The organism is Cyclobacterium sp. L-R, assembly GCF_056859355.1.
Genome location: NZ_JBSXOH010000066.1, coordinates 1 through 115343, shown reverse-complemented (window position 1 = coordinate 115343; position 115343 = coordinate 1). Strand labels below are relative to the sequence as shown.

Below are 115343 nucleotides of genomic sequence, written 5' to 3'. Positions count from 1 at the left end.
AGAGATAACGGGTAAGGTATTTAGAGGAGATGAGCTTTATACCCAGCTACTGTTTCAGAAACTGGGGGATATACTGGAAGTAGATTTAAGGCAAGTTGAGTTAGGATTATTCAATGAAACAGGGGATGTTTTTCTGGACTCAGGAGTTATGATGGTTTCTGAGGATGGAGGTGAGTTTGCGTCCAGTAAATTCACTGAATATTCTGACGGAAGTGCCGAGATATTGATTAACAGCAGATATATAAAAGATTTCTGTTGTTTGGTGGTGTCCATTGCGTTTGAACTCATTCGGTTAAAATTAAGGAGGGAAGATAAGGAGTATGCGGATGATGATGTTATACTGGAACTGGTGCTTTTGTTTTTTGGCCTTGGAGTTTTCAATGCGAACAGTTCGGTTGCTAAAATGAAAACTTGGTCAGGGGATTTAAGTAGTGGGTGGAATATTGAAAAGGGTCCAAGTCCGCTTTCCCCAGAAGCCCATGGCTATATACTTGCATTATTTGCAAGTTACAGAGGCGAGAACAATCCAGCTTGGGCAGACAGTCTAGAAAAGGAGGTAAAAAAAGTCTTTTATGAAGGATTGAGGTACTTAAAGGTTCGCTAAGAAAAATAAATAAGGAGAGAGATGGCCAAGAAAAGTAACAGCCTATATATTTTCCCTTTGGCAGTTTCCGTATTGTTTATTCTAATGGGGGGAGCAATGATTGTAAAAGGGTTGGTAGCTTATGGAGTAAATAGTCGGACATTGAAGATGTCAGGGTTGGGGGGGCACCTATTCATATTGGTAGGGGTTATTTTTTTGATTGTCACCTATTATAGTTTGTCACCCTTTAGTAGGATCAGGAATATCAACTTCAATTTTTTCAAGAGAAAAAGAAAAAAAATCGCTAATAAAACTGCTTAAGTTTTTTTGTTTGGCATTGTGTCCCGTCCTGAAAAAAGTTTACAGTTTTATGGAAATCATTTGGATACGATCTTTAGTAAGGGTGTGATATTAACCTGTTCTCAAAGGAGTATCCTACCGGTGGCTGAGCGGAGCCGAAGCCATGGGTTAGCGTATCCTAAATACCTACCTCTTCGGCTCCTCTCAGGATCCGGTAATCCATCTCAATAGACTTTAAAAATCTCTTCAAACGACTCTATCAAGTCATTAGTCCATTTAGTTACGCACGAAACAATCCTATCAGATTTGTTCACCCTAATTCCATGTATCCGTGTTGGATAACTAACAGGAAGCTTATCGTGATTAATGATTGGTTGTAAACCGATTTGTCTTTAATAAAGTTGGTTTTTAGGTATAATTTAGTATTTTTATACCGTTAATCTATTAAAACATAAATTTAAGCACATGATATGTTTTTTAATTAGATCGTTTATATTTTCTGTTTTTACCTTGGGTCTGGTGTTGACACTCGATGCCTAGGTCCAGGAATTTAGCTATTTAAACAGGTTCCAGTTTCCTATTTCGGATACCACAAAATACCAGGCAAAATATTATCAGCAATCTTTTGAAAATCAAGACAGCCTGGTGGCAGGGATATATACCCTGGACCACAGTATTTATAGTAAGAAAACTGTTTATTTTGATGAGGAAAAGGAAGAAACCCTGAGCAAAACATTTTTATATGATTCATTGGGCAACGTAAAATCTTATAGGGAAAAGGATTTTGTTTTGGCATATGAATTTGAAATTGGTTTTTATCCCAATGGTATTGTGAAATCAAGGAGGGTATCCAAGTCAGGGGAAGAAGAAAAAGTCGAATTTTTTGATGAGAAGGGAAATCCTACAGCTCCTCCAGCTGCTCTTGAAGGAGTTATGCCTACCCCATACGGAGGGATGGTGGGTTGGAATAATTATTTGGCTGAGAATTTGGAATTTCCTCTGAATGCCTTGTACAGGGGAAAGGGTGGCACGGTCTACATTTACTTTTGGTTGGATAAAGAGGGGAACATCGTAAATCCAGAAATTATGAATCCAGAACAAGTCTATGCCTCCCTGGCCGAAGAAGCCCTACGGGTAGTTAGGGATTACCCCCATCAATGGACACCTGCCCAAAAGGACGGTGAAAACATTTCAATTGCTATGCGCACGCCCATAAGATTTGACACGCCAAAACGTTAAAAATGGGTTAAAAGGGCAAGAGACCAATATGGCGACATAATTCATCCACTAGGTGTAATATCCACTGCACCCAAGTATTCCTAACCTCCTTTAAAGTCGTGAACCCTTTAAGGCCATTTACAATGGCTTACTAAAGTACTTCTTAGGAAACAAAAGTTTAAAATTCTGACCACTATAGGTCTAAGGCTCGAAAATGGCACCCAAACTGATCAAATCTTTGTCCTCAAATTGTAAAGTATTATAAGTAATGCCTGTGTAGAAAACCTATTTTTAGTTATGAGAAAGGCTTATCAAATCAGCGATCGGGAAATGTCGATTTTTTAACAGTCCGATGGGTGGACTGGGCGGATGTTTTTTCAAGAAAGGATTACAGGGACATTATCCTGGAAAAACTTAACTTAATCGAGAAATCGAGCATAGCTAGATCGACACACTGTGGGATGAATACTGTTTCGAGATTTCAATAAGTTTAACAACAATAAACTGCTCAAAAGGATAGTGGAAAGACCTGAAGATTATTTATACTTTTATGATAAAAATTAGACTTGATTGAAAAAGATTATTTGTGATTCCTAGAAGTCCGGACATCAAAGAATTGGACAGCGACCTGGTCAACTCTTTACGAAGGAAATACTCCAGGTATAAAAATTTATTCCGCGTCAGAAGCTTACCCATCGGCCTTCGGATCGGGCAAAGGAATATTATTGATTGAAGTACGTCAGCCACAACAGCATTGCCATAACAGAACGCTTCAAAAGAGTAAGCATGCAAGACCAGAGAAAGTCGCTGAATCAATATCATTAATTAAAATGAACCTAAAAATGTTAAATAATCGTTATTTTGTGGAAAAGGAAATAATCATGGGAGCAGCACAAATCAGAGAATTACTACATGAATACATTAATAAAGCGGATGATCGCTTTATTAACTTAATGTATGCCATGGTACAGGCAGACATGAAAGAAGAGAATTATGAGCTGTGTGATAAACATAAAAAAATATTAGATGAAAGAATAACAGCACATAAGACTAACCCATCAACAGGATCTAGCTGGGAGGAAGTAAAAGCCCGAATTAAAAGTCAGCTATGAAATTTACTTGTATCATTAAGCCAGAAGCAGAACTTGACATTTTAAGGTCTGCACAATGGTACGAGAAAAAGCAGCAAGGTTTAGGATTACGATTTTTGGATGAGGTTGAAGAAAAGCTGGATTTGATTACTAGGAACCCACTTAATTATCAGGTTAGGTACAACATTATTCGATTTTCTTTGATAAAACATTTTCCGTAGGCCATTTATTTTCTTGTAGAAGGTAAGAAAGTGATTGTTTTAGCCGTTTTAGGCACTCGGGAAGATCCTGAGAAATGGCAATAGCTTATCCTACTGGGCTGCTCAGACTGCTTGTAGGTGTGTCGTGTATTCCTTGATGTGGATTAAAAACAGGTTATGTAAAAGATGATAGTAGGTCTACCGCTATCGCTGTGTAAGGGGAGGATGCCAACCCACCTAGGTGTAATTTGCAATTACATCTTTCTATCCATCTTAATGAAATTTAGGAAACCATTCTAAAATGGCCATTTGCAATGGCCAACTAAAACCGACCCTAGGTATTAGATGGAAAGGAGATAAAATAATTTCGAGATGTTTTTTCCGGGGAAGTATTTCCGGAGAAACAGAATGCATCAATTTATCCTTTTCTTTAAAAGCTTTAAGTAGGGCTTGATTTGTCTTACCGTAGTTATAAAATACAAAATCCAGAAAATATTTTAAAAAAAATGCCCTAAGCTCTTATAGTGAAAACCCGGTCTTGGTTCATGCGCTCATTTTAGTAGCAAATCATCCGGAAAAAAATCATCAATGAAAATCAAAAAAAAAGACACATAATTTAAAAGGAATCTTTCTCTAAATTTTTTTGTAAAACTTAAACTTTATTTTGTTGAAAACATTATAGTTTTTCTTAAATTTAGATAAGGTTGAGAAGAATAATTACAGCTAAGCATCAATATGTCTTGAAACAATTAGATGTTTAGCAACTTATGGTCTAGTTTATAGTGAAATATCCTTGTCAATTGATCCTTAATTATGATTATTGGTTTCCCCTCCCTGGGTGTAGTATCCAATACACCCTTTTATTTATAACCTTCTTGAAAATCGTAATCCTATTTTAGCCATTTACAATGGTATACTAAAGCAGATCTTAATAAACGAAAGTTTAAAATTCCGAACACTATTAAGCTAAGGCTCAAAAATGGCATTGAAACTGTTTCAAGGTTTGTTCTTTAAACGTTCAGTATTCATTTGTAATCCCTGTGGAGATAAACTATTATTAGTTGTGAGGAAGGCTTGTCATATGAGCAATATAGGAATTCCGTATTTTTTAATACCCCAAGTGGTAGGCTGGGTGATGTGTTTTCGTGAAAAGATTACAGGGGTTTATCTTGGAGAACTTAACTTACTGCAGAAATCGTGCATTACGACATGGCCACATTGGGGGATGAATACTGTTTCGAGATTTCAAAAAAAAGGATTACCAAGAAACTGCTCAAAATGATAGTAGAAAGACCTGAAAAAGATTTATAAGCTAGTGCTAAAAATCGCTGCATTAAAAAGGCTTGATTGAAGTGGATTATTGGTATTTACGTAAATTTTCAATTAAATCTGCCATAAAGTGCGATTTAGCATTTTCAAATCTTCTTTCTCTTTCTTTTTCTGATATACCTTCATCCAATAATTCACTCAATTCTTTTTCTTTGGTTTGTATTAGATCATTTAGAAATGGATTATTTCTCCTATCTGGATTTTCTGCCTTTGATAGTTCAATAGCTTTCTTTAGCAAATTCATCATATCCAAAATGGCATCCTTAGAGTATTGTAACTCTTCCAATTCACTTTTAATCACTATTATAGTTTCATTCATATTATTTCAGGTAATTTAAGACAATGGTATGGAATTTAACTAAAATAAAATAATATGATATTTTTCTAATAATTTAGTTGAAAGGATAGGGTGCCCTTGCCTAAGTGTAGTTAATCCATCACGCTTTCTTCCTCCTCTAGTGGGTTTATTGTGCCATTAAACCCAGGTGGGGTAAAAAATGGAAATGTTAAATACTATGATGAAAATGGAAGAGTTTTTCAATCATCCAGTTTTAAGAACAACGAATTGCATGGTGCCAATGTTAATTATTATCCGTTCGGAAAGATAAAATCTAAAATGACCTATTACAATGGAAACTTGAATGGTGATTTTTATTCATATTATGAGCAAGGGAACTTAAAAATGAAAGCATATTATGAGGAAGATGTTTTAATTGATTTCCTTTCTTATAGCCTCGAGGGAGAAGTAATAGATCATTTAATCCAATATGAAATAATGGAATCCAATTATAATTTTAATGTCAAAAGCCTTAACCAGTACTTTGATGTAGTTGTGTTTCTATGGGGATACAAGATCATAATGGAGAAATTAAAACTATTGGAGAAAGTATTTCTAATGATGGCATATTTACACTTCCAGTCCCAGAAAAATATAGGGGAAGGGATAAATTTTATTTTCAACTTTTTGAAATAGATTCATTGGAAGACAATCCTGAAGAAGGTGTTGTAAGGAGTAAAATAGAGTTTGAGTATGAAAGGATTAAAGAGTGAAAGGAAGATTTATATTATAAATATAATTAATAATCGTTCTATTTATAGGGAATCAGGCACTTACATGTAGGTGTGTCGTGAAGTCGTTGATATGAATCAAAGACATGTTGTTCAAAATATGTTAGCTGGTTTGCTGTAATCGCTGCGTAAACGGAGGTTGCAAACCGACTCTATTTGCCCAATCTATCTTAATTGTGTAGTGGGAAACCGAACCAGGTATGAAGTGATTTTATTTGCCGGTGCATTGGAATCAATTTGATCTTTTTGTGCAATAAGGTATTTCCCATCCAATGTAACCGTTATATTTCTCCAGATCGCTCCAAAACTAGGGAATCTTTTTACGATTTCCCCTGTGGTAAAGTCAAATAAAAATAAATCACCATATTCCTCAATCCCATAAAAATGAGTATCGGAAACTCCATTATAGGCAAAATCGGCGGAAAGAATTTTAGCCTTATGGCCCCAATCAAGGTAATTATTATTAACCAACACACTAATATCAGATTGATGTACCAAAACAATGATATCCTCAACTCTATTATATAGCACTTGATTGAAGGATGCCATTCCTGTTAAGGCCTTGACAGTGATTAAAGGGCTCCCATTCTGTCCGAGTTTCATTAAGCCGTAGGTGAAATGTCCTCTAGCATAAAAATATAGGCTGTTTTGGTCAGGGCTTGCCTCTAGTGATCTGACATTGTGGTATTTGTCTTCGCCGTATCCATTTTGCGGATGGGAAAAAATTCGGTTGTCATCGGTTGAATCAATCATAAACCATTCTGATCCACTAGTACCGGCTATATAACATGTAAAGATGCCCATGCCATCGTTTTTGAACGCCATTTCCACTACTCTATAGTCATTTTCTGGTCTTAATGGCACGCTAGGTAAGGCAAGTCTTTCCATAACTATTCCGGAATTGGGATCCACTACCGCTATTTCAGATCTTCCCCCCACGTATAATAGTTGGTTATATGGATTTAATGTGATGATACTATTGTATTGGCTTGAAGGGGTCCAAGGAAACTCCTTGAGAATGGTTAAGGTAGACAGGTCAATCTTATAAATTTTATCGGGGCTTTGGGTAAGTACCCATTGGCTGTCCTCATCCGGGACATTAAACCTGCTGGCAATCATCCCATTCAATTGCAAGGACTTGGAAAAAAACTCAGCGCGGAATTCATCAATAAATAAATTTCCATATTGATCTTCCCACTCAATGTGAAAAGGATAGGAGAATCCTAATCTGCCACAGCCATAAATAAAGGTGGCTAAATCCCCCTCAGTATTGTAGGAGGCTTCGGACACTTCGCCTAAGCAACCTGTAAATATAGAGGTGATTCGTTTAATATTTACCTCTCCGTTAAATTGGATTTGAACGCGACTTTTGGTTTCAGATAGGCTTTCACCAACTATTCCCTCGACGCTTAAAATTCTGGAAGGAAGTGCTTGAAAGACCTCAATCACTTTCTCCACATTGCCAGCCAAAATTTTGATTTGACCTGTTCGATTTTCCGGCCCTTCCTCATTACTATCCCATTTTACTAGAATAGTACCTATCCCAATTTTACTATCTTCCGATACACTTAGCCATGTATCGACTGATGTTGCAGTCCAAATAGCATTGGATTCCACAGAAAGTTTAATTTCGCCGTTAACCACGGAAGCATTAATCACCTCATTTGAAACAGAAATTTCTACGTTGCCAGCTTCTAGGGAAACGCTCTTCTCGTTTATAATACTTCCTGAAACACTGATTTTTTCCGAACGCCCGATATAATTTTCTTTGGAAAAATTTATTGTATAGTCACCTCCATCCAAGTTTTTGATCTGGTATCTTCCAAATGCATTTGTGGTTGCCTGGTGTTCCATATTCCCAGACTGAACGGAGACCTGTACACCTTGCAAGCCGACTCCTGAAGATGTAACATACCCAAAAATATGACCCTGAAAAGTCGGCGTCTCTTCTAAATCTTCAGTACAACTTATAGAAAATAAAAAGGCAAAAACCAGTTGGACAATCAAAAAACTACGTCCTATACGCATACAAAAATATTAATTTATCGTTTGCGAAATTAAATAATAAGTTGATTATATTTGTGAACTGTAGAAAAAAGTTTTTATATTATTACCAACCGATCATTTTTATAGCCCATATGTGGAGGAACCACCTTTTTTTTGGCTGCCAATTTTTTGGATTGCTTATAATCGTCTTTGGATGCCAACTTGACGAAGATGATATCGAGCCTATACCGGGCATGGATCTATCTAAAACGACTGTTTTTATAAATCACTTGGAGAGTTCTGGGGAATTTGAAATTATAAATACAGGAAATGTCCCGCTAGAATGGAATGTGTCCACCACAACCGATTATTACATGATTTCTCCCTTTAATGGAATACTGGCTCCAGGAGAATCCATTAATCCGAAAATAACTGTATTCAAAGAAGAATTACCGGAAGGCGTTTTTCCATCAACAATTTACCTCCAAACAGACAAGGAAATATTTAAACAATTATACGTTGAAATTATTTCATACACGGAGCAAAAATGGTTGTTGGATGTAGGGATAGTGGATGCGGAGTATAGCAATGCTCTGGATAAAATAGTAGCGGCATCAAATAACAATTCACTGTTACTAATTGATGGCTCAAACCAAACAATAAAGTCAGTGGAGTTAGGTATTCCGGCAACTGCAGTATCACTTCATCCGGACGGCAGGCATGCTGTGGTAGGACATATAGCAGCAGTTTCCGTGGTCGATTTGGAACAAGAAAAAGTCCTGAAACAAACGGGCCTCCCTTTTGAGATGTTTGATCTTGTAGCAGGACCAGACAACTATATTTACATTAACCCTGCCGGATATCAACATGGAGGGTCGCTTTATAATTTAAATTTGGATAACAATCAAGGCCAGTGGTCATTTGGTGTTTCCATAGACGAAAAAACTAAACTTTCCTTACACCCATCGGAAAAATATGTTTTTGGGGTGAATATTGACAATGTATATAAATTAGACATCTCTAACGGCATAGCTGAACTTACATCTAAGGCACCGTATCATCCTGGTTATAAGATTGGGGGTGATATTTGGATACCTGAATCCGGAAACCATTTCTTCGCAAGAACCGGCAATGTATTTAGGATATCCGAGGATAATTTATTTGACTTTACCTATCTGGGTAAGACCTCATCAGGCGATTATTTTTTAACCATCAACCATTCTCCCAAAATCAGCAGAATCTACGGAATCCATAAGGTTGGGAATAAACAGGATATGCTGGCTATATTCGACTCCAATTTTCAATTATTAGAAGAGACACCTTTGCCAAATTTTTTAGTTGATAATTCAAATGGAAATTTTCAATTACTAAAATCCCATACACGCTTCGGTTTTTTTAATGCCCAAAGTACCGAATATTTTATTCTAAACCATTCCTCAAATCCAACCCAGCCCGGATCGGGTAAATGGGCACTTACCAGCATTGCTGTCAAATAATAATTAAACAATTCTTCCAGACAAAGAATGGAAACTCGAATTCTCGGTAAAAAGCAAAATTTTTTTAGCATGAAATCGCTCAATTTCGTAAAAATCGCTTTGCTAATCTCTTGTATTTCTTTATTCTATAGTTGTAGTGAAGAAGAACCAACGCTACCTTCTGAACCTACGATAGAAACTGGGGTTGTAGCCGTCAAAGAAATAGGTGGGGCCACTTTCAGCGGACTTTTAACAGGTCCAGAACGCATTACAGATCATGGTTTCATTTATGGGCAAGACTCTCTTTTAATATCGCCTTATAACAATAGGTTGTCCTTAGGTAGGCCCATTGAATCAGGAACCTTTACACATGATTTGACAGTGGGCTTGAAAGGCGCTGAAATTTACTATTTCGGAGCCTATATAACCGTTGACGATGACTATCAATTTGACGATATTAAGCCATTTTATTCTAATGGGAGTGTTCCCCCGGAAATTGATCGGATAAATCCTGAAAAAGGGCACCTTGGAGAAGAAATTATTATATATGGTAAGAATTTTGGCACCAACCGTTCCTATACTCAGGTGAAATTTGGGGACACCTATTCAGAAACTTATTATGTAGTGGATACTGCTATTTATGTGAAAGTACCTGCAAACCTGCCAACTGATAAAATGCAATTAACGGTAACAGTTTTAGATAAGTCTACTGATACATCCTTCGAACTTCATACTCCTGAAATTCAAAAAATTACTCCTGAAAGCGCCACATTTAGGGATATTATCACGGTTCAAGGCGCTCATTTTGATACTATTCCTACTCAAAACGAAGTTTGGCTTGGGGATATCAAAGCCATCTCTATCTCAAGTACCAGAGATGAAATAAAATTTGTCGTTCCCGATGATCTTCAGGTGGGCACTACCGTAATTAAAATAAAGAGTCAAGTACAGGAAGTAATATCCGAGCAATTATTCTCCCTGCTACCGCCTGAAATTTTTGAATTTCCGGCATGCGCAGACTCTGATACCCAAATTGATATCAAAGGTGATAACTTTCATCCCAATTTTAATAAAAACAACGTGTTTTTCGGGGATACTAAGGCGGAAATTATAGGTGGAGATAAGAAAAATCTACAATTGAAGGTTCCCCACGGCCCCTTTCCCAAGAGTAAATCCAAAATAAAAGTACAGGTTTCGGATGTGATTGTTGAGACGGACAGAGATATTTGTATAACTGACAAATGGGTAATGATCAGTAATTCATTATCTTTTTATTTTTATAGAGGCATTGGAACTTTCTCCTTTCCTGACAACGGGTATGTTTTGTCCATCTCCTATGACAGTAGAGATAGAAATCTTTGGGAATTTGATCCGAATAGCGAAGCTTGGACCAAAAGTGATTTGCCATTTGCTTCAGAGTACAATGGGTCAAGTTCCAACAATGAGAAAAAGGGATATGTCTACTTAACTACTGAAAAAAATAATTTTTGGGAATTTGACCCTGTGAGTAAGCAATGGAGAGAATTGAAGGATTTTCCCGGATATAAAAGATACGTTAGTGCTATGTTCTGTATCGGAAATCACGTTTATCTGGGTGCGGGCAAGATTTCTAGTTTCGGAAGTACAACCTATTATAAGGATTTCTACCGATATGACATTGAGACGAATACTTGGGTTCGACTCAAAGATATTACAATCCCTTCATTAGGAGTCAGGAGGCCTTCAACTTTTGTTATTAATAACCAAGCTTACCTAGCAGGTGGAGATTTATCTAACGGTCATCACGATTTCTGGAGGTACAGCCCCAGTGAGGATCGATGGGAGCAGATGGCCGATCTTCCAGATGCTTACCACAGAGATTTGAGTTTTTCGCTGAATGGAAAGGGATACCTTACGGATAGAGATGCCTATGTTTGGGAATATGACCCTCTATCAGATAGTTGGGTAAGCTTCTATAGATATGGCCATTTTAGCAAACACGAAGGATTTGCCTTTATAACTGATGGCACTGCTTACATTGGCGGTGGAATTAGTAATTCTACCACCAAATCTCAACCTTGGAAAGAATTTTTCCGGTTGAGAAAATAGGCTTAGTGTTGGCTAAAGTAAGGATCTATGTTCTTTTACAGATAGAAATTTATGGAACTGTTTCACTCGTTTCTGCAATAAACTTTTTCAATAATTTGTTTATTGCACTACATTCGTCTACCTGAGTTGATTTTTTTGAATTCCTACCCAGGTGTAATTTACAATTGCACCTTTCTATCCACTTTATCGAAATTTAGAAAACTATTCTAAAATGCCCATTTGCTATGGGCAACTAAATTCGATGCTAGATATTAGATGGAAAGCAGATAAAATATTGTCGAGATTCTTGACAGCGCAGTAATTCGGGTAAACAGGGCAGCTTATTTTTATTTAATTGCCGGCAACCAATCTAGTGTTCCGAAAGCTAAAACGCTTGACCTTCAACTCAAATTCAAACCAAGGAAAAGTTTAATTAATGGTTATTTATCCTTTCCCCTTAAACAAATTGTACTTTATGGTGATAGTTTTTTAGAAGTATTTCAGTATATTACCTGAGGCATTTAATGAGAGAAAAAGCAGATCCATGAAATTTGATAAGTCCTATTTAGTTTTACTATTTACATTTTTAAATATTTTCCTATTTGCACAAAATACCAGTGGCAAAATTTTTGAAACTACTTTTCGGTGGAAGCCTGAAAATGGGAAAAATGGATATTCCTAACTTCTTTTAAGTCATGAACCTTTTTATTCCATTTGCAATGGCATTCTAAACCACTTCTTAGTAAACGAAAGCTTAAAATTTTGACTACCGCCTGGTTTAGGTTTGGATAGGTTGCCAAACTGATCTCTGCTCAGCCGCCAAAAGACTTTTACTTCAATCAGTGGTCGACAGGATTAGGCCTCGCTCAATTGCCTTTCTTTGGTAAAGCCAGTAATTCAGAAAATTATAAAGCATCTTTCTTGGTAGCGGATAGAATTTCAATATTGGTTTGGAATTATTGTTCTATTTCTAAAGATTAGCTTAAAAAATACACTATTGGGGTGTTTTTTTTAATAAATAAACCCTTATCTTTCGAAAAAGAAAGAATTAGTAGGGGTCGGAAAGGTTTTTTAAAAATGGGTCGGAATCGGTATAACGCAATCGTAGAGCGAATTTTTTGTTTGAGAAGAAGGGGTGACATCTCCTTTGTAAGGTCTGAGCAAACAGGGTAAATAATGATCAAGTGAATTTGCTTTGCAGTGGACTAGCGAAAAATTAAAATTTTTTTGTACAACTTCAAGCCTGCCTCTCAAGGTTGGTACAGGAGATAACCCAGACCAAAATTCACCACAAATAACAGAGTTATACAAAACCATTCTCGGTTTAAAAATACAGCATTTACATAAACTAAATAAATAAAAACAGAATGAAAACAAGCTTATTATTTCAATTGTCAGCAGTGGCTATTTTGACTGCATTTCTATTCACTTCCTGTTCTGAAGAGGAGGAACCAGAGGCCAATATAGGTACGCTAACGTGTAAAATTGGTGGAGAGACATTTACAGCAGTTTCTTTTGAAAATACCTTGGTAGGAGATGACACAGGTAAAAGATTCGACGTAAGGGCCACCGATGCATCAGGAAAAACACTGATAGTAACAATCAATGACGATGAACCTTATGGGACCAACTTTTCACATATAGGTGAAAAAGTCTACGTGGATTTCCTCAAAAATACACCTATAAACCTCGCTACCATAGGGACATTGATACATGTAGACCAGACATTTTTTATGACAAGCTGGGATGGAGAGGAAACTGGATATTCTTTGATTTCAAGTTCCGATTTATCAAGTAAAAGGGTTAGTGGTGTCTTTGAATTTGAACTCGTAAATCCTTTCAACAATGAAATAATTCCCGTGACGGAAGGGAAATACACCAATGTGACCTATATTTCAGCCCCTATACCCGATTGAAATTGACGATACCCTCTGGAGCCGGATTTTGATATGGACCAGAAGTAGGTGTAGTTTTTTGACTACACCTTACTTTAAAATAAAAACAACGTTAGAAAATCATCTCATTCAGGCCATTTGCAATGGCCTGTCTCAAACCCTTTTTCAGCAAAATCCTCAATAAAATACAACTCCTTATCAATCTTATAAAACTTTAAAAAATCATCTTAAGACCACCCTATCAAGCCCTTACTGTCTTAGGTTTAAACTTAAGGAAAACAAGTCGGCCCAGTAAAATCCAGGGGAAGCCATGCATTAAAAAATCTCCCCAATCGATTAATTGCATGCCATGGGCACCACCTGCTATCCATTTGAGTTTGCCCCAAATATGCGGCTCTGGGAAAAAGGGTGCCAATCCCAACCAGGCACACATAATCCCTACCAAAAGCCAATTATTAATAGGGTTCTTAGTTGTTTTAACTTCTTTATTTACCATTTTATAGTATTTCGTTTTTGATGTAATCATTAATTACCACCAAACAGGACCCGCAGCTAAGCTTTATTTGTCTGTACTAAGGTAGAAGGGTTACCTCATTAAAGTGGTGACAATTGTTACAGTAAATAATTCCCAAGCAAACTTTATCTTAGAAGCTGTTACTTCTTTTGGTTTTTTTACTTTGACTAACTGCTTGATTTATATGAGTGCACATCAATTACAGGATTGGCACCAACTTAACTCAGCCACTGATGGACTTCGCTCAGCTACCGCAGCTGGGTGTGATTTGCAATTACACCTTAATATTAATCAAAAATGTACTTTAGAAAACATTCTGTACCGGCCATTTGTAATGGCTTCAAATGCTCTCTCAGAAAAATATCCAAGACATTTTCTATATTTAACAGTCCTTGATTTTAGATTATTTTACTATCCCTTTAAGCCAGGTTTCAGCCAATGCTGGCCAGGATTCTCCGGCTGGGTTGCCATCCCTTAGTCCATACCCATGTCCGCCTTTGGGTAGTAAGTGCAAGGAAACAGGTACTTTGTTGTCTCGCAATGCGGTCGCCATCACTAGTGCACTGTTGGCATGCGTGTCATCAGCTGTTGCAAAAAGAAACATTGGAGGAGTGTTTTCGTCTACTTTCAATTCAGGGGTTAGGCTTCTGTTTTCTCCTTTGTCCAGATAAGCAGGGTAGATCAACATGGCAAAATTAGGCTTTGATGACACTTTATCCTTGGCATCTTGAGGTGTATAGGTTTCCTCATCGTACCTTGTGCCTGCTCGTGCAGCCAAACTTCCGCCTGCAGAGAACCCAATTACACCAATTTTGTAAGGGTCTAATTTCCAGTCACTTGCCCCACTTCTAACTATGCGTATGGCACGCTGTATATCATTCAAAGCGCCATCTTGTTTTTGCGGTACTTGGTATTCCAGTACAAAGGCAGTGTAACCCAAGGTATTCAACCATTCGGCCACTTCATATCCTTCCTTATCGATGGCCAAGATTTTATAACCTCCTCCAGGACAAACAATAACGGCTGCTCCATTATTCACATTTTCATCTGGTAAGAATACCTTTAAAGTAGGATCGGTGACATCTGTCAGCCGAGTAACTCCACCACTATTGTTGTCTGTGACTACCGCAGGCTGTTTGGGGGCCGTCTCTCCTGGTACGTTGCCAGGCCAAATGTGAATTAGCCCATCTTTTTGCGCGTGGGCCACGAAAACAAGAGAGAAAAACAAGGAACAAATTGTAAACAATACCTTTATTGGCTGCAGTTGTATTTTCATGGGGGGCTTAGGTTCTTGACTTTTAAGATCAATTCAATATTAAAAATGGTTTGATTGTAAATTCCCGACATAAATTATGATAAGGAAGAAAACGAGGCTTGAATATACCCTAAAAAAAATATTCTACCAATAGCTAATCATAGCAATGGTAGAGGGTGGGTATCCAAAAAATAATAGTTGTAATTCTTAAATCCTGAGTTGAACCCGGATTATGTAATAGAAGGTCTATTGCATAATTCGGGTTAAAAATTAACTGAAAAGAGGGAGTGTAATTTTTAAAACGTTCATTTAAATCAGCATTGAGTTGTTCTGCTTCAGGGTAACTTTCATTAAAAATTCGATCTAAAATAAATATAGACCTAACCAATAGCCTGCCTGTTAGAACCACCTATTAGGAATTTACTCCTCCATCTTTAGTTCATTCTTAAGCACTTTGATGGTCAGGACATTATTGTCGGAAGAGATTATTTGCCATTCCTCTACTGTTTCTCCACCCCAGAAAGTACCTTGAATATTTAGAATGTCACCGTCTTTGGTCCAGCTGCCTTCAAAATCACTTGTGACAATAGGAGGAGTGCCACAAAAGCCGCTGTTGGCACGGTGAATAAAAGTGCCATCACCAAGAAAACGATAGCCATAAGTGTTGTCCTGCAATTTATTTACTTTTTCCAAAGTCATCCCAGTTTCATTATAGGAGACATTGCTCCATGAGCCAACAGGCAAAGGACCTGTGTCGGAAGCAGAAAGTAGAGGATCTTCCACACAGGAAACAATAAAAATTAGGGCTATAAGTAGTAGTGTAAATGGGTTTTTCATGGCTTTTATCTTTCGTTTTACCCAAGACGTAGAGAAAATTGGTTTTGTTGAGGTTAGATTTAAAAACCCCCATTTTTTTTATGTTATAATGCTTTGAGAGGGGGATATTTTGGTTTTATGGGTATTTAAGGATACCGTGTTTCAATTGGTTAATAAAATTTACGGAGAGAATTAGACAATCGCTCCACCAATGATCCAAGCTGAATTGGTATATTGTCTTTGAACTAGCAGTGGAACCCGTTGAGGTATTGAGGGTGGAAATAAAACTATTCTTTTAAAAGACTAAAACTGATGCATTTACTAAAGAAAATCATGGGGTTGGGACTATTGATTTTATCGATAGGCTTCCAAACTGTTACCGCACAGCAAATCAATAATGGAGATAGGCCTAATATTATTTTTATCATGGCCGATGATTTAGGATATGGTGATTTAGGTGCTTATGGTCAGCAATTGATCCAAACACCAAATATAGATGCCTTGGCCAGTGAGGGCATGATGTTTAGTCAAGCTTATGCCGGTGGGCCAGTTTGTACCTCCTCCAGATCTGTACTTATGACCGGCTTGCACAATGGGCATACAGTGGCCAGAGACAATGTGCCGCATTATCCTACTTATTTAAAGGAGGGAGATGTCACCTTGGCTCAGGTGTTAAAGGAGGCAGGATATAGAACAGGAGGAGTAGGGAAGTGGTCTTTGGGGGATGCCCAAACGGAAGGCCGAGCCACCAATAAGGGATTTGATACCTGGACAGGTTATTTAAATCAGGACCATGCCCATTATTATTACCCCAGTTACCTGGATCATGACGATAGAAAGATTCTATTGCCGGATAATCCCATTCTAAGAAACAATTACAGCCATGATGTTCTCACGAATGGCACTTTAAACTTTATCCGTGAAAATAGTAAAACCCCTTTCTTTTTCTATTCTGCCTATACCCTTCCTCATTTTTCAGCCCTCGAAGAAGATGAACACGGTGTTACGGTCCCTTCCACCTATCCTTATACGGACAAAGACTGGCCCGAAGCCGCTAAAAAATATGCAGCCATGATTTACCGTCTTGATAAAGATGTGGGCAAAATCGTTAAACTCATAGATGAATTGGGGATTAGAGAAAACACCCTAATTATTTTCACTTCAGACAATGGAGGACATAGCAATACATGGAAAGGATTCAAAACCAATGGACAATTAAAAGGGTACAAGCGGGACATGTACGAGGGAGGAATAAGGGTTCCTTTTATCGCCTCATGGCCAGGCGTCATTCCTGCAGGTCAACAATCTGATGCGCTGATAGGCTTTCAGGACATGTTGCCCACCTTTGCCGGTTTGGCCAATGCGCCTATACCTGAAAATATCGATGGTATCTCTGTAGTTGATGCCTTGAAAGGGAAAGTCCTTACTGAAAATAACCGTGTGCTCTACTGGGATTTTGGACATACCCGACAAAGGTATGATCAGGCTGTTAGGATTGGAAATTGGAAAGGAATCAGAAGAGGGAAGGGCCAAGCAATAGAAATCTATGACCTAGCTAGGGATATTTCCGAACAGCATAACTTGGCCAATGATCATCCTGAACTGGTGAAAAAAATCGATAGGCTAATGGAGACGATGGTGATTCCTTCCCCAAGGTATCCTGTGGGAGAGGTATACAAAGGAGGGCCGATCTGGAAAAAAGACTGGTAAAAGGACGCAATAATTTCAAGTGAAAAGAAAGTACTTTTCCGTACATTTTCGGACACAATTCTGTACGGAACCGTAGCAAGAAAAGCATCTTTAATTTATTAAGGGCCTTGAATTGATGTTCAAGGCCCTATTTGGTTTTTGGCACTTAATTGGTCTTTATTCTTTTCAAAGATTCAATTTTATCCATGAGAATATTTACCGGAATGATACTTTGGGCCATTTTGTTGGTGCTTTGCTGGCCCCTTGCCATAATTGTTTTATTGCTCTACCCGCTAATTTGGTTGATATTATTGCCTTTCCGTTTGCTTGGATTTGGGGTAACCCTTACCCTTTCTATGATATTTGCCTTATTTATGTTGCCTTTTACTCTTTTACGCTGATGTAGCTCCTTTGCTTGAAAGGAGTAAGCCGATGTAGGTGATAGCCGCATTTACGAGTAATATTTCAAAGCCAAATTGAAAACCATCGAACCAGTCGGCGGAATTCCAGTCGAGTATAAAAGAGAGGAAAGGGCTTAAAAGACAAATATAAGGGACAAACTTGTCTCTGACGGCCATTTTATTGCTCAGTCCAAAAGCAAATAGGCCAAGCAAAGGACCATAGGTAAATCCTGCAGCTTTAAATACCGCACTTACCACACTTCTGTCATTCACCTCATTGAATACCACAATGGTTAAAAACACCAGGAAAGTAAAGCCAATATGGATCCATCGTCTGGTTTTATCCTGATTGATGTTTTTTCGCTCGGGTAATTTGACTATATCTATGCAGAAAGAGGTAGTCAAGGCTGTCAAAGCGGAGTCGGCACTTGAGAAGGCCGCAGCCGTAATCCCTAGTAAGAAAACTACGCCCGTCAAGGTTCCAAAGTGATTCAGGGCCAGGTAAGGAAATAACTCGTCGGTGGCTTTGGGTATAGCTATGCCGTTTATTTCAGCATAATGGTAAAGCAGTACCCCCAAACCCAGAAATAAAAGGTTGGATAAGAAAAAGGTAATGGAGAACCATAAGATGTTTTTCTGGGCGTCTTTTTGATTGCGACAGGTTAGGTTCTTCTGCATGATATTTTGGTCCAGCCCATTCATCGCAATGGTAATGAAAATACCTCCTGCAAACATTTTAAAGAAATTCTGACTTGTATTGCCTTCCCAAACGAAAATGGAAGAAAGGTCGCTTTTATTAACTATAGCAAGCAATTCACCACCACTCACTCCAAGTTGGTTTCCGATTACGACTATGGTAATGAAGACTGCTAAAAGCAAAAAGAGGGTTTGCAATGTGTCTGTCCATACGATGGTTTTGATACCGCTTTTGTAAGTATAGAGCCAGATCAAGACCATGGTGGTCAGTATAGAACCGTAAAAAGGAATGCCAAAGGCATCGAAAAATGCTATTTGTAGAACAGTAGCGGCAAGAAAAAGCCTAAACGAAGCACCAATGGTTTGAGAAATAAGAAAAATGCTTGCGCCGGAAACATAGGCTTTAGGTCCAAACCTAGTTTTCAGGTATTCATAAATAGAAATTAAATGCAACTTGTAAAACAGTGGTATTAGCACCAATCCAATAACAGCGTAGCCCACCATATTGCCCATCACAAATTGCAGGTAGGCCCATTGGGTATTGCCTACTTCGCCGGGAACTGATATAAAAGTAACGCCTGATAAGGCGGCTCCTACCATGCCAAATGCCACTAAAAACCAAGGTGATTCTCTGTTTCCTGTATAAAAAGTTTGGCTGTCAGATTTCAGTGATGTGAGGTAACTAATCAATAACAATAGTGCAAAATAGATGGCGATTACACCAAAAACGAGCAGTGGACTCATGGTTCTCTTTTTAAAATAAATTTTTATACCCAATGATAGGCATTTTCTTTAAATCATTTTAATGAGATGCAACAAAAGTGGTATCTTTCAACCGAAATTGATTTGTTTGAAAGTATGACCGATAATTTTAAGAGTACCAGAAATGCTTTAGGCAGGAGGAGCCCCAACCATTCGTTACTTGATTTAGCAAAAATGGGATTGCTGACTTTACTTTTGCTAACCCTTAATTATATTTCCCTCTTTGCGCAAGCACCACCATTTTTGGATGGGAAATACGATCATTGGGCGGATTCGGTTTTGTCTACATTGACTCCAGAGGAACGCATTGCGCAGTTGATCATGATTCCTGCTTACTCCAATAAGGACAAGGTACATGTAGATTCCATTGCAGGATTGGTGGAGAAATATGGTGTGGGAGGAATTATCTTTTTTCAGGGAGGCCCAGTTCGTCAAGCACATATGATCAATCAATTTCAACAACTTTCTAAAGTGCCATTAATGATAAGCCTTGATGGGGAGTGGGGGCTGAAAATGAGGTTGGACAGCACTGTGCGTTTCCCTTATCAGATGGCTTTAGGTGGAGTGGATGACGAAAAGCTTATTTATGATATGGGCGCAGAGGTGGCAAGGCAAGCCAAAAGGGCTGGGATTAATGTGAATTTTGCACCAGTAGTGGATGTGAATAACAATGCCAATAATCCAGTGATTGGATTTCGCTCCTTTGGTGAGGAAAAAGAAAATGTGACCAGCAAATCCCTGGCCTATATGAAAGGCATGCAGGACAATGGAGTTCTGGCTTCTGCCAAGCATTTTCCCGGTCATGGAGATACCAATGTTGATTCGCATTATGGGCTTCCCGTGCTTAACTTTTCTAAAAGACGCCTAAAAGATTTAGAATTGTATCCTTTTCAAAAATTGATGGACCAGGGATTGGGGAGCATAATGGTCGCCCATATGGAGATACCTGTTCTTGATAGTGCAGAAAACAGTCCTTCCAGTTTGTCCAAACCTATCGTTACAGACTTATTGAAAAATGAGATGGGCTATAAGGGGCTTATTTTCACCGATGCTCTTAATATGCAGGCTGTGGCAAAATATTACCCTCCGGGGAAAGTGGATGCCAAAGCATTGGTAGCAGGCAATGACATGTTGTTAAATACCATGAATGTTCCTGCCGCAATTACAGAAATAAAAGCAGCGCTTGGACGAGGGGAAATTAGTCAGCAAGAAATAGACAAAAGAGTGCTCAAAGTTTTAAAAGCCAAAGCATGGCTTGGTCTGGATAAGTGGGAACCGGTTGAAACGGAGCATTTAATCGCAGATTTAAACAATTCAGAAGCCAATTTTTTAGCTGAGAAGTTAACAAAGGCTTCACTTACCCTGCTTCGTAACGAGGAGAATGTGTTACCCCTCAAGGGGCTAGGAAAAACAAAGATTGCAAGCTTGTCCATAGGGGCAAACCAAAGGACTGAATTTCAGCATTACCTTGATAGATATAGTCCTATGGATCATTTTATTTTTCCTAAAGAGGGAAGTATCGAAGATATAAATGCATTGAATGAAAGTCTTTCTGACCACCAAGTAATCCTGGTAGGAATCCATGGTTTGGGAATTAGAGAAGGCAGGAATGATTTTGGAATTAGTCCTGAGATGGTGACTTTACTGAGATCACTTATTGAACAGCATACAGTGATTGTTAGTGTTTTTGGTAATGTATATAGTTTGGGGAAAATTCAAGGCTTGGAGAATGCTGCTGGAGTCATAGCCGCCTACCAGGAAACTCCCTTGACCCAAGACCTTACAGCGCAAATGATCTTTGGAGGGATTGGTGCAAGCGGGAAATTGCCTGTGACCATAAACCATGCCTTTAACAGAGGGGATGGATTGAAACTTGAAGGAGGAATAAGACTGGCTTATACCTTGCCGGAAGGGGTGGGCATGGCTTCTATGAATTTAGATGGAATAGATTCCATGATGCGGACGGCCATCAAAATGAAGGCCATTCCTGGAGGTCAGGTGTTAATGGCAAAGGATGGCAAAGTATTTTACCACAAAGCTTTTGGTTACCATACCTATGATTCTTTACAAGAGGTAAGGGTGGATGATATGTATGACCTGGCATCCATTACCAAAATCAGCACCTCTTTGGCAGCTTTTATGCATTTAAAAGGAGAGGGCAAGTTTGATGAAAACCAGACATTGGGCCATTACTTGAAAGCAGCCAGAGGGACCAATAAGGAGAATTTGGTCTACCGGGATATTTTAACCCACCAGGCAAGGCTGCGTTCATGGATTCCTTTTTGGATGTCCACGGTTAGAAAAAGCGGGAAGTTCAAATGGTATACCATGAAGGTGGATTCTTCCAGACGTTTTCCTATCAAAGTGGCTGATAAGTTGTTTATACATCGTAAATATGACAGTAAAATTTATAAGGAGATACTTTCCTCTCCTCTGAATGCTGAGCCGGGATATGTTTATAGTGACTTGTCATTTATTCTTGCGCCTAAGGTAGTGGAGGAGATTACAGGGGAGAAATTTTATACTTATCTTGAAGAAAACCTTTACAAGCCATTAGGGGCCGGAACACTCACGTTTAATCCTTATTTAAATTTTGAAATGGATCGAATAGTTCCTACAGAATATGATTCTGCCTTCCGGAAGCAACTTTTACATGGCACGGTCCATGATGAAGGTGCGGCCATGTTGGGTGGAGTCAGTGGACATGCAGGTTTATTTGGCACTTCCAATGACCTGGCCAAGTTGATGCACCTTTATCTTTACGATGGCTTGTATGCAGGGGAGCAGTTAATTGCCTCAGGCGTGGTGAAGGAATATTCCAAATGCGTGTATTGTGAAGAGGGGAATTACAGAGGAATGGGATTTGACAGACAGAACAAGCCGGGAGATCCTAATGGCAATGCAGCGGCAAGTACCTCTGAGCAAAGTTTTGGCCATTCTGGTTTTACAGGTACATATACCTGGATTGATCCGGAAAATAAAATCGTTTATGTATTCCTCTCAAATAGAGTTCACCCTACAAGGGAAAACAGAAACATCTATAAATTAAATTTACGTACGAATATTATGGAGGAAGTTTACAAGGCGATGAAAAAAGCAAGGTTGAATGAATAATCTATAAACCTTTCCCAAAAGAAAAGTTAGACGATCAATACCAATGGTTTGTGAAAGAGCCACCAATAATAAATGGCAATGGACCAAGCTACAGTTTAATCAATACTGTCCTTCTAGGATTTTGGCTTTAAGTTTTTTTACTTTATCCAGTGTTAGTGGTTTTACAATATAATCACTGACATAATGGTATTTTTTGGCTTTGTCCATTTCTTCCTGATTAATGGAAGAAGAAATCACGAAGATTTTTATGGGATGATCGTAGGAAACACTTCCAATCTTATCCAATAATTCCCAGCCATTCATCAGGGGCATATTGATATCCGTAAGGATTACGTCTGGCAAAGGCCCGTTTGTTGCGATTCTGTGATGAAAATCTTCCCATGCCTCTTCTCCGTTTGAAAAAAATAGAGCTTGATTGGTAAACGAAGTTATTTCCAAAATTTTTTTTGTACCAAAATTATACAGTGGATCATCATCTACTATATAAGTAAGCCCTATTTTACACATAAAAATGATTTTTTTCTCGGAACATTCGTAAAAGACTTAGGTTTATCAATCACAAAACCTTTTGCCAATGCTCAAATACATATAGGCATTTGTAGAAAGTGAAACAATTGTCTCAAAGTAAATTACATTTTAGGTTAAATTCGAAAGGTTTACTTATCTCTATAGGCCTATTCTGATACTCGGATAATTGCAATACTAATTCTACGGTCTTAACTAAGTTAAATGTAAATGATTTAATTTAAATTATACTCTTTTTATTTAGAAAATTCAAATATATAACACTTTTTAAGGTCTTGGTTCAATATTTTAATTCCATTAATATGTGCCATTTATGCTAAAAACCAATATAGGTTAGTCTATATTTCAACTTATTTTGGTGTCAAGCATCCATTTTTATTATTTTTCTTTTACTTTACAGTTAGAAAGAGGAATCACTTAAACCCTAAAGCTCGCTATGAAACGTTTATTTTCAATTGCAGTAGTGTTATTGTTAGTTGCTGGCTGCCAGCCTAAAGAAATTAAAGAAACCAAAGAAGAACCCAAAGACATGAAAGAAACTGTAAGCGCTGACAAGCCTTTGTTAAGACATGTGGTCTTATTTTCCTTTAAAGAGGAAGCAAGTCCATCAGATATTAAGGGAGTTGAGGACGCTTTTATTGCCCTACAGGGAAAAATCCCAGAGATTAAAGATTTTGAGTGGGGAACGAACAATAGTCCCGAAGGGCTTAATAAGGGTTTGACGCATTGCTTTTTTGTTACTTTTGAAAGTGAAGAAGATAGAGAAATCTATTTGCCCCACCCTGCACACAAAGCCTTTGTGGAGGTCTTAAGTCCTCATTTAGAGGATGTGACCGTAGTGGATTATTGGACCAAGTAAAACTTAAACCCGGATTATGTAATAGAATGTCTATTGCATATTTCGGGTTAAAAAAGCCTTTCATTATGAAAGGCTTTTTTAATTACCAAGGAGTGATTTTAGACGTGGATAAATGTTTGTGAGGGAGTGTTTTTTCCTCCATGCTTACATCCTTTCCTTTACGTATTTGCATGCGATAGTAAACCAATACTTCTTCAGCACCAGCATTTAGAACTGCTTCTTGGGCTTCCTTTGCTATTGCCATCAATTTATCTTCAGGACCTTCCATGACAGTCTCAAATGGTGTGACTTCGTAAGGTACCCCTGAAGCGGCAATGACTGCAATGGCTTTGTCCACCAATTGATAGCTGTCAAGTGTTTTACTTTTTGGTACGATTTGAATACCCAGATTAATGTTTTTCATCTTCTTATTTATTATAAAAGTTCATGGTTTTTTCTAGGCCAATAGTGCTAAAAGCTGTGATCACTTCGATGGCTTTGTCCATATAGATAGGTAAGGTGTCGATTTCTTCTTGTGACCATCTTCCCAATACATAATCTATCTGTCTTCCTTTTGGGAAATCGTCACCAATTCCAAACCTAAGTCGAGAATAATTCTGCCCTCCTGTCAGTTCTTCAATGTTCTTCAATCCGTTATGGCCAGCACTTGAGCCTTTGGGCTTCAACCGAAGTTTACCAAATGGAAGTGCTAAATCGTCGACCACCACAAGCACATTCTCTTTTGGAATTTTTAAAGCTTTCATCCAGTAGTTTACAGCTTTTCCACTTAGGTTCATATAAGTGGTAGGTTTGATCAAATGAATTTGACGGCCTTTGTGTTTTAGCAGACAGGTGAAGGCTAGCCGATCACTTTCCCAGCTTAGTTTATTTTCATCAGCCAGTCTGTCTAATATTAGAAAGCCAACATTGTGTCGGGTCAATTCGTACTCTGGGCCAATATTTCCTAACCCTACTACAAGGTATTTCATGCGTTTGGTTTGACTTTTTCAGGTGTTAACTTCGGGAATAAATAACTTGCTTAATCCCCATCTTTCTCTTTATACTACTATCTAAACAAAGTGTTATAAAGTATATAACAGGCTCTTTAGTTAAAATTCAGTTTTTTAAACCCGGATTATGTAATAGAATAGCTATTGCATATTTCGGGTTAAATCATTGGAATAGGTAGGCATAAATATAAGATTGATGGGCCATCTTACTTTTTAGCAAATATGCCAAGCTTACCCCAAGGTCCTATTCTTGGCTAAAATAGCTTAAAATGGGTATGGAAATAGAGATAGGAACATTGAAAACTTATTTTAAAAGCATTTTATTTTCAAGCGAATATAAAAAAAATCCTGTTCCGTGAAAATCAGAACAGGATTATAATTTTATTTTAAGATGTCAGAAATTAATTTTCTGTCTCTTCTTCACCTTTCTTGCCTCTCAATGCTCTAGGGATACCTATGGTAGCGATAGTTACATTTGGACTGTTAAGCAATTCAAATTTCTCAACACTCAAATCAGCTACTTTTACAGATTTACCCAATTCAAGAGTAGAAATATCAAAAGGAATTTCATCAGGAAGATCATTTGCCAATCCTTTTACCAAAAGGGTTCTGGTTTTGATCTCAAGTTTACCACCTTTGATAATACCTGGAGAAGAACCATAAGGTCTAACAGGAATTTCCATTTTAATGGCTTTTTCATCACTGAATGCTAAAAAATCAGCATGAAGCAATACTTCACTTACTGGGTGAAATTGTGCTTCTCTAAGGATGGCTTTAATAATAGTACCTTCGATATTAAGATCCACCATGTGAACTTCTGGTGTGTAAATCAAGTCTCTGAATAGAATTGCAGGAGAAGTGAAGTGAATTTGTTCTTTGATGCCTGGTCCGTAAACTACACAAGGAACATTTCCTTCGTCACGGATTGCGTCAAGAGATCTTCTGTCGAGATTTGCTCTTTTAAACCCTATAATCTCAATTGATTTCATAATTTATGTTTAGTTATAATAAAATTGAATGCTTAAATAAATAGCGAACTTATAGAAGTATTTCCGGTAACTGCATGAATCGCTTTGGCAAATAGATGCGCTACTGTTAATACTTTTATTTTAGAAGATTCCTGACTAGCTGGAATGGTATCAGTAATGACCAATTCAGAAAGAACTGAGTTATCAATGTTTTCATAAGCCTTACCAGATAATACTCCGTGGGTAGCAATGGCTCTAACTGATGAAGCGCCTTTGTCCATTATGATTTGGGCGGCTTTGCACATAGTACCCGCAGTATCTACCAAGTCATCAATCATCACTACGTCTTTCCCTTCTACATCTCCTATCAACTGCATAGAAGCCACTTCATTGGCCCTTTTTCTGTGCTTATCACATACGACCATGTCTACTTCAAAATGCTTGGCATAAGCCCTGGTTCTCCCTACTCCTCCTACATCTGGCGAAGCGAAAATCAGGTTTCCTAAATCCAGACTTTTCAAATAGGGCACAAAGATAGCTGATCCATTCAAATGATCCAAAGGAATATCAAAGAATCCCTGAATTTGACCAGCATGCAGGTCACAGGTCATTATTCTATCAGCTCCTGCTGAGGTGATCATATTGGCAATAAGTTTGGCAGCTATGCTAACCCTAGGTCTGTCTTTACGATCTTGCCTTGCATACCCGAAATAGGGGATAACAGCGCATACTTTGTAAGCACTGGCTCTTTTTGCCGCATCTATCATTAAACATAGCTCCAATAAATTGTCGGCTGAGGGGTTCGTAGATTGTACCAAAAAGACATTGCAACCTCTAATTGATTCGTTGTAACTTGGGGACATTTCTCCATCGCTAAATTTTGCTAAAGTTAAGTCTCCAAGTGCCTGACCATAAGCTTTGGCAATACTTTGCGCCAAGAGTGGCGTGTTCGAACCTGAGAAAATTTTGGTCTCCGGCATGATATTATTTTTTTAGGTGGTTTTTGTTCAAAGGAAAAACAAATGTAAGAAAAAAAATACGGTTACCTTTTCTTGGTAAAAATAAAATACCTGTGTTTTATTTTTACCAATCCACCTATGAGACCATTTTAGGCTATTATAATTTCAATGAATCAATGTTTTTTAATAAATAATTAATTTCTTCCTGAATTTTTAAACCTAAATCAACCAGTTGTTCCTCCTGCTTTTGTTTTTCAATTTTTTCAGTAAGCTGCAAAAGAATAAAAAAGCCTGAAGTGCTGGCCGAGTTTTTTATTTTCTGGCTGGCCTCTACTATTTTTTCTGCATCCCTTTTGTCAATGGCCTTGTCCAGAATTGCCTTGTTTTCTTCAAGATTTACATGGGCCACCTTTAAAAGCTCCCTGCCTATTTCCTTATCTCCATCAAACAAATCTAACAGATGGGTTTTGTCAAAATGCTCTGGTTTGTAGGTAAATTTATTTATTGACTCATTTTCATGTTGTGGAGCTTCTGTGTTTCGAGTCTTCAGTAGATTTACAATTCTTTTTGTTAGTTGACCCTGAACCAGTGGTTTACTGATATAATCATTCATGCCAGACTCTATGCATCTTTCTCTTTCACCTTTTACAGTACCTGCTGTCAAAGCAATGATAGGGATGTCTCTGCCATGATCAATGGTTCTAATGGCTTTGGCTGTTTCGTAACCATTCATTATTGGCATCTGAATGTCCATAAGGATAAGATCAGGATGATTGCTGATCACATATTCGTAAGCCATTAAGCCGTTTTCTGCCTCTGTTATTTTTATGCGAGGGCTTATTTTTGATAAAATTATCTTTGATAACTTCATGTTGACCGGATTGTCCTCGGCTATTAAGACGCTGAAATCCTGGTTCAATAGGAAGTCGTTCGACTCTGCGATATCTTGAGTTTTTGTTTTTCCTTCAGTTTCTGAGCTATTCAACTTACTAAATATTTGAACCATTTGATGGTTTTTAATTGGTTTAATCAATCTGTGTTTGACATTAAAAGAAGCAAGCTGCTTTAGGTCAAGGTCATTGTCACTAGAACTGGAAAGTAAAACAATTGGCACTTTAGCGATGGTTTCATTTTTCAAAGTACGTATCTTCCCTATTGTCTCCATACCATTTAAGAACGGCATCCTCAAGTCCATTAATATTAAATCTAGAGGCCATTCTTTTTCTAAAATGCTGAGACCTTCCAAGCCATTGCTAGCTTCCAAACACTGTATGTTTTTTACTTCTAGGATTTCTTTAACCAAATACCTATTTGTTTGGTTATCATCAACAACCAATACTTTCTTTAGTCCATAGTTTTCAGGGTGTTTTTCTTCTTCACCCTGCTCTGCTTTAAGGTGAATATCAAAATAAAAAAGACTGCCTTTATTCTGGTCACTTTTGAGTTCAAGTTCACTTCCCATTAAGTTTAACAACTTATTGGATATGGTTAGTCCTAGTCCAGTACCTCCAAATTTCCTGGTAGTGCTTGCATCCTCCTGAGAAAAAGCATCAAAGATTTTATGTTGTTTATCTGGGGAGATGCCAATGCCAGTATCCCTTACAGAAAACCTAAATTTCATAGGTGAATTGGTTTGAATCTCCTTATCAAGGATTTCCACTTTTAACTCAACTTCTCCTTTTACAGTAAATTTTATTGCATTCGTTAATAAATTTACCAACACTTGACGAAGCCGGACATCATCTCCGTAGATAAATCTTGGTAGATGTGGAGAAAGATTCAAAATTAACTCTAAGCCTTTGGAATGAGCTTGGTAATTGATAATGTCTGTTACTTGCGTACCTAGTTCAAAAATATCAACCTTATCGATGGACAATTCCATTTTCCCAGCTTCAATTTTTGAGAAGTCCAGTATGTCATTTATTAAGTCTAGCAAAGAATGTGCAGAATGGTAAACTGTCTTCATGTATTGAAGTTGGGTTTCAGACAGTGGTGTTTTCATTAATAAGTCTGAAAATCCTATAACTCCGTTTAGCGGCGTTCTAATTTCGTGACTCATATTGGCCAAAAAGTCGGATTTAGCCCTATTAGCATTTTCAGCACTTTCTTTAGCTTCATTGAGCTGCGTATCAAATTCTTTCCTTGCACTTATATCTTGATAAGTACCGTACATAAGGGTAGGATTTCCCTCTTGGTCCCAGGAAAAAACTTTACCAACTTCTAAAACCCACACCCAGTGTCCATTCTTGTGTTTTAATCTTATTTCACTCTGGTGAAAATCTGTTTTTTTAGTAAAATGCTTATTTAGACCATTCTCTTTTTCTTTTAAATCATCAGGGTGGCACAATTTTTCCCAGTCTTTTTGAAAAAGGATGGTTTGCTCATCAATGGTATAACCAATGATTTCCCAAAACCTTTGGTTGACTAGGATTTGGTTCGTTTGCATGTTCCATTCCCATGTTCCCGTATTGGTGCTTGAAATAATGGCATTGAGCCGCTTCCCATTTTCTAATAAAGCCATTTCGGCCTTTTTTCTTTCGCTAATGTCATTGGTGATGCCGACCATACCAATTATTTCATCATTTTCTGTTTTTAGAGGTAATTTAGAGATTAAACAATACCTTTTATTTCCATTTTTTTGAACTTGAACGACTTCCTTATTAATGATGGACCGGCCTTTCTTTATCACCATTTCATCTTCAGTTCTAGACTCTCTGGCCGTTACAGAGTTAAATAATTCTTCATCTTTTTTCCCTAAAACTTCTGATTCATCTTCAAGACCTAGATATTCCAGCTCTTTTTTATTGATGAGCGTTTTTTCAAATTCGATGTTTTTGGTGTAAATGTTTATTGGAATATTGTCTATGATGGTTCTTAAAAGTGACCTCTCCTTATTGATTGAAACAGCGGCGGATTCCAATTCCTGATGTGCCTTAAGTGCTTGAGAGATGTCTATACCATTACATAGTACAAAAGACTTACCAAATAATGGTTCAAACAATACATTGTTTATTTGAAATGTAACGACATTACCTAACTTAGAAGTGAGTCTGACGATTCCATTGAATGCTTTATTCGTTTTTATTTTAACTAAATAGTCAAGATAGTTGTCTTGATTTTGGGCCAAGTCTGACATATTCATCGTCAAAAGCTCCTCAACTGTGTATTCTAATATCCTGACTCCTGACTTATTAATGTGCAAAATATTTCCCTCTAAGTCGTGCTTTACCATTAACCCTTGGGTGTTTTCGAAGAAATCCCGGTATTCTTTTATGTTGTCTTGAGCCTTTATCTCTTCGCTTTTTTGATGACTTATATTGTTAACAATACAGATCACTTCATTTTCTGAAGTAGACAATTTTTCAAAACTAACCTCAAACCATTCTACTTTACCATTGATTTCAAGGCTGTATTCCTTTTGTTGGATTTTTTCGGTTTCTATAGCATATTTAAATAGTTTCTCAAACAAAACCTTTGTTTCTGGAGGAAAGTCTAAGTCACTTATTTTCCTGTTAATAAATACATGAGGGGAAAATTTTAAATATTCGTCTTTTGCTGTGAAATAGTCCGTAATAGCAAAGTTTCTATCGATTAAGAAAACAATGTCCCCGACGTTTTTAAGTGCGTTTCCTGTTTTTTTGGTGAAGAAGTTAAGGTCGTGATTTTTTAAACTTAATTCAATTCTTTTTTGAACCTCCCCAGACAATACCCTCAGGGTTTTTATTTGGTTGATCTGAAGTTTACGAGGTTTAAAGTCCATTACACACAATGAACCTATAGGGAATCCATTTTCGGAGAGAATTGGAAAGCCTTGATAGAATGCAATGGGTTTACCTTCAAATTCAAGTTTACCACCAGAATAATTATCCTCTTTCGAAAAGTCTTCAATTTCTGAAACCCCGGTTTTTATGAGGAAATGAAAGCCTTCATTATCCTCGCGTAATAATTCACTTTTTGATAACCCTATTTTCGATTTAAACCAAATCCTATTTTTGTCTAGAATCGTCACCAATGCAATTGGTGTTTGACATGTATCCGCAACTAATTCGGTTACATCATCAAAATTTATATCAGGCATACTGCCCAATGTTTGAATAGCATTTACAGCTTTCAACCAATTTGCGTCCCTTTCTGGATCTTTGTAATCGGAAATACTCATTAGGGGAAATTCATTCTATTAAAGGGTGATTTTAAAGAAAATTACAAGTATTTCCTAAGAAAAGCCCTTGTAATTTTTATATTGTCCACGTGGAAAAGTCCATCATAATATTCGATAATCAAAATAAATCATTTATATAGCATTTTTCATTATGTGAAAGTTGGAATTTTAAAATTAAAAGGCTGCTTATAATTTAAGGTAGAGTGGCTTAAGAAATTTTTATTTCGAAAACACGGTTAAACACTATTAATCGGTGATATAATTGATTTTAAGATCGATATATTTAAAAATTTTATTTATATGCGTTTATAATTTTATGATTTTGTGTTTTGAAGAATACTGATTAAATGGCAGGTTGGTCAAATTACATTCCTCTCTTATTGTATCGATTAATCTCATCAAAATTCCCCCAGTTTAACTTTAGTAGGATACATCTTCAATATCCTGATTTTGTTAAGTGGATATGATCTGACTAGGGCTTGTTGTCGGAGGTAAATAATTTTAACGGTAATAATTGCTTGTAGACATCAATTAAAAATACCAAGTAAATGGTAACTTTGGTTAGTCGTTTATTTAAATAAACTAAGATTTATTTTATGAAAATTTCTTTTAATAATTCATCTTTTCTACCACTTTGTTTTTGTTTAGGCACCATTGTTATGGCCTCGTTATTTTCCACTCGAGTAGTAGCACAGCAGGAACGTAATTTGAAGGTGATGGCTTACAATATTCATCATGCCAATCCTCCTTCCAAACCCAATTTTATTGATATGGAGGCCATTGCAAAAGTGATAATGGCATCTGATCCGGATTTGGTAGCACTTCAGGAAGTGGATGTCAATTCCAGGCGTTCTGGCATTGACTTAAATCAGGCCAAAGAACTAGCCAGGCTAACGGGCTTAAATTATTATTTTAAGCAATCCATACCATTTCAAGGAGGGGGATATGGAAATGCCATACTTTCTAAATTTCCTAAAGAGGATAGTTTTTTTCTCCAATTATCCGCCGAAGTTGGAACGGAGCCAAGAGCAATTTTAGGCGTACAAATTACCTTGCCGGGCAATAAAAAAATAAAATTTGCGTCCACTCATCTTGATTTTAGTAGTGCTACTAATTCTGCCCAACAAGCAAAAGAAGTGACGGCCTATTTTGAAAAGGAAAGCATACCTGTAATTATTGCAGGAGACTTTAATGCTGTGATAGGCTCGGAAGCGATAAATTCTATAGACAAAACCTTCGCTAGAACCTGTGCTGGAGAGTGCCCACCAACGATTCCAGTAGATAAGCCCACAAAGGCAATTGATTTTATTTTTTTTAAGCCACAAAATGCATTTACAGTGAACCATCATGAAGTGATCCCAGAAACCTATGCATCTGATCATTTACCTGTTTTTGCTATACTCGCTTATTAAACCCGAAATATGCAATGGACATTCTATTCCGTGCTGAAATCGCTTTAAAATCAGCCACTTCGTTGCTGTTTTCAATTTCACCATAGCGGTGCTATGCTAAAATCTCCAAACAGTCTGATTTTCTTGCGATTGCAACACTTCCCGTAAACACGGGACAGGCATCAACCCTGACCTTGTCAGGGCGGAGAAATCCTATTACATAATCCGGGTTAAAAAGCTATTATCTTAGGGTTTGAGGCTTTGCATAAAGCTTAAACTTGACTTTAGTTGGATTTAGGATCGCTGAGAAAAAGGTATGGTCATTTCTATTAGAATGAATGTTTATTTTTAATAGCCGAACAGGAAATGTTTAGTTAAATTGATTACCAAAAAACTTGTAAACAGAATTTATATGGACATAAAAATAGCTACAGCTCAATTCGAAAATAGAAGTGGGGACAAGTCTTATAACCTTGACATTATAGACGATTTAAGCAAGAAAGCAGCCGTAGAAGGTGCTGATGTTATTGCTTTTCATGAGTGTTCGATTACGGGTTATTCCTTCGCTAGGAAATTGAACAGGGAACAAATGTTGGAGTTGTCTGAATTCATTCCTGCCGGGCCTAGTGTCCAGCGACTGAAACAAATAGCGAAAAAGAATAAAATCACGATTTTGGCGGGTCTTTTTGAGAAGGATGATAAGGGGCAAATTTTCAAATCCTATGTTTGTGTAGATGCCGATGGACTTCAGGCCAATTTTCATAAATTACACCCATTTATTAATCCAAACATTAAACCTGGCTCTAACTATTGTGTTTTTGATTACAAAGGGTGGAAATGTGGGATTTTGATTTGCTATGACAATAATATAATTGAGAATGTACGAGCGACTTGCCTCTTGGGAGCCGAAATCATTTTCATGCCTCATGTTACTATGTGCACACCTTCCACCAGGCCTGGTGCAGGATTTGTAGCTCCTGAACTTTGGAAAAACAGAGCCAAAGATCCTACCTCATTAAGGATTGAGTTTGACGGTATGAAGGGAAGGGATTGGCTAATGAAGTGGTTGCCTGCCCGGGCCTATGACAATGGTATTTATGTAGTTTTTTCCAATCCAATAGGTATGGATGATGATCAATTAAAGAATGGTTGCTCCATGATCATAGATCCATTTGGGGATGTCATTGGAGAATGTCGAAAACTTAACAATGATTTTGTCATCGCCAACCTTACCAAAGAGAAACTAGAGCTAGCTGGAGGATACCGCTATAGAAATGCACGTCGGCCTGAACTCTACAGAGATATTATTGGTAAAGAACATAATGCCGCTCAAAAGGTAGCTTGGTTGGATAAATAAGGTAAAAAAGATGGAACTAGAAGTGCCTGAATGCTTTTACCGGGTAAGTGTAAAGGCTTTGATACGTGATCAAAAAAATCGTTTTTTGCTTGTGAGGGAGGTCAATGGCTTCTGGGAATTACCTGGAGGAGGGTTGGATTTTGAAGAAACTCCTCTAGAAGGCTTGCAAAGAGAGATTTGGGAAGAAATGAAATTGAAAATCACACATACCTCAACCCAGCCTTGTTATTTTTTTACTGTCAAAAATCATAATGGTGTGTTTATAGCCAACGTGATGTACGAGACCAGTTTAGAAAATTTGAATTTTCAGGCCACAGATGAATGTAAGGAGATTCGTTTTTTTTCACCCGAAGATGTTTTTGATGAAATGAATGTTTACCCCAATGTAACTGAATTTGCCAGGTTATTTCAACAACAACCACTAGGCAATTCCTCTGAGCTATAATTGATATTTTCACCAGCTTGCTGGTGAAAAAGGCTTGTTAATTGGATGTGAAAAATTAAAGTTCAGCAGTTTAATGCTTCTTTATTATCTTACATAAAAGCGCTATGCCCTTTGGGTGTACATTGCCTCCTTAAAAAACGAACAAAGAGCTAATTGAATCAAGTTACAAAGCGGAAGCTTTTGGGTTTAATACAGTTGGCTGGACTGCCTTCGTTTTTGGATTAATTGTAGTATTTTGCATGCCTGAATTGCCCAGATACCTATTTTGCATTAACCAGTATCTCCGGGAAATAAAATTACCCCGGAATAAAAAGAAAAACATGAAAAATAGTCCACAAAGAAGAAGTTTTTTTAAAAAATCAATTGTATTAGCCGGAGCATTTTCATCAGGAAGCCTGTTTAATCAACTTTATGCAGGAGATTTTGAAAAAAAAGCCAATCTTTATAAAGACCTAAGTCCAGCAGAAATAGCCAGTAATGAGGATTATTGGTCCTTGATACAGCAGGCTTACCCTGCAAGTTCCTCTCCAGTTTTGAACCTCAACAATGGTGGTGTATCACCTAGCCCGCAATTGGTTTTGGATGCTGTAGACCGTTATGATAAAATGGCCAATATGGCCCCGTCTTATTATATGTGGAGAATCCTTGATCAAGGCAGAGAGCCCTTAAGAGAGAAACTAGCCCTGTTGGGTGGATGTGATCCTGAAGAAATTGCTATCAATAGAAATGCCACTGAGGCGTTGAATACCATAATACATGGTTTAGACTTAAATAGGGGGGATGAAGTAATAGGCAGCATTCAAGATTATCCCAACATGATGAATGCCTGGAAACAACGTGCTTTGAGAGAAGGCATCGTTTACAAGCAATTGTCTTTTGATTTTCCAATCGAAGATGACGAAACCATCGTTGACATGTACAGGCAAGCCATTTCTTCAAAAACAAAGATCATCCACGTGACACATGTTATCAATTGGGTGGGACAGATAATGCCTGTTAAGAAAATTTGCCAAATGGCCCATGAAAAAGCTATAGAAGTAATAGTTGATGGAGCGCATTCTTTTGGCTTGCTGGACTTTAATATACCTGATTTGGAGGCGGATTATTTTGGAACTAGCCTGCATAAATACCTTTCAGCACCTATTGGGACAGGAATGATGTGGATAAAAAAGGAGCATATAGCTAAAGTTTGGCCTTTATTGTGTGATGCAGACCCTGTGAGAGATGACATTAGAAAATTTGAAACGCTAGGTACCCGGAGTTTTCCATTGGAGCAGGGGATAGGTGAGGCTATCAATTTTCATAACGGAATTGGGAAAAAGAGAAAAGAAGAACGGGCAAGGTACTTGAAAAATTATTGGGCGGAAAGAGCATTAAAAATCCCAGGGGTAAATATCCATACATCGCTTAAGCCTGCCTATAGTTGTGCTATTGCTGGAGTGTCTATAGATGGAATGACGCCGAGAGTACTGGAAAGTACACTTCTAAAAACCTATAAAATACATACCTCGCCCATTAGTTATGAAAATATAAATGTTGTACGGGTTTCTCCACATGTTTACACTCGTCCTACTGATCTTGACAGGTTGGTTAATGCTTTGGAAGAGCTTGCGAAAAATTAAAAGGTGCAATAAATTATTAAATGGTAGAGAAATCCTATAATGCAATAGTTGTTGGTTCAGGCCCAAACGGCCTGGTCACGGCTATTGCATTGTTTCACTTCGGCGTTTTCATCATGACATCTGATCATCCGCTACTCTTTCTGGTGACGGCGTCACGGGTTGTGTGGGTTTTATGCGGAAAAACAGGTGATTAAGAAAATGTTTTAATGGTTGTTTTGATTACCTTTATTATAGTAACTTTGATTTAATCAGAGAAATTAATCAATAGCTAAGGTTACTTTTTATGTCAGTTGATGTAGTTTGAAGTTTATTTGACAGGTTTTATTTTATGCCTTATCCCAAGACCTTATTTTTTTTATTTATTTGTTTATTGCCTTTTCGATGTCTTTACGGCGCTGATTTACAGGCTATCGACTCATTATTAAGTGAATCGCAGGCTGTTCAATACGATCAAAAAGAACTGGCTATTGCATACATAAAAAAAGCTAGAGAGCTAGCTGAGGGTGTGGAAGACCCGAAATTGATGGCAAGAATAAACAATCAGGAAGGTACTGTTTATTACATCTCAGGTGATTACGAACTCGCGCTTAGGCGATTTTTGGAGGCCTTTGATTACGCGGTTCAGGGTGATTTTATCTCTCAAAAAGAGTATGCAATGAATGGCAGGGCTCTTGTTTTGATGGTGGAAAGAGAGTTTGAATTGGCCAAGGGTTTATTTGAAGAATGTATAGGGATTAACACCATACATGGAGATAGTGTAAGGTTGGCAAGAAACCATTTTAACTTGGGGATTCTTCATAATGAATTGTTTGAGCTTGAAAAAGCCATGTCTCATCTAGATATAGCACTTGAGTTTTTGGTCAATTTCCCAAAACAAGGCCTAAACTCTATGGTGAATAATAGGATGGCGCAGGTTTATTTTGAAATGGGAGAATTTGATAATGCCTTGTCAAAATACAGGCTTGTCCTTGAAGACAGTTCTTCGCTCACCAATTGGGAAAAGACTTTTGCTTTAACCGGTTTGGCTCAATTAAAACTTGAAACAGGTGACTTAGATGAAGCATTGGTTTTAGGCAAAGAGGCTTTGAGTACTGCAGAGTTTCATGGTGCTAATTGGGACTTGCAAAAGATCACCGAATTGCTTAGTGCCATTTATAAGGCGAAAGGGAAATTTGATAAGGCTTATGAGTTTTTGGAGCTTAGTCAAATTTATACCGACAGTCTTTATAATGAAGAAAAAAGCAGGCAGATAGCAAGGCTTCACCTTAAGTTGTCGCAAGCGGAAAATGAAAAATTGAAGGCAGAAAGTGAAATAGATCAGGCGGTACTAAAACAACGTAATAGGCTATTGGTCTTTTTGTCCCTCCTAATATTGTTCCTTGGCTTCACTGTTTATTTTTTCAGAAAAACAATAAGATTGAAGGAGAAATTCAATAAGTCTTTGGAGAAGAAAAACAGGGCCATTGAAAAACAAAAAAATTACATTGGTCAACAGAATAAAAATTTATCGGAAATTAATTTAGCTAAAACCAAACTGTTAAGTATTATATCTCATGATTTGCGATCTCCCATAAACTCAATCAAGCAACTTTTAGAAATGAAAGGTAAAGGTTATTTCAATGAGGATGATGAAAATGAAGCCTATGGTCTTTTGACATTGCAGGTGGAAAATACGGAAATTATGCTCAATGAACTTTTGCAATGGGCGAACAGTCAATTGGATGGTCTGGAGCCTAATCCGTCAGATGTTGATCTGGCTGAGGTCGTTAGTGAGGTGTTATTAGGCTATAGTTTTCAAATAAAGACCAAATTTTTAAATGCGGAGCATAATGGAAATAAAAGGATTTTTATAAGGATTGATAGGGTTCAGCTAAAGATTATCCTTCAAAATTTAATAGGGAATGCCATTAAATTCACACCTGAACATGGTATTATAAAAGTTTACTATGTGCTTGAAGAGTCTTATGTGATTTGCCATATTGAGGACTCAGGTGTTGGTGTTGATGAACATTACCATAATTTGATCAATAGCAGAAGTTACACCCGGATGCCTTCTAAGGTAGGGACCGCCAATGAAAAAGGCACAGGCTTGGGGATATTGCTTGTAAAGCAATTTCTTGACCTTAATGGGGGCATGTTAAAAATGGAAAGTAAGACCGAAGCTGGGTCTCACTTCATTTTATATTTCAAGCGATAGAAACCCAACTTTGCCAAACGATTTAATTTTTAGCAATTATTGATAAAAACTTAGTCTATAAAGGTTTTATTTTGTGGTTTTTGCTACTCATCGTTTCATTACCGGAAAGAAGGTCCATTTCTCATTTTAGAATACCCGGTTAAATTCACCTTAACTGAGAGGATAAATAAAATTTCCAAACCTTTCAAAGATTGCCCTATCCAAATCCTCCTGATGTTGAGGAGCTGCAATTTTCTTTAATTCATGCGCTCTTTGACATAGATTTTTCCCGTAAAGGTATGCTGTTCCATATTCGGTTACTACATAATGAACATGTGCCCTGGTAGTGACCACGCCTGCACCCTGTTTTAAGAAAGGTACAATTTTAGATTGGCCTTTATTGGTGGTCGCACGCAAAGCCATTATTGGCTTACCACCATCTGATAGTGCAGCACCTCTAATGAAGTCCATTTGACCACCTACACCTGAATACTGGTAACTACCTATGGAATCTGCACAGACCTGGCCAGTTAAATCAATTTCCAGGCAAGAGTTAATGGAGATTACCTTTGGGTTTTTTCTTATCACGGCAGTATCATTAACGTAGGCCGCTTCATGAAATGAATAGGCTGGGTTGTCATGGATACTATCATAAAGCTTTTTTGTTCCAATTACGAAGGACGAAACAATTTTTCCTGGATGTTTTACTTTGTATTTGTTGGTGATTGCACCAGATTCTAATAAGTCAATAACACCATCAGAAAACATTTCTGTATGGATACCTAAATCCTTGTGGCTAGTGAGGGATTTTAATACTGCGTCTGGAATTCCTCCAATGCCCAATTGCAAGGTAGACCGGTCATCGATTAACTCTGCAATGTATTTTCCGATTTTATAGTCTGCTTCCTGGAGTTTGTTGGAGTAGTTTACTTCTGGTAGAGGCTCATCTACTAGGATGGCAGCATTTATTTTGCTGACATGAATTTGTCCATCGCCCATTGTTCTAGGCATTTGTTTATTGATTTGAGCAATTACAATTTGAGAAGTGTCCACTGCTGGCCTTGCTACATCTACAGAAGTACCTAAGGAACAATAACCATGTTGGTCTGGTGGAGATACGTTGATGAAGGCCACATCTAAAGGCATGATGTTTTGCCTAAACAATCGGCCAATTTCACTAAGGAAAACTGGTACATAACCACCTTGGTCACTGTTGACTGCATTTCTTATGTTCTGTGAGACAAACAAAGAGTTTAAATAAAAGCTGCCTTTACAGGATTCATGCGTTAAAGGCATTTCTCCCAGAGTAGTAATCGAAACAACCTCTACGTTTTTTAGCTCGTTCTTCCTTTTTTCCAATGCATGCAGTAACACTGTAGGAGTAGCGGCGCTTCCATGAACAAATACTCTTTGATTGCTCTTAACACATTTTACTGCCTCCTCAGGGCTTACAATGTTTATATGGTTCTTCATTGCTGTTGAATTTTAAATAAAGGCTTGGCAAAATTAAATGTCTGGAAAAAATACAATTTTTAAGAAAGGTAAAAATTATTTTTACTCAGGTTCCTCAATAGAGGTTCAATAGTTTGCAGAATGCGAAAATAACAAAAATAAGGCTGATTTTAAAGGATTGTTACCATGTTAAAGTTCTACTCTTACTTGAATTGCTTTCTCGGAATGGGAATAGAGAAAATTTTTTCATTTTCATTTTATTTTTTATGAAAATTGAGGAATAATCGTAAAGAAATCTTCGATTTACCAATCTATTTTAAGGATTAGACGTTAAATTTTATTAATTATTAGGTAAATCCCTTGCCAAAGGATCGAAAATTATAATCTTGAAGTTATAATGCTTAAATAAAAGATTAAGCTTGCTTAATTTCGCCTTATTAACCCAAAAAATGCAATTGCACTTTTAATTACCTCCTTGTTTAATGGGTAGGTGATTACAATATATGCAATAAAATATATTGTCAATTTAGGGCTTTGATTTTAATTGAATAGCAAAGAGTAAAAACCATAAAACAATTTTAATGAATAAGAAAGAAATTACACTTCGGATGATTGCTGATAGGGAATATGAAACAACTAATCCTGAAGGAAATAAGGTTCAAATGGACATGTATGATGGTGCTGAAAAGAAATTTCAATCACCTATGGAATTATTACTTTCTGGCTTAGCTGGATGTTCTGCCGTTGATGCTGTATTGATGATGAAAAAGAAGCGAAAGCAGGTTGATAATTTTGAGATCAAAGCAGAAGGAATTCGGAATGATGGAACTCCTGCTTTTTATAAATCTATTCATTTGCATTTTATTCTCACTTCTTCTGACGCCACCGAATTGGAGTTTGAAAAGGTTATTAAGCTGGCGGTAGATAAATATTGTTCCGTTGCTTCAAGTTTGAAATCAGAGATCAGCTATTCTACCGAAATAAAGAAACCTGTATGAGGGTAGTTAGAGAAAGTAATATAGAAGGTATAAGAATCAGTTTATTTGAATGGAATAACAAATTTATACTAAAGTTTGAGTTAGGTAATTTAGAACAGACTTACAAGATCCCGGCAATGGATGTTCTGGAAGAAAAGGATTTGGACTCCCTAATGGAGGGTGCTTTTTTTACGGAAGTTAAAAAAAGGTTTGATGAAATGCACCAATCACTTCAAAATGCTACAAAAAATTTCTAAATTTGTCTTAATTTAATTATTTAAAGATGAAGTATTTATTTTTTGTAAACATTTTGATATTTTTGTTATCTTCTTCTTGTCAATCGGATGTTAAGGCACCAATTGATAATCATATATTATTATTAGATTCAATTATTCGAATTGTTGAAGCTGATTTTTTGCCATTAGAAGCTGATATCAGAGAATTAGCAATATTATCGACTTATCTATATGAACAGGGGGGGATTAATGAACTAGCTCAGAATGGTGATAAAAATAAATATATAAAGGTTCAAAATGGTGTCTTGCATCAATCTGGTGATAAGATTGATGCAAGTACCGTTTTCGTTTCACTCTCTACGGAAAATAAGGAACTAGCTTTAAGAGAAATTTATTGGACTGAGAAATTGGACAGTGCATTTAAAGAAATCATTGATAAAAGACCTTTGGTAAGTCAGGTGTATTTTAATTCAGCAAGTAATTTTAGTAGGCTTTACCCGCCATATGTTTTCAATACTGTCGAACCAGATGTGGACTTTACCTCGTTTAATTTCTATTATTTGGGAGATGAACTGAGAAACCCCACCAGGAAATCGGTTTGGGTTGAGGAAGTTTATATTGATCCAATGGGAAGAGGGTGGATTCTTTCTTTGATTCAGCCAGTATATTATGAGGACGAGCTAAAGGGTGTGTTAGGCCTAGATATAACCGTGTCGGAACTAATGCGAAGATTCTTAAGGAATTCGGATAAAAAATTGGTTATCATAGATAGTCAAGGTGTCATAGTTGCAGGGGGAGAAGAGGCAATAAAGGCACTAAATATGCCTCCGCTAAAAAATCATACCTACCTACAAACGGTTAATACAGATAGTTTCAGAAAGGAAGATTTTAATCTCTACAAGAGCAAAAGTAAGGAAGTACGTAGAATGGCATCTAAATTTTTGTTGGAGAAAGAAAATTATCAAAAGTTTGAATTGCAAGGAAGGCCTTTTGAAGCGTACAGTAGAAAATTGAATGTTATGGATTGGTATTTGGTAGATATTCATGACTAATACAGGGAAATATCAGGAGAGTAAAATAATAAGACAGCTTAAACCCAAGCGGTTTTGGTGGTTGATTGGGCTCGGTGGAGGAGCGGTTTTGATAACGCTTACTTTAGCCGTGTTTTTTTATAATTCAATATCAAATAATTTAATAGACAACAGGAATTTTTTTTTAAACAAGCAACTAGAATACGCTGCAAATGAAGCACAGACAAACCTACAAAACCTTGATGAAGACTTGGCCTTTTTTGTCAATACACAAAAAATCAATGCGCGATGGGAAAATAAAGATGCTTCGAAAGAGTTAAATGAGTTAAATATTAGGGAGTTGTTGAATAATTACCTGAACTTGATAGATAGCCTAATTATTGAAAAAGATGATTTTGCACAAGTTTATAAAATTAATGAACCCAATCAGCTGTCGGTTACTTCAATTAATTCAAGTTCGATTGAAGATCTTAATGATGGTGAAGATATTATTGTAATTTCAGGTGAAGAGGACTTTAAGCTAGTTGTAAAATTAAATATTTCTAAATACTTCGACCAGTTGTTGGATAACTATTTTTTGGGATCCAATACGGATAAACTTGTCTTCATGAACGACAGGTTTTTTAAGATTAATGGGGAAGGGCAAATGTTTTTTCAAGATGAATTAATTCATGAAAACATTATTCAGGAAATTGATAAGGGGATTAGAGGTGATTATTCAGCGTTTATTTCAAATGTATACAATGCAGACCCACAGGAGTTCCTCCTTGTTCAATATCCTTTTACCTTAACGCATCTAAAAGGGAAATATGCCTTTGCTTTTGCCCAGGAAAAAAACACCATTGATTCTGCCATTTTTGGAAATTATTTCCATTTGTTTATTGCACTGTTTGCGCTATTAACTTTGGTGATTTTTTTGATTATTAAATATTTCAAAATCACCAATGAAAACAACCTGTTTTTGGAGAAAAAATCCAAACACCTCAATCAACTTTTAAAACAGCAAACGATATTACTTCAACAGTCCAAAGGTTTTATTTATTACCAAAATAAAGAGGATGTAATTTATCAAGTCAGTGAAAATGTTAAAGAGGTTTTAGGTAATCAGCCCGATGAATTGGTGAATCAGAAGCTTAAAGATTTTATCCTTGGAGATAAAGCTGATTTTCTGGAAAAAAGGTGTCTTCATATTGAGCGGAAAAAAGAAGTTTTTTCTTTTGAGTTCACCTCCGAAAAGAAAGATGAAGGTCCTATTAGGGCGAAGGTTTTTGAGAAATTAATCTATAATGAAGACAAAAATTATATAGGTTCGGTTGGGATTTTTACTGACATCAATGCAAAGTATAAGGCTGATCAAGAACTTATTATAAGCGAAAATAGACTGCGTTCTGTTTTAAATAGCCTTCCTGATATTATTTTCATATACAATAACCAAGGAGTGTATCTTGATTATTATGTCCAACATGAGGAGTTGTTGATTGTGAACCCAAAAGAATCACTGGGCAAGAAAATTGATGAGGTTCTGACAGGCGAGGCAGGTGAAAAAGCAATGCGGGCATTTAATAAAGTCATTTCAACCGGAAAAATGCAAACTGAGGAACTCGATTTGCTACTAGATGTAGGTAGGAGATACTTTGAGGTTAGGTTCTTTAAACTAGATGAAAAAAGAGTGATTTCTGTTGGGCGCGACATTACAGGACAAAGACTATGGGAGCGGGGTCTAAGTGAAGCAAAAGAGGCTGCTGAATTGGCAAATAGAGAAAAGTCAAGCTTTTTGGCCAATATGAGTCATGAAATCAGAACTCCCTTAAATGGGCTTTTGGGTATTACAGGTTTATTATTTAAAACGCCGCTATCAAAAAAACAAAATGAATTATTATCGATAATTGGAGATTCCGGGGAATCTCTTTTAAATATCGTAAATGATATTCTTGATTACTCCAAAATTGAAGCGGGTAAAATGGAATTGGATCCAGTTGCGATGGATTTTGCAATGGAAATGGATAAGATCATCAATGTTTTTGCGGGGATGGCCCTTCAGAAAGATTTAGTGATCAACCTGAAAATTGAAAAAAGTGTGCCAGCTATGATTGTCTTGGACAAAGACAAGTTGGCTCAAATATTTTTTAATATTATAGGCAATGCAGTGAAGTTCTCAAAAAAAGGAGGACGTATTGATGTTATTGTTAGTGGGGAGTTAATTTTTACCAAAAATTTAATCCTGACATGTACTGTTAAGGACAATGGGGTGGGCATATCTAAAGACAAGATTCCTCAATTAATTAAGCCTTTTACCCAGGCAAGTCAGGCCTCAAATGGGGATTATAAAGGTACAGGTCTGGGACTTGCCATTGCTAGTAAATTAATAGAGTTAATGGGGGGGGTATTGCATATTGAAAGTGAAATTGACCAAGGATCTACCTTTACTTTTGCCCTTATTTCCCAAGCTAGTGAGCAAAAGTTAAATTTATTAAGCAATACGGCACAGAAAAATGAGAACCTAGCCATTGAGAATCTTGCGGACAAGCATCCCCTAGATGTATTGCTAGTGGAAGACAATGACATAAATCTAAAATTTATGGTAATGCTTTTAACCCAGATGGGTTATAATCCTGATGTTGCGTTAAATGGTGTTGAAGCCATTAGTGCGGTGGAGCAAAAAAGTTATGACTTGGTATTTATGGACAATCAAATGCCGAGAATGAATGGGATGGATGCAACAAAAATCATCAGATCTATGCCTAATGGCAGAAAAATGATGATCGTTGGTTTATCCGCTAGTGTGTTCAAGGAAGACATCGAGCTGGCAATGAACATAGGTATGAATGATTACCTAACGAAGCCAGTAAAGATTCATCAGATCGTAGCGAGAATAAAAAACTGCATCTTGCTAAAAGAAAACCAAATCAAATAAGGGTTTTCGTATCAAATGATTCAAGGTAATCAGCAACCTTTTTAACAAACATTCCTCCAAGTGCCCCATCAACTACCCTATGGTCATATGAATGTGATAAGATCATTTTATGTCTAATACCTATCAAATCACCAGTAGGTGTTTCTATAACCGCAGGTTTCTTAGTAATGGTACCTACTGCCAAAATAGCTACTTGTGGTTGAACAATTATGGGAGTTCCCATAATGTTTCCAAATGAGCCTATATTTGATAGTGTATACGTTCCTCCTTTTAGTTCTTCAGCACTCAAGCGGTTGTTTCTAGCTCTCAGTGCTAATTCATTGATCTTTTTGGAGAGACCAGAAAGAGACAATTGATCAGCATTTTTAATAACAGGTACGATTAAATTCCCATTTGCTAAGGCTACGGCAACCCCAATGTTGATGTTTTTTTTCTTTATGATTTTATCTCCTTCAACGGAAATATTCATCATTGGGAAGTCTCTCAGGGCCTTGGCTATGGCTTGGACAAAGAATGGAGTGAAGGTTATTTTCTCTCCTTCTTTAGCCTGAAATTCGTCTTTTATACGGTTTCGGTAATATACAATGTTTGTCAGATCAGCTTCCACAAAGGAGGTAACATGCGCAGAAATGTTTTTCGAATCCAACATACGTTGGGCGATCATCTTCCGCATTCTATCCATCTCTAGGATTTCGTCATTCCCATCTGAAAAGGCTGGTGGCTGAGGAGTATTCCTTTTTGCCAGGTAGTTCAAGATGTCTTTTTTAGTTACCCTTCCGCCTTTTGCGGTTCCAGTTATTTCAGCCAGTTCCGAAGAACTTACATTTTCCTGATTGGCGATGCTCTGTACCAATGGAGAATAAAACCTTTTATCTTCTAACTCTTCTGGCTCGCTATAGGATTCTTTTCCTAAAATTAGTGAGGTGTACTCAGGTACATCTTGCAAGAGTTCTTTCTCTTCAAGGTCAATGGCCGGTTTTTCCAGATCATCAGTAGTTTTAATCTCCTCCATATCTTCGAGTTTTACCTCAATTATAGCGATAGGTTTACCTACTTCAATTATTTCGCCTTCCTTGGCAAGTATAGTTTTTAAAACGCCAGAGTGGGTAGCAGGAACTTCAGTGTCTACTTTGTCAGTAGCTACTTCCAGTACCGATTCATCCTGATCTATTCGATCCCCTTCTTTTTTTAGCCATGAAAGAATAGTGCCTTCCATAATGCTCTCTCCCATTTTGGGCATCACCATTTCCACTGTTGCCATAGCTTTTGCTTATTTTTAAAATCTCCCTAGCTATAAAACTAAAATTTAGTAATTGGTTTACAAAAGGAAAACCCCTAAATTTTATTTTCTATTCTGTAATATTGTCTCCCTCAATAAGTTTAAAGAAGCCGTGCTTGTTAACTGAATATTGATCAATCGGTCTTTTGTGAGCTGCAACTTGCGTGTCAGGCATTTTTCACCATCATGGCAAGCAATCCAAACAAGACCAACGGGTTTTTCCTTACTTCCACCTCCAGGGCCGGCGACACCACTTGTGGCAAGCCCATAAGTAGACTTAAATTTAAGCCTAACTTGCTTGCTCATTTCAATTACTGTGTCCTCGCTTACTGCTCCTTTTGTAGATAAGGTAACAGGGTCTACATCAAGCAAGTTTTCCTTAAATGCATTGTGATATGGTATAATTCCTCCATTGTAATAGTTACTTGCTCCCGGTATACTTGTTACCACATGAGATAAATAGCCTCCTGTACAACTTTCGGCTATAGCTATGTTTTCATTATTTTGAATCAAGGTTTGACCTATTGCTGAAGCGATTGTGTCAGTATTAAATCCATAAATGTACTTAGAAATTAATGGCTCCAATTTGTCAATTTCCTCATCTACTTCTTTTACAATTAGATCAAAAGAATTACCAAACCCTGTCAGTCTAAGTTTTACCTCTCCCAAGGATGGTAAATAAGCCAAACGTATGTGTGAAGGTAGTTGCTCCTCCCATTCAGAAATTATATCTGACAACCAACTTTCACCTATTCCAATGGTTTTTATTACCTTATGGTAGATTACAGGTAGTTTATATTTTTCTTTTATTTTAGGTATTACTGCGTTTTCCATGAGGTATTTCATCTCATGAGGCACACCTGGCATTGACATCCATACGGATTTATATTCTTCAAACCACATTCCTGGAGCTGTTCCTACTGCATTTTGAATATAGGTGCAGTTGGAAGGAAGGTATGCCTGACTTCGGTTTGTTGGGGACAATTCACGACCCCTGCTTTCAAAAAAATGGCGGACATCTTCAAGTGCATCAGGAAAAAGTTTCATTGATGAATTGAAAAATTCTGCCAATACATTTTTGGTTAGGTCGTCTTTGGTAGGTCCTAAGCCACCTGTCATCAAAATAATATCGGCTTTCTTTGATGCTAATTTAAAGGCTTGAATCATGGCCTCCGGATCATCTCCAATGGTAGTTTTTCGTATGACTCTAACACCAATTTTATCCATTTCTTCACTCAACCATTTGCTATTAGTGTCGAGGATTTGGCCATAAAGTAATTCATCACCTATGGATATGATTTCTGCTGTAACAGGTTTATGCATTTGACACGGATTTAACCTTTTGTAAATTCAAAATTAATTGTTTCCTATCAGTAATGTTTAATAAAGGGCGAAATTTATAACTCAATTAATGAAATTCGCTCATTAAGCATCATCTTTTCTCTTATAGGTGACAAACGAATAGTTGAATGGGTTTTTTGTGTCTTTGGAATGGCTGCTTTTTTCAGTAATTGTCCAGTCCTGATGGTTGAAATCCGGGAAAAAGGTGTCTGCTTCCGGTTCTGCTTCTATTTCTGTAATGATCATTTCTTGGCAAAAAGGTAAAGCCAATTTGTAAATTTCAGCTCCGCCTAAAATATAGATTTTATCAAGGTTCTTCTGTTTTGCTATGGTCAAGCCTGCTTCCAAGCTATGTACTACTTCATGACCTTCAGGAACCCTATAATTGGTATTACTGCTGATTACAATGTGTGTTCTGCCGGGAAGAGGGTTTTTCAAGGATTCAAAGGTTTTTCTCCCCATTATCACATAATGACCCGAAGTTACATTTTTAAAATGTTTAAGGTCTGCAGGAAGCCTCCAGGGTAAATCGCCTTTTAGGCCTATGGCATTGTTGGTAGCTTTGGCTACTATAATAGATACGATCAATTTCCGTGTTTGAATTTAAAGAATTAATTAGCGGCCTTCATTGGGTTTGGAAAGTCTGCCAAATCAAATTTTGTAGGTTTAGAATTGTCAATTTTTACTATTTTCATTTCTGAGGTATTACCCTCCTTTTTGTCTTTAAAGGTCATTTCCATGATGTTTCCTTCAGGAAAACTGCCATAAAAAGTACTGTTTTGTTCCTTCATTTTTTTGGTTACAAAGGGACTGTTTTTACTCCAAAACCCTTCTAGCCCTTCTATAGGGTCTTTGCTTATCCAATAGCTGCCTTCCGAATCCTCAGAAGTCATACTATATTCCTCGCAGGTGTAACCTAGAATGTCCTTGGTATTGCCTGTTTTTTCAAATGAGGCATTTTCAATTGGATTGTTGTCAGTACTTTCCGAATAGTTCTCCATCATTCCTCCCCAGTCCATTCCAAATGCCATGCTGGATTTTTCTTCGTCATTTTCCACCAATATAATGGTAGCTTTATTTTTATGATCCATTATAATAACGGATTTTTCATTTTTATTCTTTTGGTCTGGATCAATAAATTCCATCCCATAATAATTGGGGTTGTCAGATAAAAAGGAATTGAATATCACTGGATCTTCTTCTTTTCCTTTTTCATTTGTACTCTTGATTTCCATTATGGCCACCCCTGAAAAGCTGTATTCGCTTTCTGTGTCGACATTCATGTTGATTGAGCCCATCACCTTACTGAAATCATAAGAAGGATTGTCAGTAGATCCCTGCCCATTTTCGGAATCACCATTGTTATCACCGTCCCCGTAAAGGTTTCTAAAAGTTTTTTCTAATTGCCTCTGAGTTGCTTTTTCTACTTCTTTCTCTACGGTTTTTTCTACGGCTCTAGATACCCCATCAGATGCTGCTTTTTTTAGTTTTCTTAATAACTGGGATTGGGCATCAAGGTTAAAAAAAGACAAAGCGATTATTAGTAGGAATAATGACTTTAGTTTCATAATGTATTCAATTATTGGAATAGTATAAAGTTAGGAATTATTCATAAAAAGTCCTAAACAATATTTTTTTGTATGTGAAAACCTAAATTTCAAGTATGTATTCAATAATTCCTGCATTTTTACCTTTAGGTCTTGTAACCAATAGAGGGACTTTATTATTGATTTGAATTAGACGTTCAGCCAAACTGCCAATGAATAGAGCTGTAGCTGCGGTTCTTCCTTTAGCTCCGATGATGATAATGCTAGCCTCTATTTCTTTTGCCTTATTTAGGATGTCTACCACTGGATCATCGTCCTCATCTCTGGTGTAAAGCGGTGTAATCGTATGCCCTTTGGTGTCAATTTTACGAATGAATTTTTTGTAGTTTACCTGAGCATGCATTAGCATGATTTCACTAAACTCCTCGTATGATTTTCCTGTAAAATGATATCCCGATGGTACCGAGTAGACATTCTGACAAACTATTTCGGATTTACCATCGTTTTTTTCAGTGATTTCAATGGCTTCCTCAAGAGCATCTTTGGAATAATCTGAAAAATCACTAGGAACAAGAATTTTTTTAACTTTCGGCTGACTATTTTCTGGAACAATTAGAAGAGAACAAGAAGCTCTTCTTGCCAATCGTTGTGTGATTACTCCTGAGCCTGGAATAGTTGTCTTTTTACCTACAAGTATTAAGTCGGCCGATTTCTCATTGGCTAATTTGAGTACCTTTTTTGAAAGTTGTCCTTCTCTGACGATGAAAGCAGTACTGATATTAAACTCAGGATCTTGATTTTCTTTTACGACCTGTTTCATTTGGCTTTTTCGCTCCTCAACCATATTGTCAATTAGGTTTGGGAACTCAGCCAAAACATCTTTAGGTATACTAAGGTTTCTAATGATATTTGTAAAATAGATTTTCTTGGATTGGTTGCTCTTTGCTATAAATGTGGCAAATTTTACCAGAGTTTTGTCCATCTCTGATTGATCAAGACAAACAATGATTTTTTTGATTTGATACATTATTTAAAATAATTAAAGATTCTATGTAAAAGCTGTCTAACCATTTTTGTGCGTTGTAAGCTATACGTGCCTACGATTTTTAAATTAGTAAAATAATTTCTTATTACAATTTTTTGGTTTCTCTTTTTGAGAGGGGAGGAAAGGATATTTTAAATTTATTTTTTTTAATCCTTTTTAAAGAATTACATTCTCACTGCTTCATGTAATTGTATGTAAATCAGTTTATTTGAGGATTAGGCTTAAGCCTGCTAATCCTTGGGGGTAATTACGTAAAAGTCTTTGATTTTGAGGTAGTTCAGTTGTGAAATATAAAGGAATTAATAAGTTTCTGGTATTGTCAATATTGCTTTGTGAATTTTAAATACAAGAAGAAGGGGTTTGAGGTTTCCTCATATTGATTGTATATTTGCATTGTGGTTCGGGTCAGCGACATGTTCAAACTTCACAATTGATTAATATACCGAGTGAAGTACATTTTCAAAACCAGGCCTCATCTTCCATTTGGAAGACCTCGTACCTTTTTAGGTGCAGGATAACAGTGGAAGGTTGCGAGAAAGGTGCAGCTCAAATCTTGTTTTACCGGAGGTTTGTAACACTCCATGATTCGGGCCATATTTTAAGGGGACTGCTTGTCAGCCCCCTTATTTTTTTGTTCTTCTTAATACAGTACTCTGAATCTTATTGTACCATTTATTGCCTTCAGCTCATCTATAACCTTGCTACTATAAGCTTTGTCAATATCTGTAATTACATAGCCGATTTTTTCGTTTGTTTTGAGATATTGCCCTACAATATTGATGTCGTAATCAGCTAAAATTTTATTGATCCTTGCCATTATACCTGGCTCATTCAAGTGAATGTGAATCAGTCTGTGTGCATCATGTAAAAATGGAAGTTGGATGTTAGGGAAATTCACACTATTGTAAGTATTACCAGTATTGATGTATTCAATAATCTTTCCCGGAACAAATTGAGCAATGTTCTGCTGCGCCTCCAAGGTGCTTCCTCCTATATGTGGTGTAAGGATAGTGTTTGGTAAACCTTTTAATTCAGATTCGAATGGCTCTGAATTGTTTTTTGGTTCTTTTGGAAACACATCAATACCTGCACCAGCAAGATGACCTGAAGTCAACGCTTCACGAAGTGCAGCTACATCAACCACATGGCCTCTACTTAAATTAATTAAATAGGCGCCTTTCTTCATTTTGGCTATCTTTTCTTTATCAATCAAAAGCTCATTCTCTTTTCTTCCATCTACATGGAGGGAAATGACATCACAGGATTCAAGTAATTCATCCAATGAATCTACTTTTGTCGCATTGCCTAAAGCTAGTCTTTCTATTACATCATAATAATAAACATTCAAGCCCATATTCTCAGCTAAAACAGACAATTGAGAACCAATATTACCGTAGCCTATTATGCCTAATTTTTTGCCTCTGATCTCAAAACTACCGTTCGCGCTTTTGTCCCATTTTCCCTGGTGCATACTGGTTGTTTTGTCAACCATTCCACGCATTAGGAAGATTATTTCTGCAATAGCAAGTTCTACAACTGATCGAGTATTGCTAAATGGTGCATTGAACACGGCTATTCCTTTCTCTTGACAAGTTTCCAAGTCTATTTGATTGGTTCCTATGCAAAAAGCGCCAATTGAAATCAATCTATTGGCATTTTCCAATACCTTTTTGGTAACCTGCGTTTTGGATCGTATACCTAGTACCGATACCTTTTTTATTTTTTCTGCAAGCTCATCCTCTGAAAGCGCAGAGCTGATCACTTCTACATTGTAACCTTCCGCTTTCATAAGTTCAACGCCAATCGGATGTACATTTTCCAATAATAAAACGTTGATACGACTTTTTGGGTAAGAAAACTTTTTATTCAATTTGTTCACATATAAAATTTCGTCCAAACTTGGCGCAATGTGATCCGCTTTTGAAGAAACGGAAGGACGATGAATGTTTTCAGTAAAAGCATAAAACTTATTGGCTACCCCTGATGCCTTGATCTCATAGTCTGTATAACCATCACCAATGACATAAATGTCTCCGGACAAGTTCAACCTCTTTATTGTATCTGGTTTGCCATTATTTTGAGATAGTGGATTCTTCTTATTGAAGCCCGTAATCTTTCCAGACTCATCGTATTCAAACTCATTTGCAAATACATTTTCAGGTTTGATCCCGAAGCTTGTAACAATAGGAACTACAAAATCCTTGAAACCATTGGATATTATATAAATATCTTCCCTGTTCTCAAGCAGAAATTCCTTATTCCTTGTAAAGGAATCAGACACCTTTTTCATTAAAACCGAAATCAATTCAGAGATTTGATCCTTGTTGGCATTCAAAATCTCTACCCGTTGGATAAGACTCTCTCTAAAAGTGAGTTTGCCCTCCATTCCTTGATCGGTAATGTCCTTTATTGATTTTAGCTTCTCTTCCTTCGAAGGATCATCCTTCAAGCTAATTTCACCTAAAATATCCAAAGCCTCTACTTTGGTAAAAGTGCTGTCAAAATCAATAATAAACTTTTTGGTACCGGTCATTTTAAAGCATTTTTTTATGAGTTGCAAAATTAATAGATTATCGGGGAATTTGAAGTTATTGATATAAAATAACTCTGCTTCAGTTCTAAAAAAAAAATGACGGACAGGTAATTTGATAATTTCTTTGCCAAAATTTAAGTGGAAATGGTAAAGCTTTTGGATTTCAAGTAAAATTAGAACTTAAAACAAATTAACTTTGAATTCTTCGTGGCTGAAAGCCGAGCGTATTTTGAATAATGATCTTCCTATTTAAATAACTTTTGAATGCCATTAGCAATTGACAATATAAGAGTGGGCCGTGTTTACAAGCTAGTAAATTATGGGGAAATCAGGTTCTTGGAGGTTATGGAAAGAATCGGAAGAGAAAATTTTAAGATGAAAGATTTAGCCACTTTGGAGTATTATGAACTCGAAGAGCTTTTGCGTTGGGGTAAAGGCAAAGATTATGACTTGGACGAAGTCCGGTAATTTTAATTAATAAATTCATGAATGAACAAAGAAGTTTGACTGGAGCCATTTTGAAGGCCAAGTGTCCAAAATGTAGAAAAGGAAATCTTTTCCCTGCTTCAGTTTTTAGTTTTAGAAAATTAAGCCAGATCAATCAATGTTGTCCTAATTGTGGTGTAGAACTTGTACCAGAACCTGACTTTTATTACGGAGCAATGTACATTAGCTATGCCCTTTCGGTTGCCTTGTTTATCAACGTAATGATTGTTCTGAATTACGTTTTTGATGATCCAGACCTTATGGTCTACATCGTGTCCGTCGTTTTCTTTAATATAGCATTGTTGCCTATTATGTTAAGGTATTCTAAAGTCTTGTATCTATATGGCATGGGTAAGATATCCTATGAACCAAACTTGAAATAACTACAACCAAAACTTACAATAGGTTTTGAAATGAGGGGTAATCAGTCGGATGGAGGGAAGGAATAACTTCCATCCGACTGATAATTCATCCAATTTTTATCTCGTCCTCCTTGGTGCTGTTTAATAATTTGAACCCAGATTATGAAATAGGAATTTTTGATTTTTCTTCAGGGGATGTGTTGCAAACACAATAAAATAAAAATGATTGGATATTTCAGCACATAATAGAATTTCTAACCCTTGTTTCAGATTGAAGGTTTTTTCTGGCAAACAATCCATTGATTAATATGAAAAGCATTTTGAATCAACCGATTGAGTTTTTTTGAGAGTGGCATTTTGTAGTTTCTAAGATTACTTATTTTTTCCCCAAGAGAATAGGTATAGTGATCTACTACTTCCAGATCTTCTTGAATACATAAAGAACGGAGTCCTGATTTTGGAAAAATAAAAGTGTGTTCAAGTCCATCGATGACATCTGGAACTTTCAACTGTAATAGATTAATCCACCTGTGCATCCTGTATAGATAACTGGAGATGTCTGGAGTTCCTATTGCTAAAAATCCTCCTGGTTTTAAAATTCTTGACATTTCTTGAACATAAGCTCTTGGATCAAGTACATGTTCGATAACATGTGAAATATGAACAAAATCAAAAAAATTGTCTGGATAGTTGGCTCCCCAAAGGTCACCCTTAAAAGTCTGTATCTTAAAATGATTTTTAACAAATTCCAATGCTCCTTCATCAAATTCCGTAGCATATAGTTCACAATTTAACTGATTTGCTTGTGCCAATCCCAGACCCAAACCACAACCTACATCCAAAAATTTAGATTTTGATTTTAGCATCTTGAGGTGTCTTGTTTCCTTACCAATGTCCTCAGGCTTAATGGTTTTAAAGTACTCATATTGATCCAGTATTATCTTTTTATAATCCATAGCCATATAATGATCTTTTTCATAATAATCATTGTAATAACTATTTAACTCAGCTGCGTCAGCCATTGGGTTGGCAAAAACCAATTTACAAGAGCTGCATTGAACCCTGGAAATATGGGGCCCTCTTCTTTTGGTATCAATGGCATACCCTAAAAGTGATGTGGAATTACAAAGTGGACATTCTTTATGAAGAATCATTTATAGTTAAATTTATTTATTAATAAGGGTAAAAATAGAGAATAACTAAACGCTTAACAATACTTGGATAAGGTGTATTCCTTGATTTTTGCCACAATTTTTCATGTAAACCCAATGCTTCGATTTATTTTGATAGCTGTCTTCTGATTACGAATTACTTTCAACAATACTGTTTTGATTGAAGGAGCAGGAAATGTAGGTTTTTACACTTAAGCCTATCATCCACCAACTTATCCATGATACGAATGCATACAATTCTGCATTGGCGGTAAAAAGTGGTAAAAGCAGTCCCACCTTAGTAGTGGCCCCTATAAATGCTATTCGTGCTAAGTGTGTGTTATCAGCTATTTTAAAGGTTTTGACAGCCGTCCAAATTCCAGTAGCCAATATGGCTGTATAAAGTAGCATCCCTAATACACCAAGTTGAACTCCAAAAATTAAGAACTGATTTTCTCCTCCAATTCTGAGCTCATCCGTCACGGTACTTGCATTTCCACTCGTGGCTAAACCCGAGCCAAGTGGAGCCACTATCATCTGGTCTAATGCCTCAAACCATGCTACAACATGCCCTAAACTGGAGGCATTTTCAAAAGTTAGCGTATCTATAACAAAGTAATAGAGCTCATCTGAAGCAAAGAAAATAATATATGAGACCAAAGACACAAAGAGTGCAATGCCTATTTTGATCAATCCATACAATCTAAAGATGATGGCGATAAAAGACAATTGAATAAAAAAGGAGGCAAAAGATGCCCTGGATGCAGCAAAAAACAGGCTACCAATCGTTGCAAGCATCATAAGAATAAATACCCAGGATTGTTCTCGTTTGGAGGTAAGATAGCCAATAAGGCCAACTGAAAATCCCAATAGGCACGAACTTGCCAATTCCAACGGATTGGAAAAGAAGGAAGCCAACCTCATCCCTGTGGTTTGGGTTTCGAATGACCAGGTGAGCCCGTAATTACCTGAAGGTTCTGTATTATTAATAACGCTATTATACAATGCGTAACCAGTAAGGTTTTGAGAGTGGGTTTGAATTAATGTTTCAAAAATATTTACGCCAAATGCAGCAATAAAAAGGAATATTAAAATCAAAAATAAATTGCGGTATTCACCATCTTTCAGAGTGGTATTTCGTCCGAAAAAGTATAAAAGTCCCATTATAAGCACATTCTTAAAATAAATGGCTTTAGTTATAAAATCGGCGCTACCAATTGGAGCAATAAGAAATACAAAGCAGAGTAGGTAAAATGCTAAAAAAAGCTTGTCAATTAATTGAATTCTAAACGTGTATTCAAATACATTTCTTTGGTAAACCAGCCAGGAGATGCCAGCCAATAAAAGCATCAGCTCCTTTAAATATTGAAAGATATTAACCAATAAAACGGAGCCTGTGGACTGGTAAACAATACTTAGGATTGTAATATAGAAGGGTAGATATAAAATAAAGAAGAAAATCACCCATTCCCATTTGCCCTTGACTACGATTTTATAAACCGCAATCAGAAATAGGGGAATTACATACAGCAATACGAGTAAAAAAAGCACATTAAGAGTAGTTAATTCATAACCAGAGAGGATTGCATCTCAAACTCCTTCCATTCAACACTAAGTATTATTCCAAAGTTGAAGGAAGAATAATGGTCAAAGGTACTCAATTTTCCAATCTGAAATGATCAGTTCGTCACATTTTGAAGTAAACATACAATGGCTTTTATTTGACTTCTGAGGGGTGAGAGATAACAGAAATAGATAAAATAATGCTTGAGTAGAAAAGTTTTCACTTTCACGAAATCCCAAAATTACTCCGCGCAAAATAAGGCTTTTTCAAAAAAGGTGCAAGGGCTAGCTTTGGGAATAGGACACCTTTAACCCGGATTGTTCAATAGGGTTTACTGACATTCTCAGCCTGTCCTGATTTTTCCTCAAGGGAAGTGATTGCTTCAGGTAAATGAAGTTTAATTGCCTTTTTGGGGTTTAAAAAGGAGATCGCCAAATCGTTAATCTGACAGATGTACTTCGGTAATAAGTAATATTTTTTTATAGTTAGTAAAACTTACCTTTAATTAGTTCGTTTAATTGTTGAGTTAGATTTACTATATCTTTATTATGCATCGTATATTAAACAATACCATAATCCCAGTCAAACCGGGAATTTTCATTAAAGATCCTCTGAGTTCAGATTTAGGAAAAAAAATTTTAGAAGAAAGCCTGTCCTTAATAGACGAGCTAGGAATGGAGTCTTTTAATTTTAAAAGACTTTCATTACAGGTAAATAGCACTGAAGCAGCTATTTATAGGTATTTTGAAAACAAGCACAAACTATTGCTTTACTATATTGATTGGTATTGGGGCTGGCTTGAGCACAACTTGGTCTATGGTACTGCCAATATGGAAAGTCCGAAAGAAAAGATCAAAATGGCAATAAAACTGCTGGTTGAAGGTCCGGTCTTTAATGAAAATTTATATCTAAACATTAGTTTACTCAGAAAGGTTGTTACCGAAGAATCGAATAAGGCTTTTATGACCAAGGATGTGGACAATGAAAATAGCAGTGGGTATTTTAACCAGTTTTATAATTTTAGTGAAAGGTTAATCCAGATCTTTAATGAATTAAACCCCAATCACCCCTTCCCCAAGGCATTTGTCTCAACATTGATCTGGTCCTCTGTTTTAAATACCTACTGTTCCAAGCATATGCCAAATCTGATCGAGGATAAGTTTAAAGGTCAACCTAAGCTTGAATTTTATTATAATTTGGTTTTTAATTCTCTTAAAAATGGATGAAAGTTTAATTAATACGCCCCTAAAGCGTTTTTTCAGTCTTTTAAAGAGTGAAAAAAGAGAGATTTACGCCATATATTTTTATGCCGTTCTCAATGGTCTCGTTTCCCTATCCCTACCTCTAGGAATCCAGGCTATTCTAAATTTTATTTTGGGAGGAAGACTTACCACCTCATGGGTGATCCTTGTAATCATTGTGGCACTAGGAGTTATATTTGGTGGTTATCTACAAGTTAGTCAGCTTTATTTATCCGAAAAATTACAGCAACGTGTATTTAGTAAATCGGCAATTGAATTTGCTTATCGACTTCCAAGGTTAAAAATGGAGTCTTTAAGGGGGGAATATGCTCCTGAATTGGTCAATCGATTTTTCGATACCATAAATTTGCAAAAAGGATTATCCAAATTACTAATAGATTTTAGTACAGCTTCCTTGCAAGTCTTTTTTGGGTTGATTTTGTTGGCCATTTACCATCCGTTTTTCATTATTTTCTCATTGGTTTTGATTCTTACCATTTACTTGATTTTCAGGTTTACAAGTCCAAAAGGAATGAAGACTAGTTTGAAAGAATCCTCTGCTAAATATGAAATAGCATATTGGTTGGAAGAAATTGCCAGGACATTAGAAACATTTAAGCTGTCAGGTTATTCTCCATTGCCTTTCAATCGAGTGGATCAATTGGTGAAAAAATATGTCACTTTCAGAAATTCTCATTTTGCAGTGCTGATTTTTCAGTTTAAGGTATTAATTGCCTTTAAGGTGCTTATTGTTGTCATTCTTCTGGTGGCAGGGAGTTTATTGTTAATGAACAATGAGATCAGTATAGGTCAATTTGTTGCAGCAGAAATAATCATAGTTTTGATTATCAATTCTGTTGAGAAAATCATACTTAGCTTAGAAACGGTATATGACACGCTTACTGCTACCGAAAAATTAGGGTTGATAATGGATATGGATCTGGAGAGAGCTTCAGGTAAGGTTAATGCTTTAAATGAAGAGATGTCCGGTTTGTCCTATGTTTTTAAAAACGTTACTTATAACTCTAGAGATAATGCTGCTCCTATATTGAATCAGATTGATTTGGAAATTAGAGGAGGTGAAAAAATAATCATTACTGGAGAAAGCGGCGCTGGTAAAAGCACCCTTTTACAAATCATGGCCGGGTTGATAGAAGATTTCCAAGGTAATGTAATTGTCAATAAGTTGCCCATCGACACCTTGTCTTTGGAGAAATTAAGGTCCTTAATAGGTGATAGTTTGTCAAGACAATCGGTTTTTCATGGCACAATTAGGGAGAACATAACTGTGGGAAATGAGGGTGTTTCAGAGAGCATGTTAAGAGAAGTTTTAGAGGTTGTTGGATTGAACGAATACATATATAAACTTAAAGATGACCTTGAAACTACCCTTTTACCAGAAGGTAAAAATCTTAGTAACGCTCAAATAAGTAAAATAATTTTGGCCAGAAGCCTGTGTTTCTCTCCAAAATTATTATTGCTTGAAGAAGAGCTTAATTACCTGAACAAGGAAGAATCTGACAGGGTTTTTGATTTTATTTTCTCAGGCCCCTGGACCATGGTAATGGTTTCTACTCAAGATTCAATTTTGCAAAGAGCGGATAAAATAGTGGCCATGAAGTCTGGGGAGATTGCTTTTAAAGGTGATTACCTTAGCTATAAAAATTACAGCAAGCAGAATAAACGTTAAATCCATGTTAAACATTTCTAGAAATTCGATCAAAGAATTAATTGATCTCAATTCCTTTGACAGTTATCGGTTGACCGTATCAAGCAATCAGAGCCGAAGAAGGATAAGGATTTTATTGTATCTATTGATGGCTGGTTTTGTCTTTCTTTTCTTGCCATGGACTCAAAACTTCAGATCAAAAGGTACATTGACAGCGCTAAAACCTGAGCACAGGCCACAAACCATACATTCCATTATTCCTGGAAGAATTGAGCAGTGGTATGTTCAAGAAGGTGATTTTGTGGCTAAAGGAGACACTATTCTTTACCTCTCGGAAGTTAAGGAACAGTATATGGACCCTGATTTACTCAATAGAACACAATTGCAAGTAGATGCAAAGGAGCTTTCTGTAAAATCCTATGAAGCAAAGATCAATGCTCAAGAACAACAACTTTCTGCTTTAGAAAGAAATAACAAATTGAGAAAAGAACAGGCACAAAATAAGCTAAAACAAGCAAATTTAAAGGTGTTGTCCGATAGTATAATGTTGGAAGCAGAAAAGGTCAACTTTATGGTTGCCGAAAAGCAGTTCCAAAGGATGGAAAAGCTGTATGAGGAAGGCTTGAAATCTCTTACTGATCTGGAAGCAAGGAAAATTAAACTTCAGGAAGCCCAAGCAAAAGCATTGAGTGCGGAGAATAAATTGCTTGGAAGCAGGAATGAATACATATCTGCTACTATAGAGTTGAATGCCATTGATAATGATTTCAGGGACAAATTGGCCAAAGTTAATTCAGAAAGGTTCTCGGCGCTTTCTGGTCAATATGATGCTGAGGCTGGTGTCAATAAATTAAAGAATGAATTGACCAACTATACCGTAAGGTCGGGCATGTATTATGTATTGGCTCCTCAGTCGGGATACATCACAAAAGCCATACAGGTAGGGATAGGTGAAACCATTAAAGAGGGTGCAGAAATAATAAGCATTATGCCTCAAAATTATTCCCTGGCAGTAGAGATTTATGTTGATCCAATAGATCTGCCATTAGTTAAAATAGACAGTAAAATCAGATTCATTTTTGATGGTTGGCCGGCGATTGTGTTTTCGGGGTGGCCAGAATTGTCAAATGGCACGTTTGGAGGAAAGGTAATTGCCATTGACAACTTTACTAGCACTAATAATAAGTACAGGGTATTGGTAGTTCCTGATCCAGATGAAGAACCATGGCCTGAGGCTTTAAGAATTGGAGCAGGAGCAGATGGAATCGCATTGCTTAACGATGTTCCTGTTTGGTACGAAATATGGCGTCAAATGAACGGGTTCCCACCAGATTATTATACCCTTCAAGAGGCTAAGGAAATGAAAAAACAAGCAAAATGAAACAGAGCATTGGTTTACTTGGACTATTATTTGCATTCGTACTGACTCCGCTTAGCGCCCAGGATAAGCCCCTTACTTTTGACCAGTTCATGATATGGGTGCGACAATACCATCCGGTAATAAAGCAAGCTGACTTGTATTTGGAGTTTGGAAAGCAAGAAGTTCGGAAAGCAAGAGGAGGCTTTGATCCCTATCTGTATGGTAGTATTGATGAAAAGCAATACCAGGAAAAGCAATATTATAACAAACGTGAAGGAGGGGTGCTAATTCCAACAGTAGGAGGGGTAGAGTTTCAAGGGATTGTGGAAAATAATAGGGGAACCTACCTTAATCCAGAACAAAATGTTCCTAGTAATGGACTTTATGCTGTAGGCGCAGCAGTGAATGTGGGTAATGGTTTGTTGATTGACAAACGCAGGGCAGCACTTCAACAGGCGAAAATTTACAATTTGGCCTCCATTGAAGAAAGGAGGCTTAGTTTGATTAACCTTTATTATGAAGCCACTGTTGCATATTGGAAATGGGCTGGGGCTTATGCAGACTTGAAGGTACATGAGGAAGGGTTAAGGTTAGCAAAGGTCAGGTTTGAAGGGGTGATAGGCCGTTTTGAGCAAGGAGATCTTCCGGCCATCGATACAGTAGAAGCTTATACCCAAGTATTGAATAGAAGTATTAAATTTCAAAAAGCAGGCTATGAGTTTTTCTCAAGTACACAGGAATTGAATGTTTACCTATGGGATGAAGAGGAAAGACCTATAAATCTTGAAGCTTTAGCTGTGCCTGAGCCGCTTTTTAGTTTGCCATTTCAGGAATTAAATAAGGACTTCTATAGTGAGGCTTTACTAGACCATCCTGAATTGCGCTTAATTGATTACGACCTTGATTACCTAGATGTTGAGCGCAGGTATAAGGCGGAGCAGCTAAAGCCTAAAATCAAGCTTAAATATAATTTTTTAACAGAAACCTTTGGAGGGATGCAGCAGCTTGGTTTTTTAGAGAATAATTATAAATTCGGAATTCAGGTGGCAACTCCTTTGTTATTAAGAAAGGAAAGAGGAGATCTGGGATTGACAAAGACAAAAATAGCAGATGTAAATTATAAAAGAGATTTAAAATTCGAGCAATTGAGTGCAAAGCTCAGGAAGTTCTTCAATGAATACCAAGTTTTAGATCAGCAGTTAAAAATATTTTCACAAAACGTAAAAGGGCTGGAAAATTTATTGAAAGGAGAAAGAATTAAATTTGAACTAGGGGAGAGTTCCTTGTTTTTAATCAATGCCAGAGAGACGAGTCTGTTTGATTCCCATTTAGTCAATAATTCCCTTTATGTAGACTTAAATATTGCCTTTTCAAAGGTGAGATCTGCGGCTGGCCTAGGATTTGAGGACTTTTAAATAATATGAAGCAGATTTATCTATTCAGAGGGTTGACTTGGCCGTTCCGTTATTTTTTTTCGATACTTAAGAGAAAGTTGGGAAAACTTGATCTTTTGCGTGTTGAGGTTTTTGTGGTGCTAGGTAATTCTTCTCACCTTTTTGTTAAGGGTAGGGTGATCGAAGCTTACAAACAAAGTAGGCCTTCAGATAAGCACAATACCTTGCATAATATTTTGGCAACTTTAAGAAGGTATGCTGGGAGCAGTGTTCCGGATGCGAAGGTCGAATTGAGAATTGCTGGACTTAATAAACAATTGGTCACGGATGAAGAAGGTGTTTTTGAGGGTCTGTATGACATAGATGAAAAAACCTCTGAATCTACAAAAACAGTCCAATTTTCATTGTTGGCCGATGAGGGGCTTAAGCCAGAAGTTCCATCTATAACCAAAGAGATTTTGAGATTTCAAAAGAATTATCCACATGGAATAATTTCAGATATAGACGATACCATCATTGTTTCTAAGGCCACCAATATTCAGGAAAAGTTTTGGTTGTCCGTCTCTAAAAATGCCTATACAAGGAGACCACTTCCAGGAGTAAGTGAGTTTTACCGATTATTATCAGCAAATGCTCAGTATCCAGTATTTTATGTTTCCAGTAGTGATTGGAATCTCTTTGACCTGATCCAGGATTTTTTGAAATATAGGGAGATTCCGGTAGGTCCTATATTATTAAAAGATAGGCATATGGATTTGAAAAATATTTGGAAGTCTGGAGGGGGCAGCCATAAGCATAAAGTTGAAAAGATATCTTTTCTGATGGATTTTTATCCAAACTTGAATTTTGTTCTTTTAGGAGACAGCGGTCAGCATGATCCTGAAATTTATGCCGAAATAATTAGCAAGTATAAACATAGGATAGAGGCTGTGTACATTAGGCAGGTCGGAACCAAAGATCCTATAAGAGAGGAGGAATTGAATAAATTGCTACCCAGTAATAAAATCGTATGGATTAAAAACTCCACAGAGGCTATTGAGCATGCAAAAGTACATTTGGTTCATTGAGTCTAAGTTGTATCCAGGGACATCCAGATCTACGGGGTACTGCAACCATTCCCATGGGAATTCAAGCCAGCATAGATAGCTACAACTTTATCGTAAATTGCTGCGGTATGCTGAAATTGTAAATACATCAGCAAGCAAAAGATTTTCGAACATTGTTATTTTTCGGGTTAAAATTAGGGAAGAGCTTTCAGAAGGTAAATCAGTTTATCATTTTAACCTGAGGGCGAAAATAAATAGCTTTAAAGTAGCGACTCTAATTTTTCGTGGGTGAGTGGTTTTTCAATAAACCCACTTACAAAGGGAAACTCTTTTGATTTTTGCCGATCCTGGAAGTCAATAGAGCTTGATAGCATTATGATACGATCGTTCCTGCCATTTTCAAGTTCCAGATACTGGCTTAAAAAATCCCAACCATTCATTACAGGCATGTTAATATCGACAAGAATCAATAACCTTTTTTCCAAGTTTGGATCTTTCAGGTATTGTAATGCGACCTCAGCCTCTAAAAATTCGATGGTCTTAGGTGATAAATTTAATTTGTTGATTAACCGTTTATTGATCAGATTGTTTATTGGGTCATCATCAATTAAAACAATTAAATCGAATGGATACATTTATATTTAAATAAAAACTTTTCTCTCTCTCGTTCTCTTACGACTGAAATTTAACATTATAATTCCACTATTAAAATAAAGTCTTAAATTTTTGCTGGTTTGAATGTATTTAAATTTCAACTAATGAGTCAGGATCAGGATATGTGTCAAAGTAAAACAATGCGGAAAAATTTCTCGATTTCATTCTCCAAATGAGGTAACCGCAAGAATATAAGGCCATTTGATGACAGGCTTTTAGGTTTTGCTATTGCAATCCCTTGTAAGTTTCAGGTAGAACTATAAGAAACAACTTTTAATTGCTTAGGAGATGGTTTTATTCTATAATCAAATGTTTAAAGCTAAAACTGGATAAAATTGAATAAAAAAAAGGGAAGCCATTATGGCTTCCCTTTTCAGCGTTTTATGCGAATGGATTACATCATTCCACCCATTCCTCCGCCACCCATTGGTGGGCCTGCAGGAGATTCTTCTTTAATGTCAGCTACTACACATTCAGTAGTAAGCAATAAGGCAGCGATTGATGCAGCATTCTCTAATGCAAGACGTGTTACTTTAGTTGGATCAATTACACCAGCTTTGAACAAGTCTTCATATTTGTCAGTTCTAGCATTGTAACCATAATCTCCTTTAGAGTCTTTGATTCTGTTGATAACTACAGAACCTTCTCCTCCTGAATTGGAAACGATTGTTCTCAAAGGAGCTTCAACAGCCTGCTTGATGATGTTGATACCTGTATCTTCATCTTCATTAAGACCTTTAAGTTTGTCAAGTGCTACAGAAGCTCTGATTAGGGCAACTCCACCACCTACTACTACGCCTTCTTGTACAGCAGCTCTGGTTGCATGAAGTGCATCATCAACTCTGTCTTTTTTCTCTTTCATTTCTACTTCAGTGGCAGCACCTATGTAAAGGATAGCAACTCCACCAGATAGCTTAGCTAATCTTTCTTGAAGTTTTTCACGGTCGTAGTCAGAAGTAGTTTTTTCTATCTGAGATTTGATCTCGTTGATTCTAGCTTCGATTGAAGCTTTTTCACCAGCACCATTAACGATGGTAGTGTTGTCTTTATCGATATTGATTTTCTCTGCAGTACCTAGGTAATCTACAGTTACATTCTCAAGCTTGTAACCTCTTTCTTCCGAAATAACAGTACCACCTGTAAGCGTAGCGATGTCTTCTAACATGGCTTTTCTTCTGTCTCCGAAACCTGGAGCTTTAACAGCGGCAACTTTCAGTGCACCTCTGATTTTGTTCACTACCAATGTAGCTAGCGCTTCTCCATCAACATCTTCAGCGATGATCAACAATGGTCGGCCTGATTGAGCAACTGGTTCTAAAACTGGAAGCAATTCTTTCATTGCAGAAATCTTCTTATCATAGATAAGAATGTAAGGATTTTCCAATTCAGCTTCCATCTTCTCAGTATTGGTAGTGAAGTACGGAGAAAGATATCCTCTGTCAAATTGCATACCTTCAACAGTTCTTACTTCTGTTTCAGTACCTTTTGCTTCCTCGACAGTGATAACACCGTCTTTACCTACTTTCTGCATAGCGTCAGCTATCATCTTGCCGATTTCCTCGTCATTGTTTGCAGAAATGGTTCCTACCTGTGCGATTTCTTTAGAAGTAGAGATTTCTTTAGATGCAGCTCTTAATTCTGCAACGATAGCTTCTACAGCTTTGTCAATACCTCTTTTAAGGTCCATTGGGTTGGCACCTGCAGCTACGTTTTTAATACCTACAGAAAAAATTGACTGGGTCAATACTGTGGCTGTGGTAGTACCGTCACCAGCATCATCAGCAGTTTTGGAAGCCACTTCTTTTACCAATTGAGCCCCCATGTTTTCTATAGCGTCTTCTAATTCAATTTCTTTAGCTACAGTTACACCATCTTTAGTTATACTTGGAGCGCCAAATTTTTTGTCCAAAATTACATTTCTGCCTTTTGGACCTAATGTTACCTTTACTGCATCAGCTAGGGCGTCAACTCCTTTTTTAAGGCGATCCCTTGCGTCGGTATTGAAAAATAATTCCTTAGCCATTTTTTTAAACTTTTTTGAGTTTTAATTAATTAAACTTGATTATAGGATCTTTAATTATAAGATAGCGAAAATGTCAGCTTCTCTCATGATCAAATAATCAGCACCTTCCACAGATAGCTCGGTGCCAGCGTACTTACCATACAAAACAGTGTCACCTACTTTTACGGTTAATGGCTCATCTTTTTTGCCATTACCTACAGCTACTACTGTACCTTTTTGTGGTTTTTCTTTGGCGGTATCAGGGATATAAAGGCCTGAAGCCGTTTTTTCTTCTGCGGCAGCGGGTTCTACCAAAACCCTGTCTGCTAGAGGTTGGATGTTAACTTTAGACATGTGATTTAGTTATTTTTAAAGTTTGATTTCTGTAATACAAAATCCTTATTTACACTTTCTGTGCCAATCGTGATATTTACATTTTTACTGACATAAAGTCTTATTTATTCTTCAATACTGACAGGTTAGACCAGACTATTATTTAGTTAGCCTGTCAATTTTACTGTGAAGAATTGGTAATTATGTCATATTTACGTACTTTATCTTTATGATTTAAAAAGATAAATTATGGGAAAACTATCGGATAATTGGATCTCTGAAGGCTGGGTTGATTTCGAGTATAAGAAATACCTTCTTTTGGCCTATTTACAAGATGTTGAAAAGGATTTTAAATCCGTAAAACTTTATCCTCCGCTGGCTGAACTTATTCACCACTATCAAAAACTTGAAAACCTTGATAAAACAAGAAATGAGTTGAAATCGGGGTTTCCTAAAGAGGTTGATAAGGTGGACTTGAAGAAGTTAACCATTACTTATAAAGATAAAACCAATGAGGATGAAGTAATGAAACAAATGGGGGAGATCATCTCCTATGCTTTACCTCAAATCAAAAAACAAATAGAGGAAGGAAAGAGCATTTATGAATTTATTGAGGATCAATTAGAAATAGAGCCTGTTGGACTTTCTGCTCTTTACCAAAAAGAAGGCTATGCCTTAGTGTCCAATGGAAACTCGAAGGACATCTTGGTTTATCGCTACAAAATTGACCTTTTTCAAAATAGTCTGGATAAATATAGAGGGATAGTGTTATGGTTTGTTGCCGCCTTCAGGAAAAGCCTCAACAATACCTGTAACCGCATTAAACTCGATCTGATCAAGAACTTTACAGATCTGCCCAATCCATCTACCTGGCGCATTTATTCCAAACAAGATGTACCCTTACAGGAAAGTTTGTTGCCCATTAGTAAGCGTTTATTACTAAGGAATATATCCGTTTAATAAAAAAGGGGAGATCAAGTCTCCCCTTTTTTATTATGATTTTATTTTAACCTGCAATAGGAAGACCCTATTGGATAAGCCAAGATTAGTCTTCTTTTTTCAGTAGCGAATTTTCATTCGAGACCAATATAGGGGTAGGGCTAGTGGTAGATGGCGCTTTTGGTTTAGCGTTTTCTTTTTCCATTTGTTCCCTGATTTCGCGGTTTTTAATGACCTCATCTCCAGGTTTTCCAAATAGAATCTGATACACCTCTTTGCCATCTTTGGCCTTTCTAATGTCTTTTACAATGTCTGCCCATTCATGAAATACCAAATAAATTGGGTTGTAGGAAGTTACCGGCTTGGTAATACCATATGTAGGTCTTTCTTCTTCGGCTTTAAATGTTCCAAAAATCCTGTCCCAAATAATGAAGGTAGAACCGTAATTTTTATCTAAATAATGAGCGTCGCTTCCGTGGTGAACCCTATGATGGGAAGGAGTTACAAAGAAGTATTCAATTGGCTTAGGTAGCTTTTTGATGTATTCGGTGTGGATCCAGAATTGATACAATACGGCTACCTGATGACAAATAAAGAAAACGAATGGGTTAAATCCCATTAACATCACCGGTACAAAAAAGATAATCTTTATATGCTGAGTCCATCCTAAGCGAAAGGAAACAGAAAAATTATATTTTGCGGAGTTATGGTGTGTAATGTGTGTTGCCCACCAAAATCGTTGTTCATGAGTAACCCTATGTGCCCAATACCTGGCAAGATCAATAGCGAAGAAACAAAATATAAATGACCACCAGGTAGCAGGGATTTTCCATGGAACAATGTTCCAGCAAAACAGTGCTACACCAAATGTAAAGGCTTTAATTAAGGCACTAATACCTACATTTACGAGCCCAATTGTAGAGGCAGCCAAGAAATCTTTTTTATCGTAAGTATCTTTTTTTTGATATAAGCTGATGCCCCATTCTATAAACACCAACAGAAACATCACAGGAGCAGCCCATAAAATGACATTAGGCCATTTGTCTGCGCCTAAGTCTTCCATACTTAAATGATTTTCAAACATAGATATAAACTTTGTTGTTTTTTTAAGGATTTTAAAATGACAATTTAATCATATTCCAGCGCTTCTTCAATCTTTACTAACTTAAATAATATTAAAATTTAAAATAAAAAAGGCCTGTTGATTTTCAACAGGCCTTTTTTTATGTGTTTTATTTGCTGTTACTCTTCAGTATCTGGTGTGGCTTCTACTGGAGCCTCTTCTGCATTTTCATCAGAAGGCAGAATAGATTCGTTGTCAGATGAAGGAGTTAGAATTTGCTTTTGAGCATTTTCTACATTTGGAGAAGAAAATCCTGAAGAACTACTGCTCTCATGAAATGCGGAAGAACCCAAAGACAAGGCCAGAATAGCAATGGCTAAAACCCAAGTAGCTTTCTCTAAAATATTACCGGTTTTAGTTACACCCATGATTTGTGAGGCACTGCCACCAAAAGCTGCTCCTGCACCTCCTTTAGAATTTTGACCTAGAATGACCAAAATCAATAAGACGGCCAAAACGATAATGATACTGATGATTACTACAAACATGCTTGTTATTTATTTTATTCTTTTAATTTCTCAATTTGATCTGCAAAGTAAGTCCTTTTCTTTGGAAACTTCAATATTAATTTTTGATATATTTCTATTGCCTCATTTATTTTATTTTGTTTGACCAATAATTTGGCGTATGATTCGGACAGCATGGTGTGATTTAAATGGGTGCTTTGCTCCGACAAATCTGGAAGCTCTACCGTTTCATCCATTTTCTCTTTTGTCAAACGGATGGGTTTTTCTTCGAAATTATCAATTAATTCTTGCTGGGTTTTTTTGGCCTTTTTTGCTTCTGGCTTTTTGACTTTTTTACGAGGGGAATCCGTTGAAGCATTTACTTCTTCATTTCCCTCCTCTGGGGTGTCCTTTTTTTTTAGATTTTCAGAATTATTTTGATTGTTCGAGGTTGTTTTTTTTATTTTTTTCAGATTTTCCTCCAACCGCCTGAGTATTTCATCTCTTTTAGGTCTGGAAATGTTTTCAGTAAGCGTTTGTTCAGAAGTATTTACTCCTTCAGTTGGCACAGGTGTTTCTTTTGCCTTGATTTCATTCTCAAGCTTATTTTGAACAGGAATGTCTTCCAGTTCTTTTTCTAGACTTGGTGCCGGAGTGTTTTTTTCTACTTCCGTGGAAACAGGAACTATAGGAGCTGTGCCTGTTAACAAGTGCTTTAATCGTCTTCTTTCAGGACTGACTACAGCAGCCCAATGAAGTAAGGTCTTGGATTCTCCTGAAGCTTTATCCCATTCATATTTTGCAGCAAGTACTTTTGGAACCAAAAAATAAGGGAATTCTTCCTGTAGTTTCAACGCTTTTTTTAAATCAGCATTGTCAAGGTTATCGGCTTTATTGATGAGTTCTAAAAATGCTTGAGCGTTCACAGGGCTAATATTTAAATTTGTTCTTTTAAATTTAACAATTTTTACCAATTGGCAACAGTAGATGTGAAAATATCCTGAATGATACTTTCAAAAATCACTTCTACCAATTCTGTTTCTACCTGCAGTAAAGTAGTGCTTCTTGGGTCATAATCTTGGAAAAAAGAAAAGGATTTTTTCGCATTCTCTTCTTCATTAGCCAAATTGATAAACTCTACTTCTACGCCTATCGTAATGCGCATTTGACCTGCCCTGTCGGGTTGTGTACTGTTAGGGCTGGATACAGTTGCCTGGGGAGTGATCGTGTAGCGGGTTATGGCTCCAAGAAACTGCAAGTCACCATTGTTTTGTATCAACTCCAATTGGGTATTCCGCTGAAAATAGTCCTTCAAGTCCTCAGTGAATAATTGCCCCATGTTGGCCGGGCCCCCTCCTGAATCATTGAAAAAATTGGCTACCGAAAAGGTTTTGGTCACATTGTAATCAAGGGTGGTTCCTGTAAAACTGTATTCAATTTTGCATGAGGCTACTATTAGACTTAAACTTAGTAACCATAATCCTATTTTATTGAATGTCATATTGCTTGATCTTCCTATAAAGCGTTCTTTCAGAGATCCCCAAATCCATAGCAGCATATTTTCTCTTGTTATGGTGTTTTTTTAATGCTTTGGTAATCAGTTCTTTTTCCTTTTTTTCCAAAGAAAGAGAATTGTCATCCTCCTCGTGAATAATATCTTCAATTACGTCCTCTTCGTAATTTTTTCTTGAGATCTCATTGTCTTCTTTTAACTCTTTCTTGGCACTTAAGGATTCCAATACCAAAGGTAAATTTTTCGAAGGGCTTGGGTTGTCCTCATAATGTGTGGTCGATTCCATATCATCAAAAAGGTTCTGGTGCTTCTTCATGATGTTTTGGTCCAGACCGCCCGAATGATAGGACTCTAAGATAAGCTTTTTCAAATCCGTCATGTCCTTTTTCATGTCGAATAAGACCTTATACAAGATTTCTCTTTCAGAAAAATCCGAAAAGGCATCTCCCTTGTCGTTTTTTCCTTGTATAGATGCTGGCAAACTGCTTTTTTCCTTTGGTAAGTATTTGATTAATGTTTCAGCATCTACCTCCCTTTCTTGCTCCAATAACGAAATTTGTTCTGCTAAATTCTTTAATTGTCTGATATTTCCGGGAAAAGGAAATTTGAGTAGCAAATTTCTTGCATCATCTGTAAGCGTAATTGGTCTTACCTGGTATTTTTCAGAAAAATCAGTTGTGAATTTTCTAAATAATAAGGCCACATCATCCTCTCTTTGTCTTAATGGTGGGACAAATATGGGAACTGTATTTAATCGATAATAAAGGTCTTCTCTAAACTTCCCTTTTTCTACGGCTTTCAAAAGGTTAACGTTAGTGGCAGCGATGACCCTAACATCAGTTTTTAAAACCTTTGAGGAGCCTACTTTGATAAACTCACCATTTTCCAGCACACGCAATAGCCTGGCCTGGGTGCCTAAAGGCATTTCTCCGATTTCATCCAGAAACAGTGAACCGCCATCTGTAACTTCAAAATACCCCTTCCTGGCCTCATGAGCTCCGGTAAATGATCCTTTTTCATGACCAAAAAGTTCGGAATCTATCGTTCCTTCAGGTATTGCGCCGCAGTTTATTGCGATAAATTTACCGTGTTTACGTTTGCTAAGCGCATGAATTATTTTTGAAAATGATTCTTTACCACTGCCACTTTCTCCTGTAACCAATACCGTCATTTCAGTAGGAGCAGCCTGCATGGCCACTTGGATGGCGTGGTTTAATAAAGGACTGTTGCCAATTATTCCAAACCTTTGCTTGATGCTTAATATTTCCGAAGGGCTTATAGAGATCATGTTTTTTTATTTAATTGACAATTTCTCCAAAAAGCGTCGCTGACGTACAATCTGTGATCTTCACAGTGACATAATCTCCAATATTTAAATTGCCCTTAGGTATTATTACCACCTTATTGGCTGAATTTTTTGCCTTCAATTGGTCTTTGGACCTTTTGGACAATCCTTCTACCAAAACCTCCTGTATTTGACCAACTTCTCTTTTGTGTCTTATAAGCGAAAGTTGACCTTGTTTATCGATGATTTCCTGCAACCTGCGTTTTTTAACGGCTAGCGGAATATCATCTTTGTATTTCTTTTCTGCTAAGGTGCCAGGACGCTCAGAATAATAAAACATATAAGAGAAATCATATTGAACAATGTCCATCATGCTTAGGGTATCCTGATGTTCTTCTTCTGTCTCTGTACAGAATCCTGCGATCATGTCCGAAGAAATCCCGCAATCCTCACCCAGTATTTCACGGATCTTTTGAATTCGATTCAAGTACCATTCACGGTCATAAGTCCTGTTCATCATCTCCAGAATTCTGCTGTTACCACTTTGAACAGGTAAATGGATGTATTTACAGATATTGTCGTATTCTTTCATTGTTTCCAAGACCTTATCTGTAATGTCTTTGGGATGGGAAGTGGAAAATCGAATCCTAAGTTTAGGATCTACTTTAGCGACCATTTCCAGTAAATCTGAAAAATAGACCACTTCAGCTATTTCCGCCTCTTTTTTATTAAGCCGGGCTTTATTGTTTTCCTCAGGAGACCATTTATAGCTGTCCACATTTTGCCCCAATAAGGTTACTTCTCTATAGCCATGGTCAAATAGTTCTTTGGCTTCTTTGGTTATAGAATAAGGATCGCGACTTCTTTCCCTGCCCCTTGTAAATGGAACCACGCAAAAAGAGCACATATTGTCACAACCTCTCATTATGGAGATCATGGCACTTACTCCGTTGGAGTTTAGGCGTACCGGAGATATGTCCGCATAGGTTTCCTCCCGTGATAAAAATGTATTTACACCTTTATGGCCATCTTCTGCCTGCCCGACAAGGTTAGGTAGGTCCCGATATGCATCAGGTCCAACTACCAAATCCACAAGCTTTTCTTCCTCTAAAAGCTTTTCTTTTAATCGTTCTGCCATGCAGCCCAAGACACCGATCATTAATTCTGGTTTGGCTTTCTTGATTTGATTGAACTGACTTAGTCTTTTTCGTACAGTATTTTCAGCCTTTTCTCTAATAGAACAGGTGTTTAATAAAATTACATCCGCGTTATTGAAATCTGAAGTGGTATCAAATCCCGTTTCTTTCATGATGGAAGCGACAATCTCACTATCAGAAAAATTCATTTGGCAACCATAGCTTTCGATGTACAATCGCTTTGTTTTGCCAGTATTTTCCTCAGCAGTCACCTTAAAATCACAGCTCTCTGCTTCCTCAACCTTGATGATATCGATATCTTTTATAATATTTTCCATTGACTGACTATAATTTCAGATCGCAAATTTAGTAAAATACCGACATATTGACAGTAGTTCAGGCTATTATTCTGACATTAACTACATAAAATTTTGGATTCAAGGTAGAAACTTGTAAAGGACAATTATTTATGTAGTTTTTATGAGCAGTGTGGACAGTTAGACAATAGTTATTGATTATTTCTATTATATTATAGAAACAATCAATTTTAACTATTGACCTATTGTACCTATATTTATAGAATCAAAAGTTAAACAAAAACAAAAACATACATCTAGCATCATGTCAGAAGAAAAAAAGCACAATAAACTAACCACCGCATCCGGAAGGATTTATGTGGAAAATGAGAATTCGAAGACGGTAGGACCTAGAGGTCCAATTCTTTTAGAAGATTATATTCTTCATGAAAAAATGGCTCATTTTAATAGAGAGAGAATTCCTGAAAGAATTGTTCATGCCAAGGGATCTGGGGCTTTTGGTACTTTCACCGTCACAGAAGACATTTCCCAATACACAAGGGCTAAAGTTTTTAATAAAATAGGAAAAAAAACCAAAGTCTTTATGCGGTTTTCCACGGTTGGGGGTGAAAAAGGATCGGCTGATACCGAAAGAGATCCAAGAGGATTTGCTATTAAATTTTACACCGAAGATGGAAATTGGGATTTGGTTGGAAACAATACACCAGTATTTTTTATAAAGGACCCAAAAAAGTTCTCTGATTTCATTCATACCCAAAAAAGAGATCCATATACCAATTGCAAATCACCGACAATGGTTTGGGATTATTGGTCTTTGACACCTGAATCTTTGCATCAGGTATTGATCTTAATGAGTGATAGAGGTACACCGGTAGGGTTTCGGCATATGAATGGGTATGGATCGCATACTTTTTCAATGATCAATGCAAAGAATGAGAAAGTTTTTGTGAAGTATCATTTTAAGACAGCTCAACGAATTAAAAATTTCACTGATGAGGAGGCTGCACAAATGAAATCTAAAGACCTGGATTTTGCACAGCGAGACCTTTTGGAAGCAATAGACAATGGAGATTTTCCTAAATGGAACATGAAGATTCAGGTAATGACTACGGATCAGGCCAAAAAAGTAGATTTCAATCCATTTGATTTGACCAAAGTTTGGCCACATTCTGAATTTCCCTTAGTGGACGTGGGAGTATTGGAATTGAACAAAAATCCTGACAATTATTTTCAAGACGTAGAACAATCCGCCTTTGCTCCTGCACACTTAGTGGATGGACTTGGTTATAGTCCGGATAAAATGCTTCAAGGTAGGTTGCTTTCTTATCCCGATGCGCATAGGTATAGATTGGGTGGGAATTATGAACAAATCCCTGTAAATAGATGTCCTTATGCTGTAAATAATTATGAAAGAGACGGAATGATGAGGGTAGATGGTAATGGAGGTAAAAAACCTAATTATTGGCCAAACAGTTTTGATGATATTGTAGTTGATAAGCAATATGAGGAACCATCCGAACAACTTGAAGATACAATTGCAGATTGGTATGACAGAAATAGTAAAGTTGGAGACAATGACCACTATTCTCAGCCAAGAGCTTTGTTTAGGGATGTAATGAGCAAAGAAGAGCAAGACAATACCATCAACAATACCATTGGAGCTATGAGCGGAATTTCAGGACCCAAAAGAGAAGTTATTATCAATCGCCAACTGTGTCACTGGTTTAGAATGGATGAAGAGTTTGGTATGCGTATAGCAAAAGGCCTGGGTGTAGATATTAATGCCGTCATGGCTTCATCAGTGGGATCCCATTAATAGAGTTGGTATAATAATTGATATTAGTTATAGCGCACTTATTGTAACAAATTTACACAGGAGTGGATGGTTCTTCCACTCCTTTTTTTAGTAAAAAACACAGCTTTGAATCAAACCTTAGGTAAAAGAATTTTAAAAATAGGAGGATGGGTTTTACTCAGTCTTACCATACTGGTCCTTCTATTAATTCTATTCGTCCGAAGTCCTTTCGGTCAGAAAATTATCGTGAATAAGGTTACCAAATATGTAGCAGAAAAAACAAATACTAAAGTTAACATTGATAGGCTGTTTGTGACTTTTCGTGGGAACTTGTATTTAGAAGGGCTTTATCTGGAAGATACCAAAGGAGATACGCTAATTTACAGTCACCAACTAGAGACAGGTTTAGAACTAATTCCTTTCATAAAAAATAATCAGATCAGTATATCAAGGCTTGAATGGGAGGGACTTACTGCGAATATCAGTAGGGATAGTTTAGGGAATTTTAACTTCAATTATCTTATTGATGCCTTCTCTGGACAAGAGACAAGTTTAGACACGGCTTCGATTGATACGGCCTCCAATGTGGATAGTGGCTATCCTGATATCAGTGTGGGACCAATAGAATTAGAAAACTGGAACTTGAACTATTCAGATCAAATGTTAGAATTGGAAGGGAAACTTAGCCTTGGTAAGTTGTTGCTCCAAATTAATAGTTTGGATCTCAATAAAATGGATTTTCATGTTAACAAGTTTCAGTGGGAAAACTCTGCCATTTCTTACCATCAATCCAAAGCTTTTCCTCCAAGTGAGGATTCTACCAGCAGTGAGACTCCTTTGCCACTACTTGTGCTGGAAGAGCTTTCATTAAAAAATATAAAAATCGACTATACTTCTTTGCCCGATGGCATGGACTTGCAATCTAGTTTAGGTGAATTATTGTTAGAAATGCCCGAAGCCAATCTTGAGAAGCAAAGGGTGTTAATAAAAACCTTTTCTCTTCATGATTCCTTTATTAATTATAAAAGCACACTAGACAACCTACAAAACAGTCCCGAAACTAAGGATTCAACAGCATTCTTTTCTTGGCCTCTATGGGAAGTGGAATTATCAAGCTTAAACCTGACCAACAACAAAATAAATTATCAGGTAAATGGTGATAATGGGTCATTCACTGGGTTCAACCCAAATAATATTGCTTTAAAAAACTTTGATATAGAGGTCAATAATATGTTTTTAAAGCCTGAAAAGGCTGGGCTGACCCTAAATAAATTTGAGTTTGAGGAAAAATCTGGTTTCAGATTAGATAACTTTCAAGGGCGATTTGATTTAGATAATGAATCTTTTGACTTGGCCGATTTAACTATAGCCACTGGCAATAGCAGTTTGAAAGGAAAGTTAAAGCTACAATACCCTAGTTTGGCTACTTTTATAGAAAATCCAGAAAGTGCATTTTTAGATTTGGCACTCAATTCCGTATATCTTGGTATTCAAGATGCCTATTATTTCTCTCCAGGGCTTAAAAATAATACTTATGTAAAGACATTTGCGAAGAATAAGCTTAACGCAACATTACTTATCTCTGGAAAAATGGACAAGTTGAATTTAGAAAAGCTTTCTGCAAAATGGGGGAATTCTACTCGGATATCACTTTCTGGTTTCGTTTCCGAACCGCTTGTTACAGAGCGTGTATCGTGGAATGTAGAGGAGTTTAATTTTATTTCTAGTGAAAAGGACCTAAATCTCTTTGTTCCTGAAGACAGTCTAGGTTTTAATTACCCCAAGCAAGTTGACCTATCTTTAGCTACTATTGGGTCACTTAATGCGTTCAGTCTTGAGTCTTTCCTCAAGGCCTATGAAGGTTCCGTAAAAGTAGATGCTAAATTGACAGCTAAAGAAGGTACTTATCATTATGATCTAAACACCAAGATCGAAGGAATGCCTTTGGGTGAAATATTGGGTGATTCGATAGCTTATGGTCCCTTGGATATGGAATTGTCCGCCAAAGGTAATGCAGGTCCTTTGGATAAAATAGACCTGCAATTAGCATCGGTCGTTACCAATTTAGGCTATAATGGTCACAACTATAAAGGACTAAAGTTGGACGCTGAAATTGTGAATGGGGATGGAGAAATTCATTTAATTCATAAAGACGAGTTTTTGGATCTGAAGATGTTGGCAGCGGTTTCCCTAGATACTGCCAACTACAATATAGCTATGGATTTGGATTTAAATGGAGCGGATTTGTATGGGCTTAACTTTACAGCGCAAAAAATTCGGACTAAATTTTCCATGGATGCTACTTTTTCGGGGGATTCAGAAAATTTTGAACTCCAATCCAAGTTGGTAGAGGGAACGGTAGTCTTGGAAGATCAAGCCTATCCAATGGGAGACATGAACTTGAACTTGAGAATTTTACCAGATTCAACAGGCTTGGATATTCAAAGCAATCTCTTGGTTGGTCAGTTACATTCCAATGTAAGCCCTATCGAAACGTATGAAGGAGTTTCCAGGCATTTTAATCGATACTTTCTTGATAGTGCAGCTCAAAACCTTTCTGAAATACAAAAGCCGGTCAATGTAGAAATGGATTTTACTATTCCGTCTACCTTGCTATTACAACAGGTGATATTGCCAGAACTGGAAAGGATGGAAGAGGGCTCGATTAGGATGGCTTTTGATGAAGGAAAATCTACCTTAAATGGTAGAATTAGTTTTCCCTACATTTCTTATGCTGGTTCTATAGTGGACAGTTTAGACCTTAATGTGGTAAGTGATTCTTCAGAATTTAACTTTGATTTTGGTATTATGGGGTTGTCATCAGGTCCTTTGGTAGTTGGACCTACCTATTTTACTGGTGAGGTTCTTGAAAATCTGCTCTATGTTAATTTTAATTCACTTCATGAGGACGAGGTGTTGGCTAATATTAATTTCGACCTAGGGATAAATAAAGATTCATTGCGTCTTCACATTTCTCCTGATAGTGTGGTTTTCAATAAGGTGAAATGGGATGTGCCGGAAGGTAACGCCTTTACTTTAGGAGAAGATTGGTTAGATTTTAAGGAATTTGAATTTTCAAGAGGAAAGCAACTTTTATCATTTAGTAATGAGCGGGACGAAAACGCCTTTGACATTGCTTTTAATGATTTCAGGTTGAGGACATTTACCAGTTTGCTAAATCCTGAAGATATATTGGCTGCAGGCCTGGTAAATGGATCAATTAAAATTGAAAACCCATTTGAAGCCATGGGTTTGCAAGCGGGGATTACGGTAAGGGACATGGAGTTGCTTGAAGTGCCTTTAGGAAATTTATCTTTGAACGCCACAGGCAATGACCAAAAGAATTATGATTTTGATTTAAAAGTAAAAGACAAAGGAATAAACTTGGATTTATTAGGTGAATTCACTGCCGATCCTTTGGGAGCGAGATTAAACCTAGATCTTGATTTGAATAAATTTGAACTAAATATACTGGAGGGACTTTCTGATGGAGCAATTAGTGGAGGGCAAGGTTTCATCTCCGGGAATTTCAAGGTGGAGGGGAGTACTACCGATCCACGCTATGCCGGTAATCTGGCATTCAATGAGACTGAATTTACAATAGCAACCTTGAATTCAAGATTTGCTATTGCTGATGATGAAATTAAGGTAGATAACCAAGGAGTCTTTCTGGATCAAATAACTATAAAAGATGAACAAGGAAATAACTTTGTTCTTGATGGAGAAATATTAACAGATGACCTTATTAATCCACAATTTGACCTTTCCCTGACTGCGGATAATTTTATGGTGTTGAATTCCACCAAAGAAGACAATGATTTGTTTTATGGAGATGCCATCATAGGGGCCAATGTGACGATCAAAGGCGATCTAAACTTACCAATTATAGATGCCAAGCTAAGGGTGGACAAGGGAACAAATATAAGTTTTGTAATTCCTGAAAGTCAGTTGGATATAGTAGAAAGAAATGGGGTGGTGGTATTTGTAAATCGCAAGGACCCAGAAGATATTTTAACAAAAAGACTGGAGGAAACCAGCAACACCGGATATACAGGCTACAAGGTGGCTGTGCTTTTGAATATTTCCCAAGAGGCAGTATTTAATATTGTCGTTGATGAGCGATCGGGGGACAACCTCTTGGTCGAAGGAGCTGCAGATCTTCGTCTTAATATGGATCCAAATGGAAGAGTTACACTTACTGGGATTTATGAGCTTTCCAAAGGACATTATGAACTGAGTTTGTATAATTTGGTAAGTAGGAAATTTGAAATTCAAAGTGGAAGTACAATAGCGTGGGCTGGAGATCCTATGGATGCCAATATGGACATTACGGCTATTTATCGCATCAAAACCTCTGCCGCAGATCTGATGACTGCAGCGGCAGCTGGGGGTTCACGGGAGACGATGACCAAATACCGACAGGAGTTGCCTTTTATCGTTTACCTGAATATAGATGGTGAATTACTTAGGCCTGAAATTTCCTTCAGAATGGATATGCCCGAAGATCAAAGGGGTGCTATAGGTGGGGCTGTTTATTCTCAAGTACAACAATTGAATAACCAGGAAGGTGAATTAAATCGTCAAGTTTTTTCACTATTGGTATTGAATAGATTTTTCCCAAGTGGGGAGAGTTCTGGGAGTGGGGGAACCACCGCCATGGCAAGGTCTAGTGTAAGTCAGCTACTTTCAGGGCAGCTAAATACTTTTACGAATAGTATTGTGGGAGATTCAGGCTTGGAGTTAGATGTTGGGCTGGATAGTTTCGAGGATTACCAAGGGAGTTCTCCAGAGTCTAGAACACAACTTAATGTAAATGCGAGTAAGCGCTTTCTTGATGACCGTTTGGTTGTACAGGTAGGGAGTCAGATAGATATTGAAGGAGGCTCATCTTCTTCTAGTTCTAGCAATTCTCTCTTGGGGAATGTAAGCGTGGAATATTTGCTTTCTGAGAATGGCCGTTACCGAATTAGAGGTTTTAGAAAAAATCAGTTTGAAAGTTTTATAGATGGTCAACTGGTTGTAACAGGGCTCTCAGTAATTTATAATAGGGAGTTTAATAAATTTGAGGATTTGTGGAAAGGGATAACAACTAAAATAAAGGAAAGAGACTCAGAAACAAAAGCAGGAGAGGAGAGAAATGAGAAGTAAAAAATACACATGTTCGCTCAAACTGTATTACAGCAGATTTAAAAAGACACTTGTATTCCTTGTGCCTGTTTGGATTTTTGTAGGGTGCAGTGTATCAAAATTTATTCCGGAAGACGAAAAGTTATATACGGGAGCTAACTTGGAAATAAATAGAGACTTTTCAGTCAAAGGGTTCAAGGAGGTAAATACTGAATTAGAAGGCTTGCTAAAACCAGAGCCCAATAGTAAAATTTTGGGCATGCGTATTGGCTTATGGAGTTATTATAAAGTTCAAAAGGAAAATCCGGGTTTTATTAACCGGTTTATCTATAAAAAAATCGGGGAGGAACCCGTTTATTTAAGCAGTGTTGAACTGGAAAAAACCCAGCAACTGATTTTAAATAGGCTGGATAATGGTGGATTCTTTTTTTCAGAGGTAAGTGCTCAGGTGGAACAAAAATCGAAAAAAGCAGCAATTAATTATTCTGTAGACTTGGCCCAACCATACCAATTGGCCACCTATACTTATGACAAAGACAGTTTGCCAATTGACCGAAGCATAAGGAAATTGCTCGCTTCAACAGAAATTGCTGAAGGGGATTATTTCTCCTTAGAAATGATGAAGAAGGAAAGGATAAGGTTAGACGAAAGCCTTAAAAATGAAGGTTATTATAATTTCAACCCTGATTTTTTAATTTTTGAGGCAGACACAAATCAATACGATAATAAGAAATACGACCTTTTTCTTAGGCTTAAGCAAAATGCACCAGAAAAAGGAATTGTGCCTTATCAAGTCAACAACATTCGGGTTTATCCCAATTATTCATCTGATGAATATGGTGAGAAAACAGATACGACTAAAATTAAGAACATTGCATTTATTCAAAATGGTCTGTCTTTTAAACCTGAACTTCTTCACCAATATATATTGATTGAAAAGGACAGCCTTTTCAATGCAAAGGATACCAAACTTACCAGCAGTAGGTTAACAGGGATAGGGAATTATAGATTTGTTAATTTAAGATACACAGAAACAGATTCGACACTTAGTGGGGGTAAAGGGGAATTGGATGCCAATATCTATTTAACTCCTCTGGATAAAAGATCCCTAAGAGCAGAACTGCAAGGGGTTTCCAAATCAAACAATTTCGCTGGTCCTGCCTTATTACTTAATTATAGAAATAGAAACCTGTTTTATGGAGGTGAAACCTTCAACCTTACGGCACAAATTGGCTATGAAAGTCAGATCGCCTCTGGACAAAGGGAAAGTTTAAGTGCTTTTGAAGTAGGTTTGAAGGGGGATTTAATTTTCCCCAGGGTTGTATTTCCAATTTCGATCAAAGAAAGATTTGCTTATTCAGTACCTAAAACAAAGATCAGTTTAGGGACAGAGTACCAAGATAGAAGAGGGTATTATAGATTAAACACTATTTCTGCTTCCTATGGTTATTTTTGGAATGCCAACCGTTTTGTATACCATGAGATCACACCTATAGCTTTGAACTTTGTGGACATGTCCAAGACCTCCAGCGAGTTTGAGGAAATATTAGACAATAATCCATTTTTAAGGCAAAGTTTTGAACATCAATTTATAGCTGGACTTACCTATAGTTTTGCCTTTAACAAGTTAATGGACAAGTATAGGGAGCATAGCATTTATTTCGGTGCCAATATCGACCTGGCAGGTGGAGGACTTCGGCTGGCCAATAAATTATTGAGTAGTGAGGATCAAAACACGTTTTTGGGTTTTAATTATGCCCAATACAATAAAGGAGATGTTGATTTTAGGTATTACTGGAGATTTACTGAAGAAAAGTTACTTGCTTTCCGCTTCTTTGGAGGTCTAGGGCTACCTTATGGTAACTCGGTGTCACTCCCATTTGCAAAACAGTTTTTCTCGGGAGGGCCCAATAGCATAAGGGCCTTTCGAATAAGGTCTCTCGGTCCAGGTTCATTTAAGCCTGATGACGAAACCACAGGCAATTATTTTGACCAAGCAGGTGACATTAGGCTCGAAGGAAATCTAGAATTCAGATTCCCCATTGTCTCTTACCTCAAAGGGGCAACTTTTGTGGATGTAGGAAATGTTTGGTTGGTAAATGAAAATGAGGCATTACCTGGAGGTAAGTTTGGTAGGGATTGGTACAGGGAATTGGCTGTTGGAGCTGGAATCGGCCTAAGGGTAGATATAGAATTCTTTGTGGTCAGGTTTGATCTAGCCGCTCCCCTTAGGAGTCCATACTTGCCTGAAGGGGAACGGTGGGCAAAAGAATTTAAAGTGCAGGATAGCGAATGGAGAAAGAATAATTTAATATTTAATTTTGCTATCGGTTACCCTTTTTAATGGTCTGAATCAGGAATTTGCTTTGTTTTAATTAAGCTGTATAAATAGGCCAACATTGCAGGTGTGACAATGGAGAAGGTGATTAATTTCCCTAGTCCACTGGATTTTTTCATGGCAAGTGTAGAGGTAATAATGGCCAATGGAATTCCATATTTTAAGCCAAATTCCTGGTATTTTTTTTCAGTAGTCATGGTTTTCGTGTTTAGTTCATAAGATTATTGGCAATTTTAATGCCGAATTGAATTGTCATCACTTTGAGCATCCAATTCAACCCGAAATATGCAATAAACAATCTATTACGTGCTGAAATCGCTTCAAAATCAGCCAATCGTTGTTGTTTTCAATTTCACCATAGCGTTGGCTATGCTAAAATCTCCAAACAGCCTGATTTTCTTGCGATTGCAACACTTCCCGTAAACACGGGACAGGCTTCACCCCTGACCATGTCAGGGCGGAGAAATCCTATTACATAATCCGGGTTCAATAATCGATCTTAAGTTGTTCTCCCGAGGGCTTGTCTTGGTCTTTGGATGTGAGATTGGATAGGCTGACACCTAATAACCTCACTGGTAAATTCAACGGTTCCTGGTCAACAAGCTCATTCACTATGTTTTCCATGCTTGTATTTAGGATTGGGCTCAATAGTGTTTTGCTTCTCGTGTGTTGCGTAAAATCGTTGTATTTTATTTTGAGGGTTAGTGTTCTGCCATTGGCTTTATTGCGTTCCAGCCTTCGGTAAAACTCAGGCAATAGCTTTTCTTTTATTGTGGCTTTTATATCAGAGGTAGGCATCAGGTCTTTTTCAAAGGTCTGTTCTACGCCTAAGGATTTCCGAATTCTGTTGGGTTTGACTTCACTTTCATGAATTCCCCTGACAATTTTATAATAATGAAGGCCTGATTTTCCAAATCTACTGGTAAGAAATGGTAAGGAATACTCCTTTAAATCGTGTCCATTGTAGATGCCTAGAGCATTCATTTTTTTAGCCATCACTTTTCCAATACCAAAAAATTTTTCAATTGGTAATTTCTCCAGAAATTCCACCGCTTTTGCAGGTGTAATAACCGCCTGCCCATTGGGTTTATTTAGGTCAGAGGCTATTTTGGCTAAAAATTTATTATAAGAAATACCTGCAGAGGCATTCAATCCCGTTTCTTCTTTGATTTTTTGTCGTATTTCCTTAGCGATTAAGGTAGCAGAAGGAAGGTTGAAATGATTGGTGGTTACATCCAGAAAAGCCTCATCCAGAGACAGGGGTTCTACTAGGTCGGTGTAGGTAAGGAATATTTTCCTGATCACCTGAGAGATTTCCTTATACCTATCGAATCTTGGTCGGACAAAGATTAAGTTGGGGCATTTTAGTGCTGCCAGTTTAGAGGACATTGCTGACCTTACGCCATATTTTCTGGCTTCATAACTGGCAGCAGCTACCACACCCCGTTCTTTGTTTCCCCCAACTGCTAGGGGTTTGTTTTTGTATTCAGGATGATCTAATTGTTCTACCGATGCGAAAAATGCATCCATGTCTACATGTATGATTTTCCGGTTGTTTTCCATGGTTTGTCTTATACAGTTCCTTGGGCATGCATGGCCCGGGCCACTTTTTCAAATGCTCCGATATTGGCGGCATTAAGATAATCTTGTTTTTCTAATTCATGTTTGCTAATGGTCTCTAGGCATTTTTCATGAATATCTTTCATGATGGTTCTCAATTGTTTTTCGAGATCGCTTTTAGTCCAGTAACGGCCCATTCTGTTTTGGGTCATTTCCAGTCCAGAAACGGCCACTCCACCAGCATTAGAAGCCTTACCAGGCCCGTACAATACCTTTGTTTTCTGTAAATAGCCGATCGCATCTGGTGTACATGGCATGTTAGCACCTTCAGCTAAAAGCATCAAACCATTTTGTTTAAGAAGCTTAGCGTCTTTTTCATTCAATTCATTCTGTGTAGCACATGGGAAGGCACAATCTGCAGGAATAGACCAAAGGTTTTTCTTTCCTACGGCAGTAAAGGTGGCTGATTCATAATGATCGGCAAAAGCAGAAATACTCTTTCTCTGTCCGTTTTTTACATTTTTTAAGTATTCTAACTTTTCTTCCGTCATGCCCTCAGGATCATGGATAAATCCAGTAGAATCAGAAAACGCTACTACTTTGGCTCCTTCATGCAATAATTTTTCGATGGCAAATTGAGAAACATTACCAGCTCCAGATACCAAGCAAACTTTGCCATTTAAGTTTTCATCGATTTCTGTAAGCATGAAGTGAGCAAAATGAATAAGTCCATAACCAGTGGCTTCAGGTCTTAAATAGGAACCGCCCCAGTCTTTTCCTTTTCCAGTCAGTACTCCCTGGAATTCATTTTGAATTTTTTTATAGGTTCCGAAAAGGTAACCGATTTCTCTTTCACCTACGCCAATGTCACCAGCAGGAACATCAGTAAAATGACCAATATGGCGGTAGGCTTCCATCATCCATGCCTGGCAAAAACGCATTACCTCTCCATCAGATTTTCCTTTAGGGTTAAAATCAGCGCCCCCTTTTCCAGCGCCAAGAGGTAAGCCTGTTAAAGCATTTTTAAATACCTGCTCAAATGCTAAAAATTTAAGTATACTCTGGTTGACACTAGGGTGAAAACGCAAGCCTCCTTTATAAGGGCCCAATGCGCTGTTCATTTGTATCCTATAACCTTTATTGATTTGTACCTTCCCTTGGTCGTCTGTCCAGCAAACACGGAAAGAAATAATTCTTTCAGGTTCACAGATTCTTTCAAAAAGTTTGGCATCTATGTATAAATTATTGGCTTTAAGTACAGGGAGTATGCTCTCAAAAACTTCTTCTACTGCTTGGTGAAATTCTGCCTCGTTGGGATTTTTATCAGTTATGGATTGTAGGATGTTTTTCAGTGTCGACATTTAGTTTGGGTTATTAATAATTGAATATGAATTTTCTAAAGTTTTAATTATTGAAGAGGCTTTTAAAAGGCACTCTTGGTACTCATCCCGTGCATCAGCATCAATGGTAATGGCACTACCGACACCAAAATAAAAGGAATTTTTAGTTTTATCTATGATTAAGCTTCTAATAATTACACAAAAATCGAAATCTCCATTTTCATCGATGTATCCTATACTGCCTGAAAACCAAGATCTTTTAAAATTTTCGTAAGCCTCAATGATCTCCATGCACTTGATTTTTGGTGCCCCTGTCATGCTTCCCATTGGGAAGGTATTGGCCAGAATCTCTTCAAAACTTGTGTTTGGAGGTAATTGGCAGGTGATGGTAGAGATCATCTGGGTGATTTGCCTAAATGAATAAATCCCAAACAATTCTTTTACTGAAATTGAACCTGTTATGGCCATTCTGGCTAGGTCATTTCTCATTAAATCAACGATCATCAGGTTTTCTGCCCGCTCTTTCTCACTTTCTGATAAGTTTCTTCTTAACTTCTCATCCTCTTGGATACTATTGCCTCTTTTAGTCGTTCCTTTGATCGGCTGAGTTAGTAGCGTTTGCCCTTTCTTCTTCAGAAACCTTTCAGGTGAGGCACAGCAAAGATATAAATTTGCAGCCTTAAACAATGCACTAAAAGGCATTGGACTATTGGCGCATAAGTCTAGAAAGATGTCTATTGGCGCTATATGAGTAGCTTTACCATGAAAATCCATGCAGTAGTTCAGTTCATAGATATCTCCTGCGAGGATATGTTCCTGGATTTTGTTAAAGGTGTTTGTGTAACTTTCTTGATCATGCGAGCAATGTAAAATGCAGCTACCCTTACTTTCTGCAGTTGTAGCTATGTTGGTGTTTAAAATGCCTGTATGAACAACTTTTGGGTTTTGGCATTGGATTGTCACCTCCTCAGAAGAAATATAAATGGTCAATTCAGGACTAAAGAATAAGCTGTCCGGACAGTTTATTTCAGACCTATTGTTGCTGTATAAATCCTCGTATTTATTTTTTTGGTCATAGCTTAAGATCCCTATTTTGGGCTTGCTAATAGGCAGTTGACTGATACTTTCCAAGCTTACCGCATGTGAACCAGCATAAAAAATATGCTCAAATCCTCCGGAAGGATAGTTGACCTCATTGGAAGTGAAATAACCAAAATAGCCAAAATTAAGATTGGCCCATTCCAACATTTGAGGAATCCATTTTGAGGTTTTGTGTACGGTGAGCTTGTTTTCAAGGGATGACATTCCTGCAAAAATAGGTAAATGACATGAAAAAAGGGAGATATTTCTATCCCCCTTTTTAATAAAATTTTAATATTTTTTAAAATATTAAATTGATTTGATATCAAAACTCACACTTACAGAGTTGTAAATAAATTTATCTTTAGCCTTGTCTGTAGCTGTAGCTTCGTCTCCATAAGACAATCCCCAGTCTGTTCTGTCAATATTGAAACCTGCCTGAGCTGAAACTTTTCCATTAGCCATAGATACAGCAGCAGGAAATTTGATGTTCTTGGTTGTTCCTCTGATGGTTAGGTTACCACTTACCCAATGAGTAGGTGAAGCTGGTGCCAATTCAGATTCACTCTTTGGTGTGTTTTCAGTTTCAAATTGTTCTTGATCTTCTATGTTATCACCTGAAGAATAGGGAGAAACTTCTGTGATCACAAAAGTTGCCTCAGGATGATTTGCAGCATCGAAAAAATCATCTGACTGTAGGTGATTGGACAATTTACCGTGATTTTCGCTTCCCGCTTCCAAATCGTGAATTTCAAGTTTGGTAACATCAAAAGTGAACTCTCCAGAAGTAATTGCATCACCTTCTACAGAAATTTCACCTTTTGTAATAGGAATTATTCCATGGTGTTGACCTGTAGGCTTATAACCTCTCCAGTTTACTGTACTTGCATTGGTGTCCAATTGAAGCGTTTTACCACTTGCTTGTGCTTCTTCTTGCGCTTCGGTTGTTTCAACAGTATTACTGCTTTGTCCACATGAGAAAGTGAGTAAAGCTGCCGAAAGTAAAAAACCTGATAATTTAATTGTTTTCATAATAGTGTAGTGATTTAAATAAGTTAAGATTGGTTTCAAAATTATATGTATATACACTTAAACTAAATGTAAATTAAAAAGTTCAATAAATTTAAAATATTTTAAATAGGATTCAAGGACATTCCCTATTAATCCTAAATATTTCCTTGGCTTAGCTGTCTTACAATCTAATCTTAAGAAAATCAGGATGTTTGGATATTGACAAAGGTGACCTAAAAGTGTAGATGAAATTGTGAGGTTTTTTAATTTGGAAGTGATTTCATCACCTAAAAGTAGGTCTATTGCCTATTTCATGTTAAACTATGGTGGCTTTTTGCTTTGAAATTCGAAGAAGGTGTTGAAATTGCAACAAAATGATGGGATAATAGTAGTTGTAAAGTGGAGAACAGCTATGTCCTTTCTCTATTAAATCAAAAAGCTACTAGGAATGGCATTGGGTTAAACACTTTTTAACCTTTACAAAACGCACAATAGCTGCAATAAATAATAATAGGAATATGGCACTTGTAAAAAAAGTAAATGACAAATCTCCTCAATGGGGAAAGGACTGCTGGCTTGCAGACAATGCAACCCTTACCGGGGATGTAGTAATGGGCGATAACTGTACTGTGTGGTTTAATGCTGTAATCAGAGGAGACGTACATTATATTAAGATTGGAAACAATACCAATGTTCAAGATGGAGCGGTTATTCATTGCTCTTATCAAAAGTCCCCTGTAAATATTGGTTCAGAAGTTTCCATTGCTCACAATGCAATTGTTCACGGCTGTACTATAAAAGACCGGGTAATGATTGGTATGGGGGCCATAGTTATGGATGATGCGATCATAGGCGAAGGTGCAGTTATAGCCGCGGGAGCAGTGGTTCTCGCAGGCACCATAGTTGAAAACAATTCCATATATGCAGGAATTCCGGCCAAGAAAGTAAAGGATACTGGGAAAGAAATGGAAGCAACAATTATAAGAATAGCTTCCAATTACCCCAAATATGCAAGTTGGTATAAAGATGAATGATTTAGACCAGCTCATCGGGTCTGAATCTCATGGATTCTGGATAAGGAAAGGCGTGGATCAATTCACCCTTTCTAAGTTTCTCCTGAATGGCAGACCAATACCCGGGATCAAATAGTTCAGGATTGGATTGGATAAAATAGCTTTTCACATCCTGACGACCTATCATAAATCGTTTAAAATCTTCGGGAAACACGTCGTTTTCATTAATCTCATACCAGGGCTTGGAGGCGTAAATCTGATCATAGGTTTCAGGTTTTGGTTTGACGCGAAAGTTCATTTTATCTAGAAATTCAATTTCATCGTAATCATAAAAAATCACCCTGTTTTGACGAGTAACACCAAAGTTTTTTGTCATCATGTCACCTGGGAAGATATTTGCCTGAGCCATTTGTAAGATGGCTTTGGCATAATCATCAACAGCATGCTTAGCGGCTTCCAAGCTACATTCTTCTAAGTAGATGTTCAATGGGCGAAGCCTACGTTCGATGTACATGTGTTTTATTACCAGTGTGTCCCCTTCTATAGACAAAAGGGAATTCACATTTGTTTTTAGTTCTTTCATTAAGGTAGGGTCAATTCGATCTAGCGGTAGTCTGAAATTTTCAAACTCATGGGTGTCCGCCATTCGCCCAACCCTGTCGTGTAGCCCCACCAATTTGTATTTTTCTTTAACCTGTTGTCTGGTCATGTTTTTGGGAGGTTCAAAATGATCCTTGATCAATTTAAAAACGATATTGTAGGAGGGAAGGGTGAATACAGTCATGACCATCCCTTTAATTCCTTCTGCTAGAACAAATTGATCGGTACTTAGGGCAAGGTGATTGGTGAAATCCTTGTAAAAAGCTGTTTTTCCATGTTTATTAAAGCCAATTGCATTGTACAACTCATAAGGCCTTTTGTGCTGAATGACAGATTGAAGGAAGTTTACCGTTTGTGCTGGGATTGCTATAGGGGCCATGAAATAGGACCTAGTGTAGCTGAATATTCCACTCATAATATTCGGATCAAAAATCAAAGTGTCAGCGAAGACTCCCTTTTCATTGTGTAGAAAAGGAATAATAAATGGCATCCATTTATTGCCCATATAAGTCCGGCCAATTAAATAAGCAGCCTTGTTGCGATAGAAAACATCCCTTAGAACCTGTGTGGTCGTTTCCTTGGTAGCTTTATATCTACTAAGGATCACCTGTTTTACACTGTCTACTAAATGGTCAATGTCCTTATCTCTCTGGTAATAGGGAACCCCAAAATAAAAATCTTCAAGAATATTATCGAAAGCTTGGTGGAGGTCAATTTGAGCAGGGTAGTTTCGGAACAAGGATTCATCGATTTTCCCAGAATCGGTAGTTCCTTGTAAATTGTAAAACATCAATTTCTCATCAATTACCTTTCCAGGAAACACTTTTCTAAATACGGAATTGAAAAAAGTACCTGCCAATTCCTTGTCCTCATTTGTTGATATAGCTTTCTGATAAGAACTGTGGAGCTTTTCCCAAACCGACCTGTCTCCATTTTTGTCCTTTAGTAATTCCTCACAGTCACAAACGATATCCCTGAGGTGGTCTTTGTATAAGCGCAACCTTTCCCTATGATTGGCATGAAGTTGTTTCCAATTCCTTTCTTTAAAATTATCAGGGATTCGTTGAGTGATTTGATTAAAATCATCAATATAGGCAGCATAACCATTTAAGATAGTTTTTACTATGCGGTTTATAAGTTCAGAATTCATAATGGCTATTCCCTTTTTTTATTGGCATTGTTTTGAGGTGGATATTAGGTTATTATTTTATTAGGACAAAATAAATAGCCTTTGGAATTGCAAATTTATTCCTTAATTTCGTTTGAGTTTATTCATTTCTGAATATAACACAATAGGTTTAATAGGTTTGATAAGTAAAAAAGGCCTGAATATTATTCAGGCCTTTTTTTAATATATAAATACCAGGTATGGATTTTATTCAATTGGTTAATAAGCTGACAAAAGTTCTGGAAGGCCCCTTACCAGGCAGATCTGCTCAAGAGCGGATGGCTCCAATTCCTCTTGAAATGGAGCGTTTTGATAAGCAGCAGATTTTAAATGCTAGAAAAGGGGCTGTGTTAATGTTGTTTTGTCCTTCTGAGGATAATAAAAGCATTATTATTCCCTTTATTAAAAGAGCTACCTATGAAGGAGTGCACAGTGGACAAATCGCCTTGCCGGGAGGTAAAAAGGATTTGGGAGACACGGATTTGGGAGAAACAGCGCTGAGAGAGACGGAGGAAGAGATTGGAGTGCCTAGAAAGCATATTCAAATCCTTGGTAACTTATCCGACCTTTACATTCCCCCAAGTAATTTTTCTGTAAGGCCATATATTGGTTATTCCTCATTCCCTCCCGTATTTCAAATTGATGAAAGAGAAGTAGATCGACTTGTAATCTGTAAGTTTGATGAATTGACAGATGAGGCCATTGTAAAGAAAAAAGGAATGAATCTTGCAGGTGGAACGCAAATTCAGGCTCCTTATTATGAAATCAATAAAGAGGTGGTTTGGGGAGCTACGGCCATGATATTAAGTGAATTTTTAACTCTTTTGAAGAAAATCGAATAATTGTGGAAGGTGCATTGATAACAAACGACGCGGTAGTATTTGGACTTTTGATGGGAGTGCTTGGTTTTGTGTTTTACACTTCTGCCAGTGCGCATCCATTTTTTAAAGCAATATATCGGATAGTACCGGTAGTGTTACTTTGTTATTTTATTCCCGCTTTGTTTAATACAACAGGATTGATTTCAGGTGCTGACTCTCAGCTTTATTTTGTGGCCTCCAGGTACCTATTGCCTACTTCTCTGGTTTTATTGACCTTAAGTATAGACCTTAAAAGCATATCCAGATTAGGGCCAAAAGCTTTAATCATGTTTTTGACAGGAACATTTGGGATCATAATAGGAGGTCCAGTAGCCTTATATATCGTAGCACAATTTTACCCTGAAGTTTTGGGTGGGGTAGGTGCAGATGAAACATGGAGAGGACTTGCTACCATAGCTGGAAGTTGGATAGGTGGTAGTGCTAATCAAACGGCCATGTTGGAGCTTTTTGGAGCTAGTCCAACACTTTTCAGTCAGATGATAGCCGTAGATGTTATTGTCGCAAATCTTTGGATGGCATTTTTGTTGTACTGGGCAGGTAAGCCAGGTTTTTTTGATAGAATTCTAAAAGCCGACACCTCTGCCATTACCGCTCTTAAGGAAAAAGTGGAGGCCCATCAAAAAAGCAACCTTAAAATCCCCAGTTTACAAGACACCATGACCATCTTGGGTTTGGGGTTTTTTATCACGGGATGTTCCCACTTTTTTGGGGATTATTTGGGTGGGTTTATTGGAGAAAATTTCCCTGAACTAAAACCCTATTCTTTAGATTCTACTTTCTTTTGGTTGGTTATTCTTGCTACTACTGGTGGATTACTGTTGTCCTTTACGCGCTGGCGAAAACTAGAAGGAGTAGGTGCATCCAGGATTGGTAGTGCATTGCTTTATGTTTTGGTTGCGACCATAGGTATGCAAATGGACTTAGGAGCTGTATTGGATAATCCTGTATTTTTTCTTGTTGGAATTATTTGGATGGCATTTCATATTTTATTTATGCTTATAGTTGCCTTTATTATTAAAGCACCTTTTTTTTACGTAGCCATTGGTTCACAGGCAAATGTAGGCGGGGCTGCCTCTGCACCGATAGTAGCCTCAGCTTTTCATCCGGCACTAGCACCAGTTGGTGTATTACTGGCCGTCTTAGGATATGGTGTGGGTACCTATGGTGCTTATATTTGTGGTATATTACTGCAATTGGCATTTGGAGGTTAGAAGAAAGAAACGATGAAACCAAGAAGGAAATTTGTTTTTGTATGTAATGGGAAGGACTGTAAGAAAAATGATGCGAAATCTTTCACTGAAGTCATAAAAAATACCATTAAAGAGGATGATTTCAGAGGTAATTTTAAACTGGTGAAGTCTAAATGTATGGATTGTTGTAAATCCGGACCTGTGGCTGTAATTGGTCATGAACTCATAAAGAAGGGAGACAAAGATAAATTGTTACTTTTACTTAGAAGCAACCTCCATAAATAGTAATTGATCTGGCGTAACCAGTTTTCGGTTATTAGTAATAAAAACCCTGGTTTTCCCACTATTAGGAGTTGGAATCATTTTAACCCGAAATATGCAATAGACAATCTATTACGTGCTGAAATCACTTCAAAATCAGCCACTTCGTTGCTGTTTTCAATTTCACCATAGCGGTGCTATGCTAAAATCTCCAAACAGCCTGATTTTCTTGCGATTGCAACACTCATCACGAATTCTATTACATAATCCGGGTTAAAAAAAAAACGGCTTGTTTTCCTAGAGAGAACAAGCCGTTTGTTGTTTTTTGGACTAATATATTTAAATCCTAAGCTGAAAGTAAATTGCCAGGATTTAAGTCAACAGAATCAACTGAATTAAAGACCGGTATAATTAAAAGGAGTTATCTTTTTTAATTCCGCTTTAATTTCCTGAGAAACATTAAGCGTTCCGATGAATTCGCTAATGGACTCTTGCGTGATCTTGGAGTGAGTTCTGGTAAGCGCTTTAAGGGCCTCATAAGGTTTAGGAAAGCCTTCTCTTCTTAGAACTGTTTGGATGGCTTCAGCCACTACTGCCCAGTTTTCATCCAAATCTTTCTCTATAGCAGCCTGATTCAATTCCAGTTTATCTATTCCTTTGTCAAGGGACAAAAAGGCAATTTGCATATGAGCCAGGGGTACTCCGATTACCCTTAAAACTGTACTATCAGTTAGGTCTCTTTGCAGGCGACTGATAGGAAGCTTGGCAGATAGGTGTTCCAATAAAGCATTGGCTATACCTAGGTTGCCTTCTGCATTTTCAAAATCTATTGGATTTACTTTATGAGGCATAGCAGAAGAACCCACCTCACCAGCTTTTATCTTTTGTTTGAAATAATTCATGGCAACATATTGCCAAATGTCTTTACTAAAATCAAGAAGTATGGTATTGATTCGTTTTAAGCCATCAAAGTGTGCAGCAAAATGATCGTAATGTTCGATTTGAGTAGTTGGGTAGCTTCTGCTAAGGCCTAGTTTTTTTGATACCAAGTTGTTGGCAAAAGTATTCCAATCAATTTCAGGGAAAGCTACATGGTGAGCATTCATGTTTCCAGTCGCTCCACCAAATTTTGCGGCAAAAGGTATGTCCTTCAATAATTCTAACTGAGCAGTAAGGCGGCTAACAAAAACTTCAAATTCTTTCCCTAGTCGGGTAGGTGAAGCTGGTTGGCCATGCGTTTTGGCTAACATAGGAACAGAATCCCATTCTTTGGCCCTATTGCTAATTTTTTCCTGAACTTGTAACAATGCTGGGAGTACTACATCATTTATACCATCCCGGTACATCATAGGGACAGCGGTATTGTTGATGTCTTGAGAAGTCAAACCAAAATGGATAAACTCTACTACACCATCCAAACCTAGATCGGTAAATTTATCCTTTAAAAAATACTCGACAGCTTTCACATCATGATTGGTGACTTTCTCAATGTCTTTGATAGCTTGCGCATCAGCTTCGGTAAAATTCTTTTCGATAGACCTAATTTCTTCAAATTGCTCAGGTTTTACACTACTTAGCTGAGGAAGTGGTAGTTCGCATAAAGCTATAAAATATTCAATCTCTACTTTTACCCTGTACCGAATTAATGCATATTCAGAAAAATAGGCCATCAAAGGGCTGGTTTTTGAGGCGTATCTGCCATCTATTGAAGAAATTGCGGTAAGTGGATTAAGTTTCATGATTCGTCTTTAAGTCAATTGAGGCACAAAAATAATTGTTATTATTCAAAAGACGAGGGCAAGGCTGAAATAATATAAAATAAAAGGGACTTCTGCCTCCAGAAGTCCCCTAAACCCAGAACATGTAACAGAATAGCTATTTCATGTTTTGGAAAAAAAATAAACATTGTTATTGTTAATTAATAGTTGGGATAGTTTCTAATCAATTGAAGACGGATCGCATCCGCAGAATTGCTTTCTGCACCCAATTTACCCCTTATGACAACAGTGTAAATTCGACCTTCTCTGAGGTGTATGTCATTTAAACGTACGACTTCATTTTGGTCATCCGAACTGGCTTTAAGAATAAGGTCTGTTTCTCCAGTGTCAACATTGACGAAGTCTGTAGATTCCAGAAAAGAAAGGCTTTCCAAAATGGCCTCTTCATGGTCCCTTTGAAATAAATTCACTTCTGGACCATCAGAGGATAGGTGTACTAGCCTGATCAAAGCTTTACCATTTACAGGTGTTTCCAGACTGTCTTCTATAAATAGAGTGGTATATTCGTCTCCTGTTTCTGTCAAGAAAAAAGAGTAAGCCTTTTCAACACCTAAATTTACAGCAGTATCCAAAAGCGATTGATCTGAATCACTATCTACAAAAGAAAAGTTCCTTTCTCCTGTGTAGAAGTACCAATAATCTATGAATTCACCGAAATCAAATGCCTTCCGGTCATAAACTGTGCTGTCTACCTCGATTTGGATATCGGATGCTTCATTGGTTCCATTATAAAACGAAACATAGGCAGTTGGTTCGTTTGGCAAGCTGCCTGTCCCGTCATCGTCAAGACAAGAAAAAGTAAAGGGAAGAAGCATTAGCACCATCAGGTGTTTTCCAATTTGCCAAGTTTTGTTCTTGAAATTAATGATTTGTGTTTTCATAATATTATAGTTGTTTAGTCTTCTGATGCCAGTACGTTATGAGATGCCAGAGTGCTACAAGCGGTTGATGAAAATTGTAAAAAAAATAACGGAAATGAGAATTGAGAAGACTTGAGACAGTTGTAAAATTTAAGCCTGTTCTATAGTGAATCTGCTGATTATTATGTTCTTTTCCTTTCTTTTAATAGGCCATCGCTGATTGGTGTGCTTACAAAAGATTGGCAAAGTGATTTTTGTTTATCATTGCTAATTGTACGCTGATTATACAATCTGATTTCAGGTTTTCTGCTAGGAATTTGTGGGCTGCTTAGAAAAAAAAGATGTCTGGAGAATATGGCAATTACCCATTATGGAGGCGCTAAACGCGCAAGGATTGACTGATTTAGAAATGTTTTCAGCCTAGAATACTAGGTCAGTTGTGTATTTTGAGTTAAAGTTTGCTAAGTATTTTTTCTCCTAATAGGTAATTGGAAAAGAGTATGTTAATTTTGTGTGAATTGCTGTACAAACTATTCCTATTATTATAATGCTGTTTAAACTCTTTAAAAAGAAAAAAGATGATCTCGAAAATGATGATCATTACTTCACCTTAAGAATTAGAGAAACTGTCCAAGAAACTTTGGATACCGTAACCATCTATTTTGACCAGCCGGAACCAATTATGGATTACCTTCCAGGTCAATTTCTCACCCTCATTGTTGAGATTGATGGGAAACAGGAGAGGAGGTCTTACAGTCTATCAACTTCACCTTTTGTAGATCCTTTCCCTGGAATCACTGTTAAACGACTTGAAGGAGGACTTGTGTCTAATTTCGTGAATGACACATTTGTTCCCGGCAAAAGAGTAACAGTAATGAAGCCTTTGGGTAATTTTATTTCCGATTATCATTCTCATAATAAAAGGAAGTATGGAATGTTTGCAGGAGGAAGTGGTATCACGCCCATCATGGGGATAATCAAATCTGTTTTGGTAAATGAACCAAAGTCGACGGTACACTTATTGTATTGTAGTCGTTCTCAGGACATGATTATTTTTGATAAAGAATTAAAGGCCCTGGAGGAAAAATACCCTGATAAGCTTTTTGTTACCCATAACCTCACTCAGCCTAAACCAGGTTGGGAAGGCGCTGAAGGTAGACTGAGTCAAGAGAAAGTCACAGAGTTCTTTACTACTCATTTTGATTCTTTTCTAGAAAATCAGCGCTTTTTTATATGTGGTCCAGAAGGGATGATGAAAACAGCCCAGGAAGGATTGAGTAATATGGATGTTAAGAAGGAATTTATTCATTCAGAAAGCTTTTACCTTGAGAAGGAGGAGAGCGCAGAGGAAGAAAACCTTGGAGCAGTCGTAAACAGGCCTATAAAATTAATATTGGAAGGAGAAGAGTATACTTTCGATGTGGAACCAGGTAAAACCATTTTGGAAGCAGGCTTAGACGAGGGTTTGAATATGCCTTATTCCTGTCAGAGTGGACTTTGTACTGCTTGCCGAGGAAAATTACTTTCTGGTGAAGTGAAAATGGAAGAAGATGCTGGATTAAGCGAAAATGAGATTAAGGAAGGGTATGTCCTTTGCTGCTCTGCAAAACCGACCAATTCGGAGGTGAAGATTCAGATCGACTAATGAATTCAGAAAATCAGATTAAAATGATGAAAAAGGACTTTCGCTTATTAGAGCGAAATGTCTTGCTTTTAATTGCAATTCCATTGCCCATTTTTTCTTTTGCATACCTGTATGTAAATAGTGGTAATTTGGAATTCAATCTGCCGCAACTTCCAGAAGTTTTTAATTTTATTCTTCTTGGTTTGGTTTCAGCCATGCTGCTCATGCAGCAAATTGCTTATACCAATCGGATTAGAATCATAAGAAAAACAAATGGAGACCTGAGTCAGAAAATAAAAGGTTATGCAAGAGCAACCTTTTTGAGGTATTGGCATTTATTCTGGGTGGGTTTGTTGAGTGCTTTTGGTTTATTGTTTTATGAAAACTCAGGATTTACTATTGCTTATGCAGTCACCCTATTATTTGTTTCTTTGGCGAAACCCATGCCTGGAAGGATTGTAAAATCCCTTCAGTTAAAAAAGGAGGAAAAAGAAATGGTAATGGAAATTCAAAAAAGAGAAGAATTGCCCGAATAGAAATTGGCGCCATTCTAAAGTGCTGAAATTTTCACCTTAGAATGGCGCTTACTCATTTATATTGGCTGAATAGAGATGTTTCCTGAGCCAACTTTTCCCCGAATAGTAACACTTTTACCATTTTGAATATGGATAGACTTGTTTCCGGAGCGGTTCCCTACTCTTATATTTCCACTTCCAGCTCTCATCTCAAAATTATAATCATTGATATTGCTTATCGTATTGATTTGAATATTTCCTGAGGATCCATTCATACTTGTATGTGCGCCTAGCCCCGAATGGTCTGCTTTGATATTTCCTGATGTAATTTCTAAGCTTCCTAACTCACCAATTTGGCTTAACTTCATGTTGCCAGATGTAAGCTTTGCATTAAGTAAACCGCTGACTGAACGGGCCTTTAACTGCCCACTTGTTGCTTTGAAATCCATATTTCCACTAACATCTTCTATCGAAGCATTGCCTGAAGATACTTGGCAGTCTAGGTTCCCTGTTAAGTGAGATAATTGGAGATTTCCTGAGGAGGCTTTTAATAGTAAATTGCCTTTAATATTCGAAACCTTGACTTGTCCTGAACTGGCTTCAAGTTGGTGTGAAGTGGCACTTACGCCATTAATCCTCAAAGATCCCGAACTTGATTGAACAGCCAATTGCATTTCAGAAGGGCCTGAAATCTTGATGTATTTTTTATTTTTTTGATGTCCATTGGAAGACCCATTGTATGCGATTTTTAAAGTGTTTCCAACAGTGATCATTACCAGATCTTTATCTGCATTTTCTTCTTGACCTAAAAAGGCTTCAAGATCAATATAGTCCCTATTTTCATTACCCTCATACTGAATTTCAATGGAGCCAGACTTTATCTCAAGTTTCTGAATGCCATTAAAGGTCTTATTTATGAGTTGCTGACTTTGGGAAGAACCTATACCTATAAAAAGGAGGGCAACTAGAAGGAAATAATGTTTTGTAAATAAATTCATGGTGATTTGGGTTGTAGGTGATTAAAATACAAGTCCAAAACTAAATGGATTGACATTTGGACTTAAAGATTTTTGAAACAATGGATTGAAATCATAGGTGCTAAAGAAAGTTACGCTTCTAAACCCAATCTCGCCTCTGAGACCATATCTGAAATTATTGAGATAAGCACCTGCTGATGTTTTGTCTTTCTTCCTTCCTGAACCACCTATTTCTCTGTATACAAACTTACTTCTTCCACCAAGCCTGTATCCAGCATAAGGTCCAATGGCTACCCTTAAACCGTTTCTTCCACTATCATTTAATTTACCAAAATCAAGTCTGTACATGGTGAGGACGTTTAAGTAAGAGGCTGAAACCTTGCTTTTAAAGCCATTGACATCTGTTCGATTGACAAAAGACACTCCATCTTCGGTACCTAATATCTGGTAATTGGCATTGTCAAGCTTGAAGTTGTACCAACTCAGACCAAGACCGAAATCCCAGTATTTTCCCTTAGATAGTTTTTGACTGGCCATCCAGTTCCACCCAATATTCCAGCTGCCCCATCCTTTAGGATTAAAGGCGTTTCCTTCTCCAGGGATACTTCCATTTTCAAAAAAAGTATTGATACCAATGTCAGTATTAATATATGTTCGAAAATCAGGGTCTTTGTCTTTCTTTGGGCTGGTAATAACTTTTACTTTGGTTCTGTTACCTGTATCGTCAACTATCACCTTATACCTACCAACAGTAACCTCCGTCTCTCCCATATCTTCATATATGGTGACAATTTCTTTGTTGCCGTCTTTTTGTTTGATTTCAACAACTGTAAGTTCACCGTTTTGCGTCGGTTTGGGAAGGTCTAGTTCTTTAATTATCTGGTTAATATCCATGTTTTTTAACCTTTCAAAGTCATCAGGATTATCAACCACAAATACCATTTTACCTGATTGCCCAAATTCGACAATAATACTGTCGTTTACTGGTTTGTCATAAGGGATCTCCGGAGCTGCAAAAGCCATTTGTACAAGTGCCATAAAGAATATGGCCATTACATACTTTTTCATAATAGTAAATATCTAGTTAGTTTGTTTTTTTCTCGCGTTTTGTGGTAAGAGAAGCAAATAGGTTGTTTTTAGCATCTTGTAAACCACCAAATCCTTCATCTACTTTGGTGAAAAAGCCACCAATTTTATTTTCAAGCCCCTCTACTAATTTCTCTTTTTCAGGTTGTAAAGCATAACCATTGGAGATTATCTTTACTTTATAATCATTTGAGGACTTCTTTTTTGTTTTAGCCTGGGCTAGGGCTAGATGAAAATCAGGCTGTTTGATATCAGTCACAAATAAATCATTGCTTTCAAGCGTGCCACTGCCTTCTAATGCTGGAGGTAATTGCTCTTTAACCCGGCTAACCTTGTGTTCTTTCTCTTTGATTAAGGTGGAATTATTGGATTTAAGTTCATTCTTAACAAGCTGCTTTTTGGCTGCTTTTATTTTATTAACACCCTCCCCTTTATTTTCTTCTTGCTTTTTACTCAGACTTTTTTCCGAGACTATTATTTTTGGAGAAAGGCTAAAAGGCTTCTTTTCAATAAACTTAGTGTCACTGACTGACAAGGATGCCGTGTTTTTAAGCAAGTAATCATTAGGTTGATACATTAACCAAAACGAGATGGTAACTACGGCTGCAGCCGCTATCCATTTCCACCAAATGAAAACCACAGGCTTCTTGTCATTATCCAATCGTGTGGATAATTTATCCCAAATCTCAGGGGCAGGAGTTATGGCGTGATTTGACAAAGTACTTTTAAACAATTTGTCAAAATTATTTGTGTTATCTGCCATTGCTATTTACTTTAATTGAATTGGGGGCAATCTGTTTTTGCAAAAGTGACCTGGCCCTGCTTAGTTGGGATTTTGAAGTGTTTTCAGCTATACCTAATAGTTCGCTGATTTCTTTATGAGAATAGCCTTCTATGGCATAGAGGTTGAAAACTGTTCTGTAACCAACCGGAAGAGAGGCGACAAGTTTCAATAACTCGTCAGCTTCAATATTACCAAAAACCAGGTTTGGAGTAGAGATATGATCATTGTCATCCCAATCTACCTCCATTAGTAATTTTTTGTTTTTTCTCAGGGTTTGTAAAGCTTGCCGTACCATTATTCTTTTCATCCACCCTTCAAAACTCCCCTCATTTCTAAAAGTATTTAGACTATGAAAGATTTTCATAAATCCTTCAACTAGTACATCTTGTGCCAAGTCCTGGTCTTTTATATACCGTAAACAAATACTTAGAAATTTTGAGGAAAACTGATCATACAAATCCCTTTGGCTTTTTCTGTCTCCATCAAGGCAACCTTTGATCAGTTCGATTTCTGCTTCTGAAAAGTTTTCTTTAGTCGACATTTTTTTCGCTTTCAATAAGGTAGATACCTTCGGGTCAAAAAAGGTTGCATGTCAAAGGTAAAAAAATTAACAAATTTTAATATAAGTAAATTGAATTGTTTAAAATGTTGATTTTCAATTGATTGTTTTTAATAAGATGCTTTGTAGTCAATTATTAATTCAACCTGGCTCCATTCATTTTTTTCCACCTTTACCGGATGGATATAACTGTCAAGATCAAAGATACTTGCGAAATAGCCTTTTTCTTCGACAGTAAATAGGGAGTATTTGCCAGGGGGAAGCATAACGGAGAACTCCCCCTCATTGTTCGTTTCCACAGAAACAACAAGGGGAGTTTCAATATTTCCAAAAAGGTAATCGCCTAAATTTGCCTCATTGATATGGGTTAATTGATGAATATTAATAGTTCGTTTAACAGGCTTTTTTCCAGCTGGAGAAAAACTTGTGGCTGTTTCCTGTGATGCCTGGGGCATTTGATTTCCCTCTAGCCAAAATACTTTTCCTTTTATTCCTTGTGTGCTTGTTTTATTTGTTTTGCAGGATGAAAAAACAAATAGTACCAGTATAAATAAGTAGATTAAATTAGAGAATTTATTCATCAGGAAATATTTAAGATAAAATTAGCCATTAAATAAATGGAAACCCTGTCCTTATATACCTGAAAATAGAACAAAAGATTCCAAGTATTGTGGACAAATAGTATTCCAGTTAAATTTTTCTTTCAAAATTCCGGCCAATTCTTCACTTGCTTTAGGCTCACCATGTACTAAAAAGGTGAATTTTGGTTTGGTGATGAAATTATCACACCAGCTAATGAGCTCATTTTGATCCGCATGGGCCGATAATCCATCTATAAAGTGTGATTTAGCTTTGACTGGAACGTCAATTCCATATATCCGGCATATTTCTTCTCCTTCTAATATTTTCCTGCCTCTGGTACCTTCAGCCTGATAACCTACAAAGATCACGCTATCCTGCTCATTGGGTAGCCTGTGGTAAAGGTGGTGTAGGATTCTGCCTCCAGTGGCCATGCCACTAGCGGAAATGATTATTGCATGGCTTTTGATCGTGTTTAGGCTTATAGAGGATTCTTGATCTCTGTAGTAATGGAGGTTTTTATGGTGAAAAGGGTTGGAGTCATTGTTTTCTAAAGAAGGGGCTAAATGATGGTATTCAGGGAAATCTTTGTATAGCCCTGTAACATCAATTGCCATAGGACTGTCTACATAAATCGGTATCTGAGGGATAAAGCCTTTTTGTTGTAGTCGGTGCAAATAAAACAAAAGCATTTGGGTTCTTCCTACAGCAAAAGAAGGAATTAGGGATACTCCACCATTGTAATTCGTGTCTCGGATGATTTTTCCAAGTTGCTTGTCTATGTCTATAGAGTCGTTGACCCTATCTCCGTAAGTGGATTCAAGAAACAATACATCAGCAAAGGGTATTTCTGCTGGTGGGTTTAAAATAGGATCTTTGAATCTTCCCAGATCCCCAGAGAACACAATGCTCTTTTCTTGGTTTTCTCCTTTTATCCGTAATTTTAATATAGCAGCGCCTAGTATATGGCCCGCATTATAGGCAGTAAAACGGACTCGCTCATTTATTTTGATCTCATTGTTAAAAGGAATAGGCTTCAATTTGGGGAAGACATTTTCCGCATCTTCACGAGTAAATAAAGGTTGAGGGTCTTCATGCCTTGAGTACCCTTTTTTTCTGGCAAATTTGGCTTCTTCCTCCTGTAATTTTCCAGCATCCAACAATAAAATTTTCACCAATTCAAGAGAGGCTTCAGTTAGGTAAATTGGCCCATTAAAGCCCTCTTTAACCAACTTAGGTAAGTATCCAGAGTGGTCAATGTGGGCATGAGTAAGTAGAACTATATCTATGGAATCAGGGGTTGTGGGAAAAATCTCTCTATTTCTAAGCCTGTTTTCTTTGAGGCCTTGAAACAATCCGCAGTCTACTAAAATCTTTAGCGAATCTACCTCCAAAAGAAATCTGGAGCCGGTAACTGTTCCTGCAGCTCCGAGAAATTTTACTTTTACATCCATAGTTATTATTGAATTAAGTGTCCGAAAAATAATTTAACCCGGAAAATACAAAAGAGATCATAGTGAGTGATTTTGAAGTAATTTCATCACCTAATTGAAGATTTACTGCATATTTCGGGCCTACCAATAATCTGTTTATTATTGGTATAATATAGCTAATTTACTTTTAAACTTAGGTTTTATGGGGAAAAGTTACAGGCGTTTTTCCTACTATCCTTTTGCTATCCCCATTTTTTTCTCTTAAACCAGGATTATGTAATAGGATTTCTCCGCCCTGACAAGGTCAGGGGTGATGCCTGTCCCGTGTTTACGGGAAGTGTTGCAATCGCAAGAAAATCAGGCTGTTTGGAGATTTTAGCATAGTACCGCTATGGTGAAATTGAAAACAGCAACGAAGTGGCTGATTTTGAAGCGATTTCAGGATGTAATAGATTGTCTATTGCATATTTCGGGTTAAAACAAGATGATTTGGAGCACAGTAAAACAAGAGTGCTAATAGGGTAAATTACCAAAGCTCTATATTTAATGAGGGGGGCATGAACAGCATCAATTTTAAGTGAAATTGGACATGAGGGTGGAATTTTTTTATAACTGACTATAATTGATCATGTCGAAGTTGTTGTTCTGCCTGAATTTTTCAACTTTATCCTTAAGAGGTACATTGTTGTAGTCGTTTACAATGTCATCATTAATTGATGGGATCGCATGAACCATGATCTCAACGGTCTTACCTGTATAATGGGTGTTATTGATTTCAATATCAGAAAAATCTCCAAAAAAATCAGTTGTAATAAAGCCCAATTGCCTTAATCGCCAATTAAAAAATGATTTATACCTACTTTTTAAAGCACTTGTGTTTTCACCTAAGTTTCTTGCAATCCTGATTTTGTTAATTTTATTTTCTTTGGCCAATTGATTAATGCAGCGCATAATGGCCCACTCAGTGTGTATATGCTCATGCCCATCAATATGGCTAGGCATAAATCCAAATTGAGAATTAAATTTATGTAGCTGTGCTTCCAATTCATTGAAAATTAGTTGTCTGTCTTTTAGCTTGATGTGGAATTGTGGTTTGGTTCTAATTCTTCCGTGAAAAAGCCCATTTTCACAAATTAACCCACAACTTTTAGTTTCTTCCAGTACAGGTACCCCCGAAGTTAAATTTAGATGTAAGCCCAATGCGTCTTTAGGGATTTGATTTGCCTTGACCATCTGAACCGCATCTTCCAGCCCTTCTGAGAAATTCACAAGGGCTGTAGATGAGGAAATTAGTTTTTGACTAAATGAAGATAATATGGATTGATTTACCTCTTTATCGGATGCGAAATCATCACTATTAATGATTACTCTGTTCATAAGGTTGTGTTGCATAATAGGCTCAATAGATACGCTAAATCCATACAGCGAGAAATCCTAAATAGACCATAACCCTTCTATTGAGGTGAATTTTACTTCTCCATAAAATAGCTGTTTTTATAAATAGATCGGGAAAGACTGTCTGCTTCTGATTGCTTGTGGTCATCGATGCAATTTAAGCAAAGGAGTCCATTTTCATTAAAAACCCAGAAGTTTCTATTGTTAACATCCCTGCTTTTGTAACCATCATTACCCAGCGTATTCTTTAATATAGAAAGTAAGTTTCGGTCAATGGTAAAGGCTTTGTTTTGAGGGATAAATAGAGTTTGATCCAAATGTTGCATTCTGAATTTTGCGGTATTGGGGAAGGTTAAGAATTTATCAAAAACCAGTACACTATCCGTCAACTGCAATTCGTATTCTGCTTCAGAGGCATTTTCAATGGCTTCTTTTCTGTTAGAACCTTTTGAAATAAACTTTTGGGAGATAAGCATTTCATCTTTCTCATGACCTTTAAGTTGAAGTTTAACAAAGCCGAGTTCTACATCATCCATTCCATTTCCATTAGCAGTTAAAACAAGAGTTCCTTCGGGTTGATCCATGGTTTGCTCTACGGTGAAGCTTCCTTCGGATTTAAACTGGCCTATGATTTTTGGTGCCTGAAATGCTCCAGCTAGAATACACATTACCCAAATACCAAAAAGAACCAAGCCAAATCTTCCGTCAATCAGGTTTCTTTTGATCACTACGCTAATTCCTAATAGAACCAATACTATACTAGGAATAAATACAATAATAGATAAGGCTATAGCCAACCAAATAGGTAATAATTCACCTATTGTGTTTATAGGAAAGCCATCTAACATATATGCCCAATCACTATTAGAAACTAGTTCACTATAAAGTCCTAAAAAAGCAAGTGGTACGATCAGCATTACCATGCCCACAATAAAAATAATAAGGCCAAACAACACCCTTATAACAGCCAGTAAGAAGGATCCAAATGGACCAAGAGCTTTGCCTAAAGCATTTATCATATTGCCTAGAAAGCGAAAAGGAGCAAGCAATAGTCTCTTTGAAGTCGATTCTTCTTTGGTGTTTTCGGTGGATAGGTTTTGCTGGATGGTTGTTTCAATATTGCTCAAGGTTATTGCCCCACCTTTCATTTCAATTCTTTCTGTAATGGATTTAGCCATAGGGGTGATAATCCAAAGGATAAAATATAAAACGAATCCAGATCCACCGGCAAAGGTTAAAGCAACAAATGCAAGGCGAACCCATAGGACATCTATGTCAAAGTAAGCAGACAGACCGCTACCCACTCCTCCCAAAACCCTGTCATCTGGATTTCGGTATAGCTTTTTAATGTTTTTGTCCTCTGGCTTATCGTAAGAGACAGGAAGTATGATCCAGAGCAAGATATAAGAAATTACCGTCCACCATCCAAGTGCAGCGTTTAAATGAAAGTCATCAGTAAAAAATGGAAGTCTAAGTGGGCTAAAATTTAATCCACCGCTAAATAACATTAGAATAGTTATCAACCTTGTCCACAGAGGGTCAATTGTGAAATAGTTTGCAAATCCAGCGCATACGCCCCCCAGTATTTTGCCATTAACCAGTCGGGATAGTTTTTTATAACCTTTACCTGAATTTTGGTCTGGGGGAGTTACATATTTATAAAAATCATTGCCTGACTCCTCAGTAGGCTTTTCCTCATCCATGTCTCTTTCAATAGCTTTAAAATCTGCTATTGTCCCCATTTTTTTGATAAGGTTAGTTACATTGTCTGCAGTGATTACCTGCTTATTGTTTTTTAGATTACTCAGAAAAATCTCTGCAATCCTGTTCTCTATATCCGTAATTATTTCTTGATTACCTTCGTAATGAGAGAAGTGTTGGTTGATCGCATCTAAATAATTTTTTAATGCAGTATATCCATCTTCCTCTATATGGAAAAGAATTCCACTGATATTTATGCTGATTGTCTTTTTCATGATTTAAATGACTAAGGTCAAGAAAATAAATTATAATAACTTGATTTCATCTACTCGTTTTTTGCTTTCGATATAATTTGATTGACGGAAGAGTCTAGGTTTACCCATGTGGTTTGAAGCTCATTTAGGAAAGTTAAACCTTCAGGTGTAATAGAATAATATTTTCGCGGTGGACCTGCATCCGATTCCACCCATTTATATGTGGCCAGGTTGGCATTTTTAAGCCGGTTCAAAAGAGGGTATAATGTGCCTTCTACAATAATCATTTGAGCAGTTTGCAACTCTTCTATTAAATCAGTAGCGTAAACCTCTCCTCTGGAAATGATATGTAATATGCAGAATTCCAATATCCCTTTCCGCATCTGGGTTTGGGTGTTTGAAGCTTTCATGTTTTTATTTTAAGAGAAATAAATTAATCACGGTCATTTTTTTGCCGATAGTTTATTTCAATTCGAAAAACAATACCAACTTTTCAAGTGCTAGTAGGTTATGCCTAATTCTATGGTATACAAAGTTCGTTTCATAACCTATAATTGTGTCAAAATGCGTTATTTTTTGTTTTAAAAGCAGATAACAGTAGAATTAATCCATCGGATAATATTTTTCTTTTTTTTCAATTTCACAAGTCCTTTAATAAATGTCTCAATGATTGTTATGGCTTCGTACAGTTTATTGTTCACAATTGGACATTTCCGAACAAAACCTTCAATAATTTTTCAATTTCAAAATATTTACAATGGTATTTTCTTTTTACTTTGCGAATGAATTATTATTTAAACTCATGTTTAGTAGGGCAAATTTTTGTGTATTGGTGGGGATTTTGCTGTCTGGTGCTGTCGGAGCCCAGGGAATTGCCCCCAAATATTCCAACGAATTCATGAACATTGGAATTGGAGCCAGGGCTTTAGGAATGGCTGGTGCTCAGGTGTCAGCTGTGAACGATGTCACTGCCGCTTATTGGAATCCTGCGGGCTTGCTAGGAATCAAGCATGAGCATGAGTTTTCATTGATGCATGCAGAATATTTTGCGGGAATAGCAAAGTTCGATTTCGCAGGTTATTCTACAAATATCCAAGAAGACAATCAGATAGCTGTTTCCTTAATTAGGTTTGGGGTAGACGACATTCCCGATACCAGATTTTTATATGATGCCAATGGGGCTTTGAATTACGATAATATACAGTTTTTTAATGCGGCAGATTATGCCTTGGTGCTGTCCTTTGCACGTGACATTAGTGATTATTTTAAAATGGGAGTCAATGCCAAAGTCATCCATCGGAATGTGGGTAAATTTGCCAAAGCATGGGGGTTTGGGTTGGATTTTGGCGCGATATATATAGAAAACGGCTGGAAAATAGGCTTGATGGCCAGAGATATTACTACTACCTTCAATGCTTGGTCGCATAATGCGGAATTGGTGAGGGACATATATGCCCAAACGCAAAATGAGATACCCATTAATAGTATAGAACTAACTCTGCCGAGAGCAACTTTAAGTCTTTCTCGAAATTTTGAGCTTACAGAAGAGATTGATTTATTGACGGTATTGGATCTAGATCTCACTTTCGATGGACAAAGAAATACCTTGTATGGTAGTGATCTTTTTAATTTGTCTCCGAAGTTTGGGATGGAGTTGGGCTACAGACAATCTGCCTTTTTTAGAGTAGGGGCTGGTAATGTCCAGACCCTTATTGATTTTGATGGGTCAAAATACACCTCAGTTCAACCAGGGTTTGGTTTAGGGTTTAGGGTCAGTGAGGCAGTTTTAGTAGACTACGCCCTTACGGATATCGGAAGTATTTCTGAGACACCTTATTCTCATGTTTTTAGTGTAAAAGTTTCTCTTAATCCGTTAAAGTCTGGTTTTAGGTTGTATGATGGCTTGTAGAAAAAATAGAACAGGAATTTTTCGTATTGCTTTACTGGTAACTGGTTTGCTTGTACATTTTTTTGCCAAAGGTCAATCAGATCAGTGGCTAGATTATGATGCTGATTATTATAAAATCCCTACTTATTCCGATGGTATTTATAAGTTAAGTTATACTACTCTGTCAGCCTCTGGAGTTGCTATGGATGATTTGGATCCTCGAGAAATAAAGGTTTATCATAGGGGGGAAGAAGTGGCCGTTTACATTAGCGGAGAGCAAGACGGTTCTTTTGATCAGGATGACTATTTGGAATTTATTGGGGAAAGGAATGACGGAACCTTAGACAAATTATTGTATGAGGATGAAGCTTGGATGACAAACCCACATTACAATACCCACAATGATACCACTGCGTATTTTCTTACCGCTTCTCCCGGTTCATTTGGTAAACGAATGGCCTCTCCTTTGATTGAGGATGGCTTAGAGCCAATAAGTAATTATCAATTGGAGGCATTACAGCATTTTCAGGAGCAATATTCCTTGGGTAGAGAGTATTTTCCAGGAGTGAGGTTGTCTAAATATGATCAAGGGCAAGGTTGGACCTCATCAATTATTTCCAGAGGTAGAAGTAGAACATTGATTTTTAATGGTCTTGGACAAATAGTAAATGGAAATGTGAACCCTCAACTGGAAATCAGCTTTGTAGGTAGATCGGAAACTTCTCATAAGGTCTCAGTACACATAGGCCCTACGGCAAATGGTATGAGAGAACTTGGGCAATTTACTTTCGAAGAGTATGAAAATAAGGTTGTGAGTGAGTTGCTTCAGCAAACTGATTTATCCCCTGAAGGAGATTTTTTTATTAAGGTTACCTCTATGGGGGTAAACAATACCATTGATAATGTTTCTATCAATTATGCTCAAATTAAATACAGTTCTTCAGGGCTTTCGGGAGATTTTGAGACAAAAACGTTTGAGTTTAGTGAGGGTAACAAAGTACTTACCATAAAAGAGGCAAGTGAGGACTATATTGCCTATGATGTCACAGATAAAATTAACCCTGTTAGATTAGAAGTTAAAAAAACAGGCAATGAACTGCACATTCCAACCGGAGCTGGTTCAAATAAAGTTTTGGTTCAAAACCAGTCCAATGTTATAGAATTAAATGTCTTAGAGAAAGTAAGGTTTCGGAATTTATTAAACCAGCAAGCAAACTTTATCATTATTTCCCATGAATTGTTACGAAAGCCTGCAGATAACTATGGTGATCCGGTAACAGCCTATGCTTCCTATAGGGCCACGCCCTTGGGAGGTGGTTTTGATACCCTTACAGTCAATGTGCAGGATTTATACGATCAGTTTTCATTTGGAGAGAAAAGCCCCTTAGGAATTAGACGGTTTTTGGAACTTTACCAGAAGAAATATATACCGGAAAATGTACTGTTGATTGGGCGGGCATATGGTATGTTCAATACAAGAAGGTCCTCAGGTATTACCTATTTTTATCGGACCAATCCTTCAGTATTTACTTTTCAAGAGTTGGTTCCCACTTTTGGTTATCCTTACTCTGACAATCGCTTTGCGATTGGCTTGGATCCGGAGAATCCGCTGGAGAGGAATATAAGTGTAGGACGCATCCCCGCCAGAACACCCAATGATGTGGCTGCCTATTTGGACAAAATAAAAGAAAAAGATGCGCTTGAAGTCTCTGAGCCTTGGCAAAAAAACCTTATGCACCTTAGTGGAGGACGATCAGCTTTTGAACTAGAAAGGTTTTATAACTTTCTTAATGGTTTCAAAGTGATTGCTGAGGATATCTATTTGGGAGGAAATGTAGAGACTGTTAGGAAAAGGTCAAATGCTACTACAGAGTTAATTAATATCTCTGAGCAGGTCAATGACGGCGTCAGTCTTGTTACTTTTTTCGGACATGCAGCCCCTTCTACTACTGATATTGATATTGGTTTTGTAAGTGTTAGTGAAATGGGGTATAGAAATAAAGGTAAATATCCTGTTTTACTTTTAAATGGCTGTGATGCAGGTAATGCTTTTGGGGATGCCTATACCTTTGGAGAAGATTGGATAATAACCCCTGAACGAGGAGCTTCTAATTTCTTGGCACATGCAGACGTTGGTATAGATGTTTATTTAAGAAGGTATAGTGAATCATTTTACACTACTGCTTTCTCAGATTCCAGCATGATTCATCAGAATTTAGGGAAAATTAAGCAACAAGCAGAAAAATTATTTTATTCTAGGTATGGGGTGTCTGAGGTAAACCAATCTCACGCAAACCAGATAATAATGTTAGGCGACCCTGCAGTTAGAATATTTCCGGCAAATAAAGCAGATTATGCAATTTATGCTGATGAAATTCTATTGACAGGGGTAAATGACCAGGTGCTAAATTCACTTTCCGATACATTGGAGTTGACTATTCCAATCAAAAATTTAGGCATAGTTGATCTGGGCGAAGTTGATATTGATATTAAGCGACAATTACCAGATGGAACTGTTGTAACCATTCCTGTGGAACCTATTGAGCCGGTTTTTAGATTAGATACGCTGGTCCTTACTATCCCTAACTCGGGCATTAATTCATTCGGAGACAATGTTTTTAACATCACCGTCAATAAAAGTCGTCAGATAGATGAATTAACTTATGCCAACAATTCCGTATCTGTAACCTTCTTCGTGCCATTGAGTGGAACATTAAATTTGTTCCCTCTTGATTTTGGAATCGTAAATGAAACAAATTTAGAAATGATTGCTCAAATACCGGGATTAGCGACTGAGCAAAGAAATCTAATAATTCAACTTGATACTGCTTCGGATTTTTCAAGTCCCAAAAGAAAAGAAGTTAGAATAACAACAAATAACCTGGCCAGATGGAACGTAGCTCTTTTTGATGAAATACCTAAAGTAGATTCGCTTACTTTTTACTGGCGGACTAAGTTCTCAGCGCCTAGAGAGGGAGAGGATGTTTCATGGAAAACAAGTAGTTTTTCTTATATTGAAGGAGGGCCTGAAGGGTGGACACAAAGAAAATTACCTCAATTTTTAGCCGATCAACTTTCAAACATAAGTATTTCACTTTCAGATCAGAGTTGGCAGTTTCAAGATACTTCTTTAAATATTGATGTATTTACTTTTGGGTCAGAGAATGAAGAGTATAGGGTGGAGAATACCCAGATTATGCTAAACGGTGTCGCCTATATTTTAGATACTTTTAATCGTTTTTGCAGAGCAGGTTCGCTTGGGTTGATGGCTTTTGACCACCAGACACTAGAACCTTATTTACCTGTACCATTGGTTACAGTGGATGTCCTTGATTTTAGATCTTGTGGACGAGTGCCGCAGGTTATTCAAAATATACCTAATGCATACATTACTGATGAGGGAAAAACCATGCTTCTTGATTTTGTAGAAGGTGTGAAAAAAGATGATTATGTTGTTATTTTTTCTGTTGGTGAAGTGACTTTTTCAGATTGGCCGGACGAAGCTTATTTCAAACTTAAGGAGTTAGGGGCAAATGAAGCAACTTTAAGAAACTTAGAAACAGGGGATCCTTATATTCTTTTTGGAAGAAAGGGGATGAGGCCAGGGGAAGCTATAGAGGTTGTTCCTGATGTTGAAGATGAACTTGCTCGGGATTCTCAAATTATTTCATTTGAGACCGGTATTCAAGGGTATTTTCCCTCAGGAAGTATATTGTCACCAAAAGTTGGCCCTGCATCAGATTGGATAAAGTTTTTTAATGAAGTAAAAAGCAAAGACTTGTTTGAGCCAGATCAAAGTTCAATGGATGTGGTTGGCGTTACTCCAGATGGAGGAGAAGTTTCTTTGCTGCAAGATGTAAATGTAGAAACAACGGACCTAACACAGTTTGATGCAAAGAACTATCCTTTCTTAAGATTGAAGTATTCCCTAAATGACTTACCAGATAAAGATTTGCCTCAATTGTCCAAATGGCAGGTAGACTATACAGGAGTACCTGAAGGGGTTTTAATTTTGAAAGATCAACGCAAAGAGGTGGTTTTAAATGAAGGGGAGCAAGATGAGTTAACCTTTGAATATATCAATATTTCAAAACATGATTTTCTTGATTCCATACAGGTTGATTATTCGTTCCTTAATATTGACCAAAGGAAGATAACCAAAGAGAGCTTTAAGATTCCTGCTGTTAAGGCAGGCGAATCCTCAGTTTTCACAATAGATTTTGACTCCAAAGGAAAGGCTGGGGACAATTCACTTAACGTATTTGTTAACCCTCGAATATTAACAGAGCAGATTTATACAAACAATGTAATGGATTTGCCTAAATATTTTAAGGTAACCGGAGACGATTTAAATCCTGTATTGGACGTTAATTTCGATGGAAGATACATAATGAACGGTGACATTGTGTCTCCTACAGTGATCATATCGACCAAGGTAAAAGATGAAAATAAAATTTCATTGAAACAGGATACACTGGGGATGGAATTGATGCTTCGTAAGCCTTGTGAGGGCTGTGATTTTGAGAGAATAAGTTTTAGTAATTCTAGGGTGAAGTGGTTTGAAGCAACTGAAAATGCGGATTTCACCATTGAATTTCAGCCTGGTCCTTTAGATGATGGTATTTATACTTTGAAAATTAATGCCAGCGATGCAGCAGGTAATATGGCAGGTTCTGTGCCATATGAAGTGAGTTTTGAGGTGATTAATGAAAGTCAAATAACTAACTTTTATCCCTACCCCAATCCTTTTAGCAGTAGTGTGAGGTTCGTCTTTACGGTGACAGGAGCAGAGGTTCCCGATGAAATAAAAATTCAAATAATGACAATAACTGGTAAGGTGGTCAAAGAAATATTTCAGGATGAACTTGGCCCGATTACCATAGGGAATAACATTACTGAGTACGCTTGGAACGGAAAAGATGAGTTTGGCGACCAATTGGCCAATGGGGTTTATATTTACAGAGTATTGGTCAGGAAAAATGGTCAATTCATGGAGCATAGAAATACCTCCGCAGACAAAGCTTTTAAGAAAGGGTATGGTAAAATGTACCTATTGCGTTAATCTGTCCTTATAAAATATTGCCATATTGTTCTCATTGAGGTATTTAATCCCATGGATGTTGTAAGTTTCTAAATCCTCTTTAGTAGGCTGAAAAAGCACTACCAAGGCCGAACCATCTTTTAAAGCTTGAATGCTTTTTTGACGTTCTAATTCTATTTCTGCATCACTGAGCGGGTAGTTTTTCCCCTCAATAAATCGGTTTTTAGGGGCAATTTGAAGTACGTCTATGGTGTTGAATGAAAGCATAATTTTTTCTGGGCTATTGCTGAAAATCTGTTGATGGTTTTGATTTAAAATCCGTTCAATAGTTTCTTTCTGTTTACTTTTGTCAAATCTTTTGGCTGTAATAAGTGAAGCTACATCATTCCTTTGCCAAATAATATAGTGGCCGCTTAATGTGTAGCTAGTTATCAAAAGACCTATTATTAAAATTGATTTTCTCTTGTTGTATTGAATAAGGTAAATCCAAAGGGCAAGAGAGAGTGTTACTAGCTGAGGAAATAGTGTTCTGTAGTTGATTTCTTTATAGCCGATCTTCAGTTCAAAGCCTAAAAAAAACAAACTGTAAACAAAACTGATAAGTAGGGCTTTGTAGATAGGGTTGTTATGCTGATTACGGGATTTTACTAAATAATGTATTAGAAACGCGAAACTCAGCAATGCAAATGTGAAGGCAAGTGGTTTCGGTATATGTTGAGTTAGTAGGTCAGAAAATAGTAAAGCAAGATTTACTTGAAACCATGTTGAGAGGTTTTCATAAAATAGTCCAATGGTAGAAAGTTGGTTGGCTTGAAGAACTACTTGATTTGAAAGATGTAAATCAAGGATATTTTCTGGCATATTCCATCGATAAATAAGCCATGAAATAATCGTTGCTGAAATAACATATATCCATTGTTTTTCTTTGCTTATGATAACCCATAATGCGAGCAATGGAACAAGGAATAAAGCATTTAGTTTTACCCAGACCATTAGTGCAGAAAGGAAACAGATTAAAACTAGGTACAACGTGCTCCTTTCATTTCTCCAAATGAAAAGGTATACCCAAAACAAAAACAATAAGTAAAAATGGCTGTCAGCATGGGCGCTTCCTAATACCCTAAATGACCACCAGGATAGAATGCTGATTCCGAAAACAAAAAAATAATTTACGCTATTTTCCCCAATTTTCCGGGACATCTTAAATAATAAGTAGAAGGCCAGCAAAAACATCAAAACCCCCGAAACTAATGCTCTATCAAAAATCGAGATCAATGAAAAAGGAAATAAGGAAAGGAAATATGAATAAAATGGAGACAGACTTGTCAATTCGGGATCCTTTCCTTGGGCCATATTAAAATACCCTATAGTGTCAGGGGTTATATAGGGACCGTATTTGCAGAAATTCATTACAGTACCGATTAGAAGGGCTATAAAAAGTACAGCCAAAGGATACTTTGTGTTTTTAAAGAATCGCTGAGTTTTAGTGTTAGGGATATTGTTACACATGTTTGGCTTTTTGAATTGTTAGGGGCTAAAAAAGGAGTGCTTCCATTCGATTTTTTGATCTAGGTAGAACTTTAATATTTGTTAGTTTTCTGATAAAAAAGGTGGCTTTACCCCAGTAATCCAGCCTAAAGTTATAAATATTATTTAGGCCTCTTGAAATTTGAGGAAATTAATAATTCAGTCCTTTAGAATAAATTTTATAATTTAAGGTAAGCTTCAAGATTTGATAGAAAAAGCTATAGTAGTATACTTATGCCCCAGTTACTGATGGGAATTCCCTAGCTATAGGGGAACAGTAAAATGATTTGGTTAAAAGGAAAACAATAGATAAACCAAGCCTTTGGTTTTATAGTGTAGTATTTTTTTCCTTCTAGAGGGGGATCCTGAAAAATTGAAATATATTTTTGTAGTTTTAGGAAGCTTTACTAATTGGCAACACTTGTCAAGAATATACCTCTAATAGCCCCATTAATTAAGAAAGAAAACAATGGAAATTAAAAGAAGAAATGTACTAAAAACAATAGGCCTAGGTTCTATTGCTGCGGTTCAACCTGTTTCAGCCTTTTCAATGCCTAAAAAGAAAGGGAAATTCACTTATTGTTTAAATACCAGTACCATTAGAGGCCAGGATCCTGGATTGGCTAAATATATAGAGATAGCTGCTGAGGCCGGTTATGATGGTATTGAAATATGGATTCAGGATTTAAAGAAGTTTATTGCTGACGGAAATAGTACCTCTACATTGAAAACCATGATTGAAAATAGTGGTTTAAAGGTAGAAAATGCAATTGGTTTTGCTCCATGGATGGTGGCAGATAAGGAAAAGAGCAGCCAAGGCTTTCTTCAAATGGAAGAAGAAATGAATTTGCTGGCTGCCATAGGTTGTAAGAGAGTTGCGGCACCAGGAGTTGGAGCAGAAGCACCTGTGGATTTAGTCTTGGCCGGCGAAAAATTTAAGGATTTATTGGATTTAGGAAGAAAGACAGGCGTGATGCCTCAATTGGAATTCTGGGGTGCTTTCAAACCATTTTACCACTTAGGACAAATATTGATGGTAGCAGCGGTAGCCAATGATCCTGATGCTCGCTTACTGCCAGACATTTTCCATCTCTATAGAGGCGGATCTGGGTTTGATGGATTGAAATTAATCAATGGAAATGCAATAGAGATTTTTCACATGAATGATTTTCAAGGGAATATACCAAGAGAAGAACAGTCAGACAAGGATCGGGTCTATCCAGGAGATGGTGTAGGTCCCTTGGTTCAAGTGGTTAGAGATTTAAAGAATATGGGAGGAGATAAGGTGCTTTCATTAGAGCTTTTTAACCCAGAATACTGGAAGGAAGATCCACTTCATGTAGCAAAGACAGGTTTAGCAAAAATGAAGGCTATAGTAAAGGCTGCCAACTAAACCGGTGTTTGGTTATATAAAAAAAGACATCACTTATTTAATAAGTAATGTCTTTTTTTATATAATTTGAAACGTGTATTTGCTTACCTTAAGTGTGATGAAATCTTTTAAAATCCATTGTTTAACATAATTCAACTTCATCAAAACCGGCCTTAATTCGGGCTTGTTGGAAAATTCGATAAAATTTGACCAAGTAAAGATAAACTAAATTATTCGTGGTTATTTTGTGTGTTTGTCTTCTGATCAGCAGTACAATTCGACTACGGTAAAGTGCAATTTGGTGAGGCGTTGGGTAGGTTT

Annotated in this window: 88 protein-coding genes (1 of these 88 running past the window's edge); 40 read left to right on the top strand and 48 right to left on the bottom strand. The window is 37.1% G+C overall.

The features are described 5' to 3' along the window. The 4 genes from AC13EX_RS10195 to AC13EX_RS10180 form a co-directional block, all read left to right on the top strand. A protein-coding gene (locus AC13EX_RS10195) for a hypothetical protein (RefSeq protein WP_482892595.1) crosses the window boundary here: on the top strand, positions 1-604 show its 3' portion. 179 nt of this gene lie to the left of the window's left edge; only the last 604 of its 783 coding nucleotides appear in the window; the start codon falls outside the window, past its left edge; the stop codon is at positions 602-604. A gap of 924 nt (positions 605-1528) precedes the next feature. After that, positions 1529-2122: an energy transducer TonB gene (locus AC13EX_RS10190; protein WP_482892594.1), complete on the top strand. Its 594-nt coding sequence runs from the start codon at positions 1529-1531 to the stop codon at positions 2120-2122. 704 nt (positions 2123-2826) lie between these two features. Beyond that, entirely contained in the window at positions 2827-3213 is a 387-nt protein-coding gene (locus AC13EX_RS10185) for an addiction module protein (RefSeq protein WP_482892593.1), read from the top strand. Further along, positions 3210-3413 carry a hypothetical protein gene (locus AC13EX_RS10180; protein WP_482892592.1) on the top strand — a complete coding sequence of 68 codons (204 nt, stop codon included), beginning with the start codon at positions 3210-3212 and terminating at the stop codon, positions 3411-3413. Before AC13EX_RS10185 ends, AC13EX_RS10180 begins: the two co-directional genes overlap by 4 nt. 1336 nt (positions 3414-4749) lie before the next feature. On the opposite strand, the gene AC13EX_RS10175 is transcribed toward AC13EX_RS10180, so the two are convergent. Beyond that, positions 4750-5040, bottom strand: a complete 291-nt coding sequence (locus tag AC13EX_RS10175) for a hypothetical protein (protein WP_482892591.1) — start codon at positions 5038-5040, stop codon at positions 4750-4752. 150 nt (positions 5041-5190) lie between these two features. On the opposite strand from AC13EX_RS10175, the gene AC13EX_RS10170 reads away from it, so the two are divergent. Beyond that, on the top strand, positions 5191-5694 hold the full coding sequence (locus tag AC13EX_RS10170; protein WP_482892590.1) for a toxin-antitoxin system YwqK family antitoxin: 504 nt from the start codon (positions 5191-5193) through the stop codon (positions 5692-5694). 260 nt (positions 5695-5954) lie between these two features. Here the strand turns inward: AC13EX_RS10170 and AC13EX_RS10165 are convergent, their stop codons facing one another. Further along, positions 5955-7817 carry a carboxypeptidase regulatory-like domain-containing protein gene (locus AC13EX_RS10165; RefSeq protein WP_482892589.1) on the bottom strand — a complete coding sequence of 621 codons (1863 nt, stop codon included), beginning with the start codon at positions 7815-7817 and terminating at the stop codon, positions 5955-5957. 212 nt (positions 7818-8029) lie between these two features. On the opposite strand from AC13EX_RS10165, the gene AC13EX_RS10160 reads away from it, so the two are divergent. From AC13EX_RS10160 to AC13EX_RS10150, 3 genes are all read left to right on the top strand, one after another. Beyond that, positions 8030-9271, top strand: coding sequence for a YncE family protein (locus AC13EX_RS10160; RefSeq protein ID WP_482892588.1), 1242 nt, complete (start codon positions 8030-8032; stop codon positions 9269-9271). A gap of 69 nt (positions 9272-9340) precedes the next feature. Further along, positions 9341-11338 carry an IPT/TIG domain-containing protein gene (locus tag AC13EX_RS10155; RefSeq protein WP_482892587.1) on the top strand — a complete coding sequence of 666 codons (1998 nt, stop codon included), beginning with the start codon at positions 9341-9343 and terminating at the stop codon, positions 11336-11338. 1346 nt (positions 11339-12684) lie between these two features. Further along, positions 12685-13233, top strand: a complete 549-nt coding sequence (locus AC13EX_RS10150; protein ID WP_482892586.1) for a hypothetical protein — start codon at positions 12685-12687, stop codon at positions 13231-13233. Between the two features lie 220 nt (positions 13234-13453). Here the strand turns inward: AC13EX_RS10150 and AC13EX_RS10145 are convergent, their stop codons facing one another. The 3 genes from AC13EX_RS10145 to AC13EX_RS10135 all read right to left on the bottom strand — a co-directional run bounded on the left by AC13EX_RS10145 (position 13454) and on the right by AC13EX_RS10135 (position 15818). Further along, positions 13454-13708, bottom strand: a complete 255-nt coding sequence (locus tag AC13EX_RS10145) for a hypothetical protein (RefSeq protein ID WP_482892585.1) — start codon at positions 13706-13708, stop codon at positions 13454-13456. Positions 13709-14129: 421 nt separating this feature from the next. Then, positions 14130-15002: an alpha/beta hydrolase gene (locus AC13EX_RS10140; RefSeq protein WP_482892584.1), complete on the bottom strand. Its 873-nt coding sequence runs from the start codon at positions 15000-15002 to the stop codon at positions 14130-14132. Between the two features lie 399 nt (positions 15003-15401). Further along, positions 15402-15818 (bottom strand): hypothetical protein, encoded by a 417-nt coding sequence (locus tag AC13EX_RS10135; RefSeq protein WP_048642577.1) that lies wholly within the window; start codon positions 15816-15818, stop codon positions 15402-15404. 291 nt (positions 15819-16109) lie between these two features. On the opposite strand from AC13EX_RS10135, the gene AC13EX_RS10130 reads away from it, so the two are divergent. Further along, positions 16110-17507: an arylsulfatase gene (locus AC13EX_RS10130; RefSeq protein WP_482892583.1), complete on the top strand. Its 1398-nt coding sequence runs from the start codon at positions 16110-16112 to the stop codon at positions 17505-17507. Positions 17508-17878: 371 nt separating this feature from the next. On the opposite strand, the gene AC13EX_RS10125 is transcribed toward AC13EX_RS10130, so the two are convergent. Continuing rightward, a complete protein-coding gene (locus AC13EX_RS10125) occupies positions 17879-19327 on the bottom strand; it encodes a sodium:solute symporter (protein ID WP_482892582.1) in 1449 nt (482 codons plus the stop codon). 66 nt (positions 19328-19393) lie between these two features. Between AC13EX_RS10125 and AC13EX_RS10120 the strand changes: the two genes are divergently transcribed. Continuing rightward, on the top strand, positions 19394-22459 hold the full coding sequence (locus tag AC13EX_RS10120; protein ID WP_482892581.1) for a serine hydrolase domain-containing protein: 3066 nt from the start codon (positions 19394-19396) through the stop codon (positions 22457-22459). 99 nt (positions 22460-22558) lie between these two features. Here the strand turns inward: AC13EX_RS10120 and AC13EX_RS10115 are convergent, their stop codons facing one another. Further along, a complete protein-coding gene (locus AC13EX_RS10115; RefSeq protein WP_482892580.1) occupies positions 22559-22966 on the bottom strand; it encodes a response regulator transcription factor in 408 nt (135 codons plus the stop codon). A 454-nt stretch (positions 22967-23420) separates the two neighbouring features. Here AC13EX_RS10115 and AC13EX_RS10110 point away from each other — a divergent pair, with 454 nt between their 5' ends. Further along, positions 23421-23843, top strand: coding sequence for a Dabb family protein (locus tag AC13EX_RS10110; protein WP_482892579.1), 423 nt, complete (start codon positions 23421-23423; stop codon positions 23841-23843). An 82-nt stretch (positions 23844-23925) separates the two neighbouring features. Here the strand turns inward: AC13EX_RS10110 and AC13EX_RS10105 are convergent, their stop codons facing one another. The 5 genes from AC13EX_RS10105 to AC13EX_RS10085 all read right to left on the bottom strand — a co-directional run bounded on the left by AC13EX_RS10105 (position 23926) and on the right by AC13EX_RS10085 (position 30918). Next, positions 23926-24246, bottom strand: a complete 321-nt coding sequence (locus AC13EX_RS10105; RefSeq protein WP_482892578.1) for a thiamine-binding protein — start codon at positions 24244-24246, stop codon at positions 23926-23928. A 4-nt stretch (positions 24247-24250) separates the two neighbouring features. Then, positions 24251-24811 (bottom strand): aminoacyl-tRNA hydrolase, encoded by a 561-nt coding sequence (pth, locus tag AC13EX_RS10100; protein ID WP_482892577.1) that lies wholly within the window; start codon positions 24809-24811, stop codon positions 24251-24253. A 422-nt stretch (positions 24812-25233) separates the two neighbouring features. Then, positions 25234-25821, bottom strand: a complete 588-nt coding sequence (locus AC13EX_RS10095) for a 50S ribosomal protein L25/general stress protein Ctc (RefSeq protein ID WP_048642584.1) — start codon at positions 25819-25821, stop codon at positions 25234-25236. Between the two features lie 32 nt (positions 25822-25853). Then, on the bottom strand, positions 25854-26780 hold the full coding sequence (locus tag AC13EX_RS10090; protein WP_482892576.1) for a ribose-phosphate pyrophosphokinase: 927 nt from the start codon (positions 26778-26780) through the stop codon (positions 25854-25856). 136 nt (positions 26781-26916) lie between these two features. Continuing rightward, a complete protein-coding gene (locus AC13EX_RS10085) occupies positions 26917-30918 on the bottom strand; it encodes a response regulator (RefSeq protein ID WP_482892575.1) in 4002 nt (1333 codons plus the stop codon). Between the two features lie 659 nt (positions 30919-31577). On the opposite strand from AC13EX_RS10085, the gene AC13EX_RS10080 reads away from it, so the two are divergent. The 5 genes from AC13EX_RS10080 to AC13EX_RS10060 all read left to right on the top strand — a co-directional run bounded on the left by AC13EX_RS10080 (position 31578) and on the right by AC13EX_RS10060 (position 37930). Next, on the top strand, positions 31578-32330 hold the full coding sequence (locus AC13EX_RS10080; RefSeq protein WP_482892574.1) for an endonuclease/exonuclease/phosphatase family protein: 753 nt from the start codon (positions 31578-31580) through the stop codon (positions 32328-32330). Positions 32331-32721: 391 nt separating this feature from the next. Next, entirely contained in the window at positions 32722-33666 is a 945-nt protein-coding gene (locus AC13EX_RS10075; RefSeq protein WP_482892573.1) for a nitrilase family protein, read from the top strand. 10 nt (positions 33667-33676) lie between these two features. Continuing rightward, positions 33677-34111: an NUDIX hydrolase gene (locus tag AC13EX_RS10070; RefSeq protein ID WP_482892572.1), complete on the top strand. Its 435-nt coding sequence runs from the start codon at positions 33677-33679 to the stop codon at positions 34109-34111. 320 nt (positions 34112-34431) lie between these two features. Then, positions 34432-35733, top strand: a complete 1302-nt coding sequence (locus AC13EX_RS10065; RefSeq protein WP_482892571.1) for an aminotransferase class V-fold PLP-dependent enzyme — start codon at positions 34432-34434, stop codon at positions 35731-35733. 370 nt (positions 35734-36103) lie between these two features. Beyond that, the gene (locus AC13EX_RS10060) at positions 36104-37930 is read left to right on the top strand and encodes a sensor histidine kinase (RefSeq protein ID WP_482892570.1); all 1827 of its coding nucleotides are present in this window, start codon (positions 36104-36106) and stop codon (positions 37928-37930) included. A 150-nt stretch (positions 37931-38080) separates the two neighbouring features. On the opposite strand, the gene AC13EX_RS10055 is transcribed toward AC13EX_RS10060, so the two are convergent. Beyond that, complete coding sequence (locus tag AC13EX_RS10055) at positions 38081-39382, bottom strand: acetyl-CoA hydrolase/transferase family protein (protein WP_482892569.1); 1302 nt, start codon at positions 39380-39382, stop codon at positions 38081-38083. A 560-nt stretch (positions 39383-39942) separates the two neighbouring features. Between AC13EX_RS10055 and AC13EX_RS10050 the strand changes: the two genes are divergently transcribed. The 4 genes from AC13EX_RS10050 to AC13EX_RS10035 are packed head-to-tail and all read left to right on the top strand — an operon-like array spanning position 39943 to position 44519. After that, the gene (locus AC13EX_RS10050; RefSeq protein ID WP_482892568.1) at positions 39943-40359 is read left to right on the top strand and encodes an OsmC family protein; all 417 of its coding nucleotides are present in this window, start codon (positions 39943-39945) and stop codon (positions 40357-40359) included. Then, positions 40356-40595 carry a hypothetical protein gene (locus tag AC13EX_RS10045; RefSeq protein ID WP_482892567.1) on the top strand — a complete coding sequence of 80 codons (240 nt, stop codon included), beginning with the start codon at positions 40356-40358 and terminating at the stop codon, positions 40593-40595. The genes AC13EX_RS10050 and AC13EX_RS10045 overlap by 4 nt, the downstream gene beginning before the upstream one ends. A 26-nt stretch (positions 40596-40621) precedes the next feature. Continuing rightward, on the top strand, positions 40622-41626 hold the full coding sequence (locus AC13EX_RS10040; RefSeq protein ID WP_482892566.1) for a PDC sensor domain-containing protein: 1005 nt from the start codon (positions 40622-40624) through the stop codon (positions 41624-41626). Then, on the top strand, positions 41619-44519 hold the full coding sequence (locus AC13EX_RS10035; RefSeq protein WP_482892565.1) for an ATP-binding protein: 2901 nt from the start codon (positions 41619-41621) through the stop codon (positions 44517-44519). The genes AC13EX_RS10040 and AC13EX_RS10035 overlap by 8 nt, the downstream gene beginning before the upstream one ends. Here the strand turns inward: AC13EX_RS10035 and AC13EX_RS10030 are convergent. The 6 genes from AC13EX_RS10030 to serA form a co-directional block, all read right to left on the bottom strand. After that, positions 44512-45780: a dihydrolipoamide acetyltransferase family protein gene (locus AC13EX_RS10030; RefSeq protein ID WP_482892564.1), complete on the bottom strand. Its 1269-nt coding sequence runs from the start codon at positions 45778-45780 to the stop codon at positions 44512-44514. The two genes, AC13EX_RS10035 and AC13EX_RS10030, sit on opposite strands and share 8 nt — an antisense overlap. Positions 45781-45861: 81 nt before the next feature. Next, positions 45862-47121 (bottom strand): competence/damage-inducible protein A, encoded by a 1260-nt coding sequence (locus AC13EX_RS10025; protein WP_482892563.1) that lies wholly within the window; start codon positions 47119-47121, stop codon positions 45862-45864. Positions 47122-47223: 102 nt separating this feature from the next. Further along, positions 47224-47727: a dihydrofolate reductase gene (locus AC13EX_RS10020; protein ID WP_482892562.1), complete on the bottom strand. Its 504-nt coding sequence runs from the start codon at positions 47725-47727 to the stop codon at positions 47224-47226. A gap of 23 nt (positions 47728-47750) precedes the next feature. Continuing rightward, positions 47751-48707 carry a DUF4412 domain-containing protein gene (locus tag AC13EX_RS10015; RefSeq protein ID WP_048642597.1) on the bottom strand — a complete coding sequence of 319 codons (957 nt, stop codon included), beginning with the start codon at positions 48705-48707 and terminating at the stop codon, positions 47751-47753. Between the two features lie 82 nt (positions 48708-48789). Then, positions 48790-49713 carry a universal stress protein gene (locus tag AC13EX_RS10010; protein WP_482892561.1) on the bottom strand — a complete coding sequence of 308 codons (924 nt, stop codon included), beginning with the start codon at positions 49711-49713 and terminating at the stop codon, positions 48790-48792. Positions 49714-50371: 658 nt separating this feature from the next. Beyond that, positions 50372-52264 carry a phosphoglycerate dehydrogenase gene (gene serA, locus AC13EX_RS10005; RefSeq protein WP_482892560.1) on the bottom strand — a complete coding sequence of 631 codons (1893 nt, stop codon included), beginning with the start codon at positions 52262-52264 and terminating at the stop codon, positions 50372-50374. A gap of 264 nt (positions 52265-52528) precedes the next feature. On the opposite strand from serA, the gene AC13EX_RS10000 reads away from it, so the two are divergent. After that, the gene (locus tag AC13EX_RS10000) at positions 52529-52732 is read left to right on the top strand and encodes a hypothetical protein (RefSeq protein ID WP_048642600.1); all 204 of its coding nucleotides are present in this window, start codon (positions 52529-52531) and stop codon (positions 52730-52732) included. Positions 52733-52749: 17 nt separating this feature from the next. Then, positions 52750-53133: a DUF983 domain-containing protein gene (locus AC13EX_RS09995; RefSeq protein ID WP_339713930.1), complete on the top strand. Its 384-nt coding sequence runs from the start codon at positions 52750-52752 to the stop codon at positions 53131-53133. A gap of 245 nt (positions 53134-53378) precedes the next feature. Here the strand turns inward: AC13EX_RS09995 and AC13EX_RS09990 are convergent, their stop codons facing one another. Further along, entirely contained in the window at positions 53379-54266 is an 888-nt protein-coding gene (locus AC13EX_RS09990; protein ID WP_482892559.1) for a class I SAM-dependent methyltransferase, read from the bottom strand. 147 nt (positions 54267-54413) lie between these two features. Next, positions 54414-55814 (bottom strand): O-antigen ligase domain-containing protein, encoded by a 1401-nt coding sequence (locus AC13EX_RS09985; RefSeq protein ID WP_482892558.1) that lies wholly within the window; start codon positions 55812-55814, stop codon positions 54414-54416. Positions 55815-56375: 561 nt separating this feature from the next. On the opposite strand from AC13EX_RS09985, the gene AC13EX_RS09980 reads away from it, so the two are divergent. Genes AC13EX_RS09980 through AC13EX_RS09960 form a run of 5 tightly spaced genes read left to right on the top strand, consistent with a single transcriptional unit; the run spans position 56376 to position 62558 of the window. Beyond that, positions 56376-57053, top strand: a complete 678-nt coding sequence (locus AC13EX_RS09980) for a TetR/AcrR family transcriptional regulator (RefSeq protein ID WP_482892557.1) — start codon at positions 56376-56378, stop codon at positions 57051-57053. Beyond that, positions 57046-58758 carry a peptidase domain-containing ABC transporter gene (locus AC13EX_RS09975; protein ID WP_339713941.1) on the top strand — a complete coding sequence of 571 codons (1713 nt, stop codon included), beginning with the start codon at positions 57046-57048 and terminating at the stop codon, positions 58756-58758. Before AC13EX_RS09980 ends, AC13EX_RS09975 begins: the two co-directional genes overlap by 8 nt. A 4-nt stretch (positions 58759-58762) precedes the next feature. Continuing rightward, a complete protein-coding gene (locus AC13EX_RS09970; RefSeq protein ID WP_482892556.1) occupies positions 58763-60118 on the top strand; it encodes an HlyD family secretion protein in 1356 nt (451 codons plus the stop codon). Next, positions 60115-61512, top strand: coding sequence for a TolC family protein (locus tag AC13EX_RS09965; protein ID WP_482892555.1), 1398 nt, complete (start codon positions 60115-60117; stop codon positions 61510-61512). The genes AC13EX_RS09970 and AC13EX_RS09965 overlap by 4 nt, the downstream gene beginning before the upstream one ends. Positions 61513-61517: 5 nt before the next feature. After that, positions 61518-62558 carry a phosphatase domain-containing protein gene (locus tag AC13EX_RS09960; RefSeq protein ID WP_482892554.1) on the top strand — a complete coding sequence of 347 codons (1041 nt, stop codon included), beginning with the start codon at positions 61518-61520 and terminating at the stop codon, positions 62556-62558. A 239-nt stretch (positions 62559-62797) separates the two neighbouring features. On the opposite strand, the gene AC13EX_RS09955 is transcribed toward AC13EX_RS09960, so the two are convergent. The 3 genes from AC13EX_RS09955 to AC13EX_RS09945 all read right to left on the bottom strand — a co-directional run bounded on the left by AC13EX_RS09955 (position 62798) and on the right by AC13EX_RS09945 (position 65547). Beyond that, complete coding sequence (locus AC13EX_RS09955; RefSeq protein WP_048642607.1) at positions 62798-63172, bottom strand: response regulator; 375 nt, start codon at positions 63170-63172, stop codon at positions 62798-62800. A 413-nt stretch (positions 63173-63585) separates the two neighbouring features. Next, positions 63586-65214, bottom strand: coding sequence for a chaperonin GroEL (gene groL, locus AC13EX_RS09950; protein ID WP_048642608.1), 1629 nt, complete (start codon positions 65212-65214; stop codon positions 63586-63588). 54 nt (positions 65215-65268) lie between these two features. Further along, positions 65269-65547: a co-chaperone GroES gene (locus tag AC13EX_RS09945; RefSeq protein ID WP_014021059.1), complete on the bottom strand. Its 279-nt coding sequence runs from the start codon at positions 65545-65547 to the stop codon at positions 65269-65271. Between the two features lie 228 nt (positions 65548-65775). Here AC13EX_RS09945 and AC13EX_RS09940 point away from each other — a divergent pair, with 228 nt between their 5' ends. Next, positions 65776-66486, top strand: coding sequence for a hypothetical protein (locus AC13EX_RS09940; RefSeq protein WP_482892553.1), 711 nt, complete (start codon positions 65776-65778; stop codon positions 66484-66486). 85 nt (positions 66487-66571) lie between these two features. On the opposite strand, the gene AC13EX_RS09935 is transcribed toward AC13EX_RS09940, so the two are convergent. From AC13EX_RS09935 to miaB, 6 genes are all read right to left on the bottom strand, one after another. Next, positions 66572-67549 (bottom strand): sterol desaturase family protein, encoded by a 978-nt coding sequence (locus AC13EX_RS09935; RefSeq protein WP_048642610.1) that lies wholly within the window; start codon positions 67547-67549, stop codon positions 66572-66574. A gap of 158 nt (positions 67550-67707) precedes the next feature. Then, positions 67708-68076: a preprotein translocase subunit SecG gene (gene secG, locus AC13EX_RS09930; protein ID WP_482892552.1), complete on the bottom strand. Its 369-nt coding sequence runs from the start codon at positions 68074-68076 to the stop codon at positions 67708-67710. A gap of 14 nt (positions 68077-68090) precedes the next feature. Next, the gene (locus AC13EX_RS09925) at positions 68091-68960 is read right to left on the bottom strand and encodes a hypothetical protein (RefSeq protein ID WP_482892551.1); all 870 of its coding nucleotides are present in this window, start codon (positions 68958-68960) and stop codon (positions 68091-68093) included. Positions 68961-69001: 41 nt separating this feature from the next. Beyond that, a complete protein-coding gene (gene lptE, locus AC13EX_RS09920; protein ID WP_482892550.1) occupies positions 69002-69535 on the bottom strand; it encodes an LPS assembly lipoprotein LptE in 534 nt (177 codons plus the stop codon). Then, positions 69522-70835 carry a sigma-54 interaction domain-containing protein gene (locus AC13EX_RS09915; protein WP_048642614.1) on the bottom strand — a complete coding sequence of 438 codons (1314 nt, stop codon included), beginning with the start codon at positions 70833-70835 and terminating at the stop codon, positions 69522-69524. The genes lptE and AC13EX_RS09915 overlap by 14 nt, the downstream gene beginning before the upstream one ends. Before the next feature lie 10 nt (positions 70836-70845). Then, positions 70846-72306 (bottom strand): tRNA (N6-isopentenyl adenosine(37)-C2)-methylthiotransferase MiaB, encoded by a 1461-nt coding sequence (miaB, locus tag AC13EX_RS09910; RefSeq protein ID WP_482892549.1) that lies wholly within the window; start codon positions 72304-72306, stop codon positions 70846-70848. A 283-nt stretch (positions 72307-72589) separates the two neighbouring features. Between miaB and AC13EX_RS09905 the strand changes: the two genes are divergently transcribed. From AC13EX_RS09905 to tamL, 3 genes are all read left to right on the top strand, one after another. Next, a complete protein-coding gene (locus AC13EX_RS09905; protein WP_482892548.1) occupies positions 72590-74101 on the top strand; it encodes a catalase in 1512 nt (503 codons plus the stop codon). A gap of 105 nt (positions 74102-74206) precedes the next feature. Continuing rightward, positions 74207-79228: a translocation/assembly module TamB domain-containing protein gene (locus AC13EX_RS09900; RefSeq protein WP_482892547.1), complete on the top strand. Its 5022-nt coding sequence runs from the start codon at positions 74207-74209 to the stop codon at positions 79226-79228. Next, positions 79218-81551 (top strand): translocation and assembly module lipoprotein TamL, encoded by a 2334-nt coding sequence (gene tamL / locus AC13EX_RS09895; RefSeq protein WP_482892546.1) that lies wholly within the window; start codon positions 79218-79220, stop codon positions 81549-81551. The genes AC13EX_RS09900 and tamL overlap by 11 nt, the downstream gene beginning before the upstream one ends. Here the strand turns inward: tamL and AC13EX_RS09890 are convergent. The 5 genes from AC13EX_RS09890 to AC13EX_RS09870 all read right to left on the bottom strand — a co-directional run bounded on the left by AC13EX_RS09890 (position 81548) and on the right by AC13EX_RS09870 (position 86557). Further along, complete coding sequence (locus AC13EX_RS09890; RefSeq protein ID WP_482892545.1) at positions 81548-81742, bottom strand: hypothetical protein; 195 nt, start codon at positions 81740-81742, stop codon at positions 81548-81550. The two genes, tamL and AC13EX_RS09890, sit on opposite strands and share 4 nt — an antisense overlap. A 289-nt stretch (positions 81743-82031) precedes the next feature. Then, positions 82032-83108, bottom strand: coding sequence for a DNA polymerase IV (dinB, locus tag AC13EX_RS09885; protein ID WP_482892544.1), 1077 nt, complete (start codon positions 83106-83108; stop codon positions 82032-82034). Between the two features lie 8 nt (positions 83109-83116). After that, positions 83117-84466: an NADP-specific glutamate dehydrogenase gene (gene gdhA / locus AC13EX_RS09880; protein ID WP_048642620.1), complete on the bottom strand. Its 1350-nt coding sequence runs from the start codon at positions 84464-84466 to the stop codon at positions 83117-83119. Next, positions 84467-85750, bottom strand: coding sequence for an anthranilate synthase component I family protein (locus tag AC13EX_RS09875; RefSeq protein WP_482892543.1), 1284 nt, complete (start codon positions 85748-85750; stop codon positions 84467-84469). 84 nt (positions 85751-85834) lie between these two features. Beyond that, positions 85835-86557, bottom strand: coding sequence for a YceI family protein (locus tag AC13EX_RS09870; RefSeq protein ID WP_339709548.1), 723 nt, complete (start codon positions 86555-86557; stop codon positions 85835-85837). Between the two features lie 497 nt (positions 86558-87054). On the opposite strand from AC13EX_RS09870, the gene AC13EX_RS09865 reads away from it, so the two are divergent. After that, the gene (locus AC13EX_RS09865) at positions 87055-87570 is read left to right on the top strand and encodes a gamma carbonic anhydrase family protein (protein ID WP_048642623.1); all 516 of its coding nucleotides are present in this window, start codon (positions 87055-87057) and stop codon (positions 87568-87570) included. Between the two features lies 1 nt (position 87571). On the opposite strand, the gene aceK is transcribed toward AC13EX_RS09865, so the two are convergent. Beyond that, entirely contained in the window at positions 87572-89299 is a 1728-nt protein-coding gene (gene aceK, locus AC13EX_RS09860) for a bifunctional isocitrate dehydrogenase kinase/phosphatase (RefSeq protein WP_482892542.1), read from the bottom strand. A gap of 218 nt (positions 89300-89517) precedes the next feature. Here aceK and AC13EX_RS09855 point away from each other — a divergent pair, with 218 nt between their 5' ends. The 3 genes from AC13EX_RS09855 to AC13EX_RS09845 are packed head-to-tail and all read left to right on the top strand — an operon-like array spanning position 89518 to position 91673. Further along, on the top strand, positions 89518-90159 hold the full coding sequence (locus AC13EX_RS09855) for an NUDIX hydrolase (protein ID WP_048642625.1): 642 nt from the start codon (positions 89518-89520) through the stop codon (positions 90157-90159). Positions 90160-90209: 50 nt separating this feature from the next. Next, positions 90210-91409, top strand: coding sequence for a DUF819 family protein (locus AC13EX_RS09850; RefSeq protein WP_482892601.1), 1200 nt, complete (start codon positions 90210-90212; stop codon positions 91407-91409). 12 nt (positions 91410-91421) lie between these two features. After that, on the top strand, positions 91422-91673 hold the full coding sequence (locus AC13EX_RS09845) for a (2Fe-2S) ferredoxin domain-containing protein (RefSeq protein ID WP_048642626.1): 252 nt from the start codon (positions 91422-91424) through the stop codon (positions 91671-91673). A 371-nt stretch (positions 91674-92044) separates the two neighbouring features. On the opposite strand, the gene purB is transcribed toward AC13EX_RS09845, so the two are convergent. Then, complete coding sequence (purB, locus tag AC13EX_RS09840; protein WP_482892541.1) at positions 92045-93388, bottom strand: adenylosuccinate lyase; 1344 nt, start codon at positions 93386-93388, stop codon at positions 92045-92047. A 179-nt stretch (positions 93389-93567) separates the two neighbouring features. Then, positions 93568-94308 (bottom strand): DUF4397 domain-containing protein, encoded by a 741-nt coding sequence (locus tag AC13EX_RS09835; RefSeq protein WP_339717981.1) that lies wholly within the window; start codon positions 94306-94308, stop codon positions 93568-93570. A gap of 526 nt (positions 94309-94834) precedes the next feature. On the opposite strand from AC13EX_RS09835, the gene AC13EX_RS09830 reads away from it, so the two are divergent. Continuing rightward, positions 94835-95932 (top strand): 2Fe-2S iron-sulfur cluster-binding protein, encoded by a 1098-nt coding sequence (locus AC13EX_RS09830; RefSeq protein ID WP_482892540.1) that lies wholly within the window; start codon positions 94835-94837, stop codon positions 95930-95932. Between the two features lie 23 nt (positions 95933-95955). Then, positions 95956-96447, top strand: coding sequence for a hypothetical protein (locus AC13EX_RS09825; protein WP_240477925.1), 492 nt, complete (start codon positions 95956-95958; stop codon positions 96445-96447). Between the two features lie 56 nt (positions 96448-96503). On the opposite strand, the gene AC13EX_RS09820 is transcribed toward AC13EX_RS09825, so the two are convergent. The 9 genes from AC13EX_RS09820 to AC13EX_RS09780 all read right to left on the bottom strand — a co-directional run bounded on the left by AC13EX_RS09820 (position 96504) and on the right by AC13EX_RS09780 (position 105604). Continuing rightward, on the bottom strand, positions 96504-97424 hold the full coding sequence (locus tag AC13EX_RS09820) for a DUF4097 family beta strand repeat-containing protein (RefSeq protein ID WP_482892539.1): 921 nt from the start codon (positions 97422-97424) through the stop codon (positions 96504-96506). Between the two features lie 21 nt (positions 97425-97445). Beyond that, positions 97446-98471, bottom strand: coding sequence for an outer membrane beta-barrel protein (locus tag AC13EX_RS09815; protein WP_048640571.1), 1026 nt, complete (start codon positions 98469-98471; stop codon positions 97446-97448). 16 nt (positions 98472-98487) lie between these two features. Then, on the bottom strand, positions 98488-99252 hold the full coding sequence (locus AC13EX_RS09810; protein ID WP_482892538.1) for a hypothetical protein: 765 nt from the start codon (positions 99250-99252) through the stop codon (positions 98488-98490). Beyond that, the gene (locus AC13EX_RS09805) at positions 99242-99814 is read right to left on the bottom strand and encodes an RNA polymerase sigma factor (RefSeq protein ID WP_482892537.1); all 573 of its coding nucleotides are present in this window, start codon (positions 99812-99814) and stop codon (positions 99242-99244) included. The genes AC13EX_RS09810 and AC13EX_RS09805 overlap by 11 nt, the downstream gene beginning before the upstream one ends. A 128-nt stretch (positions 99815-99942) precedes the next feature. Continuing rightward, the gene (locus tag AC13EX_RS09800) at positions 99943-100413 is read right to left on the bottom strand and encodes a carboxypeptidase regulatory-like domain-containing protein (RefSeq protein ID WP_482892536.1); all 471 of its coding nucleotides are present in this window, start codon (positions 100411-100413) and stop codon (positions 99943-99945) included. A 51-nt stretch (positions 100414-100464) separates the two neighbouring features. After that, complete coding sequence (locus tag AC13EX_RS09795) at positions 100465-101865, bottom strand: MBL fold metallo-hydrolase RNA specificity domain-containing protein (protein ID WP_482892535.1); 1401 nt, start codon at positions 101863-101865, stop codon at positions 100465-100467. A gap of 585 nt (positions 101866-102450) precedes the next feature. Next, entirely contained in the window at positions 102451-103221 is a 771-nt protein-coding gene (locus AC13EX_RS09790) for a ChbG/HpnK family deacetylase (protein ID WP_482892534.1), read from the bottom strand. Between the two features lie 92 nt (positions 103222-103313). Beyond that, complete coding sequence (locus AC13EX_RS09785) at positions 103314-105215, bottom strand: PspC domain-containing protein (RefSeq protein WP_482892533.1); 1902 nt, start codon at positions 105213-105215, stop codon at positions 103314-103316. A 50-nt stretch (positions 105216-105265) separates the two neighbouring features. Further along, entirely contained in the window at positions 105266-105604 is a 339-nt protein-coding gene (locus AC13EX_RS09780; protein ID WP_048640564.1) for a PadR family transcriptional regulator, read from the bottom strand. A gap of 392 nt (positions 105605-105996) precedes the next feature. Here AC13EX_RS09780 and AC13EX_RS09775 point away from each other — a divergent pair, with 392 nt between their 5' ends. After that, positions 105997-107103: a putative type IX sorting system protein PorV2 gene (locus AC13EX_RS09775; RefSeq protein ID WP_048644325.1), complete on the top strand. Its 1107-nt coding sequence runs from the start codon at positions 105997-105999 to the stop codon at positions 107101-107103. Further along, positions 107090-112144, top strand: a complete 5055-nt coding sequence (gene porU2, locus AC13EX_RS09770; protein ID WP_482892532.1) for a putative type IX secretion system sortase PorU2 — start codon at positions 107090-107092, stop codon at positions 112142-112144. Before AC13EX_RS09775 ends, porU2 begins: the two co-directional genes overlap by 14 nt. On the opposite strand, the gene AC13EX_RS09765 is transcribed toward porU2, so the two are convergent. Further along, the gene (locus AC13EX_RS09765) at positions 112133-113632 is read right to left on the bottom strand and encodes a hypothetical protein (protein ID WP_482892531.1); all 1500 of its coding nucleotides are present in this window, start codon (positions 113630-113632) and stop codon (positions 112133-112135) included. The genes porU2 and AC13EX_RS09765 overlap by 12 nt on opposite strands. A gap of 487 nt (positions 113633-114119) precedes the next feature. Here AC13EX_RS09765 and AC13EX_RS09760 point away from each other — a divergent pair, with 487 nt between their 5' ends. Beyond that, positions 114120-115043, top strand: coding sequence for a sugar phosphate isomerase/epimerase family protein (locus AC13EX_RS09760; RefSeq protein WP_482892530.1), 924 nt, complete (start codon positions 114120-114122; stop codon positions 115041-115043). Positions 115044-115343: the final 300 nt, after the last annotated feature.

Coding starts and splice junctions, on each gene's coding strand:
- AC13EX_RS10180 (WP_482892592.1), top strand. CDS start 3,210: ATGAAATTTACTTGTATCATTAAGCCAGAAGCAGAACTTGACATTTTA.
- AC13EX_RS10175 (WP_482892591.1), bottom strand. CDS start 5,040: ATGAATGAAACTATAATAGTGATTAAAAGTGAATTGGAAGAGTTACAA.
- AC13EX_RS10165 (WP_482892589.1), bottom strand. CDS start 7,817: ATGCGTATAGGACGTAGTTTTTTGATTGTCCAACTGGTTTTTGCCTTT.
- AC13EX_RS10160 (WP_482892588.1), top strand. CDS start 8,030: ATGGATCTATCTAAAACGACTGTTTTTATAAATCACTTGGAGAGTTCT.
- AC13EX_RS10155 (WP_482892587.1), top strand. CDS start 9,341: ATGAAATCGCTCAATTTCGTAAAAATCGCTTTGCTAATCTCTTGTATT.
- AC13EX_RS10150 (WP_482892586.1), top strand. CDS start 12,685: ATGAAAACAAGCTTATTATTTCAATTGTCAGCAGTGGCTATTTTGACT.
- AC13EX_RS10145 (WP_482892585.1), bottom strand. CDS start 13,708: ATGGTAAATAAAGAAGTTAAAACAACTAAGAACCCTATTAATAATTGG.
- AC13EX_RS10140 (WP_482892584.1), bottom strand. CDS start 15,002: ATGAAAATACAACTGCAGCCAATAAAGGTATTGTTTACAATTTGTTCC.
- AC13EX_RS10135 (WP_048642577.1), bottom strand. CDS start 15,818: ATGAAAAACCCATTTACACTACTACTTATAGCCCTAATTTTTATTGTT.
- AC13EX_RS10130 (WP_482892583.1), top strand. CDS start 16,110: ATGCATTTACTAAAGAAAATCATGGGGTTGGGACTATTGATTTTATCG.
- AC13EX_RS10125 (WP_482892582.1), bottom strand. CDS start 19,327: ATGAGTCCACTGCTCGTTTTTGGTGTAATCGCCATCTATTTTGCACTA.
- AC13EX_RS10120 (WP_482892581.1), top strand. CDS start 19,394: ATGCAACAAAAGTGGTATCTTTCAACCGAAATTGATTTGTTTGAAAGT.
- AC13EX_RS10115 (WP_482892580.1), bottom strand. CDS start 22,966: ATGTGTAAAATAGGGCTTACTTATATAGTAGATGATGATCCACTGTAT.
- AC13EX_RS10110 (WP_482892579.1), top strand. CDS start 23,421: ATGAAACGTTTATTTTCAATTGCAGTAGTGTTATTGTTAGTTGCTGGC.
- AC13EX_RS10105 (WP_482892578.1), bottom strand. CDS start 24,246: ATGAAAAACATTAATCTGGGTATTCAAATCGTACCAAAAAGTAAAACA.
- pth (WP_482892577.1), bottom strand. CDS start 24,811: ATGAAATACCTTGTAGTAGGGTTAGGAAATATTGGCCCAGAGTACGAA.
- AC13EX_RS10095 (WP_048642584.1), bottom strand. CDS start 25,821: ATGAAATCAATTGAGATTATAGGGTTTAAAAGAGCAAATCTCGACAGA.
- AC13EX_RS10090 (WP_482892576.1), bottom strand. CDS start 26,780: ATGCCGGAGACCAAAATTTTCTCAGGTTCGAACACGCCACTCTTGGCG.
- AC13EX_RS10085 (WP_482892575.1), bottom strand. CDS start 30,918: ATGAGTATTTCCGATTACAAAGATCCAGAAAGGGACGCAAATTGGTTG.
- AC13EX_RS10080 (WP_482892574.1), top strand. CDS start 31,578: ATGGCCTCGTTATTTTCCACTCGAGTAGTAGCACAGCAGGAACGTAAT.
- AC13EX_RS10075 (WP_482892573.1), top strand. CDS start 32,722: ATGGACATAAAAATAGCTACAGCTCAATTCGAAAATAGAAGTGGGGAC.
- AC13EX_RS10070 (WP_482892572.1), top strand. CDS start 33,677: ATGGAACTAGAAGTGCCTGAATGCTTTTACCGGGTAAGTGTAAAGGCT.
- AC13EX_RS10065 (WP_482892571.1), top strand. CDS start 34,432: ATGAAAAATAGTCCACAAAGAAGAAGTTTTTTTAAAAAATCAATTGTA.
- AC13EX_RS10055 (WP_482892569.1), bottom strand. CDS start 39,382: ATGAAGAACCATATAAACATTGTAAGCCCTGAGGAGGCAGTAAAATGT.
- AC13EX_RS10050 (WP_482892568.1), top strand. CDS start 39,943: ATGAATAAGAAAGAAATTACACTTCGGATGATTGCTGATAGGGAATAT.
- AC13EX_RS10045 (WP_482892567.1), top strand. CDS start 40,356: ATGAGGGTAGTTAGAGAAAGTAATATAGAAGGTATAAGAATCAGTTTA.
- AC13EX_RS10040 (WP_482892566.1), top strand. CDS start 40,622: ATGAAGTATTTATTTTTTGTAAACATTTTGATATTTTTGTTATCTTCT.
- AC13EX_RS10035 (WP_482892565.1), top strand. CDS start 41,619: ATGACTAATACAGGGAAATATCAGGAGAGTAAAATAATAAGACAGCTT.
- AC13EX_RS10030 (WP_482892564.1), bottom strand. CDS start 45,780: ATGGCAACAGTGGAAATGGTGATGCCCAAAATGGGAGAGAGCATTATG.
- AC13EX_RS10025 (WP_482892563.1), bottom strand. CDS start 47,121: ATGCATAAACCTGTTACAGCAGAAATCATATCCATAGGTGATGAATTA.
- AC13EX_RS10015 (WP_048642597.1), bottom strand. CDS start 48,707: ATGAAACTAAAGTCATTATTCCTACTAATAATCGCTTTGTCTTTTTTT.
- AC13EX_RS10010 (WP_482892561.1), bottom strand. CDS start 49,713: ATGTATCAAATCAAAAAAATCATTGTTTGTCTTGATCAATCAGAGATG.
- serA (WP_482892560.1), bottom strand. CDS start 52,264: ATGACCGGTACCAAAAAGTTTATTATTGATTTTGACAGCACTTTTACC.
- AC13EX_RS10000 (WP_048642600.1), top strand. CDS start 52,529: ATGCCATTAGCAATTGACAATATAAGAGTGGGCCGTGTTTACAAGCTA.
- AC13EX_RS09995 (WP_339713930.1), top strand. CDS start 52,750: ATGAATGAACAAAGAAGTTTGACTGGAGCCATTTTGAAGGCCAAGTGT.
- AC13EX_RS09990 (WP_482892559.1), bottom strand. CDS start 54,266: ATGATTCTTCATAAAGAATGTCCACTTTGTAATTCCACATCACTTTTA.
- AC13EX_RS09980 (WP_482892557.1), top strand. CDS start 56,376: ATGCATCGTATATTAAACAATACCATAATCCCAGTCAAACCGGGAATT.
- AC13EX_RS09975 (WP_339713941.1), top strand. CDS start 57,046: ATGGATGAAAGTTTAATTAATACGCCCCTAAAGCGTTTTTTCAGTCTT.
- AC13EX_RS09970 (WP_482892556.1), top strand. CDS start 58,763: ATGTTAAACATTTCTAGAAATTCGATCAAAGAATTAATTGATCTCAAT.
- AC13EX_RS09965 (WP_482892555.1), top strand. CDS start 60,115: ATGAAACAGAGCATTGGTTTACTTGGACTATTATTTGCATTCGTACTG.
- AC13EX_RS09960 (WP_482892554.1), top strand. CDS start 61,518: ATGAAGCAGATTTATCTATTCAGAGGGTTGACTTGGCCGTTCCGTTAT.
- AC13EX_RS09955 (WP_048642607.1), bottom strand. CDS start 63,172: ATGTATCCATTCGATTTAATTGTTTTAATTGATGATGACCCAATAAAC.
- groL (WP_048642608.1), bottom strand. CDS start 65,214: ATGGCTAAGGAATTATTTTTCAATACCGACGCAAGGGATCGCCTTAAA.
- AC13EX_RS09945 (WP_014021059.1), bottom strand. CDS start 65,547: ATGTCTAAAGTTAACATCCAACCTCTAGCAGACAGGGTTTTGGTAGAA.
- AC13EX_RS09940 (WP_482892553.1), top strand. CDS start 65,776: ATGGGAAAACTATCGGATAATTGGATCTCTGAAGGCTGGGTTGATTTC.
- AC13EX_RS09935 (WP_048642610.1), bottom strand. CDS start 67,549: ATGTTTGAAAATCATTTAAGTATGGAAGACTTAGGCGCAGACAAATGG.
- secG (WP_482892552.1), bottom strand. CDS start 68,076: ATGTTTGTAGTAATCATCAGTATCATTATCGTTTTGGCCGTCTTATTG.
- lptE (WP_482892550.1), bottom strand. CDS start 69,535: ATGACATTCAATAAAATAGGATTATGGTTACTAAGTTTAAGTCTAATA.
- AC13EX_RS09915 (WP_048642614.1), bottom strand. CDS start 70,835: ATGATCTCTATAAGCCCTTCGGAAATATTAAGCATCAAGCAAAGGTTT.
- miaB (WP_482892549.1), bottom strand. CDS start 72,306: ATGGAAAATATTATAAAAGATATCGATATCATCAAGGTTGAGGAAGCA.
- AC13EX_RS09905 (WP_482892548.1), top strand. CDS start 72,590: ATGTCAGAAGAAAAAAAGCACAATAAACTAACCACCGCATCCGGAAGG.
- tamL (WP_482892546.1), top strand. CDS start 79,218: ATGAGAAGTAAAAAATACACATGTTCGCTCAAACTGTATTACAGCAGA.
- AC13EX_RS09890 (WP_482892545.1), bottom strand. CDS start 81,742: ATGACTACTGAAAAAAAATACCAGGAATTTGGCTTAAAATATGGAATT.
- dinB (WP_482892544.1), bottom strand. CDS start 83,108: ATGGAAAACAACCGGAAAATCATACATGTAGACATGGATGCATTTTTC.
- gdhA (WP_048642620.1), bottom strand. CDS start 84,466: ATGTCGACACTGAAAAACATCCTACAATCCATAACTGATAAAAATCCC.
- AC13EX_RS09875 (WP_482892543.1), bottom strand. CDS start 85,750: ATGTCATCCCTTGAAAACAAGCTCACCGTACACAAAACCTCAAAATGG.
- AC13EX_RS09870 (WP_339709548.1), bottom strand. CDS start 86,557: ATGAAAACAATTAAATTATCAGGTTTTTTACTTTCGGCAGCTTTACTC.
- AC13EX_RS09865 (WP_048642623.1), top strand. CDS start 87,055: ATGGCACTTGTAAAAAAAGTAAATGACAAATCTCCTCAATGGGGAAAG.
- aceK (WP_482892542.1), bottom strand. CDS start 89,299: ATGAATTCTGAACTTATAAACCGCATAGTAAAAACTATCTTAAATGGT.
- AC13EX_RS09855 (WP_048642625.1), top strand. CDS start 89,518: ATGGATTTTATTCAATTGGTTAATAAGCTGACAAAAGTTCTGGAAGGC.
- AC13EX_RS09850 (WP_482892601.1), top strand. CDS start 90,210: ATGGGAGTGCTTGGTTTTGTGTTTTACACTTCTGCCAGTGCGCATCCA.
- AC13EX_RS09845 (WP_048642626.1), top strand. CDS start 91,422: ATGAAACCAAGAAGGAAATTTGTTTTTGTATGTAATGGGAAGGACTGT.
- purB (WP_482892541.1), bottom strand. CDS start 93,388: ATGAAACTTAATCCACTTACCGCAATTTCTTCAATAGATGGCAGATAC.
- AC13EX_RS09835 (WP_339717981.1), bottom strand. CDS start 94,308: ATGAAAACACAAATCATTAATTTCAAGAACAAAACTTGGCAAATTGGA.
- AC13EX_RS09830 (WP_482892540.1), top strand. CDS start 94,835: ATGCTGTTTAAACTCTTTAAAAAGAAAAAAGATGATCTCGAAAATGAT.
- AC13EX_RS09825 (WP_240477925.1), top strand. CDS start 95,956: ATGATGAAAAAGGACTTTCGCTTATTAGAGCGAAATGTCTTGCTTTTA.
- AC13EX_RS09820 (WP_482892539.1), bottom strand. CDS start 97,424: ATGAATTTATTTACAAAACATTATTTCCTTCTAGTTGCCCTCCTTTTT.
- AC13EX_RS09815 (WP_048640571.1), bottom strand. CDS start 98,471: ATGAAAAAGTATGTAATGGCCATATTCTTTATGGCACTTGTACAAATG.
- AC13EX_RS09810 (WP_482892538.1), bottom strand. CDS start 99,252: ATGGCAGATAACACAAATAATTTTGACAAATTGTTTAAAAGTACTTTG.
- AC13EX_RS09805 (WP_482892537.1), bottom strand. CDS start 99,814: ATGTCGACTAAAGAAAACTTTTCAGAAGCAGAAATCGAACTGATCAAA.
- AC13EX_RS09800 (WP_482892536.1), bottom strand. CDS start 100,413: ATGAATAAATTCTCTAATTTAATCTACTTATTTATACTGGTACTATTT.
- AC13EX_RS09795 (WP_482892535.1), bottom strand. CDS start 101,865: ATGGATGTAAAAGTAAAATTTCTCGGAGCTGCAGGAACAGTTACCGGC.
- AC13EX_RS09790 (WP_482892534.1), bottom strand. CDS start 103,221: ATGAACAGAGTAATCATTAATAGTGATGATTTCGCATCCGATAAAGAG.
- AC13EX_RS09785 (WP_482892533.1), bottom strand. CDS start 105,215: ATGAAAAAGACAATCAGCATAAATATCAGTGGAATTCTTTTCCATATA.
- AC13EX_RS09780 (WP_048640564.1), bottom strand. CDS start 105,604: ATGAAAGCTTCAAACACCCAAACCCAGATGCGGAAAGGGATATTGGAA.
- AC13EX_RS09775 (WP_048644325.1), top strand. CDS start 105,997: ATGTTTAGTAGGGCAAATTTTTGTGTATTGGTGGGGATTTTGCTGTCT.
- porU2 (WP_482892532.1), top strand. CDS start 107,090: ATGATGGCTTGTAGAAAAAATAGAACAGGAATTTTTCGTATTGCTTTA.
- AC13EX_RS09765 (WP_482892531.1), bottom strand. CDS start 113,632: ATGTGTAACAATATCCCTAACACTAAAACTCAGCGATTCTTTAAAAAC.
- AC13EX_RS09760 (WP_482892530.1), top strand. CDS start 114,120: ATGGAAATTAAAAGAAGAAATGTACTAAAAACAATAGGCCTAGGTTCT.